Below are 111366 nucleotides of genomic sequence, written 5' to 3'. Positions count from 1 at the left end.
CGAACCCAGAACCGGCAAACCGAAGAACTTATCACGCTGATTCTACCGCAAAAACACTCTCTATGATCGTCAAAGCTATCGGTCGTTTAAAGAACCGCAGACGTGGAGAGCTTCGCATGAGGCTGCTTAAACGGATCGGCTTTCGTTTGGATCGAGCCATTCACGCTGCTCATTGTTAGTGCTTTGACGGCCGCCTGTTCAACTTTTTACCCTTATTTATCCCAGGCCCGAGGACCGGCGGTGCTAGTCCTTTTTCCAGAGGCGCTGATGTGGATCGGCACCCAATTTGGAAAAGGAAAGCATCATGAAAAAGAATCTGCTCGCCACTGTCGCACTTCTCATGGCCATCTCTCCCGTTGCGGCTGAAGCCCGCTGCGTGCCGAACACCCCAGTCATCGCCGCTAAAGCCGTTCCCGTCATTCAGTACAAAAACACGACGATAGATGGCGTAAAAGTCTTTTATCGTGAAGCCGGCCCCAAAGACGCACCGGTGCTACTGCTTCTGCACGGATTTCCGACCTCGTCCCATATGTTCCGCAACCTCATTCCGCTGCTTGCAGACCGCTACCGCGTGATCGCGCCTGACTATCCCGGCTACGGTCAGAGTGATGCGCCCGACCACACCAAATTTTCCTACACATTCGAGAACCTGACCAACGTCGTCGACAAGCTGACAGAAAAAGTCGGCGCCGATCGCTACAGCATGTATGTGATGGATTACGGCGCACCGATCGGATACCGGCTCGCGCTCAAACATCCCGAGCGGGTTGAAACCCTGATCGTGCAGAATGGCAACGCCTATACCGAAGGCCTCGCCGCGTTCTGGGATCCGATCAAGGCCTATTGGGCCGAGAAGACGCCGGAACGCCGGGAAGCGCTCGCCGGTCTGGTTACGCTCGAAACCACGAAATTCCAGTATACCGACGGAATGGGCGATGTCTCACATATCAGCCCCGACAACTGGGTCGTCGATCAGGCCTTGCTCGACCGGCCGGGCAACAAGGACATCCAGCTGGATCTCCTGGGCGACTACGGCAGCAATGTACCGCTTTACCCGCAATTCCAGGCCTTCTTCCGCGACAACCAACCGCCAACGCTGATCGTCTGGGGCAAGAACGACAAGATCTTTCCCGAACCTGGCGCACACCCCTATCTTCGCGATCTCCCGAATGCCGAGATGCACATTCTCGATAGCGGCCATTTCGCCCTCGAAGACAAGCTCGATGTGATGGTGCCGCTCATCCGGGATTTCCTCGACCGCAAGGTTTGCAACTGATCGATAGCCAATCCGTTCCGCGGGGCCAGCGGCCCCGCAACTTCCCCCAGCAAAGTAAAAGATCATGACCAGTCCCGTTTCGGGCACCCAGACAGCTGGTGCCCCGTCCCTCTCGATCGTCCTCGTGCACGGCGCATTTGTCGATGGCTCCGGATGGCAACAGGTCCATGGCGAACTTGTCGACCGCGGCTTTGAAGTGCTCGTCGCTCAACACCCGACGACCTCACTTGAAGGCGACGTTGCCGTGACCGAGCGCCTGATTGTCGCGGCTCGCCACCCGGTTCTCCTGGTGGGCCACAGCTACGGTGGAGCCGTCATCACCGAGGCTGGCGTCAACCCGAAAGCCCAGGCTTTGGCCTACATCGCGGCTTTCGTGCCGGATGCGGGCGAATCCGTCGCGGCTCTGAACGAAGCTCCGGAAGAGCCCGGCGAAACGAAGGCACCGTTGCTGCCGCCGCAGGACGGCTACCTCGTTGTCGATCCTGCCAGCTTTCCGGAAGTATTTGCCGCCGATGTCGACATCACGACCACGCGCTTCATGGCGGCGGCGCAGTTGCCCTGGGGCCTTGCAGCGGTCATAGCACCCCTTACCCACGCAGCTTGGAAGACCAAACCCAGCTTCTATCTCGTCGCTTCCGCCGACAGGATGGTGCCGCCTAGCACGCAGCGCCGGATGGCCAAGCGTGCGAGTGCTGCGATCACCGAGATCGACAGCAGTCACGCCGCGATGCTGTCGCACCCGCAGGACGTCGCGGCGTTCATCGCAGCCGCCGCCTCGGCCGCAACGCCGACCGAAGGTGCCGGACAATGACCCGGCCCGTCACCCATCACCGAACCACCAGCGTTGAAGGCGTGGAACTATTCTACCGCGAGGCTGGAGAGAAAGGCGCCCCTGTCGTGGTGTTGCTGCACGGCTTTCCAAGCTCTTCGCACATGTACCGCAACCTCATCCCAGCGCTTGCCAACCACTATCATGTGATTGCGCCCGACCTTCCGGGGTTCGGTCTGTCGGCAATGCCGTCTTCCAGCGAATTCGAATACAGCTTTGCCACTTTCTCGGATGTCATCGCCGGTCTCCTCGAACAGCTGGGCGCCGAACGCTACGCGCTCTATGTCATGGATTATGGCGCGCCAACCGGGTTTCGTCTGGCGCTCGCGCATCCGGATCGGGTGACCGCCCTGATCGTCCAGAACGGCAACGCCTATGAAGACGGCATGGGGGATTTCTGGGGAGTGACGCGGGCTTACTGGGCCGACAACGGCCCGGTAAACCGCGACGCGCTGCGGCCTTTTTTATCGCTTGACGGCACACGTTTCCAATATCTCACTGGCACAAAAGATGAGACGCGGATCGATCCGGCGGCCTGGTTATACGATCAGCTCTTCCTCGACCGCCCGGGCAGCACGGACATCCAGCTGGACATCATCTACGACTATAGGACCAATGTCGGGCTCTACCCCGACTTCCACGCCTATTTCCGCGCCCATCAGCCGCCGGCCCTGATCCTGTGGGGCGAAAATGATCCCATCTTCCTGCCGGAAGGCGCACGCGCCTTCCTCCGCGACCTGCCCGAAGCCGAGCTTCATTTTTTTGATACGGGACATTTCGCCCTGGAGGACAAGGCGGACGAGATGATCCCGGTCATGCGCGACTTCCTCGCCCGAAACCTGATCCGTTAATTGGAACCCAAGAAAAGGAAAATGACCATGTACAACAGCAAATCCAAGCCGAGCGTCCTTCCCACCGGCGGCGGCGCAGCCCTCATCGATCCCTCCGACGCGCTGATCCTGCTTCTCGATCATCAGTCGGGATTGTTCCAGACGGTCAAGGACATACCGGTCGCCGATCTGCGCCGGAATGTGGAAATGATCGCCAGGCTCGCCACTCTCTTGAACATCCCGGTGATCACCACTGCTTCGGAACCTGCCGGCACCAATGGTCCACTGATGCCCGAGATCCATGAATTGGCGCCGCACGCCGACTATGTGCCGCGCAAGGGAGAAGTAAACGCCTGGGACAATGACGATTTCGTCGCAACGGTTCGCGCAACCGGCCGCAAAACTCTCATCATGGCAGGCGTCTGGACCAGTGTCTGTGTTATGTTTCCGGCACTCGACGCCCGCGCCGCCGGCTACGACGTCTATGCGGTGCTCGATGCCTCGGGGGATCCGAGCGAAATGGCCTCGCGGATTTCACTTGCCCGCTTCGTGCAGGGCGGCGTCAAGCCGACATCGACCAATGCATTGCTGTCTGAGCTTCACCGCACCTGGGCGCGTCCCGAGGCTGCCGAGCTTGGCAAGCTCTACGGACTTGCCGCACCGAACTATGCCGCCGTGGCCGAGAGCTATGCCCGCGCGCAGCAGGCCGCTAGAGAGGCAATCTAGTACTTTGTGCATCCGACGCCCTGCGAACAGAGCACACTTTAGGGAAATACGATATGAGTTACGGTTTCATGGATATCGCGATCACGCCTTCAGTTCGCAGGGCGCAAGCGGAAATGGGAGCGGATCATTTCTGGTCCGACTTCAAGGGACACCGCGAATTCGACCGCTTCACGGCACAGGAGACCGCGTTCATCGCACAGCGCGACAGCTTCTACATGGCCTCCGTTTCGGAAACAGGCTGGCCTTACGTTCAGCATAGAGGCGGGCCTGCCGGCTTTCTCAAGGTCCTCGACGATCGCACCCTCGCCTTCGTCGATTACCGCGGCAATCATCAATATATCACCACCGGCAATCTGACAGAAAACGACCGGACATGCCTGTTCCTGATCGACTACCCCGCGCGCACCCGGCTGAAGATCTATGCCCGTGCCGAGAAGCTGGCCCTTGAAGCCGATCCGGTACTTCCCGAGGCCATCACCGATGGTGCTTATGGAGCCAAGGCTGAACGCATTTTCAGGTTGAAGCTCGAGGCGTTCGACTGGAACTGTCCGCAGCATATCGTGCCGCGTTACACCCAAGCCGAATTTTTGGCCGCCTCTCGACATCTTCTGGACAAGGTCGCTCAGCTTGAGCAGGAAAATGCGTCACTGCGGGAGCGCCTCGATTCGCGACGAAAAGATTGAGCACGAACCGAGGAGAATGCAGCAAGGTCAACCAAAGTCCGTTGCACCGACGGCAAGCTGGGTCCGTTTGGTAGCCGCACCTGCACCCATTGCGCGGGCGCAATCCAATGACGTCTGGAAATAGCCCATCGCCTTGTCGGGCCGCCTGTTTCCGGCTGCAATCATTCCCGCAACGCGCCAAAGATCCGGATGCCACCAACGCTCTTCTCGTATGCCAGTTTCTGCAAGCACGGCGAACAGACTATCCTCAGCAAGCTGCAGTTCGCCTGCGGCAAGATATGCCTCCGCCAACAGGCTCCGGTAGAAGGGCACGCGAGCACGCCAGTTCCCCCGAAGCAATCCGCTGATACTGTCTTGCATCAGGGTAAAGCCTGCCTGCTCACCTCGAGAGGACTGGATAGCACCGGCGAAAAACTTGGCTGTCCCCTCGTAAATGCCGACACTTTCTCGCCGGCTGACGTCGGCCAGTTGTTGCTGAAGCCGCGAAGCAGTTTCGAGATCACCCTCCACGAAAGCGATCGGAAGGGCCGCAAGCGAAATTGCATTGCCCAAGGAGATCATGTGATCGAGATCGGCGGCACGATCGATCGCCTGACCGGCCAGCCGGGAGGCACGATCAGAATCACCTTGTAACCAAGACAGAAATGCCTGAGAGAAACGAATACCGGCTGGCAAATCGACCTGGAACCTGGACAAGCCATGCCCCTCCTGCAGGTGACCCCAATCATCCATCAGCGCCTCCAGGTCGGCCGATGCCGAATTGAACTCGCCTGCATAGATCTTGATATGCGCTAAAAGTCGTTTGCCGTCGGGCGCCGTCGTCCAGTCCAGAGCCTTTGCTGCCGCAAACTCGTTCATGCTGCGCAATGCCGTGCGGGGCCGGCCGGAATAGGCCAGAAAAACGGCCTGTCCGCACACCGATCGTATTTCAAATTCCGCGTCGCGCGACTCGTTCGCATGAAAGATGCTTTCGCGCCAAGCATCATCGGTTTGCGGGTGCATGTGGCGCGCCAGTGTCATGGCCCAGGCCCGAGCCGTGGAGAGCTTGGCTCGGCCCAGTGGCGCGAGCCCCATGAGGGCAGCGCTGTTTGACCCGGCAAGGTCGATGGCCTCCAGCATTTCCCTAAACGCCGATAGTTCTTGCCACAGCGGCAAGGCAGCGACTACCAATTCGACACCCAAAGCCGCATCGCCTGCGGGATCAAACGCCCAACCGATGGCCGCGCGAACGTCGTCGATCTGCCTCCGATATTTGCCGAGCCATTCGCGAGATGTCTGCGACGACCAATCCCGTTCGGCAATCTGCAGCTTGTCCTTTGTTCGAACGGCAAAATGTCGTCTTGCCTTCTCTCTGTAGAGGGAACCTGAAAGACGCCGCGCGGCATAGGCACCCGTGCTTTCGGCAAGTCTGTAATGCACAGTCCCGCCGTCGTATTCCGCTGATACCAGCGACTTTGCCACGAGCTGCGACAGTGCGTCTCGCCCGGTCATCGGCTCTAGGGCGCCGGCGAAATACATCGCCTCCACGTCGTCGGAGTTGAAACGGCCGGAAAATACCGAAAGCAGACCGAGCAAGACCGCCTCACGGTCAGGAAGAAGCCGATAGCTCCAGTCGAGCGTCGCCTCCAAGGATTGGTGGCGCAAGGGTGCATCCCTTGCTCCCCGGCTCATGGTATCAAAGCCATCCCTGAAGAGGTCATCGAGCGCAGAGGGTGCAAGAACACTGGCCGTACCGGCGGCCAGTTCGATGGCGAGTGCCAAGCCGTCCAGCCGTGAGCAGATCGAAACAACACTGCGGACATATTCATCAGTAGGCTTTATATCGCCTAAGCCGTACGCCTTTGAAATGAACAGCTGGATTGCCGGAAACTGTAGCGCGTCGCTGATGGACATTGTCGTCGTCTGGTGCGGATAAGCCAATCCTGAGAGAAAATGAATCTGCTCGTGCCGCGTCCGTAACGGCTCGCGGCTGGTCGCAATGATCCGCGCCGAAGGAACGTCCGCGGATATCCGCTCAACGATCGTCGCGGCCATCGCGACAACGTGCTCGCAATTGTCGATGATGAGAAGCAGCCGGTTGCTGCGAAGGACGTCGATCACGCCTGCGATGGGATCATCAAACCCAAGCGACACGCCGAGGGCAGACGCGATCGCCGGAACCACAAATCGCGGGTCGCTCAGCGTCGAGAGATCCGCAAAGGCGATGGCTTCGTTTGCCCCGCAGGATTGCTCAGCAACCGTAACCGCAAGAGACGTTTTTCCCGCGCCGCCTGGCCCGACGATGGTGACGTAACCCGCTTGATCAAGCTTTTCCGAGATCTGCCGGGTCGCTTCATCGCGGCCGAGGAGCGGCCGAACCTGTGGTGCCGCGATATAATGGCTTGTGCTGGCAACCACTTGCCGGGCTGGCGCCGGGCGATCGCTTTCCAAGGCGGCGACGAACTTGTAACCTCGCCCAGCAATGGTTGCGATGTACTCCATAGAAGGATCAAGTTCGGCCAGCGAGCGTCGAAGGTTGCCGACATTGACCTTCAGGTTATGGTCGTGGACGATATAATCTGGCCATACATGCGCAAACAGATCGGCTTTGCTGACAACCTCGCCCGCCCGCGCCACGAGCAGGGTCAGAATGTCGAAACCTCGCCCACCGAGGCCGACGGGTTGCCCCTTGTACAGGAGGGATTGAGCTTCTGGCAGAAAACGGAAATCTCCAAACTGGAAAGCGGTCTGTTTCGACAATGTCTGTAACCCGAGATCGTGTGACACCCTGCTCTCACAATTCAAAAAATCTAACGATATACCGCGCTGGCCAGTTTTCAAGGCGTATGGAGACAGGTTGCACCGCAGGCTGGCTCAAGATGAAGGTTGCCAGGCCTCTTCGCAGATCTTCGATGGTGTTGGAAGATCGTCTAGCTCGCTCAAAATCGCTCAACGCCAAAGTCGGCGCAAATCCTCATCAACGGCATTTCTGGCCCAGACGGGCGTGCAGGATTCGCCGATGAAATTGTTCTATTTTTAATCCGACGGTTCCGTTATCTGCTTTCGGCGAAGTGTCGGCCATTGGAGTACTCTCTTGGATTCTTGTTCTTCTGATCAGCCCTGCCTCACGCAGGAGGATGCCATTGAGGCCAAAGCTTTCATTGATCTGCACAAGGCCGCCCGCGGCCGATTGACGGACGAGGAGCGGTTCGCATGCGTTTCCATGAATGGTGGATGCACGATCTCACTACCGAGCGCGCCTGCGATCGGCCTCAACCGTATCCTTGGCCTCACCACACGTGAAGATCTCGACAAGGCCTACAGCTGGATGAGGGGAAAGACGGGGAACCGGTTCTTACAAGTCAATGCCGACACTGCATCGGACGAGCTGACACAGTGGATCGAGACGAAGGGGTTGGTTGCCTACGGACCTGGATGGGCGAAGCTTCGGCGATCCACGGACACGGTCCCTCTTCCATCGCCAGGCACCGTGAAAACACGAAAAGTTCGGCCCGACGAAGCCGAGGTATTCGGCGCCATGATGTGTGCCGGTTTTGGCTTTCCGGAAAGCCTCACTGCTCTATGGGCAGCAATCGTGGGACGCGACGGATGGTCTTGTTTCTACGCGTTGGATGGAGACACACCCGTGGGAACAGGAGCGATGTTCGCTTCAGGATCCTTCGCGTGGCTCGGCGGTGGAACGACCGTGCCGAGCTTTCGAAATAGAGGTTCACAAAAGGCCCTAATTCAAGCTCGTCTAAAGGAAGGCGCAGACCGTGGCGTGTCGACTTTCGTGGTAGAGACCGAAGTGCCATCGGCCGAAAAGGCCAACATCTCGAACGCCAATTTAGCGAAAATGGGTTTCGTGCATATCTATAATCGCAGCAACTTCATTTTATGACACTTGCTGTCAAGAGAGGACCAAGGTCGTGCATTAGCAATATGATTTGGTTCGTCAGCTTAGTGCGACTGACTCTACGGATATTTATGGGGCCACTACATTGCAAGGTTATGCCTTGGCTCTTGAGGGGATTTAACCATTGGCACGCTTCTTTCTTCCCGATGCAGTCGGTCCGTAGGACGGCTCTATGGAGGTCGACATCATAGGAGCCAGCGCTGGGTGTTTTCTCGTATAAATATGTCCGAAGAGTTCGGCAGCGAATGCTCTTCCCTCAACTCGGCTATCTCTCGGCCATATGAAGCGGCACCTCTACCTACGCTTTACCCTGGGCCACAGCTCCAATAAGATTCGAAAACACCCCCTCGGCCTCGGAAGCGGAGCAGTTTCCCCGTGTAACAGCGCTTGTCAACGCGTCTCCTGCCGCAACCAATGCCGCGCAGGCCAATGCCAGCGATTCCGGCTGAAAGTTTGAGTGAGGCCGTAAAACATCCATGAACATTTCGATCACAGCATCGACTAGCTCTTGGTACACGTTGGCTTTCTCCTCGCTTCCTGCAAGCGCTGCGCCGACAGCATGAAATTCGTCACCTTGGTCGGTTCCGCAGGCCAGATAAGTTTTAGCCAAAGCCAATATAGTCTCTTTCGCCGGTCGATTTCCCTGAGCCATAAGTGTGCGAAACGCGGCAATGCGTTCGGTGTCTATCCAACGATAGAGTTCAATTAACAAACCCGTTCTGGTCTCGAAGTGCTCGTAGGTCACAGGTTTGGAAACGCCCGCCCGCACTGCCAGGTGACCTAGTGTCAGCCGATCAGCACCTTCTTCCCGAACGATCAGGCGCGCCGTCTCTAGTAGCTGCTGACGCCTCTCGGACTTCGAAAGTCGGCCTTTAGTCCTATTGTCGATGGCAGCTTTTTGCTTTTCCACTTGCATACCTACTTTTAGTAACCTACCATGTGTAGGAATCAGTAAACCACAGGTATCGTGATGTTACAAGCTTCTGGAAGTCTCCACGACCCAATACTTATTATCGGCGGCGCCGGCGAGGTTGGGCGATGGGCCACACGCTTCTTGCGTGAGCAATATCCTGATGTACCAATCCTCATTGGCGGTCGCGACGAGCAACGCGCGATACGAGCAGCAGCAGCTGTCGACTGCGCGTCTGCGGTGGTAGTGGACCTCACTGCCTCTGACCTGGGGCTAGGCGAGCAACGTGTCTCGGCGGTCGCAACGCTCTTTACGGACAAAACCGGGGCAGCTCTCCGCTGGGCCCAACAATTCGGCGTTGGGCACGTCAACATCTCACCAAGCATAAGCGAGCTGGGCTTGGAAACTGCTACATTCATGCAGAGACCTACCGCCGCGCCAGTCGTCCTTGGTACAGAATGGCTCGTTGGTGCGACAAGCGTACCGTCACTCTTGTTCGCCCGAGAATTTGGTCGTCTGGAAAACATTCATATCGAGGCAGTGCTCGATGAACAGGATGCGTTCGGACCTGCAGCGAATGCAGATCTTGAGCGCCAGATGTATGCGGGTGCTGCCGCTCTTTTGAGAACGGTTGGCGCGTGGCGATGGTACCATGGCGCCGAGACCAGATCCAAGGTGCGCGCAATCGACGGCACCGAGTTGGACGCGAACGTGTTTTCGCCAAACGACGTCTTGTTGTTGGCAAACGCAACCGGCGCTCCTGATATTCGGTTCGACCTGGCCATTGGAATGAGCTCCACCCGCCGGAATGGCGGACCGGTATCGACTGAAATCATTATCAACCTTTCGGGCCTGGATCACGCCGGGCAGCAGCTTCGGAAACGTCACGCGATCGTTCACCCCGGGGGGCAGATGCCGCTAACGGGTCTGGGTGTCGCGCTCGTTCTTGAACGCTTGGCTGGTCTCGCGGGCGATACGCCCCGACCGGGCCTCTATTTCCCAGCCCAGCTCATCGACCACTCCACATACTTTGATAGGCTTCGCGCATCAGGCGGTGAAGTCATTGAATTGTAGCCGATCCAACACGCGCTGCAAGGCTCGGATCAAGCATAACCTGGAGCAGAAAATGAACCACACTCATAAAGCATCAGCCGCCACGGATCATCCCGTACACCATTCGCAAATCGAGGCCAACGGAGCCTCTTTCCATGTGGTTGAACAAGGCCGCGGTCCAATAGTGCTCTTCTTGCACGGATTTCCAGACACTGTGGAAACGTGGCGTAGCCAGATGCAAGTTGTCGCAGAAAACGGATACCGCGCGATCGCGCTCGACATGAGGGGTTTCGGCGACAGCTATGCCCCGAACGATCCCGCACTTTACAGCGGGGCCCTAATTGTTGGCGACCTGATTGGCATCCTTGATGCGTTGCAGGTGCCTACCGCAACCATCATATCCCATGACTGGGGTGCCGACCACGGACAACGGGCGATGGTCATGCGACCGGATCGTTTCAACGGCATCATAACGCTCGGCATCCCGTTCCTGCCGCGTGGCGAGCTGAGTACATGGGACTTGCTACGCAGTCGCGGTCTCGGCGATCTCTATTATGCTTTCGACATGATGAAGCCGGAGACGGATGACCGTATCCGTGATGCCAGCAAGACTATTCCGAGTGCACTTTATTGGCTCTCGGGCGAACCCGCCGAAGGAACCGGCTGGGACCCCATCGACGCAAAGCGGAATATGTTTCGACCTGCCCCTGACGTGCTGCCGACTTGGGCCGATCCAGCCTATGTGAAGCACAACATCGACACGTTCCAGCGAACGGGATTCAGAGGCGGTCTGAACCAGTACCGTGGCGTGCAGGCGACGTTTGAGCATCTCGCCGCGTACAAGGACGTACTGATCAAGCAGCCATCGCTTTATATTTGGGGCGATGCAGATGGGTTGTGCCGACTGTTCCACCCGGTCCCACCAACCGTGGAAGAGATGCGCAAGACAGCGCCCGGGCTCGTCGATGTCGTGCGCCTGGAAGGTGTAGGTCACTGGCCTCATCATGAGGCCCGCGAACGCGTGAATGCCGAAATCATCAAATTCCTGAACGGCCTGAATGCCGCCGTTTCAGCAACTGTCTAATCGATCAAGGAACATAGAACCATGATACTTTCTCACGCACTTCGTACAGGCGATCTTGCTTCGGTCAAAGAAGCTATCGACGCCGGGGCGGACGTTAACGCTAGAGGCCCCGATGGTCTCACGCCGTTGATGATCGCGTCTGCGCTTGGGCAGGCACAAGCTGTTGCTTTGCTCCTTACTGCCGGCGCGGACGTGCTGACGGCGGACCCTCGAATGGGAGCAACGGCAATCCACAAAGCGGCACAGTCCGGCAGCGCCGACGTGATCGGGATTCTGCTTGACCACGGAGCCTTCATCAATCAGCAATCGCCAGTTCTTGGCAATACCGCATTGATGGATGCCGTGCTTCACAAGCACGAAGCTGTTGTGCGGGTTTTGCTGTCGCGCCGCGCGCGCACCACGATACGGAATTACTGGCAACAGACCGCGCTCGACATCGCCAAGTATGACGACCTGAAAGCAATCGCAGCGCTGATTGAGGAACGAGATGAGGCGGATGAAAAGCACATCGCCAGCTTGTCGATCATCTCATCAGTCAAGGCCGGAAATATTGAGGAGGTGAAGCGGCTGATCGCAGATGGCGCGGATTTTGAGGTTCGGGTGCCGATAACCGGGACGTTCGATGACGACTACACGCCTCTCGGTCTTGCAGTTCGCGAAGGTCATGCCGAAATCGTGCGCCTATTGCTGGATGCTGGGGCAGATCCTCGCCGCACCATCGGTCTCATGCGCGGTTCGCCACTTCACGATGCTGCCTATTTTGGGAAGGCGGATCACATCGATATTCTGACGTCAGCAGCAAAACAGGGGGGACACACAGATTGAGCTCGATGCGCAGGGTCCTTACAATGGCCTGACCGCTTTGCACGATGCTGTTTGGCATGGATACGTAGATGCAGTTGCATCCCTTGTGCGCGCTGGTGCTCGCCGTGATCTGAAAACTCACTCGGGCCTAACACCACTGAGCCTCGCTACTCTCTACGGCTATGAACCGATCGTTGAAATGCTGAGCAGCGACAGTCAGCAGACTGGATCCCAACCAGAAATCCGTTGAGTTAACTCGTTGAGCTCTCAAGGGCGCGGCGATGGAAATTAAAGACTGATCCGTAGTGCAGTGGTGTGATCTCGGTTTGATGGCCAAGCTGCGCAAATTTCGCTCGTTTAGCTACCGCACATCAACAATTTGCGGTAGCATCCGGGATGGTCGAACGCGTGGGGGACGGGTCAAAAGAGCCGCCATAGCTAGTCTCTGGCAGCCCACATGAAAAACGTTTCTCGCTGTTCTCCCGCTTTGACCGCGTCCAGATAGCGGGTCTTCCAGACATCAGCAATGAACGTCTCCATCGTCGTGGGCAATTTCGGACGATACTCGTGCTCCCCATGGAACCTTACGATGCCACTGTTCAAAGCGTCAGCACTGAGGGTGTCGTCCTGCCATTTCTCCAGCGTCCCGAACCGTGCCAGAAATTCAGCCTCGACGTCTTTACGGGTCGTTTCGATGTATCGGTAATCCACCGGCTTGCCGATCTTCTTGCCAATGATTTCGGCCAGTTCGTTCATCGAGACATCTTCCGAGCCTACTTCGAGGTATACGCGGTGTCTGCCCCTCGGATTGGTCAATTCCTTGGCCGCCAGCCACGCAATGTCATCGGTCGCCACCCAGGGCATCTTCAAATCGGGTTTGCAGAACCAGGCAATTCGACCGTATTTGGCAACCGGCCCCGTCCACGCCGATACGTCGTCCATGAACCAAGCGGCGCGCAGGTGGACCAAATCGATGTTGCCGAGTTCGTTTAACTTTTCGTCCAGATCGTGAAAGCATTCGAAATGGCCCGTTTTCCCCTTCACGTCCGAACCCATGGCCGTCAGGCTCACGGCCAGGTTGACAGAGGATTTTTTGAGCGCATCGACAAAGCGCTTGGCAACAGCGGGGTAATGCCCCTCGATGTTGTTCCAATCGGTCTTCACCATCAGGAACGCAGCATCGGCACCCTGGAAAAACTGGTCAAGGTCTCCCTCTCCGGTGTCAAAGCTTCCCAGAAATGGCTCTGCACCAAGCTCGACCAGCGCGCCCAGCGCGGGGCCACCTCGCGACAATGCTCTAACCTGATGCCCGGCCTTCAGTAAGTTCCGGGTAAGTTTAGCGCCAACTCGTCCCGTGGCACCGACGACAGAAATTCGCATGACAGTCTCCTTGCGGTTGTTGATCGCCGATTAGTAGACTATTGCTGTGCGTACGAATTTGGAGATAGTGCCAAATGATCTCGAAATCGGGCCAATCCGCAAAACTGCTGCGTTCCTGCTACGATGACATTGATCTCGACCAGTCGGATCGTCCGGCCTTCGCTGTTCGCCTCGACTTCAATGACTATGAGGCTGAAGTACCCCAACACCAGCACAAGGAAGGGCAGCTCATCTTGGCCCTGCATGGGGCCGTCACCTGCAAGACGGAAAATGGCATCTGGATTGTCCCACCAGACTGCGGAGTCTGGATACCCGGCGGCGTGCCCCACAGCAACCAGGTGACGTCCAACGCACGCCTGTCCTATCTGTTCGTTCAACCAGGCGCAGCGACACTGCCTCATGAGTGCTGTACTTTGTCTGTGTCACCGATGCTCCGCGAGATGATCCTCCGACTGGCGGATGTACCCGTCAATTCTCCTCCGGACAATCATGTCGGCCGTATGGTGCAGGTCTTGCTGGACGAACTCGCGCAAATGCCGATACAGGGGCTGGATTTGCCCGCCTCCAGCCATCCCAAAATCGCCGCGATCACCGCTGCCCTGATGGCGGAGCCGAGCGATCGTCGCACCCTCCTGGATTGGGCGACACACGTTGCCATGAGTGAGCGATCCTTGAAGCGGCTGATGGTCCAGGAAACGGGACTTACCTTCGGCCGATGGCGGCGGCAACTGCATCTGGTCATCGCGTTGCGCGAACTGGCCAGCGGCGCGACGGTCCAGAGGGTGTCGAGCGACTTGGGATACGAATCCCCTACCGCCTTTATCGTCATGTTCAAGAAGGCATTGGGAACAACACCGACCCGCTACTTCGCGAGGTGATTTTCCGAGTAGTCGAATTTCTCAACACTGGTCGGCCCTTGCAGCACGTGCGGTGACTACAATGGGCCTACTACGGACGATGGATCTTGCGTCGTCCCGCTCAGGAACAAGGTCGAAAAAGGGCTCGACCTCACCCAGCCGATCAGAGAGGCGACGGTAGCGCTGGGATCCGGGATCGACAGCCCCCCTTTGTATCAATCATTTGGATTTTCGGCGTTGAAGCTATTGAGAGGATGCGCGTTACTTCTAAGTGCATGTCCCCAAAACACCAATACCCACGCCTTGAACGGATACGAATCAACCATCCGTGAAACATGAAGATTTTAGCCGCACGCGATGAGTCGTGGATTTTCGCACCAAATGGTGCTATATGAGCTACTCATCTACGGGGGCGGGAACATGCGATCAACCATAAATATCGACGACAATCTTATGGAACGGGCCAAGTCCCTCACGGGCACCAAGGAAACAGCAGCTCTCGTGCGGCAAGCGCTGGAGACACTCGTGCGTGTGGAATCCGGCAAACGGCTGATCGCGCTTGGCGGCTCTATGCCTGAGGCTGAAGCGTCGCCTCGCCGACGGAGCGACGTGGCAAAGTGATCCTGGTAGACACCTCGATCTGGATAAATCATTTTCGATACGATGACTCAGAACTACGAAAAATCATCAATGATGACCAGTTGCTCTGCCACCCATTCGTTGTGGGCGAATTGGCGCTCGGCAGCTTAAGAGAGAGGGCTGCAGTTTTAGAATTCCTAGCAGCTCAACGCGAGGCGCTAATCGCGACCCATGCAGAAGTAATGACGATCATTGATCGTCATTCGATATTCAGCATGGGGATTGGTTACACAGATGCGCATTTACTTACTTCAACGTTGCTCGACCGGCGATCAAGCTTGTGGACAAGAGATAAGCGCCTAGCGGCCGCAGCACAAAAAGTTGGTGTGGCACTTTACACGCACGCGCAAGCCTCTCGTTAGCCCAGCAACGCAGGACGCCCAGCAATATTGTGGCTCTTGAACGGATCTCGAACCGTCGTCCACGCGTCGTGGATTGGCTAAGCATTTTGCGACGCAATTCATTCACACTCGCTGGCGCCGCCCTAACTTGGTTTTGCTGGCTAATCGGAATGATGCGCACCGAAAGAATGATCGACCGAACGGCGGTATAGCTAAGGTCGCCAAGTTGCGGAGAAATCAGCGCGGAGACGTAGAGGAAGGCGCTGCGGATACCGCTGGCTTGTGATCGCACACCGCTTTCAAAAGCGAGATTGTCGTCGCTTGAGCAGTTTTCGAAATATCCGCATATCCTTCTCTATACTGAAGCTTCCCCATAACTGTGCTAGCGAGGCCTGCATCCATTCTCTCGGCGACGGCCAATGCAGCGGCGGCCCTGTTTTAGAATGGCAAGAGAGCTTCGAGAACGTATCCATCGCCGCATGCCTTGGCGATGCACGCGATATCGAACATGTCACGTGGCTGAAGAGAGGATCCTCGATAGTGAACCTTCTTCGCGATGATTTCGCCCGGGGTCTCAAGGTCAACTTGGATTCCACGTACTGCGACGCGGGATGTTGGATCGTTGGTCAGACTTGGAGCACAAATGAAGTCAATTTCACCGATGCCCGCGAACACGATTTTCAACGCATGCGTCCCGTCCGAAACATATTCATCTGGGTTCACCTGCAGGGTATAGCCCTGTGTTGTCGGGTTCAGATATGGGAGGACCTGCGGATCATCGACGAAAATGTCGATATCGAAGCTTTCACGATGGTTTATCTGGAGCATAAGGGCGGTGCCACCCCCGAAAGTCCAGCTATCGAGGAGTTTAAAAGAAGAGTTCGCCTGATTGATAATTGACGCAGCCTGGTCGAAAAGGCTTTCCCATTGGCTCATCAGGACAACCCTCAGGCGGCTAGGGCGAGGGGATATCCAGCTAGCTGCGAGAATTTCTGGGCAATCTCGGATGCTGTACCGTGGTCGATTTCCATCTCATCCAGAAACTGGTGCTGGAGCTCGGCTTTCACTTCGGAATAGAATGAGAATGCCGAAGCATCGAAATTCTCAACGCTCGCAAAATCCGAAATCTTCGAAGCGAGTTGCTCAGCCGAAAGGTTCGTCCCGTAAGGGGCGTTCACCGTCGACAGTACCTTAATCGCAACGCTAGACATCGTTATCACCACCAATTTTCAATAAGTTATGTAATACATACCCGCCAAAAACGCAAGAAACACAGCAGACGCAGGCATGCAACGGCATTAATCCGGCTTATTCCAGTTCTTGTCACAAGAGCAGACGAAGCTGCGGCGTTTTTCTTCCCGGTGCATGTCTACTACACCGGGAAGAGGCATTTTGCGGCTCAGAGGCCGGCGCGCGCAAAACCGTGTTCAACGAGCCGGTCGATTACCTCAGGATAGCTGACGCCGCTTGCCGCCATCGCCTTCGCATACATGCTGATATCGGTGAACCCCGGAATGGTGTTCACCTCGTTGACCAAAAAAGCCATGTCCTCGGTCAGGAAGAAATCGACGCGCGCCATACCGTCGCAACCGAGCGCCCGGAAGGCGAGTGCTGCCGTCTCGCGGATCTTCGTCTCAACCTCTGGCGGAAGCTCTGCCGGAACCGTCAGCGCCGCGCCATCGTCGTCGATATATTTCGCATCGTAGCTATAGAAGCCATGGCTTTCGGCCGGGATGATCTCACCCGGGCGAGAGACGAACAGGCCACCCTTGGCGTCCTCGAGCACGCTGCACTCGATCTCGCGGCCGCGGATGAATTCCTCGGCAAGCAGCTTGCGGTCATGCTTGAAGCCCTCCGCGAGCGCCGGCGCAAATTCCTGGTTGCCGGAAACCTTGCGCACGCCGACCGAAGACCCCTGACGCGCTGGCTTAACGAACAGCGGCAAACCCAACGCGATCTCAAGCGTGTCGAAGGACGGCACCCGATCCGCATGCACGTTAACAGCACGCGCCACCGGTAACCCCGCCGCCCGCAGCAGCTGCTTGGCGATATCCTTGTCAAGCGCTGTCGCTGAACCCAGGATGCCGCAGCCAACCAGTGGCACGCGGGCCACCTCCGCCAGTCCCTGCACGGAACCATCCTCGCCGAAAATACCATGCAGAACCGGGAACAGAATATCGATCTTCCCGGCATCGCTCGTCCTGCCGCCGTCGATGGCGATCATCCGCCCACGCCCGCCGGGCACCAATGCGATTTCGGTGCCGTTTGCCGGCCTGGCGAGCACGCCATTTTCGAAATGGCTGAGCAGCCACTCGCCTTCCCGCGTCACGAAGATCGGCACCGCCTCGTATTTCGAGGGCTCCAGTGCCCCCACGACATTCGTCGCCGACATGACGGAGACGTCGTGTTCGGCCGAGCGGCCGCCGAAGAGAACGGCGATGCGCAGCTTGCCGCGGGAAGATGTCATGAAAACCCCCAAAATAATCTCGTGTCTAAATAGTCTAAATAGATGTCAGAAGCCGATCGCGATGCCGCGATTGGCAAAGAAGCGGTCGAATATGGCAAGCGGTAGCAGCACATCCGCCTGGCTCGCAGCATCATGACCGGATGGATTGTGGAAACGGACCGTATCAGCCGAGGCTGCCGTCACCAGAATGAGATGCCCGCCTTTTGAGGGCGGCATGCGTTCCGGCCAGCGTATGCCGCTATTGACCGAGGCGATGAAGAACGGGCGTTCAGCGAGCAGACCGGGGATGCTCTCTGTTGCGACACCCGTCATCGTTTCTGCCGAGAGCCCGAAGCGCTCGCCCACATAGGTCACGAAGGGCGCATAGATCAGTCCCTTGATCGAAGCATCCAGCTCGTTGACGACATAGCCGCCATAGGCGGTGCAGGCACGGGCGAGAGCAAGCGTCGGAAGCAGGTCGCCGCGCGCTGCCAGGATCATCTTCAGGCAGGCCATGCCGCAGACATTGACCGCCCAGCGCGCGTATTCCTCGATCGTCTCGGCACCCGATTGCCGCCAGAGCGGATCGCGCAGCAGCGCCGCAGATCCTTCGGCAAGCACGGGCAATGTCATCTCCGGTGTTTCCCACTGACTGAAATAAGGAACGACGCCTGTTGATAAGGGCATGGCAAAAATCTCCTGAGCGGTATACTCGTATACGAGGTTGCTTGGCATGATCAAGATGATTGCTGTCTCGGAGAAGGTTGGCCATGAACGATTTCGTCGCAATAAATGTTGAAACCATCCGGCCGGAGACCGTGGCGGATCGTATCGCAAGGGTTCTCAGGGAAGCGATTTCCGGTGGAGAGCTTCGCGGTGGCGTCGCGCTCCGACAAGACGAGCTGGCCGCACGATTTGGGTTCAGCCGCATGCCTGTGCGTGATGCCTTGAGGCTTCTGGAAAGCGAGGGCCTCGTAACCATTCACCCGACAAAGGGGGCCTTCGTGGCAAGAATAGATGCCAAGGAGATTGCGGAGATCTATTCCATTCGCTCGCTACTGGAGACGGAAGCCTTGCGCCTATCATATGTAGGGCTGACGACAGCCGATTTGGACAGGGCGGCAACATTTCTCGCCCAGATCGACGCTGAGAAGGATGTGGGACGTTGGGGGACGCTGAATAAGCAGTTCCACATGACACTTTACGGCGCCTGCCAAAATGAGCGGCTCATCGGCCTTATCGCTACCCACCATGATGCAGCCGACCGCTACGTACGTGTATTGCTATCCAGCTTGGACTATGAGCAGCAATCGCAGGAGGAGCACCGTGCTCTGCTAAAGGCTTGCAGAGATCGGAATATCGACGCTGCAAGTGCAATTTTGCAGCGTCATTTGCTTGAAGGAAGTCGCAAGCTCAGCACGGCCGCCCAGTCGAGCTAAGGCGGCTCGCCGGTTCAGCGTTCGAGACGGGCGAAAGTACGCTTGACTTAGGAGATTCGCTGCCGTTGAGACGGGTAACAGGTTCATTTTTTGCTCTTGATGAGAGGTGAACCGCTGACCCCCACACCGCGGAAGTAGGAATCTACCCTGACAGACCGTTGCGTTATCACGACCTCTTCGGAAGTTTCGACTTAAAACTATCTTTCGCTTCGGCTGAAAGTGGACAAAGAGTGATTTTAGCTTAACGTCGCGAACGCATCGGGCGGGCTCAAGGTGGATTAGGCGTGGGCTTCTTCGGGACATTTGATAGGCTGCATCACGGTTTTCAACCTCAGCCGGATTGTCACCAATAGGTTGGGGGCCATCGCCCGCGCGGATTATCTCATGCCAGCTGGAACGATGTAACAATGCATGTGCTTCTTTAGAGTGATACGGTACCAGCCGTCCTGGACCTCGTACCCCCGGTGATCGATGACAATATTTACCGTCCGACACGTCACGTCCTATCGTTATAAACGGCCGGTTGAGTTCGGAGAGCACAGACTTTTGTTCAGACCGAGAGACAGTTTCGATCAGACGCTGCTGAGCTCCCGACTCCTCATCGACCCGGAACCGGACTATCTTCGTTGGATCCATGATGTGTTCGGAAACTGCGTCGCAGTCATAGGCTTTGCTCAACCCTCACGTGAGCTCCGCTTCGAAACCGTCATTCGCCTTGACCATACACCCTATGTCGCAATTGATCTGCAAATCGATCAGGACGCTTTGACTTACCCGTTTTCATATGATCCAGACGAAGCGCTGGATCTGGAACGAACCATCCAGCGCCATTACGCTGATCCACATGATCAGGTCGGTAAATGGGCGCGCCAATTCGTGCGAATCGGGCAACCCACTGAAACCGGGCACCTGCTGATGACGTTGTGCTACGCCATCCATGAAAGTTTCATCTATGCCCGACGACAAGAGCATGGAACGCAAGCGCCGACCGAGACGCTGCAGCTTCGCAAGGGAACCTGCCGCGACTTCGCGCTACTTATGATGGAGGCCGCTCGATCACTTGGGTTCGCGGCCAGGTTCGTCACGGGCTATATCTACGTTCCAGACCGAGACGGATCAATCACCCTTGGCGGCGGTTCCACCCATGCGTGGTGCCAGATCTATTTGCCGGGCGCCGGTTGGGCTGAGTTCGACCCAACCAACGGTATCGTGGGCAACCGTGATCTTATCCGTGTTGGGGTGGCGCGGGATCCGAAGCAGGCAGTTCCTTTGTGGGGAAGTTACGACGGAACAGCCGCTGACTACGAGGGCATGTCAGTCCAGGTCAACGTCACAACGGATGATCGCATCGAAACTGTGCTCAACTGATCGGAACGCATTGCCTATCCCGGCGTTTGCCGCCCAAGCTAGTCTCACGGCAATTCGCCGGCGCAACGGAATTTTATGATGAAGATACCGCGACCGGGTGAACCGACAGTTTTTCGCGCCTGCGACAAACATGCACGATGTTGATTAGTGAGAATGTGTGCTCCTATCCGAGCGGCGAGACACGAGCTAACAAACTTGGCAATAGCAGCTTTCCCTCACGGTAGGTGTACGGCGAGACTCAGGGACCGATTCCCCTATCTGTAGGTTGCGTTGAGTTTCACATGCTGCTGGAAAACGCGTCTGAATTCGCGGTAACTCTCAAACCCAAGAGAGGTCGCCAACCGAACCACCGTCGACTGGGTGACGGAACAACAAACAGCAAGGGAAGTTGCTGTCCCGAAGGCGACGACTTCCGGGCAAGCGACAGCAGTTCGCGCTACTCTCTCTTGATGGCTCGATAGCCTCAAGCTTTTGACCTCAAGCATGTTTCTCAAATCATATACTGTTTTGGGCTTCTGAACTGTTGATTTCGTTGCCATGACGATTGTCTTTCGCCCCGCCGATGCGTTTCTGAGTGGCTGATTTTTCCAATACCTATGTGATGGCAGGAGCAATATCGGCCCCTGCCATCTATGCCTTCAACTCACAGGAACCGGCTGTTTTTTCGACACGGATTCAATCGCAGCAAGTGCAATCGCCAGAGCGTTGCGAGCATCAGCTCCTGTTGGTGCATTCTGAACAACACCGTTACGAACAGCATCGACAAAGGAAGCAAGCTGCGCCGTATAGGCCTGAACGAAGTGGTCCGTATCGCGCCGCCATGTGTCGTTGGATACGCCAGTAGCGTCGAACAGCGTCATGCTAGAACGTCGTACGTCGCCCATCGCAACCATTCCGCCGGAGCCGAATACTTCGCCGCGAATATCGTAGCCGTACATTGCAGAGAAGTTTGCTTCCGCAACCGCGATGGAGCCGTTGTCAAAACGAATATTGACGACGGCGGTATCGAGGAAGCCTGTATTGCGTGCGTCCGAGCGAACCAGCGCATCTGCCATTGCAAACACTTCGACAGGCTTTGCGCCGGGGTTCAACCAAAGCAGGGTGTCGAAGTCGTGGATCAACGTTTCATAAAAGATGGTCCACAAAGGAATCCTGTCTGGGTCGCCGCCGAACGGACCAGGATCACGCGTTAGCGACCGGATGAGTTGAACTGCGCCGACCTTTCCGGCATCGATCGCTTCGCGGCCTTCGGCAAATGCCTGGTCCCAGCGACGATTAAAACCGACCTGCAGCGGAACGCCTGCGGCCTTCGCGGCTGCAATGCCGCGGTCCGCATCTTCAAGCGTGAGCGCCATTGGCTTCTCGCAGAAAATCGCTTTGCCGGCCTCCGCAGCCTGCACGAGGATATTGGTGTGAAAGCGTGCGGGTGTCGCAATGATGACCGCATCCAGACCGGGGTTAGAAAGCATTTCTGCAACGTCGGTGTAAGAAGCGTCGGCGCCCAGGCTCTCCGCAAGCTTTGTAGCGGCGACGGGGGCGGGGTCGGCGACGGCTATCAGCTCCGCGTCCACAAGCCTTTTTGCGACGCTCTCACCATGAAACGAACCGATGCGCCCTGCCCCGATAAGTCCGACGTTGACTGTTTTGACCTTGGTCATGATTTTTAGTCCTGTTTTTGAAATCAGAGAGTGAAGGCTTCGCGGAAGGCAGCAAGCGCGGTGTCGGCATCTCCGGATGCCCATGCTTCCATCCCGATCGGGCCGGAGTAGCCCATGTGGCTCAGGGCTCTTGCGATCCCCTTCCAGTTCACTTCGCCGGTGCCCGGCTCAAATCGCCCGGGTACATCGGCCACCTGAATCTCACCGATCCACGGCAGGCTGCTTCGGCAAAGTTCGATCAGGTTCCCCTCACCGATCTGCGCGTGGTAGAGGTCCAGGTTCAAACGCAGGCGCGGGTGGTCGATGCTCGATACGAGTGCCAACGTGTCTTCGGCGCGCCCGAACGGAACGCCGGGGTGATCGACGGGAAGATTGAGGTTTTCCAGCGTGAAAACCACGTTTTCTTCTTCCGCGAGGTCGACGATTCGGCGTAGCGTATCCTGAGCCTTCAGCCACATGGCTCCCGGGACGACCTCGACAGGCTGAATCGGTAGTCCACGATCCCCGAGGCCAGTGCCGTGAAGGTTGAGGCGCTGCACGCCAAGACGTTTACCGATCTGAGCTGTTTCGCGCGCGGTTCTCAAAAGTTCGGCTGCACCTTCTTCATCCGTAAGGCGCCCGGTCAGGTAACCGTTCATAATTGTGAAGGTCGCACCTGTGGCTTCGAGCTTGGCGATGTCGTGCTCTGGCCAATTCCAGAGGCCCACGCCAAATCCCTGCTCCTTCAATCGGGAAGCGCGCCATTCGATAGGCTTGTCCCGCCACAGCATCTCCGCGCAGGCGGCTAACGGAAACGGGGTGTTATTCGTACTGCTCATTTGGGGTGGTTCCCTGGATTTTGGATATGACTGTCCCAAGGCCCGGCGAACGCGCCGGGCCAAAATTCATGTTTCCAAGTGTCTTCAGATGGTGCCGCCCAGCTCCGCGGAGATCGACTGGAGTTCTTTGCCGCCGGCCATCAGTTTCTGCAGGCCATCGAGGCTGATTTCATGTTTGGCAAATGTGCCAAGCGTCTTTCCCCTGTTCAGAGCTGTAAAACGGTTGCCGACGGCAAAAGCGTGTCTGACGTTGTGGGTAATGAAAATCACGCCCAGACCTTTGCGACGAACCTGATCGATGTACTTTAGGACCATCGAGGTTTGTGCAACACCGAGTGCAGATGTCGGTTCATCGAGAATGAGGACTTTCGCCCCGAAATACACGGCGCGTGCGATCGCCACGCATTGACGTTCGCCACCGGAGAGCGTGCCGACGGCCTGCCCGGGTTCACGAACATCGATGCCAATTCTCTTCATTTCTTCGCTGGTCACGCGATCCGCGAATTCCATGTCCATGTATTTGAACGGACCGAAACCCTTCAACGGCTCGCGACCCATGAAGAAGTTTCTAGTGACAGACATCAGCGGGATCATCGCCAGATCCTGGTAGACGGTAGCAATCCCCGCATCGAGCGCATCTCTTGGCCCGGTAAAGAGATGTTGTTTCCCCTCGACGAGGAAGTCGCCGGATGTCGGTCTGTGAACGCCGGAAAGAGTATTGATCAGAGTTGATTTTCCGGCTCCGTTATCTCCGAGGAGGCACAGAACCTCTCCTGCGTGAACACTCAGCGAAACGCCGTTGAGTGCGATAATCGAGCCGAAGTGCTTTACGAGGTTCTTGACCTCGACGAGTGGTGTCTGGCTCGTGCTCATCAGCGTTCTCCCGTCACACGCTTGCGAATGATGTTGTTGAAAATAACCGCAATCAGCAGCATCCCGCCGAGGAAGACGAGGTACCAATCCTGGTCGATTGACGTGTAGGTGAGACCGATCAAGACCATGCCGAAGACGATGGATCCGAAGAACGCACCGATTGCCGAACCATATCCTCCAGTCAGGAGACATCCGCCGATGACGGCCGCAATGATGGCTTCGAACTCCTTCTGAAATCCCCGTCGTGCGTCCGTTGAACCCGCATCAAGCACGGTGAGGATCGCGACAAGAGTGGCGCACATGGCGGTAACAATGAAGAGGGTCGTCTTTACGCGCGCGACGGGAACACCCGACTTGCGAGCTGACTTCGGGTCGCCTCCGGATGCAAAGATCCAGTTTCCAAACCTCGTGCGCAGCAGAACCCAGGTCGCGACGAGTGCAATCAGCACAAACCAGAGGATTTCTACGGGGATACCGGGGACTTTCGGCGTTCCATTGGGGAAGGTCTCGATGACGCCTGCACTGCCAAGCCACGTGAAGAGGCCCGGGAAGGCATCGCCTGAAAACAGCGGCGCAAGGGGACTGTCCGCCACAGCTTCCCTCATGCCGCGAAGCTGTGTTGAACCGCCGCTCGCCCACTTCAGTCCGACGAGCGTGAGGCCACGAAGAATGAAGAGAAACGCAAGCGTTACTATGAACGATGGAAGTCCGGTGCGCATGGTGAGCTGGGCGTTGGTGACACCGATGACCACGGCGAAAGCAAGCGCGATCAGGATCGCGACGCTGAGCGGCAGATTAAGGACCACAAGGGCCGTGCCAAAAACTAGCCCTGCGAACGCGACCATCGAGCCGATCGACAGATCGAATTCGCCGCCGATCATCAAGAGTGCCGCGCCAACCGCAAGAATCCCCAGTTGAGCAGCTGGCGCCATGAAGTTTACAACGCCTGCAAGTGTGAACATGGCGGGGTTTGCGGTCAGCATGAAGAATGTTGTGACGAGCACCAGTCCTGCGACTGCGCCGAGTTCCGGACGTCGCGCGAGCGCGGTCAAAGTCGAAACCTTTTTCAGGCGCTCGTCGGATCGAGTCGGGGACCCGTTCTGTTCGTTGGCCAGCGTCATGGTCGTACCTCAGATGTCAGTTGTTTACGTGCGCCATCGGCTGCCGTTCACGCTTCACGCGGATCGGATGTCGGGCGATGAGGGCAGCCCCCGCTGGAGGTGCGGGAGCTGCCGGATGGGTCTCGCTCAGCGGATACCCTGGGAGGATTTCTCGATCACCGAAGCGGCGGTATCCTTCTCGACAAAGCTCGGACCCGAGGCAACGTTTCCAGCAGGAATCGTGCCATATCTTGCATTCAGCGCGAGGAATGTGACTGGCAGATATCCCTGGAGATAGGGTTGCTGATCCACGGCAAAAAGCGCCTTGCCTTCCGAAACAGCCTTCAGGAAATTGGCCGAGAGATCGAAAGAAGCGACCTTGACCTTGTCGCCATTGCCCATCTTCTCGACAACAGCAACCGCTCGCTCACCGACGAGCGGTGCCGACAGGCCAAGCACGACATCGACAGAAGAATCCGAGGTTAAAGCAGCCTGGATCTTTGATTCAATTTCCGCCGGGTCGGCGGACGTCGGCAGGACCGTTACCTTTCCACCTTCGAAGCCCTTGGCGGTACCTGCGCAGCGCTGGTCAAGGGCGGCATTTCCCACCTCCTGGTTTACGCACAGCACATGCTTCATGCCCAGAGACTTGAGTTTTTCGCCGACCTTGGCCCCTGCGGTAAGTTCGTCCTGGCCAACATGAAGCTTGATGCCAAGCTTTTCCGTTGCGGCAATGCCGGAATTCATGGAAATGACGGGGATACCGGCCGCGATGGCCTTGGCAATCGCCGGGCCTAGCGCATCCGGATCGGGATTGGAAATTACAATGCCCGCCGGGTTTTGATTGACTGCGGCCTCAATGAGCTGAGCCATTGCGACCATATCGAAGGTCTCGGGTGCCCGGTAGTCAACCTTGGCATTGATGTCCTTGCCGGCCTGCATCATTCCGTTTTTCACGATCGACCAGAAGGGGTCAGAAGCTTGTCCATGAGTGACGGCGATGATGCTGGGCTGCTCCTCGGCTTTGACGCCAACCGACCAAGCGCCAATCAGTGACACGGCAATAGCCGCAGAAGCGAAATTCTTCCAAATGGATTTCATTTTTTCCTCCTCAATGTCACCCACTCCTCTGAGTGACGAATTCGAATGCTACCGGGTGCAAATGTGTTTGCTACCGGGTGCAAGCGGGTGCATGTTATGTCAGAATGCGTTAAAAGCAAGCATTCATTTCACTGAATCAAAAAAATGGAATTTATGTTCCATTACCGGAGAGTTTATGCGGAAGAGAGCAACGGCTAAACAGGTGGCAGATGCGGCGGGAGTCTCCAAGTGGACCGTGATACGAGCTTTCACACCGGGAGCTTCGATTACCGACGAAAGCAAGCGGAAGGTACTGGAGACCGCTGCAGCTTTGAACTACACGCCGAACCTTCTTGCACGAAGCCTTGCTACCAACTCGACGGGGCAGATCGCTGTCTTCGTGGACGACTTTTCGAACCCCCAAAAGCTTCCTTTCCTTGAGGCGCTTACCGAGAAGCTCCAGGCCGCAGGCCTGGTCGTGATGCTGATCAATATCAATAGCCACTTTAACCATGTGAACGCACTTCTCCATGCGGACCAGCGTCAGGTCGATGCCATCATTCTGTTTGGTACAGCGTTTCGCGACGAAACCCTGACAGACCTGCAGCACGGACGCGGCATGCCGCCTATGTTCGTGCTTGCACGTGACAGTCAGATCGACGGCGTGCCAGCGGTTGTCTGCGACGCGGAACTTGCTCTCAGGGAGATCGTCGACCACCTTCATGCGCAGGGATACAAACGCCCGGGCTTCATGAGCGGTGCTGCCGCTTTGTCCACGGCTTTAAAAAGAAGCCATTACTTCACGGAGTTCTGGGCAGAAAAAGGCATCCAAAACATCGTCCAAATGAGCGCGGAAAAATACAGTCTGGACGCTGGTGCGGCCTCGGTGAGGAAGTACTTAAGCGAGACTTCACCGCAAGATCGCGTCGATGTGCTAATGTGCGAAAACGACATTCTGGCGATGGGCGCAATGGATGAGATCCGGGCAAACTTTCGCCTTCAAGTTCCCGAAGATATTGCGATAGTGGGTTTCGACAACTACGAGATATCCGGTTCGTTCGGATACGATATTACCACCTACGAGCAACCGCGCGACGAAATGATTGATGCAATTCTGAGTATGATCAAGGGGAGTTCGGCTTTGAAGACGGTAACTCTTCGGGGAGAGCTTGTCGTTCGACGCTCAACTTAAACGCTGTCGACTGATCACAGTTGACTATTCTTTAGGACCATCCGATCAGAACGACACAAAGTCGCGGCGAAGCTTGGATGTCATCCAACCTGGATTTCATCAACGAGGCAGGCGTGCAGTGTGCGTACCAACCGCCTTGGACGGAATCGAGCCGTCGACCTGCCACTACTTCAAATGCAAACTCGCAGATAACCACGCCAGATCAAGTACCTGGCCTACTTGGAATGTCGGGAAGGGGGTCGCGCGGGGACTGTCTGGTGTTGGGGTGTCAAAGGCTAGAGCGAACATCGAAGAATCTGCCGCCTTGTCCGAGTTCGGCCATTGCGGCATCGGCGTCGATGGTCACTGAAATGGCCTTGCCCAAACTGAGGGCGTACTTGCAAAAAACGCCGAGCGAACCATTCATGGCCTCCGGGCGACCATCGCCCCATCCTTGACCTCTATCGCCCAGGAACGGCTGAACTACTTCGCAGCCGCTCGTTACGATCTAGAGCCATCAGGAACTGCTCTCACGACGATCCCGTCACTCTGTCCGTAATGGAGTGAGCGACGGGACAGCAGATGAAGCCTAGCTTGACATGCTTCAGCCGAGGGGTGAATAGTCGGTATAGCCTCGCTCGTCGCCCACGTAGTAGCTGGACGGGTCGGACGGCGCCAATGGGGCATTTTGACGGAAGCGTTCGGGCAGGTCCGGGTTGCTAATGAAGAGAGTTCCGAACGTCACCGCGTCCGCCAGATTGCTTGCTATCGCCCGCTCGCCACTTTCTCGGTCATATCCAACGTTTACGACAAACAAGCCGGAGAACCGCTTTCTCGCCTCGGGCGCCAGCAGCTTGAGACCCTCGGGAAGCTGCGCCGACTCCATGAAGTGAAGAATGCCCACCTTCCTCGTTTCGAGAGCTTCGACGGCGAACATATAGGTGCCCTCCAGGTCGCTATCGCCCATGTCGTTATAGGGTATCCGGGGCGAGAGCCTGACCGAAACACGGGAAGCCCCAAATACCCGGATTGCGGCGTCGGTTGCTTCGAGCAGGAAGCGGGCGCGGTTTTCGACAGGGCCGCCATAGGCGTCCGTTCTCTTGTTGGAACCGTCCTCGAGGAATTGGGCCGGCAGATAGCCGTTGGCGCCATGCACCTCAACCCCATCGAAACCAGCGGCCTTGGCCGCACGCGCGGCGGCCTCGTAGTCCTGAATCGTACTGTGGATCTCGTCGAGGGTGAGAGCCCGGGGCGTGACGGTCGGCTTTGGCCCCTCGGGCGTGAAAGCCTGGCTATTGAAGGGCACAGCCGACGGCGCGACAGGCAAGGCTCCGCCATGGAAGTCTGGATGAGAAGCGCGGCCGGTATGCCAGAGTTGGGCGAAGATGAGGCCCCCGGCGTTGTGCACGGCCCGGGTGACCTTTCGCCATCCCTCGATCTGCTCGGCCGTGTGGATTCCGGCGTATTCGTCCAGCCGATCGCCTGCTCGCTGATCTGAGTCCCCTCAGAGATGATCAGGCCAGCGGTGGCGCGTTGGGCGTAGTAGTTTGCAGTGAGTTCGTTCGCCACATGGTCTGGTGACCGCGCTCTTGTCATCGGGGCCATGAAGACGCGGTTCTTGAATTCGAACATCTCGGTCTTCAGCGGGGTCAGCAGTTTTAACTCAGTCATTTTGACGCTCCAGTTGATCTGGACGCCTAGGTATACGTTGTAGACTTGCTGTCAATCAGGCACTTTGAATCGCCTTGGTAGGCCTGAGGATACCTGGTCGCCGTCTTGGTTGGGCTCAATCAGCGCGTTTTCCCAGCTGAATACCGCTGAAACCGTCATCTGATCGTCGGGCGTCGAAGGCTTCTCGCGCTGCATTGACCTCCGGCAGCTTGTCCAGCGTCCACCGGTGAAGCTCGCCGAACGGCTTTTGCAGTGTTTGGCCCAGCTTTGTGATCTCATACTCCACAGCCACCGGCGATACGGACACGATGCGACGAGTGATGAGGCCGTTGCGTTCCAGTTTGCGGAGACACTGTGTCAGAGCCTTCTGGCTCACGCCCTCCAGACGCTTACGGATGAGGTTGAACCGATGAGGTCCGTCCGACAGAACCGCCAGAACCATCATGGACCATTTATCGGCGATCTGATCGAAGAGTGTCCTGCTGGGGCAGTCCGAGGAGAAGCAAATCGGATCTAATTCCATGACGATACGCACCTTCACAATCCATCCATGTCGATATCTTTATGCGCACAGGTAGCCCATGTATACTTGTATTTCCCGAGGCTCTCCCTCAACACAAACTTCAGCCGGGTGCAGCAGACTCAAAATGGCCGGATGTGGGGTGCGAAGCGATCATTGCGTGCGGACCGCGAGTGGCCCATCAAAACCGCGCTGCCAGCATCGTGTACTTGAAGGGAATCGAACCAAAGTCCACCGCCTCCGATAAACTAAGATGCTGTAACTTTAATGCTCAGCGTGGAAAGGTTCGTTCGCGACACAAAGGTTCCAGCATCGCTTTACAGCAACACATTTCACCTCAGCGAGGAGCCCCTGGTGCGCGAGCTCAGAGACACCTATCAGGGTCCACGCATAGGTTCCCTTCGGAAACACCTCGTTTTTGACTGTCCGGAACACGTCCATGTGCTTGGACATTTCGACGTGATAGCTTGTCATTTCCACGATGTCATCGAACGTGCAATGAGCGGCTTCGAGGACAATCCGTAAATTGTCCCACATAGCTCTGAATTGCTCTAAAGGATCGTGAATAATCTTGAGATCCTTGGTCCGCCCGACTTGGCCGACGACGTAAATTGTGTCTCCGACTTTAACCGCGGGAGCATAGCCGGCTCGACTGACGATCTCCTGCATCTCGTCGGGTATAATGATCTCTCGATCCATAGTGGTCCTCGCAATCTTTGCTGGTTGCTAGCGGCACTGATACAAGCGTCGCGAATTTTCAAGCGCCGTTGGATGAAAAAGTTGAAACGGCCAGCGATGTCGGACAGTCCTTCACATCGCCCGCCGGAGTGACAGACCGGCAAGGTCGAAAAGCGGGAACGTCATTGCGCTTACCCCTGTGCCGAGAGATCGTGGATCGCGGCACTGGTGACGCGGTGATAGACCTTGCCGTCGAACATGGTCAGCAGTTGCTGTGTCTGTTCGCGCGACTGGAAGCGTGCGTCGCAGGCCATGGCGCGCTCGAGCGCGGCCTGATCCGGATAGGTGATGGCCAGAAGCAGGGGCATGGACGGCGCACCCTCGTCGCGTTCGAGCTCGCGGCAGACGGCAACGCTCACCGCGCCGTCAAATTTGGCCCATAGCGGCGTCAGCGTTTTCTCTACGAAACTGTAGAATTCGTCCTCCTTGCCGGCCTTGATCGTTCCAACGAATTCTGCGTAGCGGATCAGCATGTCATTCCTCCTCGTTAGGCCTTCGGGCCGTCGTAAAACTTCATCAGGGCGGCATTGTCCGCCGCACCGAGACCTGCGGAGACCATCAGCCGATGGATCTCCATGCAAAGCGATGTCATGGGCATTGCCGTGCCGGTGTGGATGGCTAGTGACTGCGCGGCTGAGAGATCCTTGACCATGTTGTCGATGCGGCCGCTCGGCGAGTAGTCGTTGCGCGCCATCTTACCCATGAACTCCTGCAGGATCGCACTGTCGGCGCGGCCGCCACTCAGCGCCGCGGGAATCCGCTGCGCATCCACACCGGAATCGATTGCCAGCTTGGTCGCCTCGGCCACGGCGACGAAATTGAGCGCACACAGGACCTGGTTGATCAGCTTGGTTGTCTGGCCAGCACCGCTCGGGCCCATGAGAGTCAGGTTTTGGCACAGGTCGTCGAGGATTGGCTTCGCCTCGGCAAAATCTACCGGGTCGCCCCCGACCATGACGGTGAGCTTACCCTCCAGCGCCTTCGGTGCGCCGCCCGAAAGCGGGCAATCCAGCCACTTCATACCGGACTCAAGGGCATCCGCGCAGAGCTGGCGTGTTGCGATCGGATCGATCGACGACATGTCGATGACCACGGTCCCCTGATGGGCTCCTTCTGCGACCCCTTTTTCGCCGAAGACGGCCTCTCGAACGATCCGCGCCGAGTTCAGGCTGAGAACAACGGCGTCGGCGCGAGCGGCCGCATCCGATGCCGACGTCGCCGGGGATGCGCCCTTGGCCTCAAGCTGCGCGAGCTTGGCCTGATCCAGGTCGAATGCGATCAAATCATGCCCTGCTGACAGAAGGCGCGAACCAATCGCATTTCCCATCACACCACAGCCGATGAGCGCGATTTTCCGTTTGGTGGACATAGCAATTCCTCTTCTGCCAAAGGCAGCCAATGTTTCGCGATAGAATGGACGGCTCGATCAGCCGTCTTCAGACCGTAGGAAGGCCTGGAGCTCAGGTGTCTTCGGCGATGAAAAGAATTCGGAAGACGGGCCTTCCTCGTGGATCACTCCGTCCTTCATGAAGATCGTCCTGTTGGCGACCCGACGAGCGAAACCCATTTCATGGGTGACCAACAGCATCGTCATGCCCTGACGGCCGAGGCTTTCGATTACAGCAAGCACTTCGCCGGTCAGTTCCGGGTCGAGTGCGGATGTGACTTCATCGAACAGAAGGACCTTGGGATGCATGGCCAGTGATCGTGCGATGGCGATACGCTGCTGCTGTCCACCCGAAAGCATATCGGGATAGGCATCGAAGCGATCTTCCAGGCCGACCAGTGCGAGACACCGCTTGGCTTCTTCACGGGCCGCAGCCTTGGCCTCGCCTTTTACCTGAATGGGCGCGAGCATGATGTTTTCGCCAGCGGTCAGGTGAGGGAACAGATTGTAGCTCTGGAAAACGATGCCGACGTCGCGTCGCAGTTCGCGCAGCGCGGCGGGTTTGCGTGACATCGCATGGCCGGCGATCTGAATCTCGCCGCTGTTGATCGTTTCCAAACCGTTGAGGCATCTCAGGAAGGTACTTTTCCCAGACCCGCTTCGGCCGATCAGTGCGACGACCTCACCGCCCCCAACTGTCAGGGAAACGCCCTTAAGCACTTCCAGCGGCCCGAAGCTTTTCCGGATATTGTTTGCGACTACTACGGACATCTCAAATCTCCTGGTGGGGACGCGAGGTGCGACAAGGCACCTCGCGATAGGCCGCGCTTAGAAGGATGGCAGAGCTGGCATCGGTGTCTTCATCCACTTCTCGTAGATTTGCCCCAGTTCTCCGCTCTGGTTGTGAACGAACAGGACGGTATTCAACCAGTGCAGAAGATCCGGATCGCCGCGACGCATGCCGACGCCGTAGAAGCTCTGAAGATAGGTCACCTTTTCCTCGAACTTGCTATCGGGATAGCGCTGCTGGAGCTGAGCTGCGATGTAATTGACGGTCCCGATTGCGTCGACCTGCCCGGCAACGAGTGCGTTTAGCGTCGTGCTGTCGTCGTCAAAGCGAACCAGTTCCATACCGTCGATCTTAGCCGCAGAAAGGATCTTCTCATGCGCGGTTCCGCGAGGCACGCCGACGCGCTTGCCTTTCAAGTCTTCGAGGCTTTTGATCTCGGTACCCTGGGGGGCGATGATGACCGACTTGTGCCCGCCGTACGGATTGGAAAAAGCAACAGACAGGGCGCGTTCGGTATAGATGCCGAAGCTGGCAACAACGAAGTCGACCTTGCCGGTCTGAAGCGACGGGATGCGGCTCTGGCCGGTAACGGGCACAAGCTCGAGCTGGACGCCGAGATCCTTCGCGAGCAGCTTCGCAACATCGACGTCAAGGCCATCGGGTTGCATCTGCTGATTGGTCACTCCGAAGGGAGGAACGGATAGATCCACGCCAATCATGACCTTTTTGCGGGCGATGATGTCGTCGAGCGATGAGGCGGAAGCAGCGGTTGTTCCAAACGCGATTGCCAATCCGACAAGGGGCATGAGTAGAGACTTTAAGCGCATTGTTATCCTCACAGTTTTTGAGTTCCGGGTTTAGTGAAAACGACCTTCTGCGTGTCGTTAAGAATTTAGGCGCGCGATCCGCGTTTGGCGGCTCGATGCTCCAGCCAGAGGCTGATTTGTGTCAGCGGGAAGCAGACGATGAAATAAAGTGCGGCAACCGCCAGGAAGGATTTCAGCGGCTCGAACGTGGCATTGCTGACGAGTTGTCCGGCACGTGTGATCTCGATGAAGCCGATGATCGACGCAATCGACGTTTGTTTGATGATCTGCACCAGGAAGCCGACAGTCGAAGGCATTGCCAGCCGGACCGCTTGCGGCACAATGACGAAGCGGAGGACCTTCAGCGGGTGCATGGCGAGTGCCTCGGCACTTTCCCACTGTGCTTTGGGAATGGCGCGCAAGGCGCTTTCCCAGATGGCACCAAGGAACGCCGCCGAATTTATGGTCAAGGCGATTGCGGCCGCCGTGATCGCGCTAAGCTCGAAGCCGAAAAGCGACGGCGCGTAGTAGCAGATGAACATCAGGATCAGCAGCGGCAATCCCTGGATGAATTGCATGTAAGCCGATGTCAAAGTTCTCAGTGTCCGGCTGGTCGATATCCGCAGCAGGGCAAGTGCCGCCCCAAGTATCCCCCCGCCTACGAAGGCGATTGCGGTCAGGGTCAGGGTCCATTGAAGGGCATAGACGATGAAGAGGAATTCGTTGGTACCGAATGTGCGCATATCATGCCCTCCCGAGGAGTTTACGGCGCGAACGTGTGAATATCAGCAGACCTGCAGCGTTGAGGATGGCTCGGAAGACAAAGTTGAGGGTTACGTAGATCGCGGCGATTACCAGATAGACTTCCATCGTCCGGAACGTCTCGGAACTTGCGATCATCGCAGCCCCTGTCAGGTCCTCGACGCCGATCGCCGATACAAGGCTGGTCGAGAGCATCAGTAGGACGCATTGCGAAACGACCGGCGTGAATACCTTCTCCAGTGCGGGCGGCAGGATCACGAACCGAAGTGTCTGGAGGTACGTCAGCCCGAGGCTTTCCGCCGCTTCGAACTGGCTCCGGTGAGTGGCCTGAATGCCGCCTCTAACGATCTCGGCAATATAGCCGCCATTGTTCAGGATGAGCGCGACCAGCACCGATGTCAGGGGAGAAAGCCGTAGCCCAAGGCTTGGCAGTGCGAAGAAGATCACGAAGATCTGCACCAGCAGCGGCGTATTGCGCATCAGTTCCACGTAACAGCGTACAAGCAGGCGCGGCACAAGTCCGGGAAGCGTGGAAACGACCGCGCAGAAGACGCCAAGGGCGAAGCCACCGAATATGCCCACGAATGAAAGCAGCATGGTCAGCCAGAGACCGCTGAGAAACTGCGACAGATATGGGACCAACGATGCGAACTGGAATGTATATGCCATTTTGCCCTCGCGTATGGTGACAGTCCGTGCCCGGTTTTATTCGGCGCCCAAGGGACGGACGCGAATGTTCTTGCCCGCCTGTGCGATCGTATCGGGATGGCATAGATCGAGGGCTGCCGCGACGAGCCACCAGGTGTGGTCGGCCTGACGGATGATGAAGCACTCTGTACTGTGGCCGATCTGACCGAACTCCATTGCGTGACCCATGCAGATATGGCCGACTTCATCGGGCAGACCGACGGAAAGGCAGACATGCGCGCCGTAGGCCGAGTGGCGGAACGTGGGATCGCCATAGCGGTCGCCACGTTCTTCGGAGCGCTTCAGCATGACGGGATCGAATTCCCAGGTCTTGCCGATGTCGTGGCAAAGCCCGCCGGCCAGGAGAATGTCGCGATCAACCTTGGCTTCGGGATATGTGGCCTTGAACTCCTCGTAGATCGACAGTGCAAGCCGGGTCACGCCGCGCAGATGCGCGTCCTGCGTACCACGCTTGAGCGAAAAGATGTTCGGGCTTCCCTCGCCCTGGATGTCGGTGACGCGATCAAAAGATGAGCGCTCGAGAGCAAAAACCCAGGCGTCGATAACCTTCTCTCGAAGTTCGTCCGACTGGATATCCGCTATCTCAGGCAGATCTTCGAGAATATGCTCACGCGAAATCGTTTTGTACATTTTTTGATCACCTGAATAAACTGCTTATTGAGCGAGCTTAAGGTTGAATGAATTCAAAATCCAATTAGGATATTGGCAGGTATCGATCGAATTTTTCTATGGAAGAAAATGGCTCTCAGTTTCTCGGCGGTCGAAGCATTTTATTGGGCCTCTCAGTTGCGCAGCTTCAACGCCGCGGCAGAAAAGCTGAGCATCACGCAGCCGACGGTTTCGTATCGGATCAAGGAGTTGGAGGAACAACTCGGTGTTCCGCTTTTCATTCGGCAAAAACGGCAGCTGCAGCTGACCAGCGAGGGTGAAGCCCTCAAGCACTACGCCGAGGCGATGATCGGCATTGCCAGAGATATCGAATCTAACATCAAGACACGCAATACGCGCCTGCCGACGCTCAGAGTGGGTGTGATGGATAGTTTTGCCACAGTCTGCCTCCCGGCACTGCTGGACGAACTGGACGGCCGCTTTGCCGAGACCCGCGTTGCAGCAACTGTCGACACGAGCCATAACCTCGCCCGACAGCTTTCTGAAGGGCTTCTCGATATCGCCGTCCTGTCGACACCCCCCGAGCACGACAACGTTGCGCTGGAACTCCTCGGCCGTCAGACGGTGGAATGGTTTGCCAGCCCCAAACTTGAGATGCCCCGCGAATTCGTCTCGGACGCGATGCTCCTGCGACAACGGATATTCTCGACACCCGCGCCATCCAATCTCCACACCCTGACAACCACTGCTCTCAGCGGTAACCGCGAGCTTGGTCTTCGCCTCAATGTCTGCAACAGTCTTGGAGCCATCCTCAATCTGGTCGAAGCGGGCACGGGCATCAGCATATTGCCAGGCAGACTGCTTCATACGCAGCTTAAAGCAGGCAAGGTGCATTCGCTGCGGACCCACTCCCGTCTCCCGATGCAGGACGTGTTTATCGGGACCAACAAGGGCGCCGTGGTCAGGGCGTTACCGCAAGTGGCGCAGATGATCCGCAAGGTGAGCGTGGACGTCGCTTTCTGCGGCTGAACAACTGCGCGGTCGCGTCACGCTTCCTGAATACCCTCCAACCCGGCCGCGACCTCTTTTGCCAGTGCGACAAAGGTCTTGGCCGCGGCACTTCGGTAGCCGTGCCGGCGCTGCATCAGTACAGCGGTACGCTCGAGGCGCACCGGATCGAGTGCAATAGCCTTCAGATCCTGATGCGCGAAGGCGATTGTTGCGGGAAGGAGTGTAGAGAGACTTGTCCGGCGTACAATTTCGACCACTGCGCTTATGGAGTTGACCTCTATCTGAACACGCGGCTGAATGCTGTGCTGACGGCAGAATCGGTCGATCTGATCTCGCGTCGCAAACTCAGCACTCAACAGCACCAGTGACTCCGCGCTCAGCGCATCAAGTCCAACGGATCTTTCACTTGCCAGAGGGTGCCCGGCTCTGACGACTAGGGCGAGGGTTTCCACCAGGAGGGAGTCGAGGTCGAGATCTGCTGTCGGCGTGCCGGAAAACGCGATCCCCACATCGATCTCGTCAGACAGGAGTAGATTCTCCATGTGCTCCTGGGAAATCTCTCGCAGATTGAGGGAGATACTCGGGTAGCGGCTCTGAAACGCCCCGACCAAGGGCCCCACCAGATAGGTCGTGAAGGTCGGCGTCACCGCCACCCTCAGCGAACCACGGCTGAGGTCGTCGACGTCGTGGAGGGCGCGCTTGGCTTCAAGGAACTCCTGCGAAGCGCGGCGCACGTATTGCAGATAAACCTCCCCGGAGTCCGTCAATCGTGTCGTACGACCCGTTCGGTCGAACAGCTGCACACCCAAGCTCTCCTCCAACAACCTGACCTGCTGCGAAAGCGCCGGCTGGGAGACATGCAAGGCCTCCGCAGCCCGCGTGAAGCTCTCTTGCTCCGCCACTGCGAGAAAGTAACGAACCTGTCGAGAGAGCATATTAAGACCTATAAGATTATCTAATCCAGCGCATAATAAACGAGACTTTTACATTATGCCACGGTCTCCGTAGTTTCATCCTCGACAGATCGCGAAACGGAGATTGCAGCGATGAAAGACATTATTGACGGCTTTCTGAAATTTCAGCGGGAAGCCTTCCCTGAGCGGGTCAAGCTGTTCAAGGACTTAGCAAATCAGCAGAATCCGCGGGCTCTGTTCATTTCCTGCTCGGACAGCCGCCTGGTGCCTGAACTGGTTACTCAGCGCGAGCCGGGCGACCTCTTCGTCATCCGAAACGCCGGTAACATCGTTCCGTCTTACGGCCCCGAGCCGGGCGGCGTTTCTGCCTCCGTCGAATATGCGGTCGCGGCACTAAAGGTCTCTGACATTGTGATCTGCGGTCACTCCGATTGCGGTGCAATGACGGCCATCGCGACATGCAAATGCCTGGACCACATGCCTGCTGTGGGCAGTTGGTTGCGCTACGCGGACTCAGCCCGTGTGGTGAACGAGGCCCGGCAGCACAAGGACGAGCCTGCCAAGGTCGCATCCATGGTGCGTGAAAATGTCATCGCCCAGCTCGCCAATATCCAGACCCACCCGTCGGTGCGCCTGGCTCTCGAAGAGGGGCGCATAGCCTTGCATGGCTGGATTTACGACATCGCGAGCGGCCTTATCGAAGCTTTCGATGGCAGCAAGGGCGCCTTCGTTTCCCTTGCGGACAATCCCGAAGTCCAGGCCATCCAATATCAGGCCAGGCGCGCTGCCTGAGCCCCAATCCCAACCAAGGAGATAATACCAATGTTGCAGTCTCAAGCCACGCAGGCCGCTCGCCAAGACCTGACGGACGTCATCCTCGCATCGAAACTCAAGAAGGACCTGAGCTACGCCCAGATCACTGAAGGCACCGGTCTGTCGGAGGCCTTCGTCACCGCAGCCCTGCTCGGCCAGCATCCTCTCCCAGCGGACGCCGCCAAGGCCGTGGGCAAGACGCTCGATCTCGACGACGCCGCCGTTGCCCTGCTTCAGACGGTTCCGATCCGCGGCAGCATCGGGAATGGTTTGCCGACCGATCCGACCATCTACCGCTTCTACGAGATCGTGCAGGTCTATGGGACCACGCTGAAGGCTCTGGTCCATGAGAAATTCGGCGACGGCATTATCAGCGCCATCAACTTCAAGCTGAGCATCGAGAAGGTTGAAGATCCAGAAGGCGGCTCCCGAGCAGTCATTACGCTCGACGGCAAATACCTTCCTACAAAGCCGTTTTGACGATGCTGATAGCCACCGCAACGCCTTGCGCGCTCGGGCTACCTCTTTCCGGTCGCGGGGCCACGCCTCGCACCTGACACGGCCGCAACCACGGGCGCCGCCGTGAATTGCCCCCGGGTTGTGACCCGAGTTGATGTGCAGACAGCTCGGATCCTCAGGGGGCTTGCGGTATCAACCCGCTTGATTGCCTAAGGCACGCATAAGCGCACCCTGTCTGTACCAATCGGTGCAGCCCAATAGATTGATAGGTACATTCGCATGAAACGCCGCACTTTCATCACAGCCCTGCCCGCCGTTGCCCTCGTAGGTTCGGCACTTGCCGAAACCAGTCAAATCACGAAAGCTGCGACAGTGACACGCCCTCGGGTACCGCCCTTCACCCACGAAACCGCCATCGAAAAGGTCCGCCTGGCCGAGGACGGCTGGAACTCGCGGGATGCAGCGAAGGTCGCCTTGGCTTACTCGGTCGACACCCGCTGGCGTAACCGCGTCGAATTCGCTTCCAACCGGCAGGAAGCCCAGGCTTTCCTGGCCCGCAAATGGAATAAGGAACACGAATACCGGCTCATCAAGGAGCTTTGGGCCTTCACCGGCAACCGCGTCGCCGTTCGTTATGCCTATGAATATTGCGACGACAGCGGTCAGTGGTTCCGGGCCTATGGCAACGAGAACTGGCTTTTTGCCGCAGACGGTCTGATGTCGCACCGCCACTCTAGCATCAACGAGATGCCGATCGCCGAGGCGGATCGTAAGTTCCATTGGGAGCTGGGCCGCCGTCCAGACGCCCATCCATCGCTGAGCGATCTCGGCCTCTAAATCGCTCTATCAATGACGTTTGACCCCGCCGGCGCAGTCCTCAGCGCTGGCGCGTTCATTTTTAAGATCGGGCATCATTCCAGCCGGGTTGCGCTTGTCGTAACACTACAGTTCGAAATAGCCCCAGGTTTGGTGCTGCATCAATGTCGCGCATCGCCACGGTAAACATTTGGAGTTGCACCGGTCAATCGGCCGAATATTTTTCGGAATGCTGCGGGATCGGAGTATCCGACCGCCCAGGCAATGCTCTCGATGGAACCATTTGTCGTTTCCAGTAGCTGTCGCGCTTTCATGATGCGAACGTTCTGCAGATATTCGGTCAGTTTCAGCCGTGTCGCTCGGAAAAAGCGGCGCTGAAGTGTCCGTTCTGAAAGACGCACGTTCTCCGCCAACTCACCGATCGATTTTTGCAGCTCAGGCGTCGCATGAAAATGGTGCTGAACCTGCAGGACCTCCTTATCGCCATGATCGAAACGGGGAAGAAAAGCCTTGTACTGGCTCTGACTGCGACGCGGCGGATCAACGACAAGAAAGCGTGCCGTCTCAAGCATCACGGCCTGCCCGAGCAGCTTCTCGACAAGGAGCAGACCAAGATCAGCCCAGGCCAGAATTCCGCCAGCGGTGATGACATCGCCATCATCGATGATCATGTTATCGGGTGAGACGTCAATCTTGGGAAACTGTTCCGCAAGCCTGTCTGCAAAAGCCCAGTGGGTCGTGGCACGTCGGCCGTCGATGAGCCCGGTCTCAGCAAGGACAAACGCCCCGGCACAAATCGAACAGACCGTAACACCGCGCGCATGCTGGGACGCGAGCCATCGCGAAGCCGGGCTCATGCTTTTCATCTTCTCAGGCATGATGATGCTAGGCGGCGCGATGACGTAGCTCAACGCGTGTGGGATGCCAGGGCTTGAATCCCATATGCAGGATACGTCACCACCCTCCATCTTCCAGTGACTGACCCGAATGTTGCGATAAGTTGTCGGCGCCTGCAGATTTGTAGACCAGTCGTTGGCCACGCGAAACAGATCGGTCAGTCCATAGACGGCAGCCAGCTGACAATCCGGGTAAACCAGTAAGCCCACCTCAATGAAATCAGGCGCTTTGGTATTTGCCACTTTTGCCTCGGATAAAGTCATTTCCGCCACGTGTTTCCGCCAGATAATGGCGCTAAGTTCTCTTTGTCAAATACGGAATTCGCAAACACAGCGCGACAGGAGAAATACAATGGCATCCGACACAGATCGGTTTTTCGTGTCGAGACGCAGCGTACTAATCGGAAGCATCGCACTTGCCAGCGTGAGCATCCCGGCGCTCGCCTTCTCACAAACCTCTTCCACAAACAATTCATCACAAGGAGATATCGACATGGGCTTCGTAACAACTAAAGACGGCACTGAAATCTTTTACAAGGATTGGGGCTCCAAGGATGCTCAGCCCGTCGTCTTCCATCACGGCTGGCCGTTATCGTCTGACGACTGGGATGCCCAGATGCTGTTCTTCCTCGCCAACGGTTACCGGGTCGTTGCCCATGATCGCCGTGGCCACGGACGCTCTACCCAGGTTTCCGAAGGGCATGATATGGACCACTATGCCGCCGACGCTTTCGCTGTCGTCGAAGCGCTCGATCTGAAGAACGCAATCCACATCGGCCATTCCACCGGCGGTGGCGAGGTGGCGCGCTATGTGGCGAAGTTTGGTCAGCCGGCCGGTCGTGTCGCCAAGGCCGTTCTGGTATCGGCAGTCCCGCCGCTGATGCTGAAGACCGCAGCCAATCCCGAAGGCCTGCCGATCGAAGTGTTCGACGGCTTCCGTTCGGCGCTGGCGGCCAATCGGGCGCAATTCTTCCGCGATGTCCCGGCCGGCCCGTTCTACGGTTTTAACCGCGATGGCGCCAAGGTTCAGGAAGGCGTAATCCAGAATTGGTGGCGCCAGGGCATGATGGGCGGTGCAAAGGCTCATTATGACGGCATCAAGGCCTTCTCCGAAACCGACCAGACGGAAGACCTGAAGGCGATCACCGTCCCGACGCTCGTCCTGCACGGCGAGGACGACCAGATCGTGCCGATTGCTGATGCCGCCAGGAAGTCGATTAAGCTTCTGAAGAACGGCCAGATCAAGACCTATCCCGGCTTCTCTCACGGTATGCTCACCGTCAACGCCGACGTCCTGAACGCCGATCTGCTGGCCTTCATCAAGGGCTGACCCCGATACGGCGCGAATGATCCGCGCCGCGGCTGTCTCGGCCAATGAAACCGAAGGGCGGCGCTTTCGCCCCTCTTCGGCGACCGCAACCTGGCGAATCGCGCCGCATGCTCAAGCGATTCGCCAGCTCCGTCATAGTCAATTCATTTTCAGGAAAATCGGTCAAATTGCGTGCTGCCGCTGCGCTGAGAGGTCCGACAGGACTGGGCAGCGACGCGGTCAGGGACATCTCCGCCGGCGCGCCCACCGTGCTGGCAGATGTGTTCGCGCTCTATATCAAGACCAAGAATTTTCACTGGCATATGTCCGGATCGGATTTCCGCGATTGCCATCTGCTACTCGACGAGCACGGCGACGAACTGTTTGCGATGACCGATCCGCTCGCCGAACGGGTCCGCAAGGTTGGCGGCGACACGCTGCGGTCGATCGGCGACATCTCGCGCAAGCAACAATGATGCCGACTGCGTGCTTCCACATGGAATGCTCGCCGAACTGCGCGACGACAATGGCAGCCTTGTCGCAAGCATGCGCTCGCTGCATGACGTCTGCGATGAGTATGGCGACGTCGCGACCGCCAGTCTGATCGAGAACTGGATCGACGAAACCGAAAAGCGTGTCTGGTTTCCGTTCGAGATTCTGCGCGACACTAACGGCCAATGATTTGACCGAGGGTGCCCTGAATTCCGCTCCCCGCCCCTTGGGATCGCGGCGGCGGCGGAGCAAACCCGCATCTGGCTAATGGCGAATTGCTAATGGCAAGGGCGCCAACTGCCATCAGGATTTGATGCGAACCCAACGCGGGCAGGTCGATCGAGCGTCAAGGGAAACGGCGGATGGCCGATTGAAGCCAGACCCAGGTCGTCAGGGCAACCTTGGCGGCAATACCGACCCTACCCAGCCGGAGCGGAAATTGTTCGCGGCCCGACTAGGCGTCGTCGAACATCCCCGTCGGTAGGCCATCCATGCTGTATGTGTTCTTTTCCCGACGATAGATTTCGATACCATCACGGCCTTTTGCATCGGTCCATTGGTCAAGGCTTGGCCGCTCGGCCTTGTAGTCGAAAAGAGGGACGCCGAAGCCGCAAGAGGTTTGGACCAGGTCGATGTCCAGCAGAATGACCTGCCGGGCTCCTGAGGGCTCCGAACCGTTGTAGTGAGTGGTCAAGATATTTTCGTATTCGGGGCTGTCAAGGCGGATGGAGCGTCCGCGACCGTAAAGGCGCAAGATCATTGGCGGCCCTTCGACGGCACAAAACATGATCGTCAGCCGACCATCCGCGCGCAAATGCGCGGCGGTTTCGTTTCCACTCCCGGTCCTGTCCAGATAGACCACCGTATTTGCATCGACTACCCGCAGGCAGCCGGTCTCTCGCGGCGACACATTCACCCGGGAATGGCCGGTGGCCGAGGCGGTAAAGAAGATGTGCTGCCGACCGATAAAGTCCTGGAGACGAGCGTCGATGCTCTCGAATTGCTTTGCCACGGCCGATGCGTCCTTTTTGCTAACAAATATAGGAGATAGTCATTTAGTCGGCAGGAGATCATGCCTCCTCCGGTTCATCCAGAGTTCCTCATACAGCTCACAGAAGCGAGAGACCAGAGACGTTCCAAATGAAGGGGCCAACTTCAGGTGCAACATACGGCACCCTTTCGACGCTTACAGTCGTGGGTATATCGATGATGCGGCAGGCCCAGGTCCAAACAGAGCACCCGTCATCACGAAGAACGCGATGAGGGCCGACCGCGGCTATCGCAACCAGAAACACTGCGACGATCTTGCTACCAGTTTGCAGCAATGCTCGCGTCGTTACCGAGCGGGATCGATAGGATCACAGACCATCTCATACCACCGGCAGCCTCTGCGCTAACTCTCGGATCAGCACGCGCTCGTTCTCGGAGTAGTCGATTGGGACTTCGACAAGATGTACGCCGCCGCCCCTGAACGCATTATCCAAGGTCGTTTCCAGATCTTCGATGCGCTCGACGCGTGTGCCCTTTGCACCATAGGCCTCGGCGTATTTCACAAAATCGGGGTTGCCGAAGCTCATCCCGAAGTCGGTGAGCCTGTCGATCGCCTGCTTCCAGCGGATCATACCGTATGCATTGTCCTTGATCAGGAGGATGACAAGGTTGAGCCGCAGACGCACCGCGGTCTCGAGCTCTTGACTGTTCATCATGAAGCCGCCATCCCCACAGATAGCCATGACGCGCCGGGTCGGGTAAAGCATGGAGGCCATCATTGCGGAAGGTAAACCCGCCCCCATCGTCGCCAGGGCATTGTCGAGAAGCAGCGTATTCGCGACATGGGTCCGGTAATTGCGAGCGAACCAGATCTTGTACATGCCGTTGTCGAGCGCAAGGATCCCATCGGCTGGCATAACGGCGCGAACATCGTGGACTATCCGTTGCGGAATGAAGCGAGCTTCAAGCTCTCGATCGGCAATGCGTGCGAGGATCCCTTGCCTGAGATAGATCAGCGCTTTTGCGTTCGGAAGCCTGCCTTCGAGGCGGTCCGCCAGGAGCTTGAGGGTGGGGCCGATATCCCCGATCACCTCAGCCTGCGGGAAATAGACCTGCTCGACAGTGGCAGGCTGGTAGCCGACATGAACGACCTTGGCTCCGTGGACGTTCATGATGAAGGAAGGCTTCTCGATCGTGTCGTGCCCGATCGTGATGATGAGATCAGCCCGTTCGATGGCCTCGTGGACGTAGTCCCGTTCGGAAAGAGCGGCGGTGCCCAGATAAAGCTCCATACCGCCGGGAACGGTTCCCTTGCCCATCTGTGTCGTAAAATATGGTATCCCTGTGCGGATCACAAAATTTGCAAGATCAGCCGTCGATCGCGGACGCGAGGCTGCCGCACCGAGCATGATCAAGGGCCGTTCTGCAGCGCCGATCATTGCCGCGGCCCGATCTATCGCCTCGCCGCTCGCAACTGGAAGATCGAGAGCGTGTGGAGGAACCATGATGATCTCTCCGCCATCTGCCGCGGCGATATCCTCGGGCAATTCGAGATGAACTGGACCGGGGCGCTCTTCCTGCGCCACCCGAAAGGCCTCACGAACCAGGGTTGGAACCATCCTGGGCGAGATGATCTGACGCGTGAGCTTTGTCAGCGGCTTCATACTAGCGACGACGTCGATGACCTGAAAACGTGCCTGCCGGGAAGACATGACGCCATTTTGCCCCGTAATGAGGATCAACGGCATCCCACCAAGAAGGGCGTACGCCGCGCCGGTGGATAAGTTCAACGCGCCTGGCCCGAGCGTCGTAATACAGACGCCCGGCTTTCCTGTCAGCCGGCCATAGGTTGCCGCCATAAAGGCCGCCGCTTGCTCATGACGAGTGACGACCAACTTGATCCAGGATTTCCGCAGGGCTTCGACCACGAAAAGATTTTCCTCCCCGGGGATGCCAAAAATTTTTTCTACGCCCTCATTCTCAAGGGCCCTAACGAGCAGTTCAGCGCCAGTCATGGCCAATCTCCAAAACCACCGAGCCTTAGACGCGGCTTCAAGAAACACATTTTTGTGGGGGCCTCACTTGAGGACGCTTTTGACTTCCTCGATTGCGACGTAGGCGCAATCTTCGTCCAAGCCGCCATTCGGCGCGCCCGCAACGCCAAGTGCGCCAATCGTCTCCTCGCCGGCTTTGATAGGAACGCCCCCGGAGACAAAGTAGCCTGAAATATCTGTGAACGCTGCCTCATGCGCGCTGCCGATGAGGTTCTCGACCATCGCGCTTGTGGGGCTGTGCAACGATGCCGAGATGAGTGCCTTCTGCGCAGACGCGTTGATCGTGCGTGGATCGGCTTTCTCATAGCGTATCAGGGCGAGCAGGGCTCCAGATCGATCTGTCACCGCCGCCGACACATTGTAACCGTCTACCGCACACGCCGCGACGGCCATCTCAGCGATTTTGACCGCAAGCCTCGCTCTGAGGCCGGTCTCCTGCTCGGTGTCGTGGGCAAGCACAGAACTGGCGGCAAGCGCGCCTATGGCGGCGGCCAGTATGAAAGTCTTCATGTGAGATCTCTTCAGATATCGGCCGCCGAGCGGCCCGTTGCGGCAAATTACGTCGCCGGAAAAACCAACTGGGTTATCGCGACGACGATGAATTCGCGAAATGCACTACCTACGCAGCCCGCCGGCTCGCCAAGGCGGCGAGCCCGCAGATGCAATGCCTCAGGTCAGGAAGCAGCGAGAGATCAAAGCGACCCGCTATCCGAAGCATTATCGACGAGCGTCTTTCCATCGGCTGCCAATCGAGCATGGAGTTGATCGATTGCGCGCTGGAAGACGGCGGGATCGTCGAGCGCCCGGGAGAGGACGATCGCGCCCTGGATAGAGAGAACGGCGTCTTCCGAGAGGATGCGCGCCCGCTCAGCGTCGCGGCCCTGCCGGACGAGCGCTGCCTGCAGAGCGTCCACCCAGGCGACGAAGTAACCTCGGATGGCTTGGGCGAATAGGTCTCGGGTGTTGGTAACAGCCAAAGCGCCGACGAGACAGACGCGCCTGCCCGACCTGAAGTATTTCGCGGTTTCATCGAGCATCGCCGTGATCGCGGCATCGGCATCGTCTCCGTCTCGCAGGGGAGAATAGACGGAATTTTCAAACCATTGCTCGATTTCGACGAGCACAGCCTGGACCATTTCCTCCTTCCCATTCGGGAAGAAGTGGTAGAGGCTGCCCTTGCCAAGACCGGTGGCCTTGCCGATCAAGGCAAGGCTCGCTCCTTCGTATCCATGCTCGCGAAAAACTTCGGCCAGGGAGGCGACGGCGTCGGATCTTTCAGCGACCATGCGGGCCATGATCAGAGGCCCAGATCACTGAGGCTGGCGTGGTCGTCCGGACGACGGCCGAGCGGCCAATGGAACAAGCGATCGCCTTCAGCAATCGGCATTTCGTTGATGCATGCGTGCCGGTGCGCCATCAAGCCGTCCTCTGCGAATTCCCAGTTCTCGTTACCATAGGCACGGAACCATTGACCATTATCATCGCGATATTCGTAGGCGTAGCGTACAGCGATGCGGTTGCCGGTGAAAGCCCAGAGCTCCTTGATAAGGCGGTATTCATGCTCCTTGTTCCACTTGCGTGTCAGAAATGCCTGGGCTTCTTCGCGGTTGGTGGCGAATTCAACGCGGTTCCGCCAGCGTGTGTCCAGCGTGTAGGCCAAAGCAACCTTGGCGGCGTCACGGCTGTTCCAGCCGTCTTCGGCCAAACGGACCTTTTCGGTAGCAGTTTCGCGGGTGAAAGGGGGGAGAGGAGGACGTGACATGTTGATTTTCCTTTGTAAATCGTCTTTGTGTACTTATTGGTCAACTCTTTACTGATTGGTACAGTAGCTACGGCGATTTTGGGTGTCAACGATTTTTTTGAGGCGTTGCGAATTTTTTCCGACGGACGTTTCTGGTCGCGAACCGACGGCGGCGGCGTTGAAGTGGCCAGACTAGTGCTGGCAAAGCGTGCGGCCGCGCGCTGGTATATTTCGGCAGACCTCATCAGCGCCTGGGCATCCGCCACTCAGAGACCACCAGGCGCGGTGGGCGATGGTTTTGGTGGCAAAGAGTAGACATGGGAAGGTAAATGGCGACTGACCCCGCGTCGCTGCGGATTGTATCCAACCGGATAGCATCGCTCCATGATCCGACGAACCGCATCGCGCTTAAGCGCTTCGATAGTCGCCGATATGGTCATGGTGCTCTTCGAACAGCTAAATTAGGAGAGAAAGCTTCTAAAAATCCAGGTGCTATCCGGATTACTGATCAATGGGCCGAGGGCCCAAACGATGACCCGAGGCCGTGCCGAAGCGTCCAGACCACCACACTGGGAAGCTAAACCCACCCGGTCCGAAGCCCAGGTTCTAAGTACTCATGATAACGCTGCCAGCAAAAGGAGATTTTAGATGGGCGATGTCAGTCCAACGGTAAGCATAACAACCGGCGTAGATCACATCGGGCTAACCGTTATGAACTTGAGCGCTTCCCTCGCTTTCTTCACGAACTGCCTCGGCTGGAGGTTATTCGGCGAAAAGCCCGACTATCCAGCGGCATTCGTTACAGACGGCCACCTCAAAGTGACACTTTGGCAGATCAAAGATCAATCTCACAGCCAAGGTTTCGACCGTCACCAAAATGTCGGGCTTCATCATCTTGCACTGAAAGTGCGGACCCTCGAGGACCTTCATCTGCTCTACGACAAGACCAGAGAGTGGCCCGATGTTCGTATTGAATTTAGTCCAGAAGCTTCTGGCACCGGGCCAAAAATCCACTTCATGATCTACGAACCGGGAGGATGTCGGATGGAGTTTTCGTGGGATCCGCGGTGATCCAGAAATTTCTATGATCGGGTCTCGGCCGATCCGAGAAACCTGGCGACCTAATCTCGGTTGTCAACCAGGCCACGCATCTGGCACCTCGCAAAAGCCACGCGGGCAAGCCGGTGCCGTGCGTGGTCGAACGGCTTGGAAGCGGAAGACGTTGCAGGACTCCCGGCATCACACGTTCGGCGGCCGAACGCCATCGCTACAGTTTTGGGACGTGACCATATGACCAATCAGACCGAAACGAACATTTTCCACCAATTGTTTCATATTGAAGGAGGCTGACGTGCACCGTCAGCCCATCCATCCGGAGCCGGAAAGCGAATTCGCCATAAAAAGCAGCCCTGCGCGCAGTTGTTCGCGATTGATGACGCCGCCGAGGCATACCCGGACATGCTCGTCAGGTGTGCCGAGAACGGTAAATGCGTCCGACGGCATCAAGCCAATATGGCGCCCTGCCATGCGCCCCATCAGTTCCGCCCTGCTCGCCCCCGTTGGCAGCTTCAGCCAAATGTTGAAGGCCTCCGGCTCACCTTTGATGTCCAAGCCCGAAAGAGTATCAACCGCTATCTGGTGACGAACAGCGCTTTCCGCCCGGACAAACCGGCGGATCGCGTCGGCTGTCCCATCCTCGATCCACCGTGTCGCCAGCGCCATGCAAATTGGCGAAGGCATGACGGCGCTGGCTCGCATTGCCTGGGCAAGGGAATAGGCGGCTCTGGAGTTAGGGGAAACTGTATAAGCGAGGCGCAGGCCTGCGCCCAGGCATTTGGCCAGCCCCCCGATATGCCAGGTGAGGTCGGGAGCAAGCGTAGCAAAAGGTACGGGCGCCGTTGCGGGAATGAAGCCGTATGCATCATCCTCTATCAAAGGCAGTCTATGCCGAAGGATATTCGCAGCAAACTTGACATAGCAGGCACGACGCGGGCGCTCTCATTGTCTGCTGGAGCACCAGGAATGCCCGGCGACGATGCCGCAGCAATCCGAGCCATGGACGGCACCTGGGATCTGCTGGCGGGCGAAGGTTTTATGCCGCAGTTCGTGCAAGACGATCCGTGGTTTGCCGGCTGGTGCGGTGTAATGGTGAACCTTTCGGACATCGCAGCGATGGGAGGACGCCCGACCGCACTGCTCGACACCGTGTGGGCTCCGGATACAGCATCCGCCGAGCCCCTGCTTGCCGGCCTTCGCGACGCAGCGATGGCCTACGGCGTGCCGATCGTCGGCGGGCATACCAACCTCCGCAGCAAAGATCTCAATCTTGCCGTTTCCGTCACGGGACGTGCAAAGAGGCTGATTTCCAGCTTTGCGGCCGCCCCTGGAGATGTGCTTATCGCAGCTGTCGATCATCGCGGGCATTACCGGCCGAGCTTCGACAACTGGTGCGCGGCCCTTGATGCACCTCATGAACGACTGCGTAGCGACTACGAGATCCTGCCGGAGCTCGCCGAGGCTGGTCTGGTGGATGCCGGAAAAGACATCAGCCAGGGCGGCATTGTCGGCACCGCGCTTATGTTAGCTGAATCCTCCCGCTGCGGGTTTGACATCGAGCTTGCTGACATTTCGCTTCCGCGGGGTGTTGCAGTCGACCGCTGGCTGCGCACATTTCCGAGTTTTGGCTTCCTCCTTTCAGTTCGGCGGGAACGTGCAAACGAGGTCTGCTCAGTATTTGGTGCTCGGGACATCAGCGCAGCTGCCATCGGTCACGCAACGGACAGCTCCCGGATCGATCTGACGAGCGGTGGCGCCAGGGCAACGTTCTGGGACTACGCGGCAGCCCCCTATATCGCGCTTGCAAAGGAGATATCCCATGCCTGAAGTACGCTTTACAATCCGATGGCCTGATGGGACGGAGGAGAGCTGCTACTCGCCCTCGACCGCCATAACGCACCATCTCGAAGCCGGATGCACCTATCCGCTGACTGAATTTGTCGAACGTGCCCGCACCGGGCTGAACGAGGCATCAGACCGCGTCGCGGCGAAATTCGGCTTCGCCTGCTCATCCGCACTCGACCAACTGGCAAAGATCGAAACGACAGCTGCCGCTCAGCCGGCTGACGCCAAGGTCACCTGCCTCTCGATGTCATGAAAGGGTTTGTTATGATCGACGATACTGTACCGCACGTTCCAGTTCTCATCATCGGAGGCGGCCAGGCTGGTCTTTCTGTCAGTTGGTATCTCATGCAGGAAGGGGTCGAGCATGTCGTTCTTGAGCGCCGTCAACGGTTCGAGAGTTGGCGCAACAATCGCTGGGACAGCTTCTGTCTGGTCACGCCAAACTGGCAGTGCCGGTTGCCAGGCTGGCCCTACAAAGGCACGGATCCGGACGGCTTCATGCTGAAAGAGGAAATCGTCGATTACCTGGACGGTTTTGCCGAAAGCTTCAATCCGCCGCTGCGCGAGGGGGTGGACGTCACGCATGTCTCGCCTCGCGACAGTGGTGGATACTGGATCGAGACTAGCTCTGGCAACTTGACTGCAGACCAGGTTGTGGTTGCCACGGGTGGCTACGACAACCCTATCGTGCCGTCCTACGCGGCAGATCTGGACGCTTCTATCCTACAGATGCACTCGCGCGATTACAGGCGTCCCTCGCAACTACCAGATGGCGGAACCTTGATTGTGGGCACAGGGCAATCTGGCGTGCAGATCATGGACGACTTTCATCTGGAAGGTCGTCCAGTGCACCTGGCAGTAGGGCCCGCTCCGCGCAGCCCGCGCAAATACCGCGGGCGCGACGCGACAGATTGGCTTTACGATGCCGGCACATATGCCGTCACGATCGATACCCATCCCGATCCCATCAAAGCCTTGACCCAGACCAACCATTACATGTCCGGGCGCGACGGCGGCAAGGAGATCGATCTGCGCAAATACGCCCTGGAGGGCGTTCGGCTATACGGATCGGTCGCGGGTGGCTCCGGCACAACGATGATGTTCCTGCCCGACCTCGAGAAGAACCTTGATGATGCTGACCGGAGCTACCTGGGTATACGCAAGCAGATCGATGCCTGGATCGCCACGCACGCAATTAATGCTCCAGAGGAGCCCCCATTTGAAAAGGTCTGGCGTCCCGTTCAAGAAATCACCGAAGTTGATTTGGCGGAGGCGGGCATAAAATCGATCATCTGGGCGATCGGTTTCCGTCCGGATTATTCGTGGCTGAAGGTCGACTGCCTGGATCAGCGAGGCAAGCCGGTGTTCCGTCGCGGTGTAACCGATGCACCTGGTCTGTATTTTATTGGTCTTGGCTGGCTGAACACATGGGGCTCCGGCCGATTTCTTGGCATCGACGAGGACAGCCGGTATCTCGCCGAACAAATAGTAGCACTCCAAAAGAACAGGCTGGCTGCATGAGCACTGTTCAGCTCGCCAGGCACGAGGGGTCGGAGCTAATCGAACGCCACGTGCTAGGAATGGCGGAAATGGGCTACAGCGGCATTTCGGAGCAATGGCTCAAGCGACGCGCCGGTGATTTGCACTGGCGGCTCATCGCGCGCGCCATGGGACAGCGGGATGCTGTTTTCACTTGCTCAGAGGGCGCACCACTTTATGCGGCTTTTTGTGCGACCAGCTTGCAGCTCGTAAGACCTCATCTTCCCCATCTGGGCGGGGAGATGACACTGGCTGCGGATCTCTACCGCGTCGGCCACGGGCGTCTGGCGTCACTTATCCGCGTCACCGCTGGCGGCGATACTGTAGGCCGCATGATTTTGGTCTCGACCTTTGTGGGACGTTCCGAACCGGGGATCAACCGATCTGTCGTCCGGCGGAGCCCGCGAGCGCTAGCGATGCCGCCCGAGGCGCCCCTCGCGGTTCGTCGCGTTGCCGAGATGGCCTCGGCCGCCACGCGAGACATTCGCAACAACCATTTTAAACTCTCCGGGATGTCACAGACACAGATGGTCCTGCCTTGCCCGGCGACAGACTTCAATGCCGCCAGACTTCTTTATTTCCCGAGCTACAGCGCTTTAGCTGACCGGGGATTGTTCCAAGCAGGAGAGACGCATACCGGGATGATCGCCTCACGGAATGTAGTTTATCTGGGTAATGTAGAGCCCGGAGAATGGATGGAGATCAACTTCAAGAAGCTGCCTTCAGGGTATGAAGTCTTCCTGAACGGCCAAGACTGTCGACCTTTGGCGGTGATGCGCGTACGTTTCGACCGTGGGAACGACAGCTCTATAACCGCTTAACAACGCGACGCGGTCGAAAAGAAATGTCGGCTTCAAATGCTGCTACGGCAACTCATGCGATAACGTCTTGCTTAGTCTAGCTCTTGATGAGATTCGCACTTACGACCAATATGTTATAAATTCGGCGAAGTGGTTGGTTAGAAAGAATCTCCCGCCCAATCTTCATGGCCGTGACGTATGCGGATGACGAATACGCTCCCGTCTTCAATGACGCGGTACACGACAAGGTGAGCCTTGAAAGGATGGATCCTGACAGGAGGAGAAATCTCATGGCGTTCGCGTGCCATTCTTGGGTTGGTGGCGATGAGTTCGAGCAAGGCAAAAAGCTCATCGTGATATTGTCTGGCGACTAGTGCTCCGAAGATGCGGATGCCTTCTTCTGCAATGGAAATAATATCCTCTTCCGCTTGGACAGATAGGCTAAATGGCATTAAGCGCGTCCGCGGCTGATGTCAGCTCGAGAAGTGGCTAAAGCAAACAACTCTTCCGTTGAACGGCTCCCAACTCCGCTTCTGATCCCGTCGTCGACAAATCGCTGCATCTCGGCAATCTTGTCCGTACGCGCTTGGTCTCTGCGGATCAGGTCCCGGACATAATCGCTCGCATTCGAGTATCGACCAGTCTTGGCCTGTGCTTCAACCCAATCTTTCATGGGGTCTGGCAGGGATACATTCATCGTCGCCATTCGAGTCTCCTTAATGCCTCAACATACTCGCTGATGGCAAAGTTTGTCAAACTAACGATGAGGTCGCAATTACAGCTCTTGATGGGAACCGAACGCTGCACCCTTAATTCGGCTAAGCTGCTATTTGGCGTATCATTAATCCTCCTCTGGACGCTTCTCAGGCAGCGGTGAGTGGTCCGCCAGTACACGAAATAGTCACACGTCCTCGGGATAGAGACGAGGGAAAAGGGTATCGAGCGCTTGGACTGGAAAGCGCAGCGACACAGGCCCCTTTTCGGTAACTGACGCAAGCAGGCCCTCATCCGTCAGCGCCTTTAGAACGCGCCGCGCCGATCGATCTGGCAGGCCAGTGATACGCGAAGCCTCTCCCCGCTCAAATTCTCCGCGCACAAGGGCTTCCTGAAGTAAGGGCGCGCACTCGTCAGGCAAAGTTTCCTGACGATGGACGTAACGCTTGAGGCGTCCCCCTAGTGTTTTGAGGTCAAACAGGCTGTCCATGTATTCGAGCTGATCGAGACACACGCGCAGAAACCAACTGGTGAACAGTTCCAGTCCCTTGAGCGACAGGTTGCCCCGTTCATCGCGGTCGCCCTGACGTGGCTCGTCTGCCCAAGCCATATGCTGCTTATATTCGGCACGTCCTTCAGGCCCTCCCGCCAAGCCTCGAGCCAAGCCGCGGGAAACTGACCAGAGACCATGAGCTCCCACTCCGGCCGCTTGTGCCATCGCATGACTCATCAAACGGCTAACTCGGCCGTTGCCGTCTGGAAACGGATGGATGTAGTTGAAACGGTGATGCGAGGTCGCCATCGCAAAAAGGCGGGCGCTACGGCTGCTCCCGACTGCCATCATCGCTTCTCCTGGAGCCGGCTGGAAGGCGAACCGCTGATGGAAGTAGGCCATGAAATCGGGCACGCGATCGCTCGCGGGAGGCAAATGTCTGCCGACCTCGACGTCCTGCTCCTCCCCTCGCCGCCATTCGCCGGGCGTCATAACAAAGCTGTGGTGGTTACCGACAATCGTCAGCATCTTTACTGTTGCGCCATCATAAAAGGCGCGGTGAAGATAGCGGATGAATTCTATCGATGCAGGATCAGGCAACATCCCTGCCGCCTCTCGCTCGTCGATCTCCTGCTGAACACGATAGTGGGCGACGGCTTCGATCTTGAGGTCGCGCCGATCGTCCTCGGGCTTAATTCCCTGCAGGGCCTGCTCGATCTCACGTGGCCGGGTGTTGTGGCCTTCGATCAGATTACTATAGTAGGTGTTCATGATCCTGACGGTGCGGGCCAGTTGGGCTGCGGTTTCAGGATGGAGGCCCCGGCCAAGTCGTTCGGCCCTGGCGACAATCTCAAGCGAAAGGTCCAGCAGTTCGCCGCTGGGATGCTCGATACGCGCCGGTTCGATGCGGGTAGATGCTTCTTAGACAGTCATTTTGGCCGATATCCAGTTTCCTTATATCATTTATATATATGGGATTTTTGTCGATTTACCATCACATTTGGCCGATCTTTTGGCCGATGTTGTCGTGAGTACTATAGCCCCGTCATCAAGACATGACCCACCCAATCACCAAAAAGAACTCGGGCAATGACACTCGGTTCCTGGCAAATCTTTGCGAACTTCTGGCCTTTCCACTGCGATGTTCATATTAGTTTACCCGCCTTGATGGGAGCCGAACTGATGACCATGAGATATCAGATAAGAAAAACAAAGCGAATCAGCCTGCATTGATCACTTAGTGTCGGAAACGCATGATTGACCCGGCACTTTCATGCAGGGTCAATCATGATAGGCGGTCAGGGTCAATTTTTATGGGGACAACTCCTCCAGAACCCTACCCTTGGTTTCCACTGCGAACACGGCCGTTACCAGAGCTCCAACGACTAATATGACTGCGAATGCGCCGAAAACATACTGAATACCCATCGATGACATCACCCAGCCAACCGCAATCGGCCCCGCTGACGACCCAAGGCGTAGCCAAGCGCTGCCTGTCCCGGTGCCAATGGCACGCAGACGGGTCGGGTAAATTTCTGCCGAATAGAGGTAGAGCGAAAACGTCACCGTCTGTAGGATGGCATAGGCCAGTCCGGCAAGGATAAGAACCTGCGTTGCCGATGTGGCCCCCAACCAGGCGAGAACGACGAGCGGAATGGGTGCGAGCAGCAGCGCTCCCACATACCAACGCTTGCGTCCAACCTTATCGATGAGCAGTGCGCAGATAATCGCTGCGATCACACCGCCGACTGACGTCATGAAGCCGTAAAATATACTGGTTTCGAGCGGCAGGTTAAAGGTTTGCCGATACAGGGTCGGGAGCCATGTGATCGTGCCATTGGCGACCATATAGGCACAGAACCACATAGCCCAGATAGACAGCGTGCGCTTGAGATAGATGCCCTGGAACAGTTCACGCCAGTCGGATTTGCGGTGCAAGGGAGCCGCTACGATCTTTGGTTCAGGCAACTCGTGACCAGACGAGCGTGCGCTGTTTTCAAATTTGGTCACGATTCTGTCGGCTTCCTCATAGCGCCCGTTGGCAACCAGCCAGCGGGGGGATTCGTGCAGGAACCAACGCAGCGGGATCATCAGGAGCGCAGGAACAAGGCCGACCACAAACATGGCTTTCCAGCCATAAACTGGCACCATAAAGTATCCGATCAATCCCGCACCAACGAGGCCGAGTAAAAACATCACTTCGTACAGAAGAAAGAAACGACCGCGCCCTTTGGAGCCAATCAGTTCATTGATGTAGGCGCTGGCCACAGGAACTTCACCACCCGTTCCAATTCCCTGAACAAATCGAAAAGCCATCATCATTCCAGCGCCGGCTGCGAAGAGGCAAGCGATGTCCATGCTGACGAAAAGCAGGATCGTAAACAGCAGGACCTTGAGACGTCCAATCTTTTCCGCCAACCAGCCGAAGCACACCGCTCCGATGAGTTGTCCCAGATAACCCATAGACAGGATCATGCCGGTCTGGCCGGGCGTGAGATTCCATTCACGGACCAGAACCGGCATGGCATAGGCGATTGCGATGACCGTATAACCATCGAAAAATGTTGCAGCACCAACGATGTTACGAGCCCAGAAAACTTCGCGGGTTACCGGAAGGCGTTCAAGGCGTGCACTGATTTCAGCTTGCGGATCGACGAGCGGCGTAGACGCCGTCAACCTTTGTTCCATGTTCATGATTTCCTCCCTTTGCCTAGCCCACTCCCGGCCTGGCGTCGAACCTGACGGATTGATCGTCTCAGCTTCCGGAATCGTCCGCGGCGATAGTCGGAAGGCATCGCTCATATCGGTGAGGCATGCACGTCGTTACGAACGTGCGATTGCGGCACGTCACCCCCGATGTGCAGCAATATCCCCTCCCCCTTGTTTCAACAGCCCCCGCCTTTCAGGCAGGGGCTGTTGTTATTATTCTGCCGCCATCAGTTGGTCGACACGGCCGATACCAGCAGCGTCGAAGGCGGCGAAGATTTCAGCTTCAGCCTTTTCGCCAAGATTCTTGAGCGGCTCGCGGATGGTTGCATGGTCCAGCACGCCACGGTGAACGAGACCAAGTTTCAGTGCAACGGTACCCTCCATGTGAGAGCCTCTGTGATACACGGCGCGCGTGACGGGAAGCAAACGTTCGAATATCTTTCGGGCTTCTGGGTAGTTCTGTGCCTTACCAGCATTGATCAGGTCGATCAGCAGTTCCGGTGCGATATTGCCGTAGCCGACGAGCAAACCATCGACATCGAACATGGTCGGCAACAACCACTCGTCATGGCAACTCAAGACCTGAAGTTTCGGATTGGCCTTTTTCAGTTCCGGGATTTCAACGTACCAGCGCTTCATATTGCGCACGCCGTTCTTGGTTGCGACGACCCCTTCCTGGGTCGCGATCGCAAGCTGGGTATCAAGATCATAGGAGGCTTTGGTCACATCAGGATATTGGAACAGAATGCATTGCAGACCGGATTCCTCCCAGATCGCCTTGTAACGATCTTGCGGTGCGCCTTTTTGAAAACCAAAGCGAAGCCAGCCATGGTTTGGATAGACGAGCGCGCCTGTCGCGCCGGCAGCCTTGCACTTCTTTGCCTCTTGTGCGGCAACCCTCGTTCCTTCACCGGTGATGCCGGCAATGATCGGGATGCGACCATCGACAGCGTCGACATATGTGTGGATGAGCTTGAGACGCTCTTCTTCCGTTAGGAATGTGCCTTCACCGGCGTGGCCGAGAATAACCAGGCTCTTCACGCCATCCATTCCGGCAAGCCATTTGGCAATGCGGGCATTAGCGGCGTAATCGACCTCGCCGTCACGAGTAAATGCAGTGACCGGCGCCGGGCTCAGGCCTCTCATGTCCATTGCTTGCATGGGATATCTCCTCCTCAGATAGCCACTGTCCGCCTCGCGACCAGTGGTGGGATCGTTAATGGGAACGTTCCCACTATCGAGCTGGATTTTACTGGAGTCAATAGTTTTTTTGATGCATGTTCACCCTTAGCGAATGTGAGGGTACCGTGGCGCGGAAAACAGAAATGAAATCAGAGGTCAAAGAGACGGGTCGCCAAACGCGCATAACTATCCACGATGTTGCGTCTGCTGCGGGCGTGTCAAAGTCGACGGTGTCGCGCATTTTAGATGAACGTTTGCCTCAGTCCGACAACGCCACATCGCGGCGAGTGCGCAAAGTCGCAGAGGATATGGGCTACATGCGCGACGTCTCGGCAGCGAGCCTCAGGCGCGGCAATACCATGACGGTTGGTGTGATCGTGCCTCGGTTGACGGATACTGTTATGGCGATGCTGTATGAAGCACTGGCCAAGGCGTGCAGCAAAACGGGACGCTTCGCCATTGTCGCTACGACCGACGACAAGCCTAAAGCTGACAGGCTTGCGGCAGAGTCTCTTCTCAAAAGAGGCGTGGACGGATTGATCTTGTCGACAGCCCGCGAGGACGACGATTTCCCAGAGGTACTCACAGCTCGAGGGATACCTTTTGTTTTAGCTCTCCGCAGTGATGGTCGAAGCCTTTCCTCGGTCGGTGACGATCGATTGGGTGGATATCTCGCAACACGACATCTGCTGGATCTGGGGCATCGACGCATCGGTGTAATCGCCGGACCGTCCTATGCTTCCAGCTCACTTGGACGTGTCGAAGGTTATCGCCAGGCTCTTGAAGAGGCAGGGATCGCTGTCCGCCTGGATTACATCATCCCCTCGACGTTCGGTATCGATGCTGGCGCGGATGCAGCACAGCAGCTTATGCGCCTAGATGATCGTCCTACGGCAATCTTCGCCGTGAACGACAACACCGCAATCGGGGCCTTGTCCGGTCTGTCGCGTATGGGGCTGTCTGTGCCTGACGATATTTCCGTTGTCGGATACAACGACATTCCCATCGTCAGCCACCTTCCAACACCACTAACGACGTTGCGTGTACCTTTTGATCAGATTGCTTCGAATGCTCTGGATCTTCTGGCGAGCGGAACAATTTCAAGCGAAGATCGAATCCGCATCTCCGCTCCAACGCTCATTCCCAGAAAGAGCTCGACCAAACCTTCTTCTTGAACGGATCCGAACCAGCAACCCTATCGATTTTGGTGGGCTATGAAACTGCTAACGAGTTACGCAAAAACACCAATTGCTAATTCGCGCACGTGCCGAGGATCGGCGACATCAGCTTGATGTGGGCATCAATCCGTTCCAATACTCTATCGGGTAGAACAGCTCGTTCAGGCAGAGACCACCAAGACTGGTTGACGCGCTCGACGGTCTCCGTAACAGCCTTCAGCACAGCAGCTTCAGGCAGTCGCGCGCGATGCGCGAAGACTTTCCATCGCTGGGCGTTCATTGCCTTGAACGGCCTTTCACCGGCCAGCGACAGTGCCATGGCGTCCGACGGAATGTAAGGGACTGTCGAGAGCACATCATAGACTGGGGCGAGTGCCGGCTTGTTGCCCTTCCCATAATAAATCAGCGACCAATTCTTGAGGTGCATGTCGCCATTTCCTGTCAGGACTGCCAAAGCCAGTCGTCGGACGAACTCGAGGGCTGCCGCTGAAGAAACGGCGACCCCAATAGCCACAGCGATATCATGATATGAGGCCCCCTCATATTTTCGAGACGGATAGACGCCGAATACCTGTGCGAAATCTTCGATATGGATGCGTTCACCACCGGCAACGCGATCGAAACGTTTGACGAGGAGGACTTTGCCGTCGGACAATGTCTCAAACTCCTCCGGAATACCCTCGAACTGCGATTGTTCCACGAGTTCGCGTTCCGGCACGTCCATACCAATCGCTTCGGCCAATGCGAGATTTGCAAATTCGTTTCCCGAGACACCGGGAAATGATGTCGATGGAAACTTGGCGATATATGAACCCTGCTCGTCGCCTAAGGGGATCGTCAGACCGCCGCCCTTGCCTGTGTTTTTGATGACGGAGAGTTTCATTTGCACGCCGGCGAGCGAAAACCGGGCCTTCGGTCTCGGGGGTGTCAAACCCTCATTACAAACAACGCTGCCTTCGCTCGGCACAATTCGGACAGCCCCCGGCAGATCGGATCCGAGTGTTGCAAGCAGGTCGAAATCATTTCCTGCTCGCACGCTGCCTGAATGGTGCTTCTCCATCGCCTCGCGCAGTTTATCCTCTGGAAGAAGGTTCGCAAAGAACGATGGCAAAGCCCTTGCGACAGGCTTCGGGTCCTTCCGCAAACCCCCATGTGCCGCGCGAAATGACAAACTGAGCACTGGGAAACCACCCGTCTGACGATAGCTCTGCTCAAAGCTGAACGCGTTGAAGTCTCCCGGCGTCCTCACGATCATGCCGACCTTCAGGTCATTCAGCAGCACGTCCATTGAGGTTATAGATCTTGGATCAAGAGGCGCATCAGACATTGCCATCACCATCAGGACTGGCGACGAAAGCAGCAAGGTCATCTTCGGCGCCACCTGGCTGCAGTAAAGCTTCAACCGCCGGGACCATCGCTTGAGGGATGAGCATCAGTTCCAGACCAAGCGCACGACCAATGTTGATCAGAGTGGTCGTACGGGCAGCGCTGGCTCCAGCCTCAATCTCGCGGTACCGCGGTCGCGATATACCCGCCATATCCGCAACCTGCTCCTGGGTGAGGCCCAAAGTCTTGCGCGACGTCTTGAGCAGCCGCCCTATGTCCTGAAGAGCCTCCGAACCCGACTTCATATGATACCTTAACGATTCATCTTTCCCATTATGATATGTTTACGTATCTCACAGCATCTGCTCATGTCAAACGAAATGCCGCCAATAGGGATCATATCAGACTAAAAGATCTTCTTACAGATCAATTTTATTTCCTCCACTGAGACAATCTGGGCAACGAAACTGGAAGCACCCCGCAATACACCCTTCTTTAAAAGACCGCTCCTATCCCCCGGGCAACATGCCTGCCGAGCAGGAAGACAAGGCATGAGGATTGGCTTCATCGGGGCCGAGCACATCAGTAAGGCACTGGCCCGGCTTGCAGTCGCGAACGGACATACCGCGACGCTCAGCAATTCGCGCGGACCAGAACCCCTGCGCGAGGCAGCGGCCGAAATTGGTTGTCAGGCCGCTGTTGTATCCGACGTGCCCTCGTCCAGCGATGTGATGGTTCTCACAGTGCCGTTCGCAGCTTGCACCGCAGTTCCTTGATGGCAAGATTGTCATCGATGCGAACAACTACTACCGGGATAGGGATGGATGTATCGATGCGCTCGACCAGCGCGAGACGAAAACGTCGCAACCGATCGCAAACCAATTCCAAGGGTCGACGATCATCAAGGCGTTCAAGGCCATTCTGGAGAACGACCTCCTCGATCCTGTTGCACTTCCAAACAGAGCTAAGTGTGCCTTGCCGATTGGGGGTGACGATGCCGCCAACAAGGTGATTGTGACCACCCTACAAGCGGAGTTCGGGTTCGATACTGTAGACGTCGGCCCCCTCGCTGATAGCTGGCGTTTTGAGCGGGCCAAGCCCGCTTACTGCATCCCGCTCGATAAGGACGGTGTCATTGCGGCACTCGCTGCGGAGGAACGGGATAAGGAACTCCCAGAGGGGTCGTGGAGGCGTTAGCCCAACAAGGGGCGGCTCAACGAAGGGGCCGCCACTTGAATTCGCGACCTTCGGAGTGAAAATGTTAGGTGCACTCATTGTCCGCTATGGGCGAAATTGGACTTTGCTCGAACTCGTTTCGCTTTAAGTAAGCGCGAAAGCGCTTGACCTCAACCCGCCGATTAGAGAAGCGCCGCATCGCAGAAGGCCGGACCGACTACCCCGGCGAAAACGCTCCATCAACTTCTGCTTATGCGGCTTCGCTCATAGCAACCCGGCCCAGTTCCGCCGATAGCCATGGATCAACCGACAGATCTCGCTGCCCACAACGCCCTCGGATATCCACTATCGTCGCTGAGTTGAAGACGTTTCCATCGTCAGGAGGCGTCTTCCCGAGTGCCACCGTCGTCAGGCAGGCAGCTTCATCTGCTTGCGCAGGCTCTTGTCGAAAGCGCTTGCGGGTACGAAGCGTCGCAGGAAATGCAGTTGCCGCGCCGCCTTGGTGGCGGGGTAGCGCAACTTCGGCGACTTTACTGTCGCCGCCTTCACGACGGCTTCCGCGACAAGCTCCGGCGCATCGCCTGCCTTGATGGCACTGTTCCACACGGCTTCCGTTGTCTTGCGGCCCGCATCGTAGACGCTCGTCATGCGGTCGGGCTGTTTCGCGTTGTGGTCAAGCGCCGTGTTCGTAAAGGCAGGCTCGACCAGGAGGACCCTGATACCGAGCGATCTGACTTCGTGATCGAGAGACTCCGAGTAACCCTCGACGGCATGTTTCGTGGCGGTGTAAAGCGCGCTGAACGGACTGGGAATGAAGCCAACCACCGAACTGATGTTTATGATGCGCCCGCTACGCTGCCTGCGCATGATCGGTAGGACCTCGTTAGTCGTCCGGACGATCCCGAAGACGTTGAGATCGAAAATAGCCTGCGCCTGTTCAACGGATGATTCCTCGGCGCCACCGATGAGGGCCCCGCCCGCGTTGTTAACGAAGATGTCGATACGGCCAGTGCGGCTGACGACTTCGGCGACCATTGCAGCCACCGAAGCGCTGTCGGTCACGTCGCATTCAAGCATCGTGATCCCCGCGACCGTCCCCGTCCTCGCCTTCCGACTTGTTCCAAAGACCTGGTAGCCGGCCGACACCAGAGCCTTGGCCGCGGCAAGACCGATCCCGGATGCCGCGCCAGTGACGACGGCGACGCTACGATTGTTCGTGTTCATTTCAATTCCTTTCGTTCGCCCGATACAGGGCGGTGTTGATGGCGCGGGAGTTGCAAGGGGTCCCCGCGAGGTCGAAGTGTCATGAGTTGGAGCGGTATCGCGCGGCGGGTTCGGAGTTGCTAAAGCCTGCGGCCAAGACGCCACGCGCCTGCTCGAAGGCATCCCATGCGGCGACGTCGGGCACGGGCGGGATCGTCACCAGCTCCTTCCGGTCAAACCCGATCAGCGCCGCGTCGACGAGGTCTTCCACTTCCATCAGGTTCTGGACACGGTTGATGTCACCTCCTGCCCGCTCGAAGATTTCCGTACGTGTCGCGGCGGGCAGGACAGCCTGGACGTATACGCCCTTGGAAGAGACTTCTGCGGCTAGGCTCTGCGACATGGTCAGCACATAGGACTTGGTGGCGGCATAGATGCCGTGGGAATATTCGGGTAAAAGCGCCAGCACCGAGGCGATGTTGACGATCGACCCGCTGCCCCGCTCCACCATGCCCGCGATTACCGCGGAAGCCAGTAGCGTCGGAGCGACGACGTTGAGACGAAGCAGTGTTTCCATCGCCGCAGGATCGGCCGACGTGAATCCGCCGAGCAATCCTGCCCCGGCGTTGTTGACGAGAATGTCGATAGACGGCTCTGCCTTCAAGCGTTCGGCGACCGTGCCGAGTTGCGTCGGGTCTGTAAGGTCGGCCGTGATGTTCTCGACGGCGATGCCATATGCCAGGCTAAGTTCGGCGGCCAGCGTTTCGAGGCGATCGGTCGCCCGGGCGACGAGAACGAGGTCATGTCCCCGAGCGGCTAGCCGTCGTGCGTAGACGGCGCCGATACCGCTGGACGCTCCGGTAATGAGTGCGATGGTCATAGAGGTTCCTTCCGTCGGTCGCGTGACGGCCGATAATTGGTGGCATGAGGAGACATGGGGTTTGCGGACTCAGCCGCGATGCTTGATGTGAAGCATGGGATAATGCTCGTAGTGGCCAGCGCCGTTTTGCACGATCGGGTCAAGCGAGGTCAGCGCCTCGATATTTTCGTCGTCTTCAATCTGATAAAGCGAGACGCCGTAACCGCCAGCGGGGTCCATGACAGGCCCGTGCGCCACGATTTTACCTTCCCCGAGAAGCCTGTCGAGATAAGTGCCGTGCTGGCCCATCCAGGTCTTTTCGTCGGTCGTCATCGTGGCGAGGAAATCCGGGCGCGGGGGTATGTATTTGCAGAGATAGAACTTCATCGTCGTCTTCCTGATGGGGACTGGGCACTGGCTGTTTTCGACGGCCAACAGAAATTTACGCTGGAATGTCGATGGATAAAGGGTTACTATCATTTTAGGAGTAAGTCACTACCAAAATGAGATCCACATGAAAAATCTTTCGAACCAGCCATGCCTCATTGCCCGGAGCCTTGCTCTCGTAGGCGATGCATGGAGCATGCTGATCATGCGCGACGCCCACGCCGGGTCCACGCGGTTCGACGAGTTTCGCAAAAACCTCGGAATTGCGCCGACACCGCTGGCGACACGTTTGGCTGCCATGACGGAAGAAGGACTTCTCGAAAAGCGCCGCTACTCGGAACGCCCACCTCGCGACGAGTATGTCCTCACCGATGCAGGGCGGGACTTTCTCCCGGTCCTTTTCGCGCTAGCGGCCTGGGGCGGAAAGCATCGCGGCGGTGGCGAGTTCACCCGCTTCTTCGATGAAGGCTTGGGCACGGAAATCGAGCCGGTGATGATCGATAGAACCACGGGCGAACTCATCGGGACGCGTCCCATCAAGATCGTGATGCCTGGCTGACGTCGATCTATGGCGATCTTTTCACTTGGTGTTTCCGCATGTCACCGCTTGGTTGAGCGCACGGCGGCCCTCACAAGCACGTCGGTCGAGAGCAGTATCGTGGACACGAGGGCTGCGACCGACAGAAGCCCTGCCATTCTCTCCGAATAGCGCACCGTCTCGGTGTCGACCGACTTCGCTGTTGAGTAATAATGATGGTCGTCCGGTAAACTGTCGTGCGACAGGATGTGAACCCGTGCACCCGCCGGAAACGGAAATTATTTCCGCGTAGTGGCCATTTCCAGTTCCGAACGCCTTGATGAGATACCGGCGACCCCGTCGCTTGGGTCACTTGTATTTGCATCAATTTGCGCTCGGAGTGCTCGGTCTTAGGCCACGCAAAGCGGGCAAAACGCTATGGACAGCCGCAACAGGAAAAACAGGCCATTCGGATTTGATGAAGATTGGACCCGCGGCAATCATATGGCTGACATTTGTGATAAAAAGATCAAAACATCCAGCCCCCCAGAGCGCCACCGCCTTGAGTTTATGTCCCCTATGGGTTACATAAACTCATGTTCACGATTAGGCGCACCCGTGATTATGCGGACTGGATCAAAACGCTAAAAGACTTTCGTGCTCAAGCTCGAATTGCCGACCGCATTGACCGTCTCGCTGCGGGAAATCCTGGGGATGTGAAGCCCGTCGGCGAAGGCGTGAGCGAACTCCGCATTAATTATGGGCCTGGTTATCGTGTCTATTTTGTCCGGGACGGGTCGGTCGTTTATGTTCTTCTTTGCGGTGGCGACAAGGGTACCCAGGACAAAGACATTCGATTAGCTAAAAAACTAGCACAGCAATTGAAGGAGTAATCGCATGCCACTTGAGACATTTGAGTACGACTCCGCCGAATTCCTTGAGAGTGAGGAAGCGATCGCTGAATATCTTTTAGCTGCTAGCGAAGATGGAGACGCAAACCATATCGCTCGCGCTCTTGGTGTTGTCGCGCGCGCGCGCGGCATGTCGGATCTCTCTCGGAATACCGGACTTACACGACCTGCTCTCTACCGAGCATTAAGTGGCGATGGCAACCCAGAGTTTGGGACGATTGCGAAGGTAGCTGACGCCCTTGGTTACAGGCTAAATCTTGTTTTGAAATCCAGCAGCGGTTCGAACGCCGCGGCGAAGTGAACGGCACATTCGAACGTTTTCTAAACGCTTTTTGGGCTCGAGACAGACCGAGGTAGCCGATTTCTCATGGTTTAAGCTCTTGAAAAGAACCGAACCGGCGACTGGGTTGGTCATACGGCTTAATTGTATGAAAATACGTCAATGGCGCCGCAACACTGAAATGTCGGGATTTTGCAAAGTAAAAATGACCAACCTCTTCTACTTGCCTCTTCAACACGCGACCCTTGCTCCAGCAATTTAGCCCCCGGCTGGAGCGGCTGGGCCGAATTGTGAGGGTAGGAAGGGGCGGCGGGTCATTTGCCCCTTTGGCTTTAACTTCCTCGATTCACGGCAGGGCAGTCTGCTTTGCTCCGATACTGTTAAAAACTCCAGCAGGCAGCATTTCGTTCGGGCTCACTGAAACAATATTGCGCATATCGAGCTCCGCCAACACGTCAAACGCAAAGTGGTTTCACCTCTCCCGCACCGTCGGAAAACTATACCTGACGATCCGGGCAAGGCGCGCCCTTTCCGATGCTCAGGGGAGTTTCTCAACAGTATCCTCCCTCAGCAGACATCATCGAAACAGGGCCATCCAATTTTCTTCAGTGCTTTTGGAACAAAAGCGCCTTGAGTTCCGTATACTAAATCATGGACCCGAAGAACCGACCGTTTGACGTTATTGGACAGCGATCGAGCTTGCAGCGTTTTGCTCGTTCACTCGTGCGGAACTCCAACGATGCAGACGACCTCGTACAGGACGCGCTTGTCAAAGCATACGAACGGCAACGCTCTTTCAAAAGCGATGGAAACCTGCGTCACTGGCTCCTGTCCATCCTGCACAACACGCATGTCGACCGCTACCGATCAGCCTTGGCACGACAGCGCTCTATTCCAACGGGTGCGAAGGTATAGCTGCCACGCCCTTGATTTCCACAAGAAGACCGGGATGGGCAAGTTCAGAGACGCCGATGCAAGTCCAAGCGCATGTTCCGCGGGGGAAAATCCGGTCCTTTACCTTGCGAAACGTATGCATGTGCTGCTGTAACCCGACATGGTATGTAGTCAATTCGACAACATCTTCGAAACTGCCACCTGCCGCCGACAAAACGGTAGCTAAGTTTTCCCAACACGCTTCGAATTGCTTCTCTGGGTCGTTGATGACATTCATGTTGGCATCGCGTCCAACCTGGCCCGCGCAGAAAAGGAGGTTTTCGACGCGTACTGCAGGGACATAGCCTGCCCGCTCCACAATGGCCTTCATTGCCAGCGGCACGATAATTTCGCGATTCACTAATGATCCTTTCTTCGTCTGCATAGGCTAAACCAAATTAGCGAAGTGAGCGCACTGATGCGGGGCGGTCATTGTGTTGACCGCCTTACCCGGAATTAGATTGAGACGATCAGGCAGGGCTCTTTGCCAATAACAAGTGACCGCCTAGCAAAAACAAAGCCGTTCCGGAGATGGTTTTGATCCTTTTGGCGATGTGCGGGCGATTGAGAAAACCGGTGACGCTGCCGATAAGGAGGACAACTACGCCGTAGAAACCTAGAGCGATCAAGGCATGTGTGAGTGCAAGCGCGGCGCCATTTACAAGCACGTCCTGTTGGTGGCCCTCCAAGAATTGGGGGAAGACCGCAACGTAAAAGATCGCCGGTTTCGGATTGAGGAAGTTGCTGAGATATCCGCGAACGAAGGCTTTCGGAGCTGTCAGGCTCATTGGAACCCGGCTTGGAATTATGACAGATGCATCCAGACCGCGCAGCGACAAGAGAGATTTAATCCCCAGCCAGATGAGATAGGCTGCGCCCAACAGTTTCATCACTGTGAACAAGATTGCCGAAGCTGCGATCACCGCCCCCACTCCAACAAGTGCCAACGTGGCATGAGAAACGATGGCTGCGGCGAACCCGAATACCATCCCGAAGCCGGTCAGCTTCGTGTTACTCGGCGAATTGGCTAGGAGCAAAGCAAGGTTGGGTCCCGGTGTCACCACGATCATGGTAACGATAGAGATGAATATGAAGTACTGATGCAGAGGGATGGACATGGCAACGACCTTGCGGTTTGGGCACAATTAGAGCGTACTGAATCCGGCCGTTTTCCGGCCTTGATCATACGAAGGAATTCGGGTCGAGACAAAGTTATCGGGCACGGTGCTCCCGGGCAACAGATATGCAGACCACCGTTTCAACGAGGCTGAAAAGTTGAGACATTCTACAATCATCGGAGTGCGCTCCTGCTGTACCTTCCATGGCGATCTGCATTGAAGGCCCGCGACGACATCAGGCTTTAAAGCGCGATGTTGGATCGCGGGAACCCCTCTGATGACAACGTTTGTCCTTGGTGCAGCGATCACGTCACTGCCAAGGCACGAGTTCAAACTCGCAAACGCTGCAGCTAGTGAATTTGCAGAGTTACCGCGGTCCTTTTCTGTCAGTCGACAGCTTCCGCGGCCTCCTCGATCACCTTCGCAACTGCAGCCGCCTGCGAGATATAAATAGCGTGACTACCGTCGATCTCCGTCACCGTTGAACCGGCACGCTTGTACATCCAGCGCTCAAGGTCCGGATTGATCGTCATGTCGTCTTTCGCAACAATCCCGTAGCTGGGCTTGTCGTGCCAGGCGGCAACAGGCACCAGCGCACCAGTGGCAGCAACGGCAACAGGCATCTGAGACCGGGCCATGAACTCACCCAGATCCTTGGGCAGATCCGCCCCGAAATCCGCAGCGAACTTTGCCGGGTCGATGAGCAGGAAGCCGTCCTTTGTCGGCTTGATATCGTTGGTGGGTGACGGCATCGATTGGAGCAGTTGTGCGGTGCTTTCGCCCTTTTCTGGCTGCAGTGCCGCAACATAGACAAGTGCCTTGACCTTGGCATCATCACCTGCCGCCGTGATGATCGTGCCCCCATAGCTGTGGCCGACGAGAACGACGTCCCCGTCCTGCTGATCAATCACGCTCTTCGTGGCTGCAACGTCCTCATCCAGGCTTGTCAGTGGCTGCTGGACAATGCTGACATTGTAGCCGTCGCGGGCCAGGATGTCATAGACGCTGCGCCAGCCCGAACCATCCACGAGCGCGCCATGAGCAAGCACGTTGCGCGCATCCGCTAAGGCTGGGGGTGTTACGGCAACGGAAGACAAAAGCGCGGCAATGAGGCCAACGGCCACTTTACTGAAGTTCGACATGGTCGGTAGTTCCTTGAGTTTTGTGCTTGGATTAACTGAGGCTTTGAAATCGCCTGAAGGACATGTCTCTCCTCTATCCAAGGAGAGACGGTCGTGATCGCTTGCGCTTACTGCTTGACGACAATTGGCGCCTTGATCGGCACCCGTTCATAGAGGTCGATAATGTCCTGGTTGAGCAGGCGCACACAGCCGGACGAAACGGCCTTGCCAATCGAACGCCATTGCGGATTGCCGTGCAGACGATAGAGCGTGTCCCGGCCGCCGGCGAAGATGTAGAGCGCTCGCGCACCGAGCGGATTTTTCAGGCCCTGCTCCATGCCGCCGTTCTCGATCGAGTATTTGGCGAGCTCCGGCTGACGCGCGACCATTTCGTTCGGCGGTTTCCAACGCGGCCATTTCTGACGCCACTGAATGACGCCGTTGCCCTGCCAGGCAAAGCCGTCGCGCCCAATGCCGACCCCATAGCGCATTGCGGTTCCTCCCGGCTGAATCAGATAGAGGAAGCGCGAGGGGGTATCGACAACGATCGTTCCGGGCGCTTCGCCAGTCGGGTCGAGGACCTGCTGACGATAGTAGCGCGGATCGATCTGCTTGTAGGGAACCGCCGGGATCAGAAAGCCGCCATCCTCGGTAGGACCGTACATGACGGCCAATTCGGAATCTGTCGGTGCAGGTGCGATGTGGACAGGGCCGATCGGATCCTTGAGAGGCGTCGACTGTCGCCCCACCATCCGGCCCGTGCCAGCGGTGGAGGCGCACCCTGCCAGGGCCGAGCCCGCAGCGATCGCCGAAAGCGACAGGAGGCTGCGGCGGGATAACGAGGTATCAAAGCTCACGCTCGATCCTCGTCCTGCCACCTGCGCAGATCCGTCTGGTCATGATAGGCCATGCGATCAGGCGTAGTGATAAACTCAATCATCGTGCCCCACGGCGTGCGGCAATAGCAGACCTTGTTTCCAGGACCTTGTTCGGTTGCGTAGGGAATAGCGCGTGGCGCCGTAAGGGCTGTTCCGCCGGCTTTCTCAAAGCGCTCAACCGATGCGTCGATGTCGTGGGTATAGACACCAAAATGCGTAATGCCGAAGTCGCTCGGTGTAACCGCCTGCGCTTGTTTGGGGCCGTACATTTCGAAGAGCTCAATATCTGGCCCGGTACCGATCTTGACCATCGCCTGCGCGCGCACGACCGTTCCGGGGTAAGCACCAGTGGCCCGCTCGAACTCGGGTCCCTGCCTGGCCGGATCCTGCGGCCCGAACGATTGGTAGATCACCTGGCCGCCAAAAGCTCCCACCAGGAACGATTTTGCTGCCTCGATATCGGGCACTGTGATGCCGATGTGATTGACGCCGCGAATTTGAGGTGCAGTCATGACAGTTTTCCTTTCTCGTTGAATCGATGAACGCGATCGGGCTCAATGTGCCCGGATCGCAGAGTTCACTTGGCCTTGAAGAAATCGATGAGAGCAGCGGCCACTTCACCCGGGCGCTCGTCCGCCACATAGTGACTACAGCGGGCAATCGAGCCGCCCGTAACATCTGTGGCGAACTCATTGAGCATCGGGACCATATGAGCACCGAAACGCTGCTCCCCGCCGAGACCTAAAACCGGAATCCGGAGCGGTCGCTTCTTGTATTCCAGCGCGGCCGCATGGTCGGCGGTCAGTGTGCGATACCATTCCAATCCACCGCGCGTGCGACCCGGAAGTGCCATCGCTTTCGCGTAGATCTCGATGTCTTCTGGATTGAAGGAGCTGTGATCGTAAAACCGCTCCGCCATGAAGGCCGAAACATAATCATATTCGCGGCCATAAATCAGGCGTTCCGGCAGATCCCGATTAGCATGGAACGCGAAGTGCCAGATCTTTGCCGTCGTCGCCTCCCACTGGCTCCAGCCAGGAAGCGGAACATCGAGGACAGCAAGGTGAGTAACCGAATCTCGATAGATAGCGGCCAGCGGCAATGCGACCATTCCGCCAATGTCATGGCCACACACGGCATAGCGATTATGCCCAAGGGCGAGCATTACTTCGTGCGCGTCGCGCGCCATCGTCGCCTTGTCATAGCCGTCAAGCGGGCAGTCGGAAAAGCCCGCACCGCGCAGATCAATCGCCACCACGCTAAAATGTTCGGCCAGCAGCGGCATGACGTGGTGCCATTCCCACCAGGTTTCCGGCCAACCGTGAAGCAGAAGGATCGGCGGGCCGGAGCCCCCCGTGGCGGCATTGATCCTGATGCCATTGACCGGCACCAGCTGCTGGGCAAACCCTTCCAATGTTGGGATCATAACTCTTTCCCGTCGATGTTGATGTTAAAGAGAGCTAACGATCAGCTCAGGGCTGATCGAAATCGGTCGCGATCGAGATGTCGCGCCAGGTGTCGATATCACGGCGAAACGAAACCAACTTCCGCTCAGCGATCGAATGCGCGACCGAGCCGAGCGGCAGATGAAGCGGTGCGTCATCCGCATCGACCGCCTTCAGGATCGCTGCAACCGCCTTGTCGGGATCGCCTGACTGGTTGCCGTTATTGGTTTCGCGATAATGCCTGCGCGAACTTGCGGCGTATTCCGGCATCTCCTTGGCCGCCATCGTGATCGAACGTCCAAGGAAGTCGGTCCGAAATGGCCCAGGCTCGACGATCAGCACTCGGATGCCGAACGGCTTCAGCTCGCCGGAGAGTGCTTCGGAAACCCCTTCAACCGCAAACTTGGCTGCATTGTAATATGCTGCGCCGCCACTGCCCGCGATCCCTGCGCCAGAAGACATGTTGACGATCACTCCGCCCGAACGTCGCAGTGCAGGCAAGGCTGCCCTGGTGGTTTCGATAAGACCGAAAACGTTCACCTCGAACATCGGTCGATATTCTTCGGGCGTGCCCTCCTCGAGCGCCCCAAACAGTCCGTAGCCGGCATTGTTCACCAGCACGTCAAAACCCCCAAATGTCTCGACGGCCTTTGCGACCGCGGTATTGGCCGCCGCCGCATCTGTCACGTCAAGCGGCAAGGTGATCATACGGCCGTCGAATGGCCGAGCCATGTCTTCGATCGAGTTGACGTTTCGGGCAGTAGCGACAACCTGATCGCCCCGCTGTGCTGCAGCGATCGCGAGCCGTTGTCCAAAGCCGCTCGAGCAGCCTGTGATGAACCAAGTTCTCATGACGTTTCTCCGCTTGTTTTCGAAATTTGACTTGAATCTAGATGTTTAGATTTGTACTTGAAGTGACAGTTTTGTATTTTCAATGTTCATTTTTGTAAGGGCTTGGCCGTGGAATGGAGCGACGTAAAGATCTTCCTTGCGATTGCGCGATCCGGAACGCTCGGCGGCGCTGCACGTGCTCTTCATACAAGCCATCCCACCGTCGGCAGACGGCTGCGTGCCCTTGAGGAGGCGATCGGCCACACGCTCTTCCAGCGGACCGCGGACGGTCTCGTGCTGACCGAGGAGGGCCATGGGATCATCGCCCTGGCCGAGCAGATGGAAGAAGGCGCGCTTGCCATGGAGCGCCGGCTCGCCGGGCAGGAGCAAAATCTCAAAGGCAATCTGCGCATCTCATCAGCAGACTGGTTCGGGGCTTATGTCCTGCCTCCCATTTTGGCAGATTTCTCGAAAGCCCACCCCAATGTAGACGTCGAAATCCTGACCGGCACTCGCCTGTTCAACCTCGCCCAAAGAGAGGCCGACGTCGCCTTTCGCATCGTTCCGTTCGACACTGCAGATGTCATTCAACGGCGGCTCTTCAGGCTCGAATACGACGTCTACATCGCCGAGGAGTCGCCTGACCCTAAATATGGCGACGGGACAGGTTTCCGGCTGATCACCCACGATACTTCGACAGGGCAATTCCCCGACATAGCCTGGCTCACCGAGAGTTTCCCGAACGCGAGACCCGTGCTGCGATCAAACAACCGAAACGTCCAGGCACGAATGTGCAAGCAGGGCGTTGGGATCGCCGTCCTGCCCCGCGTCGTGGGCAATCAGATCCCAGGTATCCGCAGACTGGAACTACCTAAGCCCCCGCCGGCACGAGACATCTGGATGGGATATCACCGGGACCTGCGACGTCTTCAGCGTCTTCGGGCGTTTATTGCGATCGTCTCGGACCACCTCACAAATACCGCTGCATGGTAAGCCGCCCGACGAAGATCGATTTTCCCCGCCGCTCCACGGCTGCGGTAGTACAGGCGCGACAGACAACTTACTTCTTGGCCGCAATCTCCCTATGCCGCTCCACCACAGCACCCACGATCATTGTCATCAGCCCTTCGACAAAGTGCCCACTGAGGCCAACATCACCAACGATGCTCATCAGTCGATCCAATTGGCGTCGCTCTCGCTCATTATCGATTGCCGGCAACGCCTGCTTAGCTTTCAAGTGGCCGACTTGCTCGGTACAGCGAAAGCGTTCGGCCAGGATATAGAGGAGAGCTGAATCCAGGTTGTCGATGGTCCTCCGATAGGAGCCAAGTTGCCCTGCCGCATCATCTGTCATCATTTGAATATCTTCCAAGCGGTTTCATTGGCGCGAGGTAGCGCTTAAGAGATGGGTTGCGTACTGCGACGCGACAGGGCGATCGACAGCCAAATTGCCGAAACCAAAAAGTAGAATGCCCCGACGCCAGCGTAGCCCGCAACCGTTGAGATAGAAGGTTCCTGCGGCATTTGGGCTTGAAAGATGAAGAGTGCGCCGACCAAAGAGGATTGGCCACCGCTCAAAATCATCGCCCACTGACCTCCACTCGTTCTCCAACGCCGCACGGCAGTTCCAAGCTGCAACAGCCCCGAAAAAATCGCCCATAGACCGAAAGCGCCGAGAACCCAGTTCATGTTCATTGTCAACGCCAGGATCACGGCTATCGTCATAACCGAGCTCGCTGCGACGTTGATCGCTTGGCTCCGGTTGGCGGCAAGACCACCGCTCCTTGCGGCATCGATAACGTTCGCGATTGCATCCCAAGCGGGATAGATGATCAGCAGTGCGGCAGCCGCCGCAAAGGAATGCCGTCCGGCAGTCAACGCAGCCGCGACCCACAGCACTGAGAAGGCCGCTCTGGTAAAGTAATATTGCTTGAGCCACTGGTCGTTGCCGCGCGGGGCACGGGAGGTCTGGTTGTTCGACATTGTTTTCTTCCACTTTCTGAACTGGTTGATTGATGGTTCGCGCTAGCGTCGTCAGATGAAGACGACATGCTTGCCGAAGGGGGTGTTCTCGTCCCATTCAGTACGGCCGATCCGATGGCTTTCGCCGGAGAGTTTCCCGGCTGACATTTCGGAACTATCGAGGTCATGCGAGCCGCCTTGAGAGGAAACCTTTGCCCCGCCGCCGTGGGAACCCTTGATGCGCATACTTTTCTCGAAGGCATCGCTGATCGCCTCTCGGCGCCTCGCCGCCCATCGGCCGTCAGGATCCGAGAGGATCGAACTGGTTTGGTTGATTTCGACCTGTCGTGAAGGTGCAATTGATGAAATCGGCATCACATTCTGGACTTTGCGTCGGCTCACGGATTGTTTTCCTGTGGTTCGCTATTTGTTGGCCTTAGATGCCGGCGTACCATTCGTAGCCGCGATCTTCCCAATAGCCGCCGTTCCCGCCCCACAGGCCGGCGAAGCTGTCGACCAGTTCGATGCGCATGATGTACTTGGCCTGTTTGTACCCCAGTTGCCGCTCGACCCTGAGACGCAAGGGCGCGCCGTGACCGACGCTAAGGTCCTCGCCGTTCATCTCGTAGGCGAGGATGGTTTGCGGATGAACCGCGTCGATGAGATCGATGCTCTCGTAATAGCGGCCGCTTCCGTCGAGCGTCTTTTCGAGTTCGTCGGCACAATGCAGGACGACATATCGCGCCGTCGTCTTGACGCCGGTAAGGCGCAACAGATGGGCGAGCGGAACGCCTCTCCACTTGGCGATGGCGCTCCAGCCTTCGACGCAGTCATGGCGGGTGATCTGGGTGCGGGAAGGAAGCGCCTTCAGATCTATGAGCGAAATCTCTCGAGGCCGATCAACAAGACCGTCGATCTTCAGTCGCCAGTTCGTGAAGTGACCTTCCAACAGTTCCGCATATTCATCGCTGTCGGGAGCACTCGTTCCATTGACACGGAAGGAGGGGGAAATGTCCTTTTCGTCAAACTCGCGCGCCAGTGAATCGCGCCCCTGAAGCAGTCTCTGGGCTTTCATGGTCAGATGCTCAGCTGAGCGAAGAACTTTTGCGACGTCTGCGTTCTGGTCCAAGAGGTCGCAACCCGAGAGAGTAAGGGCGCTGGCCCCGAGCGTGCCGCCGATGAGAAAGCGGCGTCGGGTGAAAAGCTTGCTCATGATTTCGGGCCTTTCTCCTGGATCGCATAGCGTCCGGTGATCATCGAGCGGATGTTGTTCCAGGTCCCGGACAGGAGCACCATTGCCACGTGCACGATGACGAAGATGACAAGCGCCGACGCTGTGATGAAATGGATCGTGCGCGCGGACTGGCGTCCGCCGAAAATATCGACAAGGGACGGCAGAGCGGCATCGACGCCCGGCGACATTGTCAAACCTGTCAGCACCATCAGCGGCAGCAGAACGACAATGACCGCCAGATAGGTGAGCTTTTGAAGCGCATTGTAGTGTTTGGCCTCCTCCCCTTCCGGAAAGCGGAGCCGAGCGTGGTCGAGGATTTCGCGGCCGAGGTGGCGCGGCGAGATCTCATGGGGCTTTGGCGCGAGGTCTTTGCGGAAATGTCCGCTCAGCACGCTGAAGCCGAGATAGACAATGCCGTTGATCACAAACAGCCAGGCGAAGAAGAAATGCCAGCGACGTCCGGCCGCAAGATCCTGGAATGAAGGGATGGTTGCCCAGGAGGGAAAAGCGCGTGAGACTTGTTCGCCGTCAGCCTGAGAAACGCCAAGCACGCCCGTCGTGGGGATCTCCAGTCCGGCAATACGAACGAAACCGCGCGGCTGACCACCGCCATCATCTGAGCCGATTGTCAGGATGGCGGGGTCGCCGTTCGCGCCATAATGACCCCAATAAAGCTCCGGGTGGGCATTGAAGATCTGAAGCCCGCTCAAAAGAAGGAAGCCCAGGCAAAGCACGTTCAGCCAGTGCGTAAGCCGAGTCACAACGGAGTGGCGGCGGATAAAGATCGTCCGAGGGTATTGAACATTGTCATTGGAAGCGTCTGCGCTCATCTCAGCGTCTTTCATCTGTGCATTAGCGGCTGCACACCAAGCAGCGTCGATCTGTAGTCACTGGCCGAAGCAGTAAGGCGGCTGCTCCGGCCAGTGACGGCGTGGTCTTCACATGGGTGGAACCACGCCATTCTTGCCGACGACCACCTGATGGGCGATAGGGCCTGTTGCAGTGTTTTCGGCGGTGATGAACACAACGGCGCCAGGAACGAGATCATCCTTGGTGGCCGCGGCGATGGTCACGACCGGTGTCCCATCCGGAATGGCGATCTTTTTTCCTTGCCATGATAGGTCACGGTGACAGTGCGGCCATCGACACCTTTAACGGCATCCGCGACCGTCGCATTGGTCATGCTGCTGTCGGGCTTCAGATCCCAACCGTAGCTCCCCTCGCCTGTGCCTTTCATTGCCGGCGGGAAAATGAGGACCTCAAGCGCACCATCACCGCCGTCGGCCTTTGGCAATGATGCGATACCCACAAAATCGCCCGGCTTGAATTCGGTGACCTTTGCGTTGGCAACGCTGGCGACTTTCCAGTCGTTGGCAAGGGCGACGTCGACGATCTCACCTTCGCGGGTCTTCACTTTGAGCGTTGACGCCTGGTAGTCGACGATGCTGCCGCGGACATGGATCGGCGCGGCTTTCTTATCTTCGGCAGATGCGGGTGCTGAAAGGACAGTTACAGAAAGGATGCTGGTCAGCCCGAGGGCCAAGGCTGGGAAAGTATTTCTCATTTTTATCTTCCTACTAGTTGGTAGTTTCGATGGACGCGATTGACCCGAGTAGCGTTGCCACGCAGGATTAGTGAGACACCGTCGGCGTGAGACGATTGAGGGCAGGTTCGAGTATCATTGAGAACACTTCCGGCTTCCCATTGGCTCTCGCCGAAAGCATTGCCCCGTAGACGGTTGCCAGAAATGTTTCGGCTTCAACATGCGGCGCACTGGTAAGGGTCAGTTCGCCCTGCTTGGAACCGCGCTCCATGACCGAAGCCAGCCACGAGGAGATGAAGCGAAAAAAGTTCGTCACCTCGGTTGCGACTTCCGTGGGGAGGGATGGCAGTTCACTGGCAAGCATAGCACAGACACAGTAGGGTCTGCTGGCATCCTCAATGCATGCAGCCCAGTGGTTTGCATAAGCCGTGAGGATGTCCAGAGCATTCGGAACCTTCTGCTCAAGGACTGCCACGCTCGTCTGGCCATCCTCCCGATAACGCTTGACCAGCTCACGCACCAGATCGACCTTGCTGGGAAAATGATGATGAATGCTTGCTTTGCGGATACCGACAATCTCCGAGATATCGGCGTAGCTGAAGCCATTGTAGCCGCCGCTTATCAGAAGGTTTCGGGTGGACGCCAGAATGTGGTCCGAAGTGGTCGAAAGATTGCTCATGCAGCCTGTCTACCTTCTAGTAGGCAGATCGTCAACAACAAATTTTGGGTTTGCGTCAGCCGTCCGTGGAGACAGTCACGCCCTTCCAAGCTTCGATTTCCTGGGTCAGGCGTTCGATCCGCGCCGTTACATGTTTAAGCGCATCGCTGCCAAGGAGAAGTTGCGGCGGGGGATTGTCAGATTCGATGAGGGCCAGCACCGCGTCGGCGAGCTTTTGCGGATTTCCAAGCTGCTTGCCGCTCACTGCCTGACGCGCCTCGCGGATCGGATCAAACAGGGTATCATAGTCAGCAATGGAACGCTCTGTGCGGACCATGGAACGGCCTGCCCAGTCCGTCCGAAACGAGCCGGGGCAAAGGGTTGTTACGTGCACACCGAACGGCGCCATTTCCAAACGCATGACCTCTGAAATACCCTGCAACGCGAACTTGCTGCCGCAGTAATAGGCGATGCCGGGCATGGTGATCATGCCGCCCATCGACGTGACGTTGACGATAAAGCCGCTTCGGCGCTCACGGAACCTTGGGAGAAACGCCTTGGCGACTGCAACGGCGCCAAACACGTTCACGTCGAACTGGCGGCGCATCTCCTCGATCGGCGATTCCTCAAGCACACCCTCGTGCCCATATCCGGCATTGTTGATCAGCACATCGACTGGGCCATGCTCTTCCTCCGCTTGCTGCACCGCGACCGGAATACGATCAAAATCGGTGACGTCGCAGAGGACCGGGCGCAGTTCCGGGAGGGTCTTTGCCAGCGCTTCGCGCGAGGATTCGGAGCGGACGGTCCCGATGACGGTATGACCGGCTTCGATTGCAGCAGTGGCTATCGCCAGCCCAAAACCCGAGTTCGCCCCTGTTATGAAAAACGTTTTGCTCGACATTTCTGAAACGCCTTGATTACCCGTTGATGTGACACATAATCTGGAGACAACGCGGGTTCGATTGCGAATCCTCTTAGATTTTTGCCAATTCCTATGAACGGTAAAATGCCGCCCTCTACACATGACCAGTCTGCCGCCTTGGCCGGACAACTCGCTCCTCGTCTTGGCTACAACCAGACCAGGCTCGGTTGCATCCGTGTCCTACGCACGGAAGCAGTGCTGAATGACATTCCGGTTCTTTATAAGCCGGGCGCCGTGTTCGTATTGCAGGGGAGCAAACACGGCATTCTGGACGGGGAAATCTACCTCTACGACGAGCACCACTATCTTGCCATTTCGGTGCCCGTTCCCTTTAGGATGACATCTACAGCCAGTGCACGGCGGCCACTGCTCGCGGTCTATTTAGAGTTCGATATGCAGATGGCGGCCGAGATCGCCACGCAGCTCGAAAAACTCGCCGGTCCTGCAAGCGTCAAGCCAAAAGGGCTCTTCTCGAGCAGGATGGATAGCAGTATCGAAGACGTTCTGCTGCGCTTGCTGACGGTGCTCGGCAGTCCGGTTGAGGTCGCCGTCCTTGGCGGCTCCATCCTGCGTGAGTTGCATTACCGGGTCATGTCAGGGCCGCAAGGCGGCGCAGTGATCGCCGCCCTGCAGCGGAAAGGGACGTCGGGAAAACTGGTCGGGAGCCTGGCATGGCTGCGCAAAAACTACGGCGCTGAAATCACCGTCGCGGACCTTGCCAGAGCGGTGGGCATGAGCGTTCCTTCCTACCATGTCCATTTCAAGGAGCTGACAGGCTCAAGTCCGATGCAATACGTGAAGGCGATGCGGCTCCATGAAGCGAGACTGATGATCGCCCGCCAGACTGGAACAATTGCAGAGGTGGCGGCGTCAGTGGGCTATGTCAGCCCGGCGCAATTCAGCCGCGACTTCAGACGGCATTTCGGGCGTACCGCATCGGAAGAAGCGAAGTGGGTCCGGCATCACCTGGGCGAACAGGTTTGACCATTGCCCCTCACCGTTCTCACGATCGATCGACCGTCAGAACACAACATGTCATTGTAAAGCAGCTTGAAGGGCGGCTTTGCAATGAATGAGGGTCGTGTCGAAGACGGGAACGCCTACGTTATCCTGGTTTAACAGCATACCCACCTCGGTACAGCCGAGGATAAGACAGTCGCAGCCTTTGTCGACCAGACGCTGTGCAATCCGTTCATAGGTCAAGCGGCTCTCCTCGCGAACGATGTCGCGGCACAGCTCTTCATAGATAATACGATGGGTTTCTGTTCGATCATCAGCTTCAGGGATCGTTGGCGACAGCCCCTGAGCGATGAGACGGTCGGTGTAGAAGGTCTGCTCCATGGTGAAGGCGGTTGCCATCAAACCCGGCCTCCGGAAACCGCGGTCGAGGATAGCGGTTGCAGTTGCGTCCGCGATGTGCACAAACGGGATCGACACCCCGCCCACGATCTTGTCCGCCACCTTGTGCATGGTGTTTGTCGCAAGGATGAGGAGGTCGGCGCCGCCGCGCTCCAGCGCGATAGCATGTTCATTGAGGATTCGGCCCGCCGCTTCCCAATCGGAGGAGGCCTGCAACTTTTCGATTTCGTCGAAGTCGACAGACCGTATGAGAAGCTCGGGAGAATGAAGTCCTCCCAGGCTCTCGCGGGTAAGCCTGCAGAGTTCTCGGTAATAAATCTGGGTTGACGTCGCGGACATTCCGCCAAGTATGCCGATGGTCTTCAAATGTTTCTCCATGCTCATACGTTAGGTCTGTTACCGCTCAACGGGCGCTTGAGCAGAAACCAGGCCACCCATATTTGCTACCTTGGTACGATTTCAACTCAGGAAAACCACCAACGGAGTGGAGAAATTCCTGGATGATGGCCGCCGCCCGCTTCACCAAATTTACGCGCGCAGTGCAGCGAAGGGAACTCCGCAGCCCATGCGCGCCCAAATTCCGCGTTACACCTACAGGACAGAGCGGCGAGGCACCACCTCGTATCAATGCTCAGGCACTGATGCCGCCATCGACGAGAATGCCTGAGCCGGTGATGTAGGCTGCACCGGGCCCCGCAAGAAAGGCGACCGCCTCAGCGACTTCTCTGGTTTTACCATATCGAGCAATCGACAGGTTTGGCAGAATAGCGGCTGCAAGCGCGCCATCGGCAGGGTTCATGTCAGTATCAATCGGACCTGGTCGAACCAGATTGACGGTAATTTCCCGAGAGCCCAGCTCACGTGCGAGACCGCGCGTGAAGCTTTCCAGCGCAGACTTGGTCGCGGCATAGACCGCGATCCCCGCGAACGGCACAGCCAGACCCGCATTGCTGCCGGTACTGATGATGCGACCTCCGTTGGGGATGTATTTCAGCGCTGCCTGGGTGATCAGAAAGACGCCGCGAACATTGACGTTCAGCTGAAGATCAATCTCCTCAAGTGGCTGCGTGGAGAAATCACTTGCGAAAAGGACACCGGCATTATTGACCAGAATATCAAGGCCGCCGAGCTCAGCGACAGTTTGTTCGACGGTAGCCATCGCGGCTGCTATGCTTGCGGCATCGGCATGGATGGCGATCGCATTTCGACCCATGGCGCGGATCTTGGCAACGAGAGCTTCCGCTTTCTCGACCGACTTCTCATAGGTGATCGCAACGTCGGCACCATCCTCGGCCAGTTTTAGCGCAATTGCCGCACCGATACCGCGTGCCGCACCGGTGACCAGCGCGCGCTTGCCGGAAAGAGGTAGTGTGGAGATGTTGTTCATGGAGAGTACCTCTGAATGTCTCTGTTTTGCTCGGGAGTTTCACGCCGTTTCAGCGCGATCGGCTGGTAATGCGCTGCTATGGGGCCGCTCATCGACGCAACGGTTGGGGCGATGTCAGGCTGACGGAAAGCCATCCCGCGATGAGAAGACAAATGGCAATTGCAACCGCTGCAACGCTGTATGCTCGGCCAATGGATTGAACGTCTGTGGCCGACCCCAAGATCGAGAAGAACAATCCGCCAACGATTGCGGCTGCCAACGCACCGCCAATCTGAAACATCGAATTGACCAGACCAGAGGCCAATCCTGACTGCGTTCGGTCCACCCTTTGCACGATGCTCTTCACCAGGTTTGGAAGGGCGATCCCCTGCCCCGCTCCGATAAGAAAAAGCGCAGCAAAGAGGAATTGCGGAAGGCCATTCGAAATCAAGGCCGCCGTTCCAAACAACCCTGCAGCTTGCAGCACCATGCCGGCGCCGGCGGAAAATCTTCCGAAGACGCGGAGGATGCGCTCACTTGCAAAAGGACCAAGGACGAAACCGACGGCCGCAGGAAGGATCGCCAGCCCGGCCTCGAAAGGCGTCAGACCAAGGCCACCCTGCTGATAGACCGAGAATATCAGCCAGAAGGCCGCAAGGGCGTAGAAGAACAAGGCAGCCAGCAGCCCGCGCAGTAGTCCACGGTTTTGCAGCAGGCTAGGTGCAAGAATCGGATCTTTCCCCGTCGACTCCAGGTGTTTCTCATGTCGCCAGAACAGGAGGAAAAACGGGAGGGACGTGGCAAGCATCAGGATTAGCCAGATCGGCCACCCCTGCTCCCGCCCCTCGATCAGCGGCGCAATCAGCGCAGATAGCGCAATCGCGATCAACAATGCTCCGCCAAGATCCAGTTTGCTTGGGCGCTCAGATCGGGTTTCCCGCAACATGATGAAGGCGGACGGCGCAGCGACCGCGATAACCGGCAGGTTGATGAGGAAGATGGCTCTCCATCCAAGACCAAGGATATCAAGCGCAATCAACGCACCACCGAGAAACAGACCAACCATCGACGCCACCCCGAATGTCAGGGCATAAAAGCTGAGGGCTTTTGATTTTTCGTGGTCTGGGAAAATCGCATTGATGGAAGCCAAGGCTTGCGGTGCCATAATTGCCGCTGCAAACCCCTGAAGGATACGGCCGGCGACCAACGCGGCTGGAGACCAGGCAAACCCGCATAAGGCAGATGCGGCTGCAAACCCGACCATTCCAGCCAGAAAGACATTTCGTCGACCATAGAGATCTCCAAGCCTGCCCCCAGTGATCAGCATCACAGCATAGGTGGTGGCGTAACCGGAGATAATCAGCTGCATCGTTGACGCAGAGGCCCTGAAATCCTCCCGGATCGAGGGCAGCGCCACATTGACGATGAAGAAGTCGAGCGGTGGCAAAAAGGCGCCGGTCAAAAGGATGACCAGTGCCATCCATCGACGTGGATCGAGTTTGTCATCGGGATTGCTGGTGTCTCTCATAAGTGTCTCCACATCGACCAAAAAATCGATCGACGGTTTGCAATGTTAAGCATTTGGAACTATTTGGTTCCAAATTTGGTTCAGCCAAGTGCCTTCAGTGCCAGTGCGACCATGGCCCTCGTCTCAGCGCGATCCGCTCCTGCCTTGGCCAGGACCCGCATGCCCTGAATCTGACACACGAGGAACCTGGCGAGCGTTCGTTCATCCAGCCCTGGATCGATTTCGCCCAAGGCCTGGGCCCTTATGATCGCCGCCGCATAAAGATCTTGCAACCGTCTGAACAGCCGGGAAATACGTGGTGCGACCTCTTTATCCTCTGGCAGCATTTCAACAGCTGCAAAGACGACAAAGCATCCACGCAGTCCTTCCGTTCCCGATGCTTGATCCACTTGTTGAGAAAAAGCGTCTCGAATTGCGGCTTTGGGCGACGGATTGGAATGCAGCGTTTCACCGACCGAGCGAACGGCGTCCTCGATGTAAGCGTCGAGGGCACGCAGATAGACGCCTCGCTTGTCGACAAAAGCCTTATAAAAGCTGCCCCTGGAAAGCTCCATGCCCTCAAGCAGGTCGGGAAGTGATGCATCGTGATATCCACGATCCCAAAATACCTGCATTGCTTTTCGAACTGCTTCATCGAGTTCAAATTCTCGAGGGCGACCAACGGACGCGGATATTTGAGTGCGCTTGACCATGGAGTCAATATGGAACCATTCAGTCCATAATACAAGCGATATTTTCGGAATGTTGCGCCAAGCGTTCGGCACCCAAGTTAGTTATAGACGCCGATCGACGGGATAATCCCGAGAGAATTCCCTGACCGCCATCAAAATCGGCATAAGCCCGTGGCCTGCTGAACTCAGCGAGTATTCGACTCGAGGAGGCTGCTCTTGAAAGTCGTGTCGGCTTATGAGGCCGTCATTTTCCAGTTCCCTGAGATGTTGCGTTAGCATCTTCTGGGATATCCCAGGTATGTCTCTCATGAACTGCGATGCCCGCAATGATGGTTCGGCGAACAATCGGAAAAGGATCGGCAGTTTCCAACGTCCTGTGATCATCCGAAGCACCCTACTGACATGAGAGACAGATCCGTCGGCTCCGAGGCATGTCGCCCTGTCCTCGACAGGCACTTTAAAGTGCGTAATTGCCTGTTTCATCAACGAACCTCATATCTGCAGGAGACGATAACACGGATGAAATATCATGGACTTACAACTCCAAAACAAGGTTGCACTGGTCACGGGAAGCAGTAAGGGGATTGGCGAGGGCGTGGCCAGAGGCCTTGCAAAGGAAGGGGCAACGATCCTTGTCCACGGTCGCGACAGAATGAAAACAGAGGAGGTCGCGCATGATATCATATCCTCTGGAGGTCATGCTTTCGCGGTATTCGGCGATCTGACAGTGCCGGATCAGGTCGATCGTCTGGTTCGTGATTCAAAGGCTGCAGCAGGCTCGATCGACATCCTGGTCAACAATGCCGGCGGATCTGCCCCGGCGGAGGATTGGACCTCGACAAGCTCTGAAACGTGGGCCGCTGTCTATGACAGGAACGTGCTCGCATCTGTGAGGATCATCTCGCTCGTTCTGCCCGCAATGAAAGCGTCGCGGTGGGGTCGGATCATAAACATCTCAAGCCTGACGGCCCTGATGCCGCCTGCAAGTCGACCGGACTACTCTGCCGCCAAAGCAGCCATGATCGCGATGACGGCGTCGCTCGCAAAAGACGTTGCTGCACACGGCATCACCGCAAACACCGTTTCGCCTGGAACGGTGCATAGCATCAGTTTGGATACCGCATTCCGTAAGAAAGCCATTGAGAGGGGGATGGCCATTGACGCCCCCTGGAATGACATAGAGAGAGAAATCCTGCCAATGTTTGCTCACGTGCCCCTTGGAAGGGTCGGAACCCTCGAGGAGATTGCGGATGCGATTGCGTTTCTCTCGAGCCCCCTTGCCGGCTATATCACAGGAGCAAACCTCCGACTTGACGGAGGAATGTGGCCAGGGATGTAGCAGGACAACAGAGGGGCTGCGCCAAACCTGTGTGGGTTCCCCGCCTCAGTTCCAGTTTGCCATGACGAACCGGTGGATCTCCGCTTCGAGTTCCTGGTCTTCCGGTGTCCCACCCATGAAGCCACCATGGGGCATGGCTTCAAAGACGTGCAATTCTGTTTCCACGCCAGCTTTTCGCAAGGCTCGATGCATCCTCACCGTGTTCGATAGGAACAGGTCACGCGTGCCGGTCTGCAAAAATGTCGGCGGAAGGCCCGCCAAATCGCCGAAGAGCGGCGATAAATAGGGATTGGAAAGATCAGCACCACCGGCGTAGAGCAGGTTGTTTGATCTGAGCGGGCGCGGCAGAACGAGATCAATCATCTGGTTTGTTTGGAAACTGTCCCCCGATTCGGTGAGGTCAACCTGTGGCGAGAGCAAGACTAATCTGCCGGGCATTGGCATGCCTTCATCTCTCGCCCGCAGCAGCATGGCGGTCGCCAGATTGCCGCCTGCCGATCGACCCAAGATGACCACCTTGTCGGGGGAATGACCAGTCAAGACATGGCGATACGTCGCCAAGCAGTCATCAAGAGCGGCCGGATATGGATGCTCAGGCGGCATCCGGTAATCGACGCCGTAGCATCGAACGACATGCTGGTGCGCCTGGCGACGCGCACTGACGCGGCAGGCCTCACCGCCTCCGAACACCAATGCGCCGCCATGCAGGTCGATCAGTGCGCTACGAGCATCAAATTGCCCGTGCGGCGTCGCGACATGGATCGTTGCTTGTTCGACTACAATTGTCTCGACTGTGGACTGCAAACTCCCGGCAAGATCTTTTGCCGCGGCGGCGTAATGCGCATCTACTGCGGCTTTTATATTAATCCAGCCGGAAAAGTCCTCCGGAGAGGGCATTTCATACTGCTCATTGATGGGACTGCCGTCCTTGTCGACCAGACGCGACAGTGACGCTTGCGCTTCGACGCTGATGGACTGTGGGGGGTGAATTGTCCGTGAAGGGATGGCTGCGCTGCCTTTGAAATCGCTCATTTCTTGCTCTGTCATTGGTCGAATATCGACATGTCTGTGTTTCGGCATGGAATATTGACGGTTCTGGCGGGGTGGGATGCGGACGAAACTTGGACCACCAGGAGGTAGTTCATGTATTCTTATTCCGACAGACCTCGATCCTAAACCGAAAAATGGCGTCCTAGCCCCTCAACCCCTACAACAATGTGGAGTAGCAATCGCCACCCGATCACGGCTAGAATATCCGTTCAGAAGAATCGATGGTTAGGCTATGAAAACGGATATCGGACATCTTCCGCAGACGAAGCAGCGCGAACTGGAAAGGGTCGTCCGGATCATCCACGAAGAGTTCGCCGGCATTGTCGAGCGCTCGAAGTCCGAAGCCAAGAAAGATGGGCGGATTTATAAAATCATCCTGTTCGGTTCATATGCCCGTGGCACCTGGGTGGACGAGCCGCACACGTCTAAAGGCTATCGATCAGATTTCGACATCCTCGTCATCGTCAGCAACAAGGAACTGGCCGATCCCAAATACTGGGACAAAGCCATTGACCGGCTGATGTGGGACAAGGAGATCGAAACACCCGTTGGTCTTATCATGCATGGTGCCCGCGAGATCAGCAACTTCTTGCATGATGGCCAAGCCTTCTTCGTCGATATCGCCCGGGAAGGCATAGTTCTCTACGAATTCGATGACCGACCGCTCGCCGAGCCCAAGCCTCTCAGCCCTGCCGATGCGCTGAGAGTTGCCGAGGAGCATTTTGGAAAGCAATTCAGCAGTGCGAGCTACTTCCTTCAGTTAGCACGGTACGCAATAGCGGATGATCAACCAAATCACGCAGCTTTCATACTTCACCAAGCGGTGGAAACTGCCTACTCCTGTTATCTGTTGACGCTCACCAACTACACCCCCCGCATCGCACAATCTCAAATTTCTGCGCGGACTTTCGGAGGATCGCGACCGCCGTTTGGTCGACATATGGCCGAGGGACCATCAGCGGTTTACCGCATGGTACAACATTCTCAATGAAGCCTACGTCAAAGCCCGCTATTCGAAGCGTTTCGAAATTTCCGAAGAGGCACTCGCCTGGCTTCAGGACCGAACGGCAGAACTTCACGCCCTGATCGAGGCGCTCTGCCGCGAGCACATAAACAAACTGCAGCAGGTAGCGAAGTCATGACGGCGGTGATGCAACGGGTGCCGGGTAGCACAACCGCCTGGTTTTGTTTCGCTCTTGATGGGATTATAATCCGCGACCCGTTATTGATGGGCCCCAGTTTGCGCACCCCACATGCATTTGGAAGGCAGAGGGTAACCGATTGCGAGCGGCAACCATTCCGCCCCCTCTTTTATTCTCTTGGGTAGAAATATCGTGGCGGCCAGCTTTTTGAGATTTACGCAAATGTCGGGCAACGCGCCACATCGTCATCACTACGTTCCACGCATGGTGCAACGAAACTTCAAAAATGAGAGTGGAGGCCTGTACTTTTGGCGCCGGGGTATGAACAATGGCGACGTTCGGATCACAAAGCCATCAAACCTCTTCGTTGAGGATCACCTATATACGATTATCGACAAAAACGGTGCGCGCGACCATTCAATTGAGCATTGGTTCGATCGACTGGAGACCCTCGCGGCGCCCTTTATCCAGGAGTTCCTAAACATAGTTCGCCATGGCTTGACGCCGATCATGAATCGTACCCTGTAGCGCGGCAATCAGGATGAGACGCTGGCGACAATCTGGATGAGATTCTTAGGTCGCGGTCGAGATCAAGTTATCACGCTGATTGTCGCTGACAAGTTCTTCTTCGTTTTCTGATTGCCGTTCCGCGACAGCCTGCGCCGAGGTTCTGATTGTCGCGAAGGAAGCTGGCCGACCCCGTTGGCGCTTTTCCTCAAGGGCCGTTCTGCGCCTATAACTCTCGACATTCATCTCGAAGATCGTGGCGTGATGTACGAGCCGGTCGACTGCTGCGAGTGTCATGGCAGGATCTGGAAAGATCCGGTTCCACTCTCCAAACGGCTGGTTGGCAGTGATCAGGATTGATCTATGCTCGTATCGCGCTGAGATCAGCTCGAAGAGTACGCTTGTTTCCGCCTGGTCCTTTGTGACGTAGGCGAGATCATCGAGGATTAGCAGGTCGTATTTATTGAGTTTGTCGATTGCTGACTCAAGTTGCAGTTCGCGGCGGGCGACCTGGAGCTTCTGTACAAGATCGGTTGTCCGGGTAAACAGGACCCGCCATCCGTTCTCGATCAGCGTAAGGCCGATAGCGGCAGCAAGATGGCTCTTTCCGCCGCCGGGCGGACCGAACATGAGGATGTTCGCTCCCTTGGCGAGCCAACTGTCGCCGGCAGTTATTGCCATAACCTGCGCTTTTGAGATCATGGGTACAGCGTCGAAGGCGAAGCTGTCCAATGTCTTACCGGGCGGAAGGTGTGCCTCGGCGAGATGCCGTTCAACCCTGCGATGGGCACGCTCTGCCAGCTCGTGCTCGGCAATCGCCGACAGGAAGCGAGCTGCTGGCCAACCCTCCCGATCTGCCTGTTCAGCAAATCGTGGCCACAGGGTTTTGATTGTCGGCAGCCGAAGTTCATTGAGCATGATGCTGAGCCGTGCTTCATCGATGACGTGGGCGTTCTTCATGCGGCTTCTCCCTTGCCGATCAATGCCTCATAACCGGTGAGCGATGCGAGCTGCACGTGAACGGTAGGCAGCCCGGCTGGATCCGGGCCGAAGAGCGTTCGCATGGCGGCTGGATCGGGTAGGTCACCGGCATCGAGTGTCCTGGCCAATTCTTCGGCAAGTTCGCGTTCGCAGCCGCGGTCATGAGCCAGCGCCAGAAGCTCTACGGTGATTTTGCAAGCCTGCTTGTCAGGCAGTTGTTCGATGAGGGTCTCGAAAGCTCTGCGATATTCCTCCCGCGGAAAAAGCTTGTCGCGATAAACGAGGCCCCGGAGCGCCATCGGCTTTTTGCGCAGGGAATGGATGACGTGGTGGTAGTTGACGACCTGATCGTGCCGCCCGTCAGCGTAGCCACGTCCCCGGCGCAACGTCATCAGGTGCGTACCTCCGACAAAGACATCCAGCCGGTCGTCGAACAAGCGAACTCTTAGCCTGTGGCCGATTAACCGGGACGGCACGGTGTAGAAGACCTTGCGCAAGGTGAACCCACCGGTGCGCGATACCGTCACCACGATCTCTTCGAAGTCCGTCGTGCGACGCTCAGGCAGCGGCTGCAGATGGGATCGTTCCGCATCAATGCGTTTGCCATGGGCAGCATTGCGACGGCTGACGATCTCGTCGACAAAGGCGCGGTAAGAAGTGAGATCATCGAAGTCTGTGGTGCCTCGCATCAGCAGGGCATCATGAACGGCGTTTTTGAGATGACCGTGGGAGCTTTCGATCGAGCCGTTCTCATGGGCGACGCCTTTATTGTTGCGTGTCGGCGTCATTCGATAATGGGAGCAAAGCTGGTCGTATCGGTGTGTAAGATCGACCTTGGCATCGGCGTCAAGGTTGCGGAATGCAGCCGACAAGCTGTCGCTTCGATGATAAAGCGGCGTGCCGCCGACAGACCAAAGGGCATTCTGAAGCCCTTCAGCCAGAGCGACAAAGCTTTCTCCGCCGAGAATGACGTGGGCATGTTCGAAGCCGGACCAGGCAAGCCGAAAGTGATAAAACAGATGATCAAGCGGTTCGCCGGCGATCGTTACGCCAAGGCCGCTGGCGTCGGTAAAATCAGAAAGGCCCAGCCGGCCCGGCTCGTGCGTCTGGCGGAAGATTATCTCCTGCGCTTCGCCATGGACAGCACGCCACGACCGGATGCGTCGCTCGAGCGTGCGACGGATACCTTCAGAAAGGTCTGGATGCCGGCGCAGCATCTCGTTGTAAACAGCGACAGCGCGGATGCCAGGTGCTGCCTTGAGGAGCGGGACGACTTCTGTCTCGAATATCGGCTCCAAAGGATCAGGACGGCGGCGCTCGCGTGGCGCTTTGCTATGAGATGGAAGTTGCGTCTCTTTGCCGAGACGATAGGCTGTGGCCCTGCTGATCGACGCTTTTGCAGCGGCAACCTCAACGGAATGCATTTGTCGATACTTCATGAAGAGTCTCATCTGATGATCGGTTACATGGCGACCCGGCACAAATTGGTTCTCCAATACAGAAAACCGCAAATGTACCGGACCGACCGCGATCTTGAGACGCCAAAATCTGCGCCACGCCGAGGTATGACTACGATCGGGCTACGCCCTCCCTCCGTCACACCCCGGCGCGAGTCTCATCCTGATTGACGCTGAATCTCATCGAGATTGCCGCTAAACAGTACCCACTGGGACCTATGGCACACCTACGTCTACCATGCTCAGAAACGCACCGTGGCTTGGCACAAGCGCTTTCTTAAACCAGAGGACTTGCTGGCCGTAATAAAAGAGATCGCTTCAGAACAGCAGTGGCTTGAGCACATCAAAGCCTGGGAAACTGACCCAAAGAATACTCTGCGTGAGATGAACAACGCCCGCATCGCTGCGCAGGCTGATCCGATGCCTGACGAGATGATGGAAGAGTTCAGAAACCTGGGATTGGTCATCTACGTAGCACCACCTAAAACATCGTTCATTCTCGGTGACGATATGAGCGGTGATGCATTGATTAGTTCACGTGGCGAGATGACGGGCGCACGTAGGGTGCAGTTCATGCCAATCGCGCCTGACGTGGCAGTCGGCTACTGCGATACTCGGGGTGTGCACACAGACCACCTAGCGGCTATGGATGTTAGGCGCGTGAACGAAGCCATGGCCAAGCAGGCATATCTTATCGCTGGACGCTCGAAGGCGCAGATCGATTCATTATCACGGATTCCCTGTGATCCGCCCGACATAATAAAGGACTGGCTCGAGAGTAGAAATTGCCCCTCGCCAGCGTCTTCGCTTTAATGGGATATTGTGCGACGACCCGGTAGTTGAATGCTTATGGGATCCGTCAGGTGATCCATTTTTGAAACTAGGAAGTCCAGTCTTCCACTCGTAATCCGGGTACGCGATCAAATTCACGACGATTATTGGTAACCATAACCAATCCGCGCGAGCGCGCGTGCCCCGCAATCAACTGATCATATGGACCGATCGGAGTGCCACTGCGCGCCAGTTCGGCCCGCAATTGACCCGTATGGCTTGCTGCTAATTCATCGTATGGCAGCACCTCGAGGCGCGCCGCGAAGCCCTCCACAACAGAAAGGTTCTTTTCTGGACTGGCTGACTTTTCCGCTCCGTAAATCAATTCCATTAGGCTGACCGAGCTGATGCAAAGCTGATCATGTGAGCGATTGAACGCGTCGCGCACTTGCTGAGGTCGATTCTTGATCGTAAAAATACAGATGTTGGTATCCAGCATATACTTTAGCATTAGAATGCCTCGCGCTCCTGCGGAGCTGCCTGGTCACGCTCAATCATAAAGTCGGATGTCACCTCCGCCCCTTCAAACCAACTGTCCCAGATCTCACCGGCTGGTGCGATGATGCGAGTGCGTCCCACCGCAACGATATCGACACGCTTTACGTCATCGGGCAATGCGACCGCCTTTGGCAAACGTATTGCCTGGCTCCGATTGCTCTGGAATACTGCACCTTGCTCCATCTACATCCCTCCGGATTGCATCAATAACTGCGTAGCCTATATAGTTCTTTGCTTGGGATATGTCAATGGGATATACATTATGGGCCTGCTTAGGCACATGCGATCAGCATTGCAACCAGTCGTCTTCGCCATGAACGGATCAGAACTGGCGACCCCGTTTTTCGACCGTGCGATAACAGCGATTCGTCGGTCTTGCGCTCGCATAATCTCGCCGCCGTCCAAACTTCATTCGTTCAGACGATCTACCAAACGCTGCAACAGATCCATTCGTTCGTGAAGAATCGCTACGATGAGGGCTGGCGCATGCTCTCGAGGTAGACAAAAGACGTAGTGGTGCTGGCATCGCGCCATTCTTAACGCCGGATAAAGCGCAGTCATGTCCTTGAAAGAACCTCTGCCCTCGGCGAGGGTTGAGATACCTCGCTCCAAACCCCAGACGTAGCGGCGTACATGTGCAGCGCCCCATTGCGCACGCATGTAGCGGATTACCGAACGTAGATCTGATTCAGCCTCCGCGGTAAGGATATAGGCAGTCAAGCACGACCCTCGGAAATCTCCTCATCGAGGATATCACCTACGGTTTTAGTCGACAGTCTTCCGGCAAGCCCCTCATTGACGCGCGTGTTCATCAACGTCTTCAACTCCTCCCAGGCTCGTTCTGCGTCTGTGTCACCGGGGAAGAGGCGCTCAAGTGCATACTGCTTGATTGTCTTGCCCTGCAAAGCTGCCAGCGCCTTCAGGCTTTGGTGTTGTTGGTCCGTTATGTCGATCGTCAATCGGCTCATCTGACGCATCTCCTAAACTTAAAAACCCACATTAACACATATGTTGGGATATGGCCACCTCCGCTGATATTTAACCCGATGACCCTTGGAGGGCTTTGCCGCCGATCCCCCCCACCTTGCTCCGCTCGAGCACACGCCCAATCGCCGGACGTTTTCGTTTTGCTCATGAATACATTCAAACCTCCATCGCACATTTATCAGAGGTCTCGTTACCCAAGGAAATGTCGAGAGACCGCACATCTTTAACCAGCTTGAACGCGAGACCAAAAAGAATGTCCACGTCGTGCCGACGAGTTTGGGTTGAATGCTCCGCCTCTGACCGCAGATGTGCGGATACATCGCTGCTGTATTAGAGCTCCTCTACCCTCTTATTTTCAGACCCGTCCAATGGGCGGCAAACGCCAGCATATCGGCTGCTTCCTCTATCACCTTCGTCGTCGGCTTGCCCACGCCGTGGCCCGCACGGGTGTCGACCCGCAGCAGCCGTGGGCGTGGCCCGGGATCAAGGGCCTGCAGCGCGGCGATATATTTGAAGCTATGGGCCGGCACCACGCGATTATCCGCTTCACCCGTCGTTACCAGGATCGCCGGATAGTGCCTGGCCGGCTTGACGTTATGATACGGCGAGTACGACAGCAGATTGCGGAAATCCTCCTCGCGGGCGGGATTGCCGTATTCGCCAAGCCATAATGCTCCGCCAGTGAATTTGTCGAAACGTAGCATATCCATGACGCCGACGCTCGTTAGCGCCGCTGCAAACAGGTCCGGACGCTGGTTCACGACCGCACCGACCATCAAGCCGCCAGCAGAATCGCCGTAAATCGCAATGCCATTTGGCGGCGCCATCTTGCTCACGTGCAGATATTCGGCCGCGGCGATCATGTCATCAAAGCTGTTTTGCTTCTTCAGGCCGCGCCCTGCCTCGTGCCAGGCCGCGCCGTACTCGCCGCCGCCACGTATGTTGGCGAAAGCGACTGCGCCGCCCTGCAATATCCATGGCGTCAGCATCGCGGAATAGGCCGGTGGCATGCTGAGCCCAAATGCGCCGTACCCGGTCAGAAGGGTCGGGACCGGTCCGACCGTGTCCTTCCGGCGCGCAATGAACATCGGCACGCGCATGCCATCATTTGAACGGAAGAAGCGCTGTTCGACAGTGATCGACGCCAGATCCGCGCCGATCGCGGGCTCTACCCAGGCAACCAGCTGTCCGGTCTCAACGTCGTACTTGTAGACCGTCTCGGCCTGGTTAAAGCTGCCATAGAGGATGAAGGCTTCTCGATTGCCCGGTTCGCCAAAAACAGCGTGCACGCTACCCATGCCGGGGAGTTTCACAACACCGTCGGGACTTCCATCGAACCGGAGCCGGCGCATCTCAAATTTTACATCGACGAAGTATATTGCCAGGATCCGATCGCCAGCGATGTATGCACCGGTCAGGTGGGCATCCTGCTCGGGCACGACGTCGATGAAGACGGGCTCCGAACGGGCGAGATCCACGCTGACGATCTTCGATCTTTCCGGCCCCTTGGTGGCAGTCAGCAGAAGTTTTGTACCGACATTGCCGATGACAGACCACCGATCAGTCGAATTTTCAATTAGAGTTCGAGGTGATTGATCACCCTGCTCCAGGTCGACCACCGAGACGTCAGCATGAACCAGGTCCTCGGTCGAATAGATTATGGCGTAGCGGCCATCGGGGGTGAGCCCGGCGGAATTGACCCGCCCGGGTTTCGACGGCGTTGCGAAGAACAACGTATCGTCCGCTTGTGGCATACCGATCCGATGGAAGTAGATCGCGTGGTTGATAAGGCCTGAGGCGTCGGAAAGGCCGGGCTTTGGTTCCGGGTACCGCGAGTAATAGAAACCCGATCCGTCATTCGCCCATGCGATCTGGGTCATGCGAGCCCATTGCACAACGTCGCTCGTCTCCTTGCCGGTTGCCACATCGAGGACGCGGATGGTGCGCCAGTCGCTGCCACCGTCCTGAACGGCATAAGCTACGCGTTTCCCGTCCCGCGATGCTCTCCATTCCGCGAACGTGACGGTGCCATCCGTCGACCATGTCGCGGGATCAAGCAGAATGCGCTCTTGGCCGGCATCATCACGCATGACCAGCAGGGGCTGGTTCTGGCCACCGGCTCTCCGCGTAAAGAAATAGCGGCCCCCGCTCCTCTGTGGGATGCCGACGCGTTCATAGTCAAAGGTCGAGACGAGCGATCGGCGGAACACGTCGCGTGCAGGAAGGTGGGAAAGATGCTGCGTCGTGAACCGCCGCTGCGTGTCGATCCAGGAAGCGACATCCGTGTCGGTGCGAGGATCGCCCTCGAGCCACCGATAAGGATCGGGCACCGACACACCGAACTGCGTCTCGACGACCGTATCGCGCTTTATCTGGGGATAAACGATCGGTTTGGCATCAGGATTCGGCGAAGGAACGTTCGCCGTGTTTTCTCCCGCCAAACCAGTTCTCTGCGTGCCCGCCACTAACGCGAACGCGCAGATTGCTTTGCCGAAGCGTCGCCGGGACATCAACGGCACCATTGTGGCCGCTCCCCACGTTGGCGCGCACGCTCTGCTTCACGGTTGCAGCGCATCCTGCGGACGGTCTCCACATTGTTGCGCGCAGCTTCGGCGTTGTTGCGCTGCTGCTCGTAAGCATTGAGTAAGGCATCGTCGCGGCGGCGCTGCTGGTCCATCATGCATCTCGTATAATCCCTCCCGTGAACCGCGCCGAAACTTTCGCAGGTTCTGCTGTCCTCCCGGTGCGCTTCGCGGCCCCAATCGATAGCGGATGCGGTGTCCGCGATACCAGCACTCAGAAGCGCGGCGAGCGCGATCAAAATAGCTCTATGCCGACTGGTAGGGTTGTGTCTTATCATGTCCTTGGTCTCCTTTCGGCGCCCTCATTGGCGATGGCGCGAGAAAAACAGGGCAAGATTGCGAGAACATGGGATCGGGAAATAAAATGCTGGCAGGAAATGCTTCGCATCGTACGATCCTGCAGCCGTCAGTCACGCTGGCGGCCGAGCGTGGCTATCGCGCCCTCAACGATCCAACTCCGAAACCTCAAAATCCAGGATCGATTGGCTCGCCAGGAGGAACTCGACGCCCCAGAGACGGTCCTTTCAGCAGAAACATGCGAATCTGCCGGTATTCGAGCGTTCGCAACCGGCTGAAACTCAAAGAGGATTCTAATCTCTGCCGCTTCGCCAGTAGTGGTCGATGATGTGCTGGCCATTGTTGACAATCCGTTGACCCAGCTCCGGATCGCCGCCTTGCATGGTATGCGGATCGCCGCCGCAGAGGCTGATGAAGGCAACTTGCTGAACCGTGAACAGGAAATAGTCTTTGCTGGTTGGCTCGAACTGAAGACCCGCCTTTTCGAGGCTTCCCGCGACTTCGGCTGCCGCCTCATCGATCGCTTTGAACACCGTCTCCAGCATCGAGTGCTCTGCAGCTTCGCGGATTTCCAGAAATTTCTGTTGCTCGGGCGTCGGCAAGGCGCAGGACTTCTCGTTCATAGGTTCTCCATAGCGTCTGGTTGGCGGTCCTGTCACTGTAAGCTGAATTCGGCACGCACGATGGTTCCCCCGCCGGGCCCGCTGAAGATCGAAACCCTGCCATCGTGCCGCTCAATGATCTGTTGCACCAGGTTCAGGCCGAGGCCGCTGCCCGTCGAACGTGGTCGCAGGCGATGGAAGGGTTCGAAGACGCGATCGCGTTCTTCAAGGGGTATGCCCGGACCATCGTCTTCAACCTCGAAGCCTGAACCTGTCACGCGCAGAACGACATGGCGCCCACCGTGCTCGATCGCGTTCTGGACGAGGTTTGTCATAACGCGTTCGATTGCACCCGCATCACGTCAGCGGGTTGATCGACGTAGATCCGGGGCTGGACCAGGAAGCCATCCATCAAGAGCGGGATTGGGACGCCCCATAGACCTGCCTTGGATCCACAATAATCGTGCAGATACGGATCCATCGCCTTCCCCGATCGCCTTGCCGGTTGTTCCCTCGCTCCGACGTCGGGTTGGCGTCGATGGGCATAACTGCTGGAGACGGCTCGCATGCAGCGTGAAGCGGATTATTCCGGACGGTTGCGGAAGCCGCATCGAGGTACAACGTCGTTCTCACGCAGGCTCCAGATCACAAGTTCGATGGAACGATCGTCTTGGGCGCCAACAGCTCGGCGCCATCTCCTCTTGTCAACTTTGAGGGGTCAAGTTATTCCGTCTGTGGAATATCGCTTGAAATATTCCACAGATGGAATACATTTGGAGCACCGATGAGTTGGAGCGTTGAATATACCGATGAGTTTGGTGAGTGGTACACGGCACTGATCGAGGCCGTTCAGGACGATATTGTAAGGGTAGTCGGGCTTCTAGAAGCCAAAGGACCGCAACTTCCCTTCCCTTACTCATCCGGCATCGAAGGTTCAAAGCACGAACATATGCGGGAACTGCGGATTCAGAGCGGCGGCGAACCCTACCGGGTATTCTACGCTTTCGATCCGCGTCGCACTGCTATTTTGCTCGTCGGTGGAAATAAAACCGGCGACGACCGCTTTTATGAAATCATGATTCCGGTCGCTGATCGACTATATGACAATTACCTGATCGAGATCGGGAAGGAAGGGTTGATATGACTGGACATCGCTCCTTTAACGACTTGCGCAACAGAATGTCGCCAGAACGCCGGGCCCGCAACGATGAAGCGACCAAGGCAATTCTTGAAGACATGGCGTTACACGAGCTGCGCGTGGCCCGTGAAAAAACTCAGCAGGATGTGGCACGCGCACTCCATGTGAAACAGCCGGCTGTCGCAAAGCTGGAGCAGCGCGCCGATATTTATGTCAGCAATCTGCGACGCTATATCGAAGCATTGGGTGGCACGTTGGAGATTACGGCGAGGTTTCCCGACGCGTCGGTCAACATCAAGAATTTCAGCGAATTGGCCACCGAGAAGTAACATCGCTTTGAACCAGTAGAGCCTCCGACTTTACACTTATCCAGATCGCTCAATGAAAGTTCCGGCTCTTCACCTTCAGCGTATCGATATGAAGATCAGGTGTGAACAGGTCCCTCGGGACCACAGGCTTTGGCTTGCCCCGTGAATCCGGCCCGCCGCCGCCGTGGGCAAACTCGTCGCCCCGCCCCGCCGGCAGCCTGAACCCGGTATCCCGATCAGCCAGACCGACAAGGTCCGCTGACAGGTCGAAGAGTTGCTGCGCGACAAGATGCACGACCTCCCCTTCCCGCTGAATCCGCCCATTGATTGCCATCATCGAGGATCCGAACAGCACGCTCCTGCGCTTCTCGAACAGTGACGGCCAGACGACGATGTTGGCAGGGCCTGTTTCGTCCTCGATGGTGATGAACATGACACCCTTGGCCGACCCGGGCTTCTGGCGCACCAACACCAGACCTGCAGTATAAACCCATCGCCCATCCCGAGCATTCATCGCCTCCGCACAAGGGATGATGTTGCGTGCCGACAGGTCCCTGCGCAGGAACGCAACCGGATGCTGCCGTAGCGTCAAGCCCGTATGGCTGTAATCTTCGATGACGTTGTGCCCGTCCGTCATCTGCCGAAGGGCGACCTCCGGCTCCTGCTGCTCAGCAATTGCCGCCATCTCGCGCTCAGTCGCGGCGGCAAACAACGGCAATGGCTCATCACGCAGCGCCTTGATGGCCCAGAGCGCGTCGCGCCTCTCGAGTTCGAGCGATGGCAGAAAGGCATCGGCCTCTGCCAGCTGGACAAGGGCCTCCGTCGGCACGCTGGACCGGCGCCACATGTCATCGACGGATAAGAAAGGACTATTCATGCGTGCCGTCACGATCCGCGCTGCGTCAGCGACAGCCAGTCCCTTTACCTGCCGAAACCCAAGCCGGACAGCATGCCGATCAAGGCTGCCGATCTTTTCCAGAGTGCAGTCCCAGCGCGACCGGTTGACGCACACGGGTCGCACCTCGACGCCATGCTTGATCGCATCACCAACGATCTGGGCGGGCGCATAAAAACCCATCGGCTGACTGTTGAGAAGGGCGGCACAAAAGACATCCGGATAATGGCATTTGATGTAGTTCGATGCATAGGCGATCAGCGCAAAAGATGCCGCGTGACTTTCCGGAAAACCGTAGCTGCCGAAACCTTCGAGCTGGGAAAAGGTCTTTTCGGCGAACTCCGCCGAATAACCGTTCTTGACCATGCCGGAGACGAGTTTTTCCTTGAAGCGGGAGACCCCGCCGGTGAACTTGAAGGTGGCCATCGACTTGCGCAGCTGGTCGGCCTCGCCACCGGTAAAACCGGCGCAGACCATGGCGACGCGCATGGCGCTCTCCTGAAACAGCGGCACGCCCAGCGTCTTGCCGAGCACGGCCTCAAGCTCGGGTGTGGGATATTCGACCGGCTCCTTGCCTTCGCGGCGGCGAAGATAGGGGTGCACCATGTCGCCCTGGATAGGACCGGGCCGGACGATCGCCACCTGCACGACGAGATCGTAGAAGGTGCGGGGTTTCAGGCGCGGCAGCATCGCCATCTGGGCGCGGCTTTCGATCTGGAAGGTCCCGAGCGTATCGGCTTTTCGGATCATTGCGTAGGTGGCTGCGTCTTCCTGCTGGATCGTAGACAGATCGAGATCCTCGCCCTTATCCTCACGGATGAGATGAAACGCCTTTGCCATGCAGGTGAGCATGCCGAGTGCGAGCACATCCACCTTCATGAACTTCAGCGCCTCGACATCGTCCTTGTCCCACTCGATGATCTGGCGGTCCTTCATCGTTGCCGGCTCGATCGGCACGAGATCGTCCAGCCGGTCATGGGTGAGGACAAATCCTCCTGGATGCTGGCCAAGGTGGCGTGGCGCACCCATCAGCTGCTGCGCCAGTTTCAGGGTGAGCGCTAAGCGCCGGTCGTCGGGGTTGAGATTGAGCTCGCGGATGTTTCGGTCGGGCACTTCCTCCGACCAGGACCACATGCCTGATGACAGCGCCTTGATCACGTCTTCCGGCAGGCCGAGCGCCTTGCCGACATCGCGGATCGCTCCCTTGGCACGATACCGCGTAACGGTGGCGCAGAGGGCTGCCTTGTCATGTCGGTAGGTCTTGTAGATCCATTGGATGACCTCCTCGCGCCGTTCATGCTCGAAGTCGACATCGATATCCGGCGGTTCGTCGCGCTCCTGGCTGACGAAACGCTCGAACAGGAGGTCGTTGGTCGAGGGATCGATAGAGGTAATGCCAAGAATATAGCAGACGGCGCTGTTGGCCGCCGATCCCCTGCCCTGACAGAGAATGCCCTGGCTTCTGGCGAAGCGCACGATCGAAAACACGGTGAGGAAATACGGCGCGTATTTCATGGTGCGGATGAGATCGAGCTCGTGCCGAACGGTCTTTAAAACATCCGGTGGCAGGCCTTCCGGATAACGGTCAGGCGCGCATTCCCAGACATAATGCTCCAGCGATCCCTGAGCATCCTTGCCCGGCACAATGGCTTCCTCCGGGTACTGGTAGGTCAGTTCCTCAAGCGAGAACTTGCAACGACGCACGATCTCCATGCTTCGTGCCAGGGCCTCCGGATAGCGCGGAAATAGGCGAGCCATTTCTTCCGGAGGCTTCAGATATCGGTCGGCATGACGCTCGCGCTCGAAGCCGACATCGTCGATCGTTGTGTTATGCCTGATGCAGGTGACGATGTCCTGCAACTGCCGCCGACCCGGCTCATGAAACAGCACGTCATTGGTGACAACGGTTTTGACCCTGAACCGTGCCGCCATGTTGGAAATCTCATGGAGCCGCATCTGGTCGTTGGGTCGCCGGCGCAGGCACAGCGATACATAGGCTCGATCACCAAAAACGTGCGCCAACTTGCGAAGCTGCGCGGCGCATGTGGTGTCCGGCAGATCCGGCACCAGAATGCCGATCATGCCTTCCGAGTAAGCCATGACATCGTCCCAGTGCAAAATGCAGTTGTTCTTGCCGCCGCGCGACTTGCCAAGCGTGATGAGCCGGGTCAGCCGCGAATATGCCGGACGATCCATCGGATAGACCAGCAACGACATACCGTCGGCGAGGTCGAGGCGACAGCCAACGACGAGGCGGAGACCCGTCGCGCGGGATGCTTCAAGGGCGCGGACGATGCCTGCGAGCGAATTACGATCGACGACGCCGATCGCACTGATCCCAAGGAGTTTTGCAGTATCAAACAACTCCTGCGCCGACGAGGCACCACGCAGAAACGAAAAATGTGTCGTGACCTGGAGCTCGGCATAGCTCATGCGAATATCCCGTGGCAGAACCAGCGGTGTGACCCGGTTTCCGGATCAATACCGTCGCCGGAGCGGAACACCCACAAGCGCTCGCCTGCTTCGTCCTCGATGACAAAGTAGTCGCGCACGGCGTCCATTTCGGCATCTCGCTGCCACCATTCCCCGAAAATGCGTTCCGGGCCGTCGGCACGTTTGACCTTGCGGCGTTTGCCACGCCAGACGATGGAGACTGGGGGCCGGTCCGGCATCAGCGCGATCGCCTCGATCAACTCAGGTCTCGGCAAGAGACGAACGGGGCGGCGCCAATGGCTGACCCAGGCAACGGCGATCGGTTCGGCGACGGGGCTGATGCGCTGGACAGAGCGTTCCGGCACATCGGAGGCGACCGGTGCGACGCGATAGACCCTCTGCCCCCGGTTTCCATAGAGGTCGATCAGCGGCGTGACATCAGTGACCTCATCCTCGACCAGAGCAGAGGCTTTCTGAGCCTCCTCGAGAGGCTCGGCTATCACGGCGAGCAGGATCAGCTTTTCGATTCCGAAGCCCGGCTCGATCTTTTCCGTCCGGTCCCGAAACAGTTTTGTCAGCCAGGCGACATCGCGGGCGGGCCTGGCGGTTCCGGCGCGGATGGCCTGTCTCGTGCCATCGACCTTCTCGACGATCAGGTCGGCACGGCGAACGCCAAGCCCGCGCTGCTGGAGTTCGTCAACGAGTTGGACGACTAGACGGCCAACATATTTATTGATTGTTTCCGCAGCCCCGATCGGTTCGGCGAAGGCCTTGGAGACTTCAACCAGCTCTGCCGTCCGGATGGGCTCGATCGGCTCGGCGACACGACAGAGCATCTGGTCGAGACGGCGACCGACCTCCGGACCGAAGCGCAATGTCAGCGGGGCCCGCGGGGTGTTGGCAAGCTCGCCGATTGTCTGGAAACCGAGAATGCGCAGATCAGAGACGATCTTTGACGGCAGGCGCAGAAGCGAAATCGGCAGTTTTTCGACGGCACGGGCCGTCTCGCCCGGAGGAACGACAATCGTTTCGCGATTGATTGCGCGGGCGCAAGCATGGGCAGCACCCCAGCTGTCGGCAACCGCCACGCGCGCCGTCAGTTTTCGGGCAAGAAACTGGTTGGCGATCTTCGTCACCATCGGCAGTTCACCACCCTGCAGATGATCGGCGCCTTCCGTATCCATGACGATACCATCAATCCCGTCGACGGCGACGATCGGCGAATAGATCGTCAGCGCCCAGAGCGTGATGCGCTCCAGCGCGGCTTGATCGGCTTGCGAATCTGCGTCAACCAGCATCAGGCCGCGAAACAGCGACTGCGCCTTTGCCGCCGCCATGCCGGCATGCACGCCCGCCTTTCTGGCAGCCGGATCGGCAGCAGACACCCATCGCTTCGAACCGCTTCTCGCGATCACGGCGATTGGCTGTTCAGGCGGAATAGACGGATCGGCCCGACGAATGCGATCCGTCGGCAGATCCGGAAGATAGATCGAGACGACCCTTGTCATCGCACGCCCTCACGAGAAACTCAGCACACTCACCCGCTTTCACGCGCATCAATTCCAGAAACCATTGAGGTCTGCCCACCCCGGGTACCGGCAACTCCTCTGACGGCATCACGCTGACACGCCACCGCGTGGTCGAGGCCGTCGGCTGCCCAAAGTCATTGGCCTCCGTCTGTCGCCGCCATCGGCGAACGCCAAGCGCCATGGTCCCGGTTCGCTCGGCTGCAAGCTGCAGGCGGCGGGAACTGACCATAGGCAGGCGAACAAGTTCACCGACGACGGCACCAAGTCCGCCAAAGGAAAGGCCCTCCTCCATATTGGCCAGCACATCCTCTTCCTTGTCGGATTCAACAAAGATGACGCGGTCGGGATGCAGACCCACATGGGCAAGAGCTGGAAAAAAAAGATCCGGCCGCGTCAGACACCAGATGACGGGGCCTTTTGTTCTTGCGGCAATGCCGGCAACACAAAGGGCGGCCGCTGCACCATCGACAGTACCGGAGCCACCGCCTGCAAACTCGTGCAGCGCGCCATAGGCGAGGCCCCCGCCAGGCAAGGCCGCATCGATCTCGGAAACGCCAAAAGAAAGTGTTCCGGCCCGCTTCGCGGATACCCCTTCCATCGACGCGATGCGGTCTCGCAAGTCGCAAATCACCCTCTGGCGGGCAGCAGTCATCGTTCACGGCTCCCTTCAAGGTCGTGTTCAAAGGATCGACATTATGTCGTACGGGCTATATGTTCATTGTTTGTTCTCGTAATGCAAAAGAGTCAAGCACCACATGGTTGAGGAATATTATCCCAGTATTAGCAAAGTCGAAGATCTCGAAAAGGATTCAAGGAGGTAAGGGGAAACAGAAATTTTTGCAGCCCTTGCGTCCGTCGGGTTCAAAACGGTGGATAGCGGGGATAGATGAACGGCGTCACAATCTTCTTAAGGTTTTCGTGCTGAACTCGTTTGCATGACGAAGCCACCGAGATCAAAGCCGCTCCTTCGTGATACCGAAGCTCCGCTACGGTCAAAGCCGCGTCGGAAACGCAATCCCGCACAGCCACAGCTGCTGTTTGATCCGATGCCCGATCGCGTCGAGCCGGCGCTAGCCCAACTGAAGGCGCACCCTCCACAAGGCGACCAATGGAGCTGGGAGCTGAAATGGGATGGCTATCGCCTGGCTATCCACATCGAGCCGACAGGGGTCCGCATCCTCACGCGTGGTGGCCATGACTGGACGCACCGGTTTCCGGCGATCGAGCAGGCTGCCCGGGCGCTTGGCCCGGCAACGATGATCATCGATGGCGAGGCGGTTGTGCTTGACGATGAAGGGCGGCCGGATTTCGGGCTGCTGCAGAAATCGTTGGGTGCCTCTGGAAAGACTGCTGGCAACCGAGCTTCGGACGCCATCCTCTACGCCTTCGATCTTATCTATCTCGACGGTCATGATCTGCGGAATGTCGAATACCGCTCACGCCGGCATCTTCTCGAGGATACGCTGAAGGACAATGACGGCGCGATCCGCCTTTCGGAAACCATTGACGCCGATCCCGCGATCCTGCTGGAACACGTTGGCAGCCTTCGTCTCGAGGGCATCGTCGGCAAGCACCTCGATCAGCCCTATCGTTCCGGCCGCACCGGGGACTGGGTCAAGATCAAATGCGTTGAGAGCGAAGCTTTTATGGTTGTTGGCTATGAGCCATCGACGGCGTCACCCGACGGCTTCGGCTCTCTGGTACTTGCCGCCTACCGTGTCGACGAACTCATCCATGTCGGAAGTGTTGGCACTGGCTTCAAGCAAGCCGAGATGATCAGGCTGCGCAAGATAATGGACAAGCTGCGCTGGAAGCGGAAGGAGCCGCCGGTGCCTTATTCCGGAAAAGCAGATATCGTCTGGGTCCAGCCAACGCTGATTGCCGAGATCGAGTTTCGGGCGTGGACGGCGGACGGGAAGCTTCGCCACGCATCCTATAAGGGCCTTCGGGACCGGCAGGACAACACCGACGTCTATAAGCTCGACTAGCCAAAATCTCACGACGCGGTAGAGTGCGACCCAGGCAGAGATGGATGACGTGCCATGTGCAATCTCTACAACATCACAACGACGAGCGATGCCGTGCTTCAATTCACCAACGCCTTCCGCGATGCAGCACGATGGAATGAACCTTCACTCGATGTCTATCCGGGATACAAGGCACCCGTCGTTCGCGTGGCTGAAGATGGCAAACGTGAGATCGCACGCCTCACTTGGGGCATGCCGTCACCACCTGCCTTTGTGAAGAACTACGATCCAGGCGTCACCAACATTCGCAACGTGGCGTCACCACACTGGCGGCGGTGGCTTGGGCCGACCAGCAGATGCGTCGTGCCGTTCACGTCGTTTGCAGAGCCGGATCCTGCGAGCAGGGTCCGCGGTGGACGCGTTCCCAACGCATGGTTTGCGAAAGACGAGAGCCGCCCGCTCATGTTCTTCGCGGGTTTCTGGACACCTTGGAAGGGTATTCGAAAGGTGCGGGATGGTGAGCAGGAATACGAGCTCTTCGGATTCTTGACGACGACACCAAACGAGGTGGTCAGTCCCATCCATGAGAAAGCCATGCCAGCGATCCTGACAACACCGGAAGAGGTCGATCTCTGGCTATCGGCGCCGTGGGAAGAGGCTAAAGTGCTGCAGCGACCCCTCCCTGGTAACATGCTGGTGATAGTCCAACCGCCCGTTACTACGAAGAAGGACGATGAGCCGAGCCTCTTTTGAAGTATGTTGAGCCCGCGGGGGGGGAAGCATGACAGGGATTAACAGTCGGCCGGCAACGTGCGGCGCGCGTCTCTTGGACGCAGTCGTCACAATGATACATAAGGTCTCAGAGTCCGGGATGAAGGCGGCCATGCTCGGGCACAACGTAGTCTAGCAGGCATGGCAGGTATGATTGTGCCCGTCTCCCTTTTGCATAGCAGGTGGCCTATTCGGCGGCCATGGCGCTGGTAAATCGTGAACCCTCAATAATCGTTTCGCGGTGGATCTCCAGCTTTGGAGGCTTGATCCGGAACCAGACAGCATAAAGGGCCGGAAGGAAGAGCAGGATCATCACCGTGCCCGCAGCCGTTCCACCTATCAGCGTATAGGCCATAGATCCCCAGAACACCGAATGCGTCAGGGGTATAAAGGCCAGGACGGCTGCTAGCGCTGTCAGGATAACGGGACGGGTCCTCTGCACGGTAGCTTCGATGACGGCGTGGTAGTCATCGAGGCCCGCCGCCTGGTTCTCCTTGATCTGCTCTGTCAGGATCAGCGTGTTGCGCATCAGGATACCTGCCAATCCGATCAGGCCGAGAATGGCGTTGAAGCCGAACGGTTGGTTGAACAGGAGCAATGCTGGCACCACGCCGGCGAGGCCAAGCGGGGCGGTCAGCATCACCATTGTCATTGTCGACAGACTGCGCACCTGCAGGATGATGACGATCAACATTGCCGCGATCATGAGCGGGAAGACCTGGACGAGTGCGATATTGGCCTTTTGTGACTCTTCGATGTTCCCGCCCATTTCGATACGATACCCGACCGGCAGCGATGCGATCAGCGGCTGGAGAGCCTCCATCACCTGTTGCGACACTTCAGGCGGCTGCGTTGCCTCGTTGATATCGGACCTGATCGTGATGACAGGAGTGCGGTCGCGACGTTTCAAAATCGGTTCCTCGGGCCGGATCTCGGAATGACCGATCTGATCGAGTGGAATCTGGCGGCCATTGCGGCTCATCAGCGAAAAGTCAGCAAGGCGTGATGGATCGAGGCGGTTCTCGCCAGCACTTCGTGCCACCACGGGAACGTTACGAATGTTTTCGCGCACCTGTGTGACTGGAATGCCGCTTAGCAGCAATTGCATCTGCTGGGCTGCCTCCGAAGGCGAAAGACCGATCAGATTAAGCCGCTCCTGATCCGGGACAAAGCGCAGAACAGGTGTTCGGTTGCCCCAGTCACGGTTGGCTTGGCGGACATCTGGAATAGTCTTCATGATCGCCAGAGCCTGCTCGGAGAGCTTATAGAGTTCATCCTGATCGGGACCCATGATCCGGAACTCGACCGGGAACGGCGTGTAAGGACCAAATACGAGCTGGGTGACGCGGACGGACGCTTCAGGAACAAGACCCTCCGAAATAGCTGCACGAAGGCGATGCTTCAGTTCTTCACGTGCGTGGGCGTCGGGTGTGAGCACGACGACCTTGGCGAAGGCAGGGTCAGGCAATTCCGGTGACATGGCGAAGAAGAACCGGGGTGCGCCCTGCCCGATGTAACTGGTGGCGATTTTCGTTTCCGGCTGCTTTTGCAGCCAGCCTTCGACTTTCTTGACTGCGGCCATCGTGCTTTCGATGCTCGTGCCTTCAGGCATGCGGACTTCGACAAGAACTTCAGGCCGGTCCGAAGTCGGGAAGAACTGCTGCTTTACGCCCCCCATCCCGACAACCGAGACGGCCATCGTGATGCCAACAACCGCGCAGGTCATGAATTTATGGCGAACCGCAAACTCGATGAGTGAGCGCAGGCGGCGGTAATTCGGCGTGTCATAGATGGCGTGGTGCCCACCCTCGACCGGTTTGATATCAGGCAGCATTTTCACGCCCATATATGGCGTGAAGATCACGGCAACGAACCATGAGACAATCAGGGCAAAGCCCACCACCCAGAAGATGTTGCCGGCATATTCGCCTGCGGTCGACTTGGCAAAACCCACGGGCATCAGCCCGATGATCGTGACCAGCGTGCCGGACAGCATCGGCGCCGCCGTATGGCTCCAGGCATAGGCGGCCGCCTCGATGCGGTCCATGCCCTCTTCCATCTTCACCACCATCACTTCGATCGCAATGATGGCATCGTCCACCAGAAGCCCAAGCGCAAGGATGAGCGCGCCGAGTGTGATGCGGTCGAAGAGCCGGCCGGTTTCCAGCATGATGAGGAAGACGACGGCAAGGGTCAGTGGCACTGCAAGGGCCACAACGATGCCGACGCGCCAGCCGAGTGCGACAAGGCTCACGAACAGAACCACGCCAAGCGCCATGGCGAACTTCAGCATGAATTCACCGACCGCCTCGTCGATATTGACGGCCTGATCACTGACTTTGATGAGTGTCATGCCCAATGGCAATGTCTGCGCGATCGCGGCCGATCGCTCTTCAAGCGCCTTGCCAAGCTCCAGACCATTCCAGCCCGATTGCATGACCGCACCCAGCATGATCGCCGGCTCACCCTGATGGCGGATGATGTAAGTCGCGGGATCTTCGTAGCCGCGCCGCACATCCGCCACATCGGAAAGCTTTAGCGTCCGGCCGGCGGCCACGATTGGCGTATCGGCAATGGCCTCTACGCTGTTATAGGCTCCATCGAAACGGATGAAGACCTGCGGTCCGCGCGTATCGATCGAGCCAGCGGGCGTCACCGTGTTCTGCCGCTGCAAAGCTGTGGCGATATCCTGCGCGGATATTCCGAGCGTTGCCAGCTTGGCAAAGGAAAATTCGACGAATATCTGTTCTGGCCGCTCCCCGAGGATATTGATTTTCTTGATGCCCGGAACATGCAGGAGATCCTGACGGATGACCTCTGCCTGCCGAACGAGGTCTCGCATCGGCATCCCCTTCGCCTTCAAAGCGTAGAGACCGAAGCTCACATCCGAGTATTCATCATTGACGAAGGGGCCCATGACGCCCGGCGGGAGATTTCGGGCTTCGTCGCCGAGCTTCTTGCGCGCCTGATAGAACTCCTCTTCAACGGCGGACGCTGGCGTATTGTCCTTCAGTGTCACCGTGAGGAAGGCGTATCCAGGCCGCGTGGTTGTCTCGACCCGGTCGTACCAGGTGAGCTCCTGGACGCGCTTCTCGAGTGGCTCAGCGACAAGATCCTGCATTTCGCGCGCGGTGGCGCCAGGCCAGACCGAGGTGACAGTCATGGTCTTGATGGTAAAGGAGGGATCCTCGGCGCGCCCCAGCTTGACGAAGGCATAGACGCCGGCAGCCGCAAGCAGAATAATGAAGAACAGGGTGACGGCGCGTTCGCGTACAGCGACGGCGGAGAGATTGAAGGTCATGGCTTTGCCACCTCCTGCTGCACGCCTGTTCTGACTATCGCACCGTCCTGAAGGAGATGTGCGCCGAGCGCGACGATCTGCTGACCACTCGTGATGCCGGTCACAAACGCCGTCTCGTCGCCGATCCGTTTGATCTCGACAGGCGTGAAGTTCACAGTGGATGTGACATTGTTGATGGCCCAAACCCCAGTACGGTTGCCGTCGTCCAGGATGGCGGCGACTGGAACAGCGACCTCTGATTGCCTGTTCGCGTCCGACATTTTGATCGTCACCGTCGAGCCGAGCGGAGCAGATGCGGCCGCCCCTTCGAGAACATAACGCGCCTCGTAGGTCCGTGTTTGCGGGTCGGCGGAATCGGAAATCTGACGCAGACGGGCTTCCCCGCTCAGCCCGTGATTGCCATAGACACTGGCTTGCGCTTCGGATCCGACATCCGGCCGCAGGGTCTCAGGTAGCCAGATAACAGCTTCACGCGGCCCGGCCTGCGCCAGTTGAATGACCGTCTGGCCCGCGGCCACGACCTGGCCAGGGTCTGCGAGCGTATCAACGACCGTTCCGTCCGAGTCTGCAACAAGAACAGTGTAGCTGGCAGCGTTTTCGGCGACCTCGGCGTCTGCTTCAGCCGCAGCAAGCTGTGCCGCGGCCGTGTCCAGTGCTGCCTTAGCCTGTTCATAACGCTGTTGAGTGGCAGCCAATCCATTTTTCACCAGCGTCGCATATCGTTTCTCGTCTGCCTGTACCTGAGTCAGGACAGCACGCGCTGCGTTCACCGTGTTGCGTTTCGCCGTCAGCGCGAGTTGGAGGTCGGTTTCGTCGATCCGCATCAGGGCCTGGCCCTGCTTGACCTGCTGGCCCGCATCGACCAGCCGCTCAATGATCTTGCCCGAAACCCGAAACCCGAGGTTGCTCTGCACCCGCGAAGCGACCGTGCCGGTAAACGAGCGCTCCGCCGCTTCAGTCCTTTTCGCCTCTGCCACCCTTACCAGTGGCGGCGCAGTCCTTGGGTCTGCAGCCTCGCTTTCTCGTTCTGGCGTTTCTAAAACCAGAAAGAAGGCAGCGGCACCCGCCGCTGCCACGAGACCCGCGAGAGCCAGGACATGTTTGCGTTTCATTCTACGATCTCTTCTTGAATGGAGGACATGGTTGAAACCCACCCAATGACCTGCGAAATTTTAGATACTACATGGTATCATAATGCGAGAATAACGATACTGTCAAGGATCGGAATTTTTGTGAGCAAAAATTGTCAGAGCCGACGCGAAGGCCGAGTTTTGCCTGCCGCGGATTTTCCGGAACCGGCTCCAGCTCAATCATGCTCAGATCTTGGTTTTGATGACGGAATGAGCTGGAAGCGGTTTTGATCAACGCCAATCAAGCCGTTCGACTACCGGCCTCCCCGCGCGAGCGACGAGAGGCCGGCTGAGTGAAGTTCTAAATGTTGGCTGCGACGGGTCGAACGACTATCTCGTTGACGTCAACGTTCTTCGGCTGTTCAAGGGCATAGCAGATGGCACGCGCGATAACATCCGGAGTAAGTCCCGTTTTGAACGACGCCTCCAACATATCCGCAATCTCGGGAACGGTGACGTCATGGCCGAGTTCCGTAGCAGTGGTGCCAGGCGAGATCAACGTCGAACGAATCAAGTCGTGTTCTTGCCGCAAGCCCTCGGTGATAGCGCGCACCGCGTGTTTTGTTGCCGAATAGACAGAGGACGTAGGCATCACGATCCTTGCGGCAATCGAGGCAACATTGATAATATGCCCGTCCTGCTGCTCGATGAAGCGTGGCAAGACAGCGGCAATACCGTTTAAAACGCCGTGGATGTTCACGTCGATCATTCTTTTCCACTCGTCCCGCTTGAGCGCCGCGAGCGGGGATAGTGGCATGACGCCTGCATTGTTCACCAAGACGTCAATCCTTCCGAAGCGCTCCTCAGCCGCCGCAGCGAAGGCTTCAAATGCAGCGCCATCGGTCACGTCAAGTTCACGCCAGGCGGCATTTTCACCGAGTTCTTCAGCCAATGCCTTTAATCGCTCACCGCGGCGCGCGCCGATAAACACACAAGCGCCTGCTGCCACCAATTCGCGCGCGGTCGCTTCGCCGATTCCGCTCGATGCGCCGGTAATAAGTACGATCTTGTTAATATTACGGGTCATAATCTTTCCTATCCAGTTGCAAGTAACACGTCACAAATGGCCGAGTAGTGGTCACGGAGCATAGAGCGATCCTCCAAAAAGATTGCACGATCCTCCAGTTCTGCTGATGGATCGTTGCGGGGCTCGCCGTATTTATTTACGAACATCACATGGATAAAATCTCTGAACTCGCGCACCACATCGACCGTCACGTCGCCGGAAACGGTCTTTTTAATACACTCATTCCTCGCCTGTCCCTCGTTTACGCCGACCAGCCGGTGGTCCCTATGCCTGTCATCTACGAGGCAGGACTGTGCCTGATCGCCCAAGGGTCGAGATCGCGTTGTGGTCGGCGACAACAGCGTGGTCTACGACGCGGCGCACTATCTGGTTGTCTCGGTCGACCTTCCGCTGCTTTGCCACATCACGGAAGCTAGCCCTGACAAACCCTACCTTTGCTGCAAGATTGATTTTGATCGCACGATCCTTGCCGATCTCATCGTAAACGAAGCTGGCAAGACAGAGCGTACTGAACTACCAGCTCTTGCGGCGTATCCTGGTGACCCTGACCTCATTGATGCCGCCTGTCGACTTGTCCGCCTGCTCAACCGACCGGAGACCGTCGGGGCGCTGGCGCCGCTGATCGAGCGGGAGATCCTCTACCGACTTCTCAACGGTCCCCACGGCCCGATGCTAAGACATGTCGCGACGGCTGGAAGCCAGGTCAATCAAATAAGCCGGGCTATCGCAGCGATCCGTCGGCAATTCGACGGCCAGATCCGCATAGAGGACGTGGCGGCCGAGGCAGGCATGAGCCCTTCTTCGCTTCACGCGCACTTCAAGGCGGTCACACACATGACCCCACTCGAATACCAGAAGCAGCTGCGATTGCAGGAAGCGCGTCGTCTAATGCTCGTTGGGGGGGCAACAGCGGCCACGGCTGGTTTTACCGTCGGTTACGAGAGCCCGTCGCAGTTCAGCCGAGAGTACCGTCGCCTGTTTGGGGCTCCACCGAGGCAGGATATTGAGATGCTAAACGCCTCGGGGGCTGCGGCTGTCGCTTTTTAAGACCGCCCTCTGTCAACGATCGGACACAGTGATCCGGTCATGACACACGTGCGCTGGAACGGCAGATGTCGTCGATCCGAGCGTCGGGAGCGCGTTGAGATAGCTGTGTGCCGGGCCATCGCAATAGCAACTCATGCACTATTCGCAGTTTCTGGGTCGTTGGACGGCTGATCGGGGCGGCTGTTGCCAAGGGGGCGATAGCGCCCGAAGGAGGCAAAAAATGGCTGCGCTTTTCCCGCGCCGTCCGGCCAGACCCCGGCCCCCGTCGCGGGGGTTTGCCGGACGCCACCACCTTGGACAAGGTCTGCGGATCGAGAATAAAGCCCGTGAAGACAGCGCACGACCTGGTACGCGCCGGGTCGCCGACGTGATCGTGGCTGGCGGCAACGAGTGAATGCCCAATGCGCCCTATCTACTTCCCGAGGCTCGCAAAGGCTATCCCGCCACGTTGCTCGCCAATGCGAAACGAGGCGTCTGTCCTGTTAATCCCTGTCAATATGCCGGATTACGCGCGGTGACGATCCACGTCGCGCCGTTGATCATCACCGACCGCTCACCGGGGCACCCTGCGAAAGCGGCACGAACCGCAGCCGAGGCGCGGGCGCGAATATCTTCGGTCTGATCAGCAAGTGCGCGCGCCAGCGGGCCGACCTCGAGTGTCATCGCCACCGCTTCGTCGAGCGCCGCATCCCGCGTTTCCCCCGTGCCAAACGGAATGGAGGCATCGAACGGTGCGATAGCGACGTCAGTGAAGCCAGCTGCCGTCAGGATACGCTGCACCCGCACCTGGTCGCCAAATGAGAACGCGCCAGGCGCTTCGGGATGGGGCGGCGTCATCGGCGGAAGGATACCTTTGATCGCACCCATCGGCAGGCGCACCCAATCATTCTCGGCCATGCTGCGCCAGCAGACGAAAGCGACCCGCGCGCCCGGCTTGAGCGCACGGCGCATGTGAGCGAACGCCGCGGCTGGATCGTCAAAGAACATCACTCCGAAGCGTGAGAACAGGATGTCGAACGCACCCTCGGGCAAGTCTGCGCTGCTGGCGTCGGCC

At 57.4% G+C, this 111366-nt stretch carries 120 protein-coding genes and 5 pseudogenes (1 of these 125 only partly in view); 46 read left to right on the top strand and 79 right to left on the bottom strand.

Going from position 1 to position 111366, the window contains the following annotated elements; genetic code table 11:
- Nucleotides 1–304: 304 nt before the first annotated feature.
- From RBH71_RS03280 to RBH71_RS03260, 5 genes are all read left to right on the top strand, one after another.
- Nucleotides 305–1276 (top strand): alpha/beta fold hydrolase, encoded by a 972-nt coding sequence (locus tag RBH71_RS03280; RefSeq protein ID WP_060642257.1) that lies wholly within the window; start codon nucleotides 305–307, stop codon nucleotides 1274–1276.
- Nucleotides 1277–1340: 64 nt separating this feature from the next.
- Nucleotides 1341–2087, top strand: a complete 747-nt coding sequence (locus RBH71_RS03275) for an alpha/beta hydrolase (RefSeq protein ID WP_323687068.1) — start codon at nucleotides 1341–1343, stop codon at nucleotides 2085–2087.
- Entirely contained in the window at nucleotides 2084–2956 is an 873-nt protein-coding gene (locus tag RBH71_RS03270) for an alpha/beta fold hydrolase (RefSeq protein WP_060642255.1), read from the top strand. The genes RBH71_RS03275 and RBH71_RS03270 overlap by 4 nt, the downstream gene beginning before the upstream one ends.
- Before the next feature lie 27 nt (nucleotides 2957–2983).
- Complete coding sequence (locus RBH71_RS03265) at nucleotides 2984–3661, top strand: isochorismatase family protein (protein WP_060642254.1); 678 nt, start codon at nucleotides 2984–2986, stop codon at nucleotides 3659–3661.
- Between the two features lie 53 nt (nucleotides 3662–3714).
- Nucleotides 3715–4344, top strand: a complete 630-nt coding sequence (locus tag RBH71_RS03260; protein ID WP_113556450.1) for a pyridoxamine 5'-phosphate oxidase family protein — start codon at nucleotides 3715–3717, stop codon at nucleotides 4342–4344.
- Between the two features lie 27 nt (nucleotides 4345–4371).
- Here RBH71_RS03260 and RBH71_RS03255 read toward each other — a convergent pair whose 3' ends face one another.
- Nucleotides 4372–7083 carry an ATP-binding protein gene (locus RBH71_RS03255; RefSeq protein ID WP_323687067.1) on the bottom strand — a complete coding sequence of 904 codons (2712 nt, stop codon included), beginning with the start codon at nucleotides 7081–7083 and terminating at the stop codon, nucleotides 4372–4374.
- Between the two features lie 334 nt (nucleotides 7084–7417).
- Between RBH71_RS03255 and RBH71_RS03250 the strand changes: the two genes are divergently transcribed.
- Complete coding sequence (locus RBH71_RS03250; RefSeq protein WP_019565658.1) at nucleotides 7418–8224, top strand: GNAT family N-acetyltransferase; 807 nt, start codon at nucleotides 7418–7420, stop codon at nucleotides 8222–8224.
- A gap of 313 nt (nucleotides 8225–8537) precedes the next feature.
- On the opposite strand, the gene RBH71_RS03245 is transcribed toward RBH71_RS03250, so the two are convergent.
- The gene (locus tag RBH71_RS03245; protein ID WP_113556452.1) at nucleotides 8538–9155 is read right to left on the bottom strand and encodes a TetR/AcrR family transcriptional regulator; all 618 of its coding nucleotides are present in this window, start codon (nucleotides 9153–9155) and stop codon (nucleotides 8538–8540) included.
- Nucleotides 9156–9548: 393 nt separating this feature from the next.
- Between RBH71_RS03245 and RBH71_RS03240 the strand changes: the two genes are divergently transcribed.
- The 4 genes from RBH71_RS03240 to RBH71_RS03225 are packed head-to-tail and all read left to right on the top strand — an operon-like array spanning nucleotide 9549 to nucleotide 12340.
- Nucleotides 9549–10223 (top strand): hypothetical protein, encoded by a 675-nt coding sequence (locus RBH71_RS03240; protein ID WP_245482038.1) that lies wholly within the window; start codon nucleotides 9549–9551, stop codon nucleotides 10221–10223.
- Nucleotides 10224–10275: 52 nt separating this feature from the next.
- Nucleotides 10276–11286 (top strand): alpha/beta fold hydrolase, encoded by a 1011-nt coding sequence (locus RBH71_RS03235; protein WP_113556454.1) that lies wholly within the window; start codon nucleotides 10276–10278, stop codon nucleotides 11284–11286.
- 21 nt (nucleotides 11287–11307) lie between these two features.
- Entirely contained in the window at nucleotides 11308–12111 is an 804-nt protein-coding gene (locus RBH71_RS03230) for an ankyrin repeat domain-containing protein (RefSeq protein WP_323687066.1), read from the top strand.
- 37 nt (nucleotides 12112–12148) lie between these two features.
- Nucleotides 12149–12340 (top strand): ankyrin repeat domain-containing protein, encoded by a 192-nt coding sequence (locus RBH71_RS03225; RefSeq protein WP_323687065.1) that lies wholly within the window; start codon nucleotides 12149–12151, stop codon nucleotides 12338–12340.
- A gap of 188 nt (nucleotides 12341–12528) precedes the next feature.
- On the opposite strand, the gene RBH71_RS03220 is transcribed toward RBH71_RS03225, so the two are convergent.
- A complete protein-coding gene (locus RBH71_RS03220; protein ID WP_060642076.1) occupies nucleotides 12529–13470 on the bottom strand; it encodes an NmrA family NAD(P)-binding protein in 942 nt (313 codons plus the stop codon).
- A gap of 74 nt (nucleotides 13471–13544) precedes the next feature.
- Here RBH71_RS03220 and RBH71_RS03215 point away from each other — a divergent pair, with 74 nt between their 5' ends.
- The 3 genes from RBH71_RS03215 (at nucleotide 13545) to RBH71_RS03205 (ending at nucleotide 15328) form a co-directional block, all read left to right on the top strand.
- Nucleotides 13545–14348: an AraC family transcriptional regulator gene (locus RBH71_RS03215; RefSeq protein ID WP_060642075.1), complete on the top strand. Its 804-nt coding sequence runs from the start codon at nucleotides 13545–13547 to the stop codon at nucleotides 14346–14348.
- A 399-nt stretch (nucleotides 14349–14747) separates the two neighbouring features.
- Entirely contained in the window at nucleotides 14748–14948 is a 201-nt protein-coding gene (locus tag RBH71_RS03210) for a type II toxin-antitoxin system VapB family antitoxin (RefSeq protein WP_013637280.1), read from the top strand.
- On the top strand, nucleotides 14945–15328 hold the full coding sequence (locus tag RBH71_RS03205) for a type II toxin-antitoxin system VapC family toxin (RefSeq protein WP_060642074.1): 384 nt from the start codon (nucleotides 14945–14947) through the stop codon (nucleotides 15326–15328). The genes RBH71_RS03210 and RBH71_RS03205 overlap by 4 nt, the downstream gene beginning before the upstream one ends.
- A 216-nt stretch (nucleotides 15329–15544) precedes the next feature.
- On the opposite strand, the pseudogene RBH71_RS03200 reads toward RBH71_RS03205, so the two are convergent.
- The 4 genes and pseudogenes from RBH71_RS03200 to RBH71_RS03185 form a co-directional block, all read right to left on the bottom strand.
- A pseudogene (locus RBH71_RS03200) lies at nucleotides 15545–16243 on the bottom strand (nucleotidyl transferase AbiEii/AbiGii toxin family protein).
- An 11-nt stretch (nucleotides 16244–16254) separates the two neighbouring features.
- On the bottom strand, nucleotides 16255–16518 hold the full coding sequence (locus RBH71_RS03195; RefSeq protein WP_013637284.1) for a hypothetical protein: 264 nt from the start codon (nucleotides 16516–16518) through the stop codon (nucleotides 16255–16257).
- Nucleotides 16519–16706: 188 nt separating this feature from the next.
- Nucleotides 16707–17774, bottom strand: coding sequence for a D-alanine--D-alanine ligase family protein (locus RBH71_RS03190; protein ID WP_113556455.1), 1068 nt, complete (start codon nucleotides 17772–17774; stop codon nucleotides 16707–16709).
- Between the two features lie 45 nt (nucleotides 17775–17819).
- Nucleotides 17820–18440, bottom strand: coding sequence for a C39 family peptidase (locus tag RBH71_RS03185; protein ID WP_025591215.1), 621 nt, complete (start codon nucleotides 18438–18440; stop codon nucleotides 17820–17822).
- A gap of 83 nt (nucleotides 18441–18523) precedes the next feature.
- Here RBH71_RS03185 and RBH71_RS03180 point away from each other — a divergent pair, with 83 nt between their 5' ends.
- Nucleotides 18524–19192 (top strand): GntR family transcriptional regulator, encoded by a 669-nt coding sequence (locus tag RBH71_RS03180; protein ID WP_113556456.1) that lies wholly within the window; start codon nucleotides 18524–18526, stop codon nucleotides 19190–19192.
- A 471-nt stretch (nucleotides 19193–19663) separates the two neighbouring features.
- Nucleotides 19664–20560, top strand: coding sequence for a transglutaminase family protein (locus tag RBH71_RS03175; RefSeq protein WP_111800976.1), 897 nt, complete (start codon nucleotides 19664–19666; stop codon nucleotides 20558–20560).
- 638 nt (nucleotides 20561–21198) lie between these two features.
- On the opposite strand, the gene RBH71_RS03170 is transcribed toward RBH71_RS03175, so the two are convergent.
- The 5 genes from RBH71_RS03170 to RBH71_RS03150 form a co-directional block, all read right to left on the bottom strand.
- Entirely contained in the window at nucleotides 21199–22218 is a 1020-nt protein-coding gene (locus RBH71_RS03170; protein WP_112361297.1) for a Gfo/Idh/MocA family oxidoreductase, read from the bottom strand.
- Between the two features lie 23 nt (nucleotides 22219–22241).
- Nucleotides 22242–23036: a TIM barrel protein gene (locus tag RBH71_RS03165; RefSeq protein WP_323687064.1), complete on the bottom strand. Its 795-nt coding sequence runs from the start codon at nucleotides 23034–23036 to the stop codon at nucleotides 22242–22244.
- An 84-nt stretch (nucleotides 23037–23120) separates the two neighbouring features.
- The gene (locus RBH71_RS03160; RefSeq protein ID WP_113556458.1) at nucleotides 23121–23909 is read right to left on the bottom strand and encodes an ATP-binding cassette domain-containing protein; all 789 of its coding nucleotides are present in this window, start codon (nucleotides 23907–23909) and stop codon (nucleotides 23121–23123) included.
- A complete protein-coding gene (locus RBH71_RS03155) occupies nucleotides 23909–25030 on the bottom strand; it encodes an ABC transporter permease (protein ID WP_065662701.1) in 1122 nt (373 codons plus the stop codon). Before RBH71_RS03155 ends, RBH71_RS03160 begins: the two co-directional genes overlap by 1 nt.
- Before the next feature lie 126 nt (nucleotides 25031–25156).
- A complete protein-coding gene (locus tag RBH71_RS03150) occupies nucleotides 25157–26110 on the bottom strand; it encodes a sugar ABC transporter substrate-binding protein (RefSeq protein WP_019565640.1) in 954 nt (317 codons plus the stop codon).
- A 175-nt stretch (nucleotides 26111–26285) separates the two neighbouring features.
- On the opposite strand from RBH71_RS03150, the gene RBH71_RS03145 reads away from it, so the two are divergent.
- Nucleotides 26286–27281 carry a LacI family DNA-binding transcriptional regulator gene (locus tag RBH71_RS03145; protein WP_113556460.1) on the top strand — a complete coding sequence of 332 codons (996 nt, stop codon included), beginning with the start codon at nucleotides 26286–26288 and terminating at the stop codon, nucleotides 27279–27281.
- A 583-nt stretch (nucleotides 27282–27864) separates the two neighbouring features.
- On the opposite strand, the pseudogene RBH71_RS03140 reads toward RBH71_RS03145, so the two are convergent.
- The 10 genes and pseudogenes from RBH71_RS03140 to RBH71_RS03095 form a co-directional block, all read right to left on the bottom strand.
- Nucleotides 27865–28865 (bottom strand): annotated as a pseudogene (locus RBH71_RS03140) (alkene reductase).
- Between the two features lie 181 nt (nucleotides 28866–29046).
- Complete coding sequence (locus tag RBH71_RS03135) at nucleotides 29047–29454, bottom strand: winged helix-turn-helix transcriptional regulator (RefSeq protein ID WP_065706106.1); 408 nt, start codon at nucleotides 29452–29454, stop codon at nucleotides 29047–29049.
- A gap of 261 nt (nucleotides 29455–29715) precedes the next feature.
- Nucleotides 29716–30150, bottom strand: coding sequence for a RidA family protein (locus RBH71_RS03130; protein WP_113556462.1), 435 nt, complete (start codon nucleotides 30148–30150; stop codon nucleotides 29716–29718).
- Between the two features lie 170 nt (nucleotides 30151–30320).
- Nucleotides 30321–30662, bottom strand: coding sequence for a hypothetical protein (locus RBH71_RS03125; RefSeq protein WP_111796585.1), 342 nt, complete (start codon nucleotides 30660–30662; stop codon nucleotides 30321–30323).
- 14 nt (nucleotides 30663–30676) lie between these two features.
- On the bottom strand, nucleotides 30677–31558 hold the full coding sequence (locus RBH71_RS03120) for an NAD(P)-dependent oxidoreductase (RefSeq protein ID WP_113556463.1): 882 nt from the start codon (nucleotides 31556–31558) through the stop codon (nucleotides 30677–30679).
- Nucleotides 31559–31615: 57 nt separating this feature from the next.
- Nucleotides 31616–32347, bottom strand: coding sequence for an amino acid ABC transporter ATP-binding protein (locus RBH71_RS03115; RefSeq protein ID WP_111800971.1), 732 nt, complete (start codon nucleotides 32345–32347; stop codon nucleotides 31616–31618).
- A 57-nt stretch (nucleotides 32348–32404) separates the two neighbouring features.
- The gene (locus tag RBH71_RS03110; protein ID WP_162632326.1) at nucleotides 32405–33193 is read right to left on the bottom strand and encodes a transporter substrate-binding domain-containing protein; all 789 of its coding nucleotides are present in this window, start codon (nucleotides 33191–33193) and stop codon (nucleotides 32405–32407) included.
- Nucleotides 33194–33258: 65 nt separating this feature from the next.
- Entirely contained in the window at nucleotides 33259–33915 is a 657-nt protein-coding gene (locus RBH71_RS03105; RefSeq protein WP_035201049.1) for an amino acid ABC transporter permease, read from the bottom strand.
- Between the two features lies 1 nt (nucleotide 33916).
- Nucleotides 33917–34603, bottom strand: coding sequence for an amino acid ABC transporter permease (locus tag RBH71_RS03100; protein WP_076845996.1), 687 nt, complete (start codon nucleotides 34601–34603; stop codon nucleotides 33917–33919).
- Between the two features lie 36 nt (nucleotides 34604–34639).
- Nucleotides 34640–35272, bottom strand: coding sequence for an HD domain-containing protein (locus tag RBH71_RS03095; protein ID WP_035201052.1), 633 nt, complete (start codon nucleotides 35270–35272; stop codon nucleotides 34640–34642).
- Nucleotides 35273–35380: 108 nt separating this feature from the next.
- On the opposite strand from RBH71_RS03095, the gene RBH71_RS03090 reads away from it, so the two are divergent.
- A complete protein-coding gene (locus RBH71_RS03090) occupies nucleotides 35381–36280 on the top strand; it encodes a LysR family transcriptional regulator (RefSeq protein WP_111800969.1) in 900 nt (299 codons plus the stop codon).
- A gap of 17 nt (nucleotides 36281–36297) precedes the next feature.
- Here RBH71_RS03090 and cynR read toward each other — a convergent pair whose 3' ends face one another.
- Nucleotides 36298–37197, bottom strand: a complete 900-nt coding sequence (gene cynR, locus RBH71_RS03085; protein ID WP_112361294.1) for a transcriptional regulator CynR — start codon at nucleotides 37195–37197, stop codon at nucleotides 36298–36300.
- Nucleotides 37198–37308: 111 nt separating this feature from the next.
- On the opposite strand from cynR, the gene RBH71_RS03080 reads away from it, so the two are divergent.
- The 3 genes from RBH71_RS03080 to RBH71_RS03070 all read left to right on the top strand — a co-directional run bounded on the left by RBH71_RS03080 (nucleotide 37309) and on the right by RBH71_RS03070 (nucleotide 39285).
- Nucleotides 37309–37968 (top strand): carbonic anhydrase, encoded by a 660-nt coding sequence (locus tag RBH71_RS03080; protein WP_113556464.1) that lies wholly within the window; start codon nucleotides 37309–37311, stop codon nucleotides 37966–37968.
- A 30-nt stretch (nucleotides 37969–37998) separates the two neighbouring features.
- Nucleotides 37999–38469 (top strand): cyanase, encoded by a 471-nt coding sequence (gene cynS, locus RBH71_RS03075; protein ID WP_111800966.1) that lies wholly within the window; start codon nucleotides 37999–38001, stop codon nucleotides 38467–38469.
- Between the two features lie 351 nt (nucleotides 38470–38820).
- Nucleotides 38821–39285, top strand: coding sequence for a DUF1348 family protein (locus RBH71_RS03070; protein ID WP_076846011.1), 465 nt, complete (start codon nucleotides 38821–38823; stop codon nucleotides 39283–39285).
- Between the two features lie 140 nt (nucleotides 39286–39425).
- Here the strand turns inward: RBH71_RS03070 and RBH71_RS03065 are convergent, their stop codons facing one another.
- A complete protein-coding gene (locus RBH71_RS03065) occupies nucleotides 39426–40424 on the bottom strand; it encodes a GlxA family transcriptional regulator (protein WP_076845994.1) in 999 nt (332 codons plus the stop codon).
- A gap of 229 nt (nucleotides 40425–40653) precedes the next feature.
- On the opposite strand from RBH71_RS03065, the gene RBH71_RS03060 reads away from it, so the two are divergent.
- Both RBH71_RS03060 and RBH71_RS03055 read left to right on the top strand, forming a co-directional pair.
- The gene (locus RBH71_RS03060; protein ID WP_076846010.1) at nucleotides 40654–41490 is read left to right on the top strand and encodes an alpha/beta fold hydrolase; all 837 of its coding nucleotides are present in this window, start codon (nucleotides 40654–40656) and stop codon (nucleotides 41488–41490) included.
- Between the two features lie 107 nt (nucleotides 41491–41597).
- Nucleotides 41598–42150, top strand: a pseudogene (locus RBH71_RS03055) (Dps family protein).
- Between the two features lie 265 nt (nucleotides 42151–42415).
- Here the strand turns inward: RBH71_RS03055 and RBH71_RS03050 are convergent.
- The 5 genes from RBH71_RS03050 to RBH71_RS03030 form a co-directional block, all read right to left on the bottom strand.
- A complete protein-coding gene (locus RBH71_RS03050; RefSeq protein WP_323687063.1) occupies nucleotides 42416–42973 on the bottom strand; it encodes a pyridoxamine 5'-phosphate oxidase family protein in 558 nt (185 codons plus the stop codon).
- Nucleotides 42974–43331: 358 nt separating this feature from the next.
- Entirely contained in the window at nucleotides 43332–44966 is a 1635-nt protein-coding gene (locus tag RBH71_RS03045; RefSeq protein ID WP_323687062.1) for an acetolactate synthase large subunit, read from the bottom strand.
- A 63-nt stretch (nucleotides 44967–45029) separates the two neighbouring features.
- Nucleotides 45030–45515 carry a GlcG/HbpS family heme-binding protein gene (locus tag RBH71_RS03040; RefSeq protein WP_035201059.1) on the bottom strand — a complete coding sequence of 162 codons (486 nt, stop codon included), beginning with the start codon at nucleotides 45513–45515 and terminating at the stop codon, nucleotides 45030–45032.
- Nucleotides 45516–45697: 182 nt separating this feature from the next.
- On the bottom strand, nucleotides 45698–46300 hold the full coding sequence (locus tag RBH71_RS03035; protein WP_112361291.1) for a TetR/AcrR family transcriptional regulator: 603 nt from the start codon (nucleotides 46298–46300) through the stop codon (nucleotides 45698–45700).
- 2 nt (nucleotides 46301–46302) lie between these two features.
- Nucleotides 46303–46767, bottom strand: coding sequence for a DUF1348 family protein (locus tag RBH71_RS03030; RefSeq protein ID WP_112361290.1), 465 nt, complete (start codon nucleotides 46765–46767; stop codon nucleotides 46303–46305).
- 36 nt (nucleotides 46768–46803) lie between these two features.
- On the opposite strand from RBH71_RS03030, the gene RBH71_RS03025 reads away from it, so the two are divergent.
- Together RBH71_RS03025 and RBH71_RS03020 are read left to right on the top strand one after the other, a co-directional pair.
- Nucleotides 46804–47061, top strand: coding sequence for a hypothetical protein (locus RBH71_RS03025; RefSeq protein ID WP_323687061.1), 258 nt, complete (start codon nucleotides 46804–46806; stop codon nucleotides 47059–47061).
- A 333-nt stretch (nucleotides 47062–47394) separates the two neighbouring features.
- Complete coding sequence (locus RBH71_RS03020) at nucleotides 47395–47817, top strand: VOC family protein (RefSeq protein ID WP_035201064.1); 423 nt, start codon at nucleotides 47395–47397, stop codon at nucleotides 47815–47817.
- A gap of 288 nt (nucleotides 47818–48105) precedes the next feature.
- Here the strand turns inward: RBH71_RS03020 and RBH71_RS03015 are convergent, their stop codons facing one another.
- Nucleotides 48106–48681: a hypothetical protein gene (locus RBH71_RS03015; protein ID WP_323687060.1), complete on the bottom strand. Its 576-nt coding sequence runs from the start codon at nucleotides 48679–48681 to the stop codon at nucleotides 48106–48108.
- 9 nt (nucleotides 48682–48690) lie between these two features.
- Between RBH71_RS03015 and RBH71_RS03010 the strand changes: the two genes are divergently transcribed.
- From RBH71_RS03010 to RBH71_RS02995, 4 genes are read left to right on the top strand one after another with little or no spacing between them, the layout of a single operon-like run.
- On the top strand, nucleotides 48691–49629 hold the full coding sequence (locus RBH71_RS03010; RefSeq protein WP_323689872.1) for a sll0787 family AIR synthase-like protein: 939 nt from the start codon (nucleotides 48691–48693) through the stop codon (nucleotides 49627–49629).
- The gene (locus RBH71_RS03005; RefSeq protein ID WP_013637307.1) at nucleotides 49622–49900 is read left to right on the top strand and encodes an MSMEG_0570 family nitrogen starvation response protein; all 279 of its coding nucleotides are present in this window, start codon (nucleotides 49622–49624) and stop codon (nucleotides 49898–49900) included. Before RBH71_RS03010 ends, RBH71_RS03005 begins: the two co-directional genes overlap by 8 nt.
- An 11-nt stretch (nucleotides 49901–49911) precedes the next feature.
- The gene (locus tag RBH71_RS03000; protein ID WP_112361288.1) at nucleotides 49912–51168 is read left to right on the top strand and encodes an MSMEG_0569 family flavin-dependent oxidoreductase; all 1257 of its coding nucleotides are present in this window, start codon (nucleotides 49912–49914) and stop codon (nucleotides 51166–51168) included.
- Nucleotides 51165–52007, top strand: a complete 843-nt coding sequence (locus RBH71_RS02995) for a Pnap_2097 family protein (RefSeq protein WP_323687058.1) — start codon at nucleotides 51165–51167, stop codon at nucleotides 52005–52007. Before RBH71_RS03000 ends, RBH71_RS02995 begins: the two co-directional genes overlap by 4 nt.
- Before the next feature lie 137 nt (nucleotides 52008–52144).
- On the opposite strand, the gene RBH71_RS02990 is transcribed toward RBH71_RS02995, so the two are convergent.
- The 5 genes from RBH71_RS02990 to RBH71_RS02970 form a co-directional block, all read right to left on the bottom strand.
- Entirely contained in the window at nucleotides 52145–52438 is a 294-nt protein-coding gene (locus RBH71_RS02990; RefSeq protein ID WP_080670353.1) for a type II toxin-antitoxin system RelE/ParE family toxin, read from the bottom strand.
- Nucleotides 52438–52692, bottom strand: coding sequence for a type II toxin-antitoxin system ParD family antitoxin (locus RBH71_RS02985; protein WP_013637268.1), 255 nt, complete (start codon nucleotides 52690–52692; stop codon nucleotides 52438–52440). Before RBH71_RS02985 ends, RBH71_RS02990 begins: the two co-directional genes overlap by 1 nt.
- 195 nt (nucleotides 52693–52887) lie before the next feature.
- The gene (locus RBH71_RS02980) at nucleotides 52888–53964 is read right to left on the bottom strand and encodes a Fic family protein (RefSeq protein WP_323687057.1); all 1077 of its coding nucleotides are present in this window, start codon (nucleotides 53962–53964) and stop codon (nucleotides 52888–52890) included.
- A 540-nt stretch (nucleotides 53965–54504) separates the two neighbouring features.
- Nucleotides 54505–55887 (bottom strand): MFS transporter, encoded by a 1383-nt coding sequence (locus RBH71_RS02975; protein WP_111799467.1) that lies wholly within the window; start codon nucleotides 55885–55887, stop codon nucleotides 54505–54507.
- A gap of 228 nt (nucleotides 55888–56115) precedes the next feature.
- Nucleotides 56116–57063, bottom strand: a complete 948-nt coding sequence (locus RBH71_RS02970; protein ID WP_003519114.1) for a dihydrodipicolinate synthase family protein — start codon at nucleotides 57061–57063, stop codon at nucleotides 56116–56118.
- 164 nt (nucleotides 57064–57227) lie between these two features.
- Between RBH71_RS02970 and RBH71_RS02965 the strand changes: the two genes are divergently transcribed.
- Nucleotides 57228–58259 carry a LacI family DNA-binding transcriptional regulator gene (locus RBH71_RS02965; RefSeq protein ID WP_111799466.1) on the top strand — a complete coding sequence of 344 codons (1032 nt, stop codon included), beginning with the start codon at nucleotides 57228–57230 and terminating at the stop codon, nucleotides 58257–58259.
- Nucleotides 58260–58335: 76 nt separating this feature from the next.
- Here the strand turns inward: RBH71_RS02965 and RBH71_RS02960 are convergent, their stop codons facing one another.
- A complete protein-coding gene (locus RBH71_RS02960; protein ID WP_113556477.1) occupies nucleotides 58336–59589 on the bottom strand; it encodes a type II toxin-antitoxin system HipA family toxin in 1254 nt (417 codons plus the stop codon).
- Nucleotides 59582–59893, bottom strand: a complete 312-nt coding sequence (locus RBH71_RS02955; protein WP_003519119.1) for a helix-turn-helix domain-containing protein — start codon at nucleotides 59891–59893, stop codon at nucleotides 59582–59584. The genes RBH71_RS02960 and RBH71_RS02955 overlap by 8 nt, the downstream gene beginning before the upstream one ends.
- Before the next feature lie 246 nt (nucleotides 59894–60139).
- On the opposite strand from RBH71_RS02955, the gene RBH71_RS26595 reads away from it, so the two are divergent.
- Nucleotides 60140–60364 (top strand): NAD(P)-binding domain-containing protein, encoded by a 225-nt coding sequence (locus RBH71_RS26595; RefSeq protein WP_003519121.1) that lies wholly within the window; start codon nucleotides 60140–60142, stop codon nucleotides 60362–60364.
- An 808-nt stretch (nucleotides 60365–61172) separates the two neighbouring features.
- Here RBH71_RS26595 and RBH71_RS02950 read toward each other — a convergent pair.
- The 3 genes from RBH71_RS02950 to RBH71_RS02940 form a co-directional block, all read right to left on the bottom strand.
- Complete coding sequence (locus tag RBH71_RS02950; RefSeq protein WP_065706105.1) at nucleotides 61173–61988, bottom strand: oxidoreductase; 816 nt, start codon at nucleotides 61986–61988, stop codon at nucleotides 61173–61175.
- A 79-nt stretch (nucleotides 61989–62067) separates the two neighbouring features.
- Nucleotides 62068–62847, bottom strand: a complete 780-nt coding sequence (locus tag RBH71_RS02945; protein WP_003519125.1) for an SDR family NAD(P)-dependent oxidoreductase — start codon at nucleotides 62845–62847, stop codon at nucleotides 62068–62070.
- A 69-nt stretch (nucleotides 62848–62916) separates the two neighbouring features.
- Nucleotides 62917–63213, bottom strand: coding sequence for a YciI family protein (locus RBH71_RS02940; protein WP_003519127.1), 297 nt, complete (start codon nucleotides 63211–63213; stop codon nucleotides 62917–62919).
- 127 nt (nucleotides 63214–63340) lie between these two features.
- Between RBH71_RS02940 and RBH71_RS02935 the strand changes: the two genes are divergently transcribed.
- The 4 genes and pseudogenes from RBH71_RS02935 to RBH71_RS02920 all read left to right on the top strand — a co-directional run.
- The gene (locus tag RBH71_RS02935; protein WP_112157831.1) at nucleotides 63341–63772 is read left to right on the top strand and encodes a winged helix-turn-helix transcriptional regulator; all 432 of its coding nucleotides are present in this window, start codon (nucleotides 63341–63343) and stop codon (nucleotides 63770–63772) included.
- 554 nt (nucleotides 63773–64326) lie between these two features.
- On the top strand, nucleotides 64327–64623 hold the full coding sequence (locus RBH71_RS02930; RefSeq protein WP_003519134.1) for a type II toxin-antitoxin system RelE/ParE family toxin: 297 nt from the start codon (nucleotides 64327–64329) through the stop codon (nucleotides 64621–64623).
- Between the two features lie 4 nt (nucleotides 64624–64627).
- Nucleotides 64628–64942, top strand: coding sequence for an addiction module antidote protein (locus tag RBH71_RS02925; protein WP_003519136.1), 315 nt, complete (start codon nucleotides 64628–64630; stop codon nucleotides 64940–64942).
- A 630-nt stretch (nucleotides 64943–65572) separates the two neighbouring features.
- Nucleotides 65573–65824: pseudogene (locus tag RBH71_RS02920) on the top strand (sigma factor); the annotation flags it as partial.
- On the opposite strand, the gene RBH71_RS02915 reads toward RBH71_RS02920, so the two are convergent.
- From RBH71_RS02915 to RBH71_RS02885, 7 genes are all read right to left on the bottom strand, one after another.
- Nucleotides 65811–66239 (bottom strand): RidA family protein, encoded by a 429-nt coding sequence (locus tag RBH71_RS02915; protein WP_035253014.1) that lies wholly within the window; start codon nucleotides 66237–66239, stop codon nucleotides 65811–65813. The pseudogene RBH71_RS02920 and the gene RBH71_RS02915 overlap by 14 nt on opposite strands.
- Nucleotides 66240–66324: 85 nt before the next feature.
- A complete protein-coding gene (locus RBH71_RS02910; RefSeq protein WP_113556478.1) occupies nucleotides 66325–66972 on the bottom strand; it encodes a LysE family translocator in 648 nt (215 codons plus the stop codon).
- A gap of 386 nt (nucleotides 66973–67358) precedes the next feature.
- Nucleotides 67359–68114 (bottom strand): alpha/beta hydrolase, encoded by a 756-nt coding sequence (locus RBH71_RS02905; RefSeq protein WP_323687056.1) that lies wholly within the window; start codon nucleotides 68112–68114, stop codon nucleotides 67359–67361.
- 107 nt (nucleotides 68115–68221) lie between these two features.
- On the bottom strand, nucleotides 68222–68950 hold the full coding sequence (locus RBH71_RS02900; protein ID WP_112361300.1) for a L,D-transpeptidase: 729 nt from the start codon (nucleotides 68948–68950) through the stop codon (nucleotides 68222–68224).
- Nucleotides 68947–69483 carry a VOC family protein gene (locus tag RBH71_RS02895; RefSeq protein ID WP_113556468.1) on the bottom strand — a complete coding sequence of 179 codons (537 nt, stop codon included), beginning with the start codon at nucleotides 69481–69483 and terminating at the stop codon, nucleotides 68947–68949. Before RBH71_RS02895 ends, RBH71_RS02900 begins: the two co-directional genes overlap by 4 nt.
- A 65-nt stretch (nucleotides 69484–69548) precedes the next feature.
- A complete protein-coding gene (locus RBH71_RS02890) occupies nucleotides 69549–70397 on the bottom strand; it encodes an alpha/beta fold hydrolase (protein ID WP_113556469.1) in 849 nt (282 codons plus the stop codon).
- 46 nt (nucleotides 70398–70443) lie between these two features.
- Nucleotides 70444–71268 (bottom strand): oxidoreductase, encoded by an 825-nt coding sequence (locus RBH71_RS02885; RefSeq protein ID WP_003519148.1) that lies wholly within the window; start codon nucleotides 71266–71268, stop codon nucleotides 70444–70446.
- 108 nt (nucleotides 71269–71376) lie between these two features.
- Between RBH71_RS02885 and RBH71_RS02880 the strand changes: the two genes are divergently transcribed.
- Complete coding sequence (locus RBH71_RS02880; RefSeq protein ID WP_113556479.1) at nucleotides 71377–72240, top strand: LysR family transcriptional regulator; 864 nt, start codon at nucleotides 71377–71379, stop codon at nucleotides 72238–72240.
- A gap of 67 nt (nucleotides 72241–72307) precedes the next feature.
- Here the strand turns inward: RBH71_RS02880 and RBH71_RS02875 are convergent, their stop codons facing one another.
- The 8 genes and pseudogenes from RBH71_RS02875 to RBH71_RS02840 form a co-directional block, all read right to left on the bottom strand.
- A complete protein-coding gene (locus tag RBH71_RS02875) occupies nucleotides 72308–72604 on the bottom strand; it encodes a chorismate mutase (protein WP_113556470.1) in 297 nt (98 codons plus the stop codon).
- A 41-nt stretch (nucleotides 72605–72645) separates the two neighbouring features.
- Nucleotides 72646–73230, bottom strand: coding sequence for a hypothetical protein (locus RBH71_RS02870; RefSeq protein ID WP_003519156.1), 585 nt, complete (start codon nucleotides 73228–73230; stop codon nucleotides 72646–72648).
- Nucleotides 73231–73281: 51 nt separating this feature from the next.
- Nucleotides 73282–73611, bottom strand: coding sequence for a hypothetical protein (locus RBH71_RS02865; protein WP_111802417.1), 330 nt, complete (start codon nucleotides 73609–73611; stop codon nucleotides 73282–73284).
- Between the two features lie 34 nt (nucleotides 73612–73645).
- On the bottom strand, nucleotides 73646–74422 hold the full coding sequence (locus tag RBH71_RS02860; protein WP_111802416.1) for a molybdopterin-binding protein: 777 nt from the start codon (nucleotides 74420–74422) through the stop codon (nucleotides 73646–73648).
- On the bottom strand, nucleotides 74419–75273 hold the full coding sequence (locus RBH71_RS02855; protein WP_111802415.1) for a cytochrome b/b6 domain-containing protein: 855 nt from the start codon (nucleotides 75271–75273) through the stop codon (nucleotides 74419–74421). Before RBH71_RS02855 ends, RBH71_RS02860 begins: the two co-directional genes overlap by 4 nt.
- A 108-nt stretch (nucleotides 75274–75381) precedes the next feature.
- Nucleotides 75382–76007: pseudogene (locus RBH71_RS02850) on the bottom strand (hypothetical protein).
- 67 nt (nucleotides 76008–76074) lie between these two features.
- Nucleotides 76075–76665, bottom strand: coding sequence for a TetR/AcrR family transcriptional regulator (locus RBH71_RS02845; protein WP_111802413.1), 591 nt, complete (start codon nucleotides 76663–76665; stop codon nucleotides 76075–76077).
- 55 nt (nucleotides 76666–76720) lie between these two features.
- Nucleotides 76721–77548 (bottom strand): oxidoreductase, encoded by an 828-nt coding sequence (locus tag RBH71_RS02840; protein WP_111802412.1) that lies wholly within the window; start codon nucleotides 77546–77548, stop codon nucleotides 76721–76723.
- A gap of 93 nt (nucleotides 77549–77641) precedes the next feature.
- Between RBH71_RS02840 and RBH71_RS02835 the strand changes: the two genes are divergently transcribed.
- Complete coding sequence (locus tag RBH71_RS02835; protein WP_111795965.1) at nucleotides 77642–78553, top strand: AraC family transcriptional regulator; 912 nt, start codon at nucleotides 77642–77644, stop codon at nucleotides 78551–78553.
- 51 nt (nucleotides 78554–78604) lie between these two features.
- Here the strand turns inward: RBH71_RS02835 and RBH71_RS02830 are convergent, their stop codons facing one another.
- The 5 genes from RBH71_RS02830 to RBH71_RS02810 form a co-directional block, all read right to left on the bottom strand.
- On the bottom strand, nucleotides 78605–79294 hold the full coding sequence (locus RBH71_RS02830) for an aspartate/glutamate racemase family protein (RefSeq protein WP_111802020.1): 690 nt from the start codon (nucleotides 79292–79294) through the stop codon (nucleotides 78605–78607).
- Between the two features lie 265 nt (nucleotides 79295–79559).
- Complete coding sequence (locus RBH71_RS02825; RefSeq protein WP_111791020.1) at nucleotides 79560–80315, bottom strand: SDR family oxidoreductase; 756 nt, start codon at nucleotides 80313–80315, stop codon at nucleotides 79560–79562.
- 88 nt (nucleotides 80316–80403) lie between these two features.
- Nucleotides 80404–81822, bottom strand: a complete 1419-nt coding sequence (locus tag RBH71_RS02820; protein ID WP_112154508.1) for an MFS transporter — start codon at nucleotides 81820–81822, stop codon at nucleotides 80404–80406.
- Between the two features lie 80 nt (nucleotides 81823–81902).
- On the bottom strand, nucleotides 81903–82436 hold the full coding sequence (locus tag RBH71_RS02815) for a TetR/AcrR family transcriptional regulator (protein WP_111802018.1): 534 nt from the start codon (nucleotides 82434–82436) through the stop codon (nucleotides 81903–81905).
- A gap of 159 nt (nucleotides 82437–82595) precedes the next feature.
- Nucleotides 82596–82976: a winged helix-turn-helix transcriptional regulator gene (locus RBH71_RS02810; protein ID WP_003519392.1), complete on the bottom strand. Its 381-nt coding sequence runs from the start codon at nucleotides 82974–82976 to the stop codon at nucleotides 82596–82598.
- A 46-nt stretch (nucleotides 82977–83022) separates the two neighbouring features.
- Here RBH71_RS02810 and RBH71_RS02805 point away from each other — a divergent pair, with 46 nt between their 5' ends.
- Entirely contained in the window at nucleotides 83023–83832 is an 810-nt protein-coding gene (locus RBH71_RS02805) for an SDR family NAD(P)-dependent oxidoreductase (protein ID WP_111802017.1), read from the top strand.
- A 45-nt stretch (nucleotides 83833–83877) separates the two neighbouring features.
- Here RBH71_RS02805 and RBH71_RS02800 read toward each other — a convergent pair whose 3' ends face one another.
- The gene (locus RBH71_RS02800; protein WP_413373448.1) at nucleotides 83878–84879 is read right to left on the bottom strand and encodes an alpha/beta hydrolase; all 1002 of its coding nucleotides are present in this window, start codon (nucleotides 84877–84879) and stop codon (nucleotides 83878–83880) included.
- A 235-nt stretch (nucleotides 84880–85114) separates the two neighbouring features.
- Between RBH71_RS02800 and RBH71_RS02795 the strand changes: the two genes are divergently transcribed.
- Both RBH71_RS02795 and RBH71_RS26590 read left to right on the top strand, forming a co-directional pair.
- On the top strand, nucleotides 85115–85873 hold the full coding sequence (locus RBH71_RS02795; RefSeq protein WP_416349572.1) for a nucleotidyltransferase domain-containing protein: 759 nt from the start codon (nucleotides 85115–85117) through the stop codon (nucleotides 85871–85873).
- A 373-nt stretch (nucleotides 85874–86246) separates the two neighbouring features.
- Nucleotides 86247–86552, top strand: coding sequence for a DUF4238 domain-containing protein (locus RBH71_RS26590; protein ID WP_413373855.1), 306 nt, complete (start codon nucleotides 86247–86249; stop codon nucleotides 86550–86552).
- A gap of 45 nt (nucleotides 86553–86597) precedes the next feature.
- Here the strand turns inward: RBH71_RS26590 and istB are convergent, their stop codons facing one another.
- On the bottom strand, nucleotides 86598–87491 hold the full coding sequence (gene istB / locus RBH71_RS02790) for an IS21-like element ISRel5 family helper ATPase IstB (protein WP_112155707.1): 894 nt from the start codon (nucleotides 87489–87491) through the stop codon (nucleotides 86598–86600).
- Nucleotides 87488–88993 (bottom strand): IS21 family transposase, encoded by a 1506-nt coding sequence (istA, locus tag RBH71_RS02785; RefSeq protein ID WP_112155708.1) that lies wholly within the window; start codon nucleotides 88991–88993, stop codon nucleotides 87488–87490. The genes istB and istA overlap by 4 nt, the downstream gene beginning before the upstream one ends.
- Before the next feature lie 231 nt (nucleotides 88994–89224).
- Here istA and RBH71_RS02780 point away from each other — a divergent pair, with 231 nt between their 5' ends.
- Nucleotides 89225–89782, top strand: a complete 558-nt coding sequence (locus RBH71_RS02780) for a hypothetical protein (protein WP_323687055.1) — start codon at nucleotides 89225–89227, stop codon at nucleotides 89780–89782.
- Between the two features lie 67 nt (nucleotides 89783–89849).
- On the opposite strand, the gene vapC is transcribed toward RBH71_RS02780, so the two are convergent.
- The 8 genes from vapC to RBH71_RS02740 all read right to left on the bottom strand — a co-directional run bounded on the left by vapC (nucleotide 89850) and on the right by RBH71_RS02740 (nucleotide 95113).
- On the bottom strand, nucleotides 89850–90251 hold the full coding sequence (gene vapC, locus RBH71_RS02775; protein WP_038496209.1) for a type II toxin-antitoxin system tRNA(fMet)-specific endonuclease VapC: 402 nt from the start codon (nucleotides 90249–90251) through the stop codon (nucleotides 89850–89852).
- Nucleotides 90251–90481 carry a type II toxin-antitoxin system VapB family antitoxin gene (vapB, locus tag RBH71_RS02770; protein WP_003519381.1) on the bottom strand — a complete coding sequence of 77 codons (231 nt, stop codon included), beginning with the start codon at nucleotides 90479–90481 and terminating at the stop codon, nucleotides 90251–90253. Before vapB ends, vapC begins: the two co-directional genes overlap by 1 nt.
- 225 nt (nucleotides 90482–90706) lie before the next feature.
- Entirely contained in the window at nucleotides 90707–91018 is a 312-nt protein-coding gene (locus RBH71_RS02765) for a type II toxin-antitoxin system RelE/ParE family toxin (RefSeq protein WP_113556473.1), read from the bottom strand.
- Entirely contained in the window at nucleotides 91015–91266 is a 252-nt protein-coding gene (locus RBH71_RS02760) for an antitoxin (RefSeq protein WP_003519379.1), read from the bottom strand. The genes RBH71_RS02765 and RBH71_RS02760 overlap by 4 nt, the downstream gene beginning before the upstream one ends.
- Nucleotides 91267–91626: 360 nt before the next feature.
- Nucleotides 91627–93807 carry a prolyl oligopeptidase family serine peptidase gene (locus tag RBH71_RS02755; RefSeq protein WP_112361284.1) on the bottom strand — a complete coding sequence of 727 codons (2181 nt, stop codon included), beginning with the start codon at nucleotides 93805–93807 and terminating at the stop codon, nucleotides 91627–91629.
- On the bottom strand, nucleotides 93795–94145 hold the full coding sequence (locus tag RBH71_RS02750; protein ID WP_162763680.1) for a hypothetical protein: 351 nt from the start codon (nucleotides 94143–94145) through the stop codon (nucleotides 93795–93797). The genes RBH71_RS02755 and RBH71_RS02750 overlap by 13 nt, the downstream gene beginning before the upstream one ends.
- Before the next feature lie 312 nt (nucleotides 94146–94457).
- Entirely contained in the window at nucleotides 94458–94787 is a 330-nt protein-coding gene (locus RBH71_RS02745) for a hypothetical protein (protein WP_111802011.1), read from the bottom strand.
- Nucleotides 94788–94819: 32 nt separating this feature from the next.
- Entirely contained in the window at nucleotides 94820–95113 is a 294-nt protein-coding gene (locus RBH71_RS02740; protein ID WP_323687088.1) for a sensor histidine kinase, read from the bottom strand.
- Nucleotides 95114–95550: 437 nt separating this feature from the next.
- Here RBH71_RS02740 and RBH71_RS02735 point away from each other — a divergent pair, with 437 nt between their 5' ends.
- On the top strand, nucleotides 95551–95910 hold the full coding sequence (locus tag RBH71_RS02735) for a type II toxin-antitoxin system RelE/ParE family toxin (protein ID WP_111802010.1): 360 nt from the start codon (nucleotides 95551–95553) through the stop codon (nucleotides 95908–95910).
- On the top strand, nucleotides 95907–96233 hold the full coding sequence (locus RBH71_RS02730) for an XRE family transcriptional regulator (RefSeq protein ID WP_080830938.1): 327 nt from the start codon (nucleotides 95907–95909) through the stop codon (nucleotides 96231–96233). The genes RBH71_RS02735 and RBH71_RS02730 overlap by 4 nt, the downstream gene beginning before the upstream one ends.
- A 49-nt stretch (nucleotides 96234–96282) precedes the next feature.
- On the opposite strand, the gene RBH71_RS02725 is transcribed toward RBH71_RS02730, so the two are convergent.
- From RBH71_RS02725 to RBH71_RS02715, 3 genes are read right to left on the bottom strand one after another with little or no spacing between them, the layout of a single operon-like run.
- On the bottom strand, nucleotides 96283–99540 hold the full coding sequence (locus RBH71_RS02725) for an error-prone DNA polymerase (RefSeq protein WP_323687054.1): 3258 nt from the start codon (nucleotides 99538–99540) through the stop codon (nucleotides 96283–96285).
- Nucleotides 99537–101048 (bottom strand): Y-family DNA polymerase, encoded by a 1512-nt coding sequence (locus tag RBH71_RS02720; RefSeq protein ID WP_035252484.1) that lies wholly within the window; start codon nucleotides 101046–101048, stop codon nucleotides 99537–99539. Before RBH71_RS02720 ends, RBH71_RS02725 begins: the two co-directional genes overlap by 4 nt.
- Nucleotides 100969–101721, bottom strand: a complete 753-nt coding sequence (locus RBH71_RS02715) for an ImuA family protein (protein WP_113556554.1) — start codon at nucleotides 101719–101721, stop codon at nucleotides 100969–100971. The genes RBH71_RS02720 and RBH71_RS02715 overlap by 80 nt, the downstream gene beginning before the upstream one ends.
- A 283-nt stretch (nucleotides 101722–102004) precedes the next feature.
- Here RBH71_RS02715 and ligD point away from each other — a divergent pair, with 283 nt between their 5' ends.
- A complete protein-coding gene (ligD, locus tag RBH71_RS02710; protein WP_323687053.1) occupies nucleotides 102005–103057 on the top strand; it encodes a non-homologous end-joining DNA ligase in 1053 nt (350 codons plus the stop codon).
- A 54-nt stretch (nucleotides 103058–103111) separates the two neighbouring features.
- Nucleotides 103112–103789, top strand: a complete 678-nt coding sequence (locus RBH71_RS02705) for an SOS response-associated peptidase (protein ID WP_111802390.1) — start codon at nucleotides 103112–103114, stop codon at nucleotides 103787–103789.
- Between the two features lie 205 nt (nucleotides 103790–103994).
- Here RBH71_RS02705 and RBH71_RS02700 read toward each other — a convergent pair whose 3' ends face one another.
- The 4 genes from RBH71_RS02700 to RBH71_RS02685 all read right to left on the bottom strand — a co-directional run bounded on the left by RBH71_RS02700 (nucleotide 103995) and on the right by RBH71_RS02685 (nucleotide 109573).
- The gene (locus tag RBH71_RS02700; RefSeq protein WP_323687052.1) at nucleotides 103995–107108 is read right to left on the bottom strand and encodes an efflux RND transporter permease subunit; all 3114 of its coding nucleotides are present in this window, start codon (nucleotides 107106–107108) and stop codon (nucleotides 103995–103997) included.
- A complete protein-coding gene (locus RBH71_RS02695) occupies nucleotides 107105–108220 on the bottom strand; it encodes an efflux RND transporter periplasmic adaptor subunit (protein ID WP_111802388.1) in 1116 nt (371 codons plus the stop codon). Before RBH71_RS02695 ends, RBH71_RS02700 begins: the two co-directional genes overlap by 4 nt.
- Nucleotides 108221–108539: 319 nt before the next feature.
- On the bottom strand, nucleotides 108540–109265 hold the full coding sequence (locus RBH71_RS02690) for an SDR family oxidoreductase (RefSeq protein WP_111802387.1): 726 nt from the start codon (nucleotides 109263–109265) through the stop codon (nucleotides 108540–108542).
- A gap of 8 nt (nucleotides 109266–109273) precedes the next feature.
- Complete coding sequence (locus tag RBH71_RS02685; protein WP_323687051.1) at nucleotides 109274–109573, bottom strand: hypothetical protein; 300 nt, start codon at nucleotides 109571–109573, stop codon at nucleotides 109274–109276.
- On the opposite strand from RBH71_RS02685, the gene RBH71_RS26585 reads away from it, so the two are divergent.
- The gene (locus RBH71_RS26585; protein ID WP_323689875.1) at nucleotides 109487–109681 is read left to right on the top strand and encodes an AraC family transcriptional regulator N-terminal domain-containing protein; all 195 of its coding nucleotides are present in this window, start codon (nucleotides 109487–109489) and stop codon (nucleotides 109679–109681) included. The genes RBH71_RS02685 and RBH71_RS26585 overlap by 87 nt on opposite strands.
- A complete protein-coding gene (locus RBH71_RS02680) occupies nucleotides 109590–110312 on the top strand; it encodes an AraC family transcriptional regulator (RefSeq protein WP_323687050.1) in 723 nt (240 codons plus the stop codon). Before RBH71_RS26585 ends, RBH71_RS02680 begins: the two co-directional genes overlap by 92 nt.
- Nucleotides 110313–110804: 492 nt before the next feature.
- On the opposite strand, the gene RBH71_RS02670 is transcribed toward RBH71_RS02680, so the two are convergent.
- A protein-coding gene (locus RBH71_RS02670; RefSeq protein WP_113556538.1) for a class I SAM-dependent methyltransferase crosses the window boundary here: on the bottom strand, nucleotides 110805–111366 show its 3' portion. 302 nt of this gene lie beyond the right edge of the window; the window shows 562 of its 864 coding nt (coding positions 303–864); its start codon lies off the right edge, out of view; its stop codon occupies nucleotides 110805–110807.

Origin of the sequence: Rhizobium sp. AN68 (assembly GCF_030758035.1) — a bacterium.
Taxonomy (GTDB): Bacteria; Pseudomonadota; Alphaproteobacteria; order Rhizobiales; family Rhizobiaceae; genus Agrobacterium; species Agrobacterium tumefaciens.
The sequence above is the reverse complement of the archived record's forward strand: the minus strand, read 5'-3'. Positions and strand labels throughout refer to the sequence as shown.

Excerpts from the sequence above, each read along its gene's own strand:
- RBH71_RS03280 (WP_060642257.1), top strand. The coding sequence starts at position 305 with ATGAAAAAGAATCTGCTCGCCACTGTCGCACTTCTCATGGCCATCTCT.
- RBH71_RS03275 (WP_323687068.1), top strand. The coding sequence starts at position 1,341 with ATGACCAGTCCCGTTTCGGGCACCCAGACAGCTGGTGCCCCGTCCCTC.
- RBH71_RS03270 (WP_060642255.1), top strand. The coding sequence starts at position 2,084 with ATGACCCGGCCCGTCACCCATCACCGAACCACCAGCGTTGAAGGCGTG.
- RBH71_RS03265 (WP_060642254.1), top strand. The coding sequence starts at position 2,984 with ATGTACAACAGCAAATCCAAGCCGAGCGTCCTTCCCACCGGCGGCGGC.
- RBH71_RS03260 (WP_113556450.1), top strand. The coding sequence starts at position 3,715 with ATGAGTTACGGTTTCATGGATATCGCGATCACGCCTTCAGTTCGCAGG.
- RBH71_RS03245 (WP_113556452.1), bottom strand. The coding sequence starts at position 9,155 with ATGCAAGTGGAAAAGCAAAAAGCTGCCATCGACAATAGGACTAAAGGC.
- RBH71_RS03235 (WP_113556454.1), top strand. The coding sequence starts at position 10,276 with ATGAACCACACTCATAAAGCATCAGCCGCCACGGATCATCCCGTACAC.
- RBH71_RS03230 (WP_323687066.1), top strand. The coding sequence starts at position 11,308 with ATGATACTTTCTCACGCACTTCGTACAGGCGATCTTGCTTCGGTCAAA.
- RBH71_RS03220 (WP_060642076.1), bottom strand. The coding sequence starts at position 13,470 with ATGCGAATTTCTGTCGTCGGTGCCACGGGACGAGTTGGCGCTAAACTT.
- RBH71_RS03215 (WP_060642075.1), top strand. The coding sequence starts at position 13,545 with ATGATCTCGAAATCGGGCCAATCCGCAAAACTGCTGCGTTCCTGCTAC.
- RBH71_RS03210 (WP_013637280.1), top strand. The coding sequence starts at position 14,748 with ATGCGATCAACCATAAATATCGACGACAATCTTATGGAACGGGCCAAG.
- RBH71_RS03195 (WP_013637284.1), bottom strand. The coding sequence starts at position 16,518 with ATGTCTAGCGTTGCGATTAAGGTACTGTCGACGGTGAACGCCCCTTAC.
- RBH71_RS03190 (WP_113556455.1), bottom strand. The coding sequence starts at position 17,774 with ATGACATCTTCCCGCGGCAAGCTGCGCATCGCCGTTCTCTTCGGCGGC.
- RBH71_RS03185 (WP_025591215.1), bottom strand. The coding sequence starts at position 18,440 with ATGCCCTTATCAACAGGCGTCGTTCCTTATTTCAGTCAGTGGGAAACA.
- RBH71_RS03180 (WP_113556456.1), top strand. The coding sequence starts at position 18,524 with ATGAACGATTTCGTCGCAATAAATGTTGAAACCATCCGGCCGGAGACC.
- RBH71_RS03175 (WP_111800976.1), top strand. The coding sequence starts at position 19,664 with ATGACAATATTTACCGTCCGACACGTCACGTCCTATCGTTATAAACGG.
- RBH71_RS03170 (WP_112361297.1), bottom strand. The coding sequence starts at position 22,218 with ATGACCAAGGTCAAAACAGTCAACGTCGGACTTATCGGGGCAGGGCGC.
- RBH71_RS03165 (WP_323687064.1), bottom strand. The coding sequence starts at position 23,036 with ATGAGCAGTACGAATAACACCCCGTTTCCGTTAGCCGCCTGCGCGGAG.
- RBH71_RS03160 (WP_113556458.1), bottom strand. The coding sequence starts at position 23,909 with ATGAGCACGAGCCAGACACCACTCGTCGAGGTCAAGAACCTCGTAAAG.
- RBH71_RS03155 (WP_065662701.1), bottom strand. The coding sequence starts at position 25,030 with ATGACGCTGGCCAACGAACAGAACGGGTCCCCGACTCGATCCGACGAG.
- RBH71_RS03150 (WP_019565640.1), bottom strand. The coding sequence starts at position 26,110 with ATGAAATCCATTTGGAAGAATTTCGCTTCTGCGGCTATTGCCGTGTCA.
- RBH71_RS03145 (WP_113556460.1), top strand. The coding sequence starts at position 26,286 with ATGCGGAAGAGAGCAACGGCTAAACAGGTGGCAGATGCGGCGGGAGTC.
- RBH71_RS03135 (WP_065706106.1), bottom strand. The coding sequence starts at position 29,454 with ATGGAATTAGATCCGATTTGCTTCTCCTCGGACTGCCCCAGCAGGACA.
- RBH71_RS03130 (WP_113556462.1), bottom strand. The coding sequence starts at position 30,150 with ATGGATCGAGAGATCATTATACCCGACGAGATGCAGGAGATCGTCAGT.
- RBH71_RS03125 (WP_111796585.1), bottom strand. The coding sequence starts at position 30,662 with ATGCTGATCCGCTACGCAGAATTCGTTGGAACGATCAAGGCCGGCAAG.
- RBH71_RS03120 (WP_113556463.1), bottom strand. The coding sequence starts at position 31,558 with ATGTCCACCAAACGGAAAATCGCGCTCATCGGCTGTGGTGTGATGGGA.
- RBH71_RS03115 (WP_111800971.1), bottom strand. The coding sequence starts at position 32,347 with ATGTCCGTAGTAGTCGCAAACAATATCCGGAAAAGCTTCGGGCCGCTG.
- RBH71_RS03110 (WP_162632326.1), bottom strand. The coding sequence starts at position 33,193 with ATGCGCTTAAAGTCTCTACTCATGCCCCTTGTCGGATTGGCAATCGCG.
- RBH71_RS03105 (WP_035201049.1), bottom strand. The coding sequence starts at position 33,915 with ATGCGCACATTCGGTACCAACGAATTCCTCTTCATCGTCTATGCCCTT.
- RBH71_RS03100 (WP_076845996.1), bottom strand. The coding sequence starts at position 34,603 with ATGGCATATACATTCCAGTTCGCATCGTTGGTCCCATATCTGTCGCAG.
- RBH71_RS03095 (WP_035201052.1), bottom strand. The coding sequence starts at position 35,272 with ATGTACAAAACGATTTCGCGTGAGCATATTCTCGAAGATCTGCCTGAG.
- RBH71_RS03090 (WP_111800969.1), top strand. The coding sequence starts at position 35,381 with ATGGCTCTCAGTTTCTCGGCGGTCGAAGCATTTTATTGGGCCTCTCAG.
- cynR (WP_112361294.1), bottom strand. The coding sequence starts at position 37,197 with ATGCTCTCTCGACAGGTTCGTTACTTTCTCGCAGTGGCGGAGCAAGAG.
- RBH71_RS03080 (WP_113556464.1), top strand. The coding sequence starts at position 37,309 with ATGAAAGACATTATTGACGGCTTTCTGAAATTTCAGCGGGAAGCCTTC.
- cynS (WP_111800966.1), top strand. The coding sequence starts at position 37,999 with ATGTTGCAGTCTCAAGCCACGCAGGCCGCTCGCCAAGACCTGACGGAC.
- RBH71_RS03065 (WP_076845994.1), bottom strand. The coding sequence starts at position 40,424 with ATGACTTTATCCGAGGCAAAAGTGGCAAATACCAAAGCGCCTGATTTC.
- RBH71_RS03060 (WP_076846010.1), top strand. The coding sequence starts at position 40,654 with ATGGGCTTCGTAACAACTAAAGACGGCACTGAAATCTTTTACAAGGAT.
- RBH71_RS03045 (WP_323687062.1), bottom strand. The coding sequence starts at position 44,966 with ATGACTGGCGCTGAACTGCTCGTTAGGGCCCTTGAGAATGAGGGCGTA.
- RBH71_RS03040 (WP_035201059.1), bottom strand. The coding sequence starts at position 45,515 with ATGAAGACTTTCATACTGGCCGCCGCCATAGGCGCGCTTGCCGCCAGT.
- RBH71_RS03035 (WP_112361291.1), bottom strand. The coding sequence starts at position 46,300 with ATGGCCCGCATGGTCGCTGAAAGATCCGACGCCGTCGCCTCCCTGGCC.
- RBH71_RS03030 (WP_112361290.1), bottom strand. The coding sequence starts at position 46,767 with ATGTCACGTCCTCCTCTCCCCCCTTTCACCCGCGAAACTGCTACCGAA.
- RBH71_RS03020 (WP_035201064.1), top strand. The coding sequence starts at position 47,395 with ATGGGCGATGTCAGTCCAACGGTAAGCATAACAACCGGCGTAGATCAC.
- RBH71_RS03010 (WP_323689872.1), top strand. The coding sequence starts at position 48,691 with ATGCCGAAGGATATTCGCAGCAAACTTGACATAGCAGGCACGACGCGG.
- RBH71_RS03005 (WP_013637307.1), top strand. The coding sequence starts at position 49,622 with ATGCCTGAAGTACGCTTTACAATCCGATGGCCTGATGGGACGGAGGAG.
- RBH71_RS03000 (WP_112361288.1), top strand. The coding sequence starts at position 49,912 with ATGATCGACGATACTGTACCGCACGTTCCAGTTCTCATCATCGGAGGC.
- RBH71_RS02995 (WP_323687058.1), top strand. The coding sequence starts at position 51,165 with ATGAGCACTGTTCAGCTCGCCAGGCACGAGGGGTCGGAGCTAATCGAA.
- RBH71_RS02990 (WP_080670353.1), bottom strand. The coding sequence starts at position 52,438 with ATGCCATTTAGCCTATCTGTCCAAGCGGAAGAGGATATTATTTCCATT.
- RBH71_RS02985 (WP_013637268.1), bottom strand. The coding sequence starts at position 52,692 with ATGGCGACGATGAATGTATCCCTGCCAGACCCCATGAAAGATTGGGTT.
- RBH71_RS02980 (WP_323687057.1), bottom strand. The coding sequence starts at position 53,964 with ATGAACACCTACTATAGTAATCTGATCGAAGGCCACAACACCCGGCCA.
- RBH71_RS02975 (WP_111799467.1), bottom strand. The coding sequence starts at position 55,887 with ATGAACATGGAACAAAGGTTGACGGCGTCTACGCCGCTCGTCGATCCG.
- RBH71_RS02970 (WP_003519114.1), bottom strand. The coding sequence starts at position 57,063 with ATGCAAGCAATGGACATGAGAGGCCTGAGCCCGGCGCCGGTCACTGCA.
- RBH71_RS02965 (WP_111799466.1), top strand. The coding sequence starts at position 57,228 with ATGAAATCAGAGGTCAAAGAGACGGGTCGCCAAACGCGCATAACTATC.
- RBH71_RS02960 (WP_113556477.1), bottom strand. The coding sequence starts at position 59,589 with ATGTCTGATGCGCCTCTTGATCCAAGATCTATAACCTCAATGGACGTG.
- RBH71_RS02955 (WP_003519119.1), bottom strand. The coding sequence starts at position 59,893 with ATGAAGTCGGGTTCGGAGGCTCTTCAGGACATAGGGCGGCTGCTCAAG.
- RBH71_RS26595 (WP_003519121.1), top strand. The coding sequence starts at position 60,140 with ATGAGGATTGGCTTCATCGGGGCCGAGCACATCAGTAAGGCACTGGCC.
- RBH71_RS02950 (WP_065706105.1), bottom strand. The coding sequence starts at position 61,988 with ATGAACACGAACAATCGTAGCGTCGCCGTCGTCACTGGCGCGGCATCC.
- RBH71_RS02945 (WP_003519125.1), bottom strand. The coding sequence starts at position 62,847 with ATGACCATCGCACTCATTACCGGAGCGTCCAGCGGTATCGGCGCCGTC.
- RBH71_RS02940 (WP_003519127.1), bottom strand. The coding sequence starts at position 63,213 with ATGAAGTTCTATCTCTGCAAATACATACCCCCGCGCCCGGATTTCCTC.
- RBH71_RS02935 (WP_112157831.1), top strand. The coding sequence starts at position 63,341 with ATGAAAAATCTTTCGAACCAGCCATGCCTCATTGCCCGGAGCCTTGCT.
- RBH71_RS02930 (WP_003519134.1), top strand. The coding sequence starts at position 64,327 with ATGTTCACGATTAGGCGCACCCGTGATTATGCGGACTGGATCAAAACG.
- RBH71_RS02925 (WP_003519136.1), top strand. The coding sequence starts at position 64,628 with ATGCCACTTGAGACATTTGAGTACGACTCCGCCGAATTCCTTGAGAGT.
- RBH71_RS02915 (WP_035253014.1), bottom strand. The coding sequence starts at position 66,239 with ATGCAGACGAAGAAAGGATCATTAGTGAATCGCGAAATTATCGTGCCG.
- RBH71_RS02910 (WP_113556478.1), bottom strand. The coding sequence starts at position 66,972 with ATGTCCATCCCTCTGCATCAGTACTTCATATTCATCTCTATCGTTACC.
- RBH71_RS02905 (WP_323687056.1), bottom strand. The coding sequence starts at position 68,114 with ATGTCGAACTTCAGTAAAGTGGCCGTTGGCCTCATTGCCGCGCTTTTG.
- RBH71_RS02895 (WP_113556468.1), bottom strand. The coding sequence starts at position 69,483 with ATGACTGCACCTCAAATTCGCGGCGTCAATCACATCGGCATCACAGTG.
- RBH71_RS02890 (WP_113556469.1), bottom strand. The coding sequence starts at position 70,397 with ATGATCCCAACATTGGAAGGGTTTGCCCAGCAGCTGGTGCCGGTCAAT.
- RBH71_RS02885 (WP_003519148.1), bottom strand. The coding sequence starts at position 71,268 with ATGAGAACTTGGTTCATCACAGGCTGCTCGAGCGGCTTTGGACAACGG.
- RBH71_RS02875 (WP_113556470.1), bottom strand. The coding sequence starts at position 72,604 with ATGATGACAGATGATGCGGCAGGGCAACTTGGCTCCTATCGGAGGACC.
- RBH71_RS02870 (WP_003519156.1), bottom strand. The coding sequence starts at position 73,230 with ATGTCGAACAACCAGACCTCCCGTGCCCCGCGCGGCAACGACCAGTGG.
- RBH71_RS02860 (WP_111802416.1), bottom strand. The coding sequence starts at position 74,422 with ATGAGCAAGCTTTTCACCCGACGCCGCTTTCTCATCGGCGGCACGCTC.
- RBH71_RS02855 (WP_111802415.1), bottom strand. The coding sequence starts at position 75,273 with ATGAGCGCAGACGCTTCCAATGACAATGTTCAATACCCTCGGACGATC.
- RBH71_RS02845 (WP_111802413.1), bottom strand. The coding sequence starts at position 76,665 with ATGAGCAATCTTTCGACCACTTCGGACCACATTCTGGCGTCCACCCGA.
- RBH71_RS02840 (WP_111802412.1), bottom strand. The coding sequence starts at position 77,548 with ATGTCGAGCAAAACGTTTTTCATAACAGGGGCGAACTCGGGTTTTGGG.
- RBH71_RS02835 (WP_111795965.1), top strand. The coding sequence starts at position 77,642 with ATGAACGGTAAAATGCCGCCCTCTACACATGACCAGTCTGCCGCCTTG.
- RBH71_RS02825 (WP_111791020.1), bottom strand. The coding sequence starts at position 80,315 with ATGAACAACATCTCCACACTACCTCTTTCCGGCAAGCGCGCGCTGGTC.
- RBH71_RS02820 (WP_112154508.1), bottom strand. The coding sequence starts at position 81,822 with ATGAGAGACACCAGCAATCCCGATGACAAACTCGATCCACGTCGATGG.
- RBH71_RS02815 (WP_111802018.1), bottom strand. The coding sequence starts at position 82,436 with ATGCAGGTATTTTGGGATCGTGGATATCACGATGCATCACTTCCCGAC.
- RBH71_RS02810 (WP_003519392.1), bottom strand. The coding sequence starts at position 82,976 with ATGAAACAGGCAATTACGCACTTTAAAGTGCCTGTCGAGGACAGGGCG.
- RBH71_RS02805 (WP_111802017.1), top strand. The coding sequence starts at position 83,023 with ATGGACTTACAACTCCAAAACAAGGTTGCACTGGTCACGGGAAGCAGT.
- RBH71_RS02800 (WP_413373448.1), bottom strand. The coding sequence starts at position 84,879 with ATGACAGAGCAAGAAATGAGCGATTTCAAAGGCAGCGCAGCCATCCCT.
- RBH71_RS02795 (WP_416349572.1), top strand. The coding sequence starts at position 85,115 with ATGAAAACGGATATCGGACATCTTCCGCAGACGAAGCAGCGCGAACTG.
- RBH71_RS26590 (WP_413373855.1), top strand. The coding sequence starts at position 86,247 with ATGTCGGGCAACGCGCCACATCGTCATCACTACGTTCCACGCATGGTG.
- istB (WP_112155707.1), bottom strand. The coding sequence starts at position 87,491 with ATGAAGAACGCCCACGTCATCGATGAAGCACGGCTCAGCATCATGCTC.
- vapC (WP_038496209.1), bottom strand. The coding sequence starts at position 90,251 with ATGCTAAAGTATATGCTGGATACCAACATCTGTATTTTTACGATCAAG.
- vapB (WP_003519381.1), bottom strand. The coding sequence starts at position 90,481 with ATGGAGCAAGGTGCAGTATTCCAGAGCAATCGGAGCCAGGCAATACGT.
- RBH71_RS02760 (WP_003519379.1), bottom strand. The coding sequence starts at position 91,266 with ATGAGCCGATTGACGATCGACATAACGGACCAACAACACCAAAGCCTG.
- RBH71_RS02755 (WP_112361284.1), bottom strand. The coding sequence starts at position 93,807 with ATGGTGCCGTTGATGTCCCGGCGACGCTTCGGCAAAGCAATCTGCGCG.
- RBH71_RS02750 (WP_162763680.1), bottom strand. The coding sequence starts at position 94,145 with ATGATAAGACACAACCCTACCAGTCGGCATAGAGCTATTTTGATCGCG.
- RBH71_RS02745 (WP_111802011.1), bottom strand. The coding sequence starts at position 94,787 with ATGAACGAGAAGTCCTGCGCCTTGCCGACGCCCGAGCAACAGAAATTT.
- RBH71_RS02735 (WP_111802010.1), top strand. The coding sequence starts at position 95,551 with ATGAGTTGGAGCGTTGAATATACCGATGAGTTTGGTGAGTGGTACACG.
- RBH71_RS02730 (WP_080830938.1), top strand. The coding sequence starts at position 95,907 with ATGACTGGACATCGCTCCTTTAACGACTTGCGCAACAGAATGTCGCCA.
- RBH71_RS02725 (WP_323687054.1), bottom strand. The coding sequence starts at position 99,540 with ATGAGCTATGCCGAGCTCCAGGTCACGACACATTTTTCGTTTCTGCGT.
- RBH71_RS02720 (WP_035252484.1), bottom strand. The coding sequence starts at position 101,048 with ATGACAAGGGTCGTCTCGATCTATCTTCCGGATCTGCCGACGGATCGC.
- RBH71_RS02715 (WP_113556554.1), bottom strand. The coding sequence starts at position 101,721 with ATGACTGCTGCCCGCCAGAGGGTGATTTGCGACTTGCGAGACCGCATC.
- ligD (WP_323687053.1), top strand. The coding sequence starts at position 102,005 with ATGACGAAGCCACCGAGATCAAAGCCGCTCCTTCGTGATACCGAAGCT.
- RBH71_RS02705 (WP_111802390.1), top strand. The coding sequence starts at position 103,112 with ATGTGCAATCTCTACAACATCACAACGACGAGCGATGCCGTGCTTCAA.
- RBH71_RS02700 (WP_323687052.1), bottom strand. The coding sequence starts at position 107,108 with ATGACCTTCAATCTCTCCGCCGTCGCTGTACGCGAACGCGCCGTCACC.
- RBH71_RS02695 (WP_111802388.1), bottom strand. The coding sequence starts at position 108,220 with ATGAAACGCAAACATGTCCTGGCTCTCGCGGGTCTCGTGGCAGCGGCG.
- RBH71_RS02690 (WP_111802387.1), bottom strand. The coding sequence starts at position 109,265 with ATGACCCGTAATATTAACAAGATCGTACTTATTACCGGCGCATCGAGC.